The sequence below is a fragment of the Apibacter sp. B3919 genome, assembly GCF_026537405.1.
In the GTDB taxonomy this organism is placed as follows: Bacteria; Bacteroidota; Bacteroidia; order Flavobacteriales; family Weeksellaceae; genus Apibacter.
In genome coordinates this window covers 57,672-173,014 of the sequence record NZ_JAFNMG010000001.1, presented here as the reverse complement: position 1 = coordinate 173,014, position 115,343 = coordinate 57,672, and the positions used below count along the sequence as shown (strand labels likewise).

The window sequence follows — 115,343 nt, the reverse complement described above, 5'->3', positions numbered from 1 at the left end:
AAATCAACGCCCGTTTTTCCTCCAATGGAAGCATCCACCATTGCTAAAAGTGTGGTTGGAATATTTATGAAAGGAATTCCTCTCTTGTAACAGTTTGCTACAAATCCTCCCATATCCGTAAGTACTCCCCCTCCAACATTTATCAGTAAGGCTTTTCTATCTATTTTGAGTTCTGTTAAAGCCTCCCATAAATTTATACATATATATAAATTTTTATTATGTTCTCCTGAATCAATTTCCAAAATTTCAATTTCAGCAGAACTTTCAATTTCAGTAATAATTTTCGGGTAACATAGCTCATGCGTATTTTCATCCACCAAAAAAACTATTTTGGAAGGTTGATAGCTTTGAATATACTTATTGATTTCTCTGATTCCTTCAACTCCGTAATATATAGGATTTATAAAATTCATAACTCGTTATGATTGGCTTATTAGTTAGTCATTTCTTCGATTATTTCCTAAAAATATCATGACGAAATAAATTAATTGAGCTAAAGACCCGGCAGCTGATACTAAATAAGTTCTTGCTGCCCATTTCAAAGCATCTTTACATTCATCATATTCACCGGGTTGAACGACATGATTATTTTCTAACCACTTTAATGCTCTGTTACTGGCATCATATTCTACCGGTAAGGTGATAAATGCAAAAAGGGTAGTTATGGCAAATAAACCTATTCCAACTCCTAATACAATCGTATTTCCTGAAAACACCATAATAGCTAACCCTGCTAATAATACCCATTGTAGAAATTTAGAACTAATACTAACTATGGGAACTAGTTGGGAACGTAATTGTAACATGGAATATCCAACGGCATGCTGTACGGCATGTCCGCATTCATGAGCAGCAACCGCTGCTGCGGCTGTAGACCGCTGGTTATAAACACCTTCAGATAAATTGACGGTTTTATTTACCGGATTGTAATGATCTGTTAACATTCCGGGAGTTGATGTAACTTTAACATCGGTTATTCCATTATCTCGTAACATCTTTTCTGCAATTTCTTTTCCGCTCAAACCATTGGATAACCTTGTTTTGGAATATTTTTCAAATTTTGATTTTAATTGTCCTTGGACAATCGTACTTACTATGAAAATAATTGCTGTTATTAATAAATAAATGGGATCGTTTACCATAATTGTTTAAATTCTTTATAGACTTATTATTCTTGTAAATTTTAAAATTAATTTATACTAAGTATATTTGCTAAAATTATAACTTTTTAGTTGTAAAACCAAAAAGACTTGTAAATCTAACAGTACATGAACAAAATTAGTATTAACGAGGTTATCACGAAATCAGATTTAAAAAATTTTGTAACATTTCCAACTAAACTCTATAAGAATAATCCTTATTATGTACCGGCGCTTATTTCTGAAGAAATGGCAATTTTCGACGAAATTAAAAATCCTGTTTTTGAATTTTCAACATGTAAAAAATTTCTTGCCTACAGGGATAATGAAATCGTTGGAAGAATTGCTTTGATTATCAATAAAAATGAGGAAAAATTTTCCGGAATAAAGAAACTACGATTCGGTTGGTTTGATGTTATAGATGATCTTGAAGTTACCAAAAGACTTTTAGATAAAGCTTATGAAATGGCTGAGGAAAAGGGTATTCAACGAGTTGAAGGACCGGTTGGTTTTACTAATCTTGATAAGGCGGGATTTTTAAGTAAAGGATATGATAAATTAGCTACTATGATTGGTATTTATAATTTTCCTTATTATCATGATCATTTTAAAAAATTAGGTTTTACTGAAGCTAATGAATGGGTTGAATTTTACATTGAAGTAGTTAAAGAATTACCGGATAAAGTTATTCGGTTCTCCGACTTATTAAAGCAAAAATATAAATTAAAATCTTTACAGTTTAAAACGAAAGATGAATTAATTGAGCGAGCGGATGAAATTTTTAAATTGTTAGAAGATACCTACAAGGTTTTACCCACTTATGTTCCCTTTTCAGATAAGCAAATACAATATTATAAGGAAAAATACATTCCATTTATAAATAAGGATTATGTCATCTGTATTGCAGATGAAAGTAATAATTTAGTGGGTTTTGCCATAACCATGCCTTCCTATTCCGTAGCCTTACAAAAAGCGAAAGGGAAATTATTTCCATTCGGATGGTATCATTTACTTAGAGCTTCCAAAAATAATGACTGGGCTAATTTTTATTTGATAGGAATCCATCCCGATTATCAAAAGAAAGGAATTACTGCCATTGTATTGAAAGAATTCTTTGATTTATTTAACAATAAAGGTGTTAAATATTTGGAAACTAATCCTGAATTAGCAGATAATAAAAGTATTCAATTATTATGGAAAGATTATAATCCTATTAATCATAAAAGAAGGAAAACATATTATAAGGAAATATAATATTTTCAATTTATTTGAAATTTTACCAAAGGTAATTCTGAATTATAATAATTATGAAAGATTATTAACGTTTACGGATCAATTAAGCTCGTAATATATCTTTATTTTTTTTGGGATAAATAGTTTTCGGGTTAGTATTGATATACAATGTTAATATAGTAGATGAGATTATAAAATAAAAAAACAGTTCGAAACGTACGCTTCGAACTGTAAATTATACTTAAAAATATTTGACAATTATTCTGCCTTAATATCATTTACAATACTGGCATGTAAAAATTCTCTGTTCATTCTGGCTATATTTTCAAGAGAAATTCCTTTAGGACATTCAACCTCACAAGCACCTGTGTTGGTGCAGTTACCAAATCCTTCTTCATCCATTTTTCTAACCATATTTAATACCCTGCGGGTAGCTTCTATTTTACCTTGAGGTAATAATGCATATTGAGAAACTTTAGCAGAAACAAACAACATGGCTGATCCATTTTTACAAGTAGCCACACAAGCTCCACAACCAATGCAAGCGGCTGCAGCAAATGCTTTATCTGCTTTTTCTTTTTCAATTGGTATCGCATTAGCATCAATTGTATTTCCTGAAGTATTCACAGAAACAAATCCTCCGGCATGTTGAATTCTGTCAAATGCAGTTCTATCAACAATTAGATCCTTAATTACAGGAAAAGCTGCTGATCTCCAAGGTTCAATAACAATAGTGTCTCCATCATTAAACATTCTCATGTGTAATTGACAAGTGGTTATTCCTCGATCCGGACCATGAGCCCTTCCATTTATATATAGTGAACACATTCCGCATATTCCTTCACGACAATCATGATCGAATGCAACGGGTTCTTTATCTTGTTCTACTAATTGCTCATTTAGCATATCTAACATTTCTAAAAATGAACTTTCAGTAGATACTCCTTCTAATTTATATTCTTCAAATTTTCCTTTTTGTCCCCTACCTGCTTGTTTCCAAACTTTTAGTGTTAGGTTTAATAATTTTCCTGCCATTTTTTTATTTTTATTTACAGGTTATTTATAATTTCTTGCTGCTATTTTAATGTATTTGTAATTTAGATCTTCCTTATGCAGAATTTCTTTATTTAAATCTTCACCATTATACTCCCAAACGGCTACATAAGAATATTCTTCATCATTACGCAGCGTTTCACCGTCTTCTGTTTGGTATTCAATTCGGAAATGTCCTCCGCATGATTCATTTCTATTTAATGCATCCATGGCCATTAATTGACCTAATTCTAGGAAATCTGCCACTCTACCCGCTTTTTCAAGTTCCATATTAATTGTATTATCGGAACCCGGTACTTTAACATCTCTCCAAAATTCTTTTCTGATTTCTTCTATTTCAGAGATTGCTTCTTTTAATCCTTTTTCATCCCGAGCCATACCTACTTTGTTCCACATGACACGACCTAATTTTTTATGGAAATAATCAACGGTTTTAGTTCCTTTATTGGTTAGAAAATGTTGAATTCTATCTTTGACTTGTTTTTCAGCTTCTACGAATTCCGGTAAGTCTGTTGATATCGGTCCGGTACGTATATCATCGGCCAAATAGTCAGCAATAGTATACGGCAAAACAAAATACCCATCGGCTAACCCTTGCATTAAGGCTGACGCTCCTAAGCGGTTAGCTCCATGATCAGAGAAATTAGCTTCACCCGTTACAAAACAACCCGGAATGGTACTCATTAGGTTATAATCGACCCAAATTCCTCCCATAGTATAGTGCACTGCAGGATATATTTTCATTGGAGTTTCGTATGGATTATCACCTGTAATTTTTTCATACATGGTAAATAAGTTTCCATATTTTTCTTCAACTACTTTTTTTCCTAATTTAATAATTTCTTCTTGTGATGGATTGTGAATATCCAGCTCATTTGCTTTTTCTTTACCGTATTTTACAAAAGATGAAGAAAAATCCAAATAAACTCCTTCTCCGGTAGCATTATTTTCGATTCCGTATCCTGCATCACATCGTTCTTTTGCTGCACGTGAAGCCACATCTCTTGGAACTAAATTTCCAAAAGCCGGATATCTTCTTTCCAAATAGTAATCCCTGTCTTCTTCAGCTATTTCAGTAGGTTTCAATTTTCCTGCACGTATAGCTTGTGAATCTTCAATTTTTTTAGGTACCCAAATTCGCCCGTCATTTCTTAAAGATTCTGACATTAGGGTTAATTTGGATTGTTGATCTCCATGAACCGGAATACAAGTCGGGTGAATTTGTGTAAAACAAGGATTACCAAAGGCTGCCCCTTTTTTATGTATTTTCCAAACTGCTGTTCCATTCGATCCCATCGCGTTGGTTGATAAGAAAAATACATTTCCATATCCTCCTGAACCAATAACAACCGCATGAGCAGAGTGTCTTTGTATTTCTCCGGTAACCAGATCTCTGGCTATAATTCCTCTAGCTTTTCCATCAACCACTACCAGATCAAGCATTTCATGTCTATTAAACATTTGTAAACGCCCTTTACCTATTTGTCTGTTCATTGCGGAATAAGCACCTAGTAATAGTTGCTGTCCGGTTTGTCCTGCTGCATAAAAGGTTCTTTGTACCTGTGTACCCCCGAATGATCGGTTATCTAATAGTCCTCCATATTCTCGTGCAAAAGGTACTCCTTGTGCCACACACTGGTCTATGATTGAATTGGAAACTTCAGCTAGTCTGTATACGTTTGCTTCTCTCGCTCTGTAATCTCCTCCTTTAATTGTATCATAAAATAATCTGTAAACGCTGTCGCCATCATTTTGATAATTTTTAGCTGCATTGATCCCTCCTTGAGCTGCAATGGAGTGCGCACGTCGCGGGGAATCTTGATAACAGAAAGCTTTTACATTATACCCCATCTCTGCTAACGATGCTGCTGCTGCACCTCCCGCTAATCCTGTACCTATTACAATTATATCTATTTTTCCTCGGTTATTGGGCGCAACCAAACGCATATGATCTTTATGATTTTTCCATTTTTCATGGATATCTCCTTCCGGTATTTTTGATTCTAATTTTATACCCATAATAGTATTTTCTTAAAATAATTTAAATTAAACCATTGCCTTTGAAGTAAAAATAAATTGCAATTGCGGCAAATCCAACTGCGATAAATATAAAATATGCTTTTCCCAGTATTTTAATAACAGGAGTATAAATTTTATGATTAAATCCAACTGACTGGAAAGAAGATGCAAATCCGTGACTTAAATGCAATCCTAAAAATATAAAAGCCAAGACGTATATTAAGGTATATACCGGACTTTTAAATAATTCTGTCACTAATAAATAATCATCTCCTACTGTACCGAATTTAATGGGAACAAAATAATTATAAAGGTGTAATAATAAAAATATTAAAATTAACAACCCTGTATAAATCATAGTTCTTGAATTAAAAGGAGTGTTTGCTGAAAACTGATTTACGGCATAACGTTCTTTTCCTCTTGCTTTTTGATTTCTGGAAGTTAATATAATACCTAAGAAGATGTGATAGATAAAGCCAAAAGCCAGTACATATTGCATGATCTGGATTAAGGGATTAGTTGCCATAAAATGTGACGCCTGATTAAAAATCACTTCTTCTTTAGGCAATAATTTTCCTTCATTATCTGTATTACCTGCAAATAGAGTTAAATTTATTCCTAAATGCACCAGTAAAAAAATCATGAGAAAAAAGCCTGTTAAAGCCATCATAAACTTTCTTCCTATGGAGGAAGAGTAAAATCTTGTCATAATACTTTAATGTTTAATTTTGGAATACAAATTTAAAAAACGTCTAACCCTGTGTGTTATGACTTATATCACCTTTCGTTCTTTTAGAATGCATCTAAATAATTTATTTCATCCGTATATAATTGTATATAAAAACAAAAAAACTATCTCTTTCTAAAAGAGATAGTTTTACTATTATTGTAAATAATTATAAAATTATTGTGGCAATCTGAATGCTACGGGTACTCTAAAATAAGATCTTACCGGTTGATTATTTACTTTGGCCGGAGTCCACATTTTACTGGTTTTCTTAATAGCTGCAATAGCTACTTCATCTAACCCGTCACCCAATTTTTTACCGGCAACCTGAACATCGGTTACGCTACCGTCTTTTTCTACCACGAAACGTACGGTTATTTTCCCTTCAGTTCCATTATCTATTGCTCGATCTGTATATTCCATATAACGGGCAATAAATTTACTTACTTCTTTCAATCCTCCTCCTTTAAATTCGGCTTCTTGATCTACTTGAGTAAATACTTTGTTAGGATCTGCTGGAGGGATTGGCGGTGGTGGTGCCGGAGGTACATCATTTTTAGGTCCATGAGATATGGCTGCATCTGTTGTATTTTTTCCCTCTTTATCTTCTAATCCAATTGCCTTGTCTTTGGTATCTTGAACTTTAGGAACGGTTTCTTCTTTAACCACAACCTTTTTAGGTTCAGGGATAACCATTTTTACTTGAGCCACTTCATCTTGCTGTACGGGTGGTGGCGGTGGCGGTTCATCTTTAGGTTCAAAGATTTCTTCTTTTTCCTCTTCAGGAGTTTGTATATCCGTTAATTCAATATTTACCGCCTTTTGTACTTCTCCGCTGTTAGCTTGCCATCTGTTATAAAAATATAATAACAAAACGAATGCAATAAAGATAGCCGTTCCTATAATAAATGCTCTTGTCAGATATTTTCTTTCTGTATTTCTTATCCAATAGGCTCCATAGTCTTTATTTTTATGTTCAAAAACTATGTCGTCTAAGGACTTCATATTATTTTCTGCCATTCTTTTAATTTTTCGTTAGTTATTAACTTTTTCTTTATATACTGCTTTTTCTTTTGAAGAAAGCTCTTTAATTCCGTATCGATCAGAATTAGTAATTTCCATTTCATCTAATATATCCACCAAGTTCTTATAACTTGAATCATCGGTAGGTTTTATAATCACAGTGAATTTATTTTGATCTGCTTGTTTCTGAGCTCGTAATATTTCTTTACGTATTCCTTCTTTTGAATAGTCGGATTCCATCAGAGTGGAAGCATTTAAATCCTGTTGTTCCTGTTGATGCCAATATATTTTATCGTCTTTTCCTAAAATTATAGTTAACGAATTCTTTGTTTTAATTTCAGGAATATTAGAAGGGGGGATTTCAACCTTGGGTGGCATGTTTAAATGCATGATATTCGGTTTACTGAATGTGGTTGTAAACATGAAAAATGTAATTAAAAGGAAACCTAAATCACACATCGGTGCCATATCCACATTAAGGTTCATTTTTTTAGCCCTTACCTTTCCATCCCCTTTTCCACTATTACTTGTATCTACGCCTGCTGACATATTTTTCTTTTTCGTTAATGGGTTAATTTAATTACATTATTCCGGTTTACTTTCGGCTGACGTAATTAATTGAAATTTATTCATATTCTTCTCCTGTAATCTAGATAAAAGATTTTTAAATACAGGATATTGCGTATTAACATCACCTTTGATCCCTAAGTCTAATGAATCGCCATTTTTCTTAGCTATTTCTCTAGCTTCAAAAACCCAATCGGTAATTTCAGGTTTTGCACTGTCTGCCGGTATTCCCTGAACTTTTACAGATTCTCTTTGTCCTTCCGGAATATTTAAATATTGCTTAAGACCGGTTATTGATACCCCGAAATCCGTTAATTTTTTAAATTCGCTTTTTTCTCTATCCGTAAAATTGATGCCATACTTCTTTCCCATTGCATCGAGCAATTGAACTTTGTATTTTTCCTCATCCATTGAGAAATAGTATTTTCCATCTGAAGTTATAGATATCTTCATCATTCCATGATCTCTGACTTTAATTTGAGATATAGATGAAGGCGGATCAATGGTTACCGTTTCTTTAGGCTTAAATTGTGTTGTCAAGATAAAGAACGTTAACAGCAACCACGCCAAATCACTCATTGGCGTCATATCTATGTGTATCCCGTGTCTTTTTGGTTTAACTCTTGCCATATTATTTTTTAAGTTTTTAAAATAATTTTTAATCTTATCTTTTTAATTTTCTTTACTCTTTAAAGAAAATTAGAAACTTAATTAATGGTGAGCAGAAAAAGACTGTTGAATACTTAAACCTATTTCATCAATTTTGAAAGTTAAAGTATCTATTCTTGATGTAAAATAGTTATAAGCAATTATAGCAAGTGCTGAAGTACCAATACCTAATGCAGTATTTACTAAGGCTTCAGATATACCTACTGATAAAGCAGCTGCATCCGGAGACCCACCTCCTTCACCTAAAGCAAAGAATGCTTTGATCATACCGATTACGGTTCCCATTAAGGCAACTAATGTACCGATTGATGCTATTGTTGCTAAAATAGTCATATTTTTCTCAAGCATTGGCATTTCCAATGAGGTAGCTTCTTCTAATGTTTTGTTTAATGAAACTAATTTTTGTTCTTTATCTAAAGTTGTATCATTAGCTAATGCTCTATATGAAATTAACCCTTCTTTTACTACATTTCCTATAGAACCTTTTTGTTTATCACATAATGAAATGGCATTATTGATATCGTTTTTATCTAATAATACACGGATATCATTTACAAATTTTGTTAAGCTGTCTGTTCCTTCCGCTTTTCCAATGATAAAAAATCTTTCAATTGAAAATACGATAACCATAAGTAAAAAGGAAATCAAAAAAGGAACAATCACACCCCCTTTATGGATAATACCCATAAACGTTTTAGGGTCGCTATCGGTAGTATCACCTTTAAAATTTGAAGGTGCACCTAGTACAAAGTGATAAATGCATTCTCCTATAGCTATTAAAATAATGATCGTAATAAAAGGATTTAATCCTCCTACTCTAGTCTTTGAATTTGTTTGGGTTAATTGTTGTTTTTCCATCTGATATATAAATTAATTTTTTAACTATTCGTAAAAATATCACGTAAAATAAATACAAAAAAATTAACTAAGCAATAATTTTTATCTAAGTTTTACTAGATATTATTAACATTCCTCCTTCATTAATCGAACTTTATTTATTTTAAGAATATTGATTTCACAAAAAATCTTAGCAGCCGTTCTTAGTTATATATTATTTTAATAATAAATTCATATTCTAACTGCTTTTGGCACTAATATTTCATAATCTCCGTTATATCTCATTATTTCTCTTACAATGCTTGAACTTATGAAAGATTTTCCGGATGATGTTAAAAAGAATACGGTTTCTACAGATTTTTTTGCCAATGTGCGATTGGTATGTGCTATTGCTTTTTCAAACTCAAAATCTGCTGGATTTCTAAGACCTCTAATAATATAAGGAGCTTTTCTTTTTGCACAATAATCAATCGTAAGCCCATCAAAAGAGTCAACTTCTACATTAGGAAATATTTTAACTGTCTCACGTATCCATTCCATTCTTTTTTCTAAGGGAAACATATATTGTTTATTGGAATTATTTCCTATGGCAACAATAATTTTATCGAATAATGGGACAGCTCTTTCAATTATATTTGAATGTCCTAAGGTAATTGGATCAAAAGAACCAGGAAATACTGCTACTCTTTCCATGTTTATTTATTTTCAAATCTTTGTAATGCAATTGAAATTTCGTTGTCTAATAATTCCGAAAAATCCAACCCTGCTTGTTTAACTTGTTGTGGAAATATACTGGCCGGTGAGCATCCGGGAGTTGTATTAATTTCTAAGAAATAGGGAGTTCCATTAACTATTATGAAATCTAATCTTGAAAACCCGGTCATATCTAAAGATCTGTATATATGGGCTGCAGCCTCTCTTATTCGTTTATCTTCTTCGTCTGAAAGAGGGGCGGGAGTTATTTCTTCTGATGCTCCCAAATATTTGGCTTCGTAATCAAAAAATTCATTTTTTGAAATTATTTCGGTTGTATTTACTACAACCACTTCTCCTTGATTTTTAAATACTCCTACTTGAACTTCTCTACCTTCTAAATAACTTTCTATCAATACGGCTTTATCTTCTTTAAATGCAAAATCTAAGGCTGTTAAGAAATCTTCCTTTTTTTTCACTTTTGATACTCCTAAACTTGACCCCGACTGATTGGGTTTTACAAAACAAGGCAAACCTACTTCTTCAATAATAGAATCAACATCTATATGATCTCCTTTATTTAAATAAACTGAGTTGGCTACCGATACATTAAATTTTTTAAGTACGGATAAAGTATCTCTTTTGTTAAATGTTAATGCAGAATTATAAAAAGAGCATCCTGAATAGGGAATATTCAGCAATTCCCAATATGCCTGCATCAATCCGTTTTCACCCGGATTTCCATGTATTGTATTTAACAACACATCAAAATGGATTTTTTTTTCATTTAACTGAAAACTAAAATCTCCTTTATTTATAGGATATGATTGATCATTTATAATGACATTCCATCCGTCTTTTAAAATGGTTATTTTAAAGACAGTATATTTAGATTTATTTATTTGAGAATAAAAATAATCACCGCTTTTTAAAGAAACGTTACTTTCTTCAGAATAGCCTCCCATTACAATTCCGACTGTCATCATAAAATTTCAATTATTATAATAGTAATTAATTATTTATTGTTATTTAGAGTTAGAACGTACAAAATTAAACATATTTTTAACTAATAAACCATAATATTTTTATTATTTATATATTTGCTTTGTAAAATGTAAGTATGAAATTCTTAAAACTGTTAGGATCTTGGCAATTTTGGGTCAGCATTATTCTAGCTATAGTAATATTTTTTGGACTTTTACAAGGAACCTTTCTATGGTTGAATGCTTACACAAATCACGGTGTTCAAGTGGAAGTTCCTAATTTAAATAATTTAACTCTGGATCAAGCAGTAGTTAAGCTTGAAGATAATGACTTGGAATATGAGATTGATACTTCTAAGTATGATCCTAAATATAAATCATATCAAATTCTAGATATATATCCTCTAATAGGTTCGCATGTTAAAAAAGGCAGAAGAATATTTATTCGAGCCAATGCCAAAACATGGAAACCTGTAACGGTACCCAATGTTATCGGAAAATACAAATACTTAGCTTTCAGCCAATTAGATTTAGTTGGATTAAAAGTTACCGATACGATTTATGAACCAAGTTTGGCAACAAATACGGTTCTAAAACTATTATATAAAGGTAAAGAAGTACAACCGGGTTTAACGTTACCCCGTTTTTCTCCTTTAACTATTGTATTGGCAAAAAGCCTTGCCAAAAATGTTTCCGTACCTAATTTTATTGGTTTAAATGAAGAAACAGCCAAGAAACTGATTACAGAAAACCTGTTTTCAATTGGTAATATAACTTATGATGATCCTGCCAAAACAGAAAACAATCGTGTTTATTATCAAGTGCCTGCTCCTTCATTTATTTATGATCAAGGTCAACCCATAGATTTATATCTTAGTGATAAACCTTTGAGTAGTTTACGAGAAAAGATCAGAGAATTGGATCAAACTTTTAACATTCATAAATATTCCGATTCTTTGAACTCTGTTAATTATTCTCATGATATTAGTAATTCTTCTAACCATCATCAAAATATTCCTTCTTCTAACGAAACTACTAACACTACTAATAATAGTTCTAACATTCAAGAAAATTCGGCTCAACCTGTTCATCTTCCAAAAGATGATGCTCCGAAAAAACCTAAGAGAGTAATATTGGAATAGTTAGGATAGATTTATAAATATTATGGAAAAGCAAGATATATTAGATACTGATCAGAATAATGATGCGGATGAATTATATGAACATTTTAAAATCACTGTAGACAAAGGTCAAGGTTCCGTACGTATTGATAAATATCTTGTAAATTTAATAGAAAATTCTACAAGAAATAAAATTCAAAAGGCTGCTCTTGCCGGTAATGTTTTAGTTAATAATATACCTGTAAAATCTAACTATAAGGTTAAGCCTAATGATATCGTTTCCATTGTTTTAGCACATCCTCCTCGTGATACGAGTATTGTTCCCCAAAATATTCCTATAGATATTATCTATGAAGATGAAGATTTGTTGGTGGTTAATAAGAAAGCCGGAATGGTGGTACATCCCGGATTTGGAAATTTTGAAGGCACCCTAGTTAATGCTTTGGCTTACCATTTTAGTACTCTTCCCTATTTTCAAACAGACTTAGACAAGCGTCCCGGACTAGTTCACAGGATTGATAAAGATACTTCGGGATTATTGGTAATTGCTAAAAATGAATTTGCGATGAATCATTTAGCTAAGCAATTTTTTAATAAGACTACTAAAAGGGTGTATAATGCATTAGTTTGGGGTAATTTTGAGGAAAATGAAGGAACAATAAACGGTCATATAGGACGCGATTTGAAAGACCGTATGCAAATGGCTGTTTTCCCTGATGGTTCTCATGGTAAACATGCGGTAACCCATTACAAGGTTTTAGAAAGATTCCGTTATGTTACATTGGTTGAATGTCAACTTGAGACCGGAAGAACTCACCAAATTAGGGCCCATATGAAATACTTAGGGCATATTCTTTTTAATGATGAAAGATACGGAGGAAACATTGTTCTAAAAGGAACTACTTTCACAAAATATAAACAATTTGTTGAAAATTGCTTTCAAGTTCTTCCGCGACAGGCTTTGCATGCTCGTACCTTAGGTTTCGTTCATCCAAGAACAAAAAAAGAAATGTTTTTTGAAACTGAATTACCTGATGATATGAAACAGGTGATAGAAAAATGGAGAACTTATATTCATTTCAATACACCGCAATAAATTTTAGCTAAATTGTTAAATTGGTATTTTTAAATCATTTTCATAAAAATTATAAGTGTTTTTATACAATTTTACATCTTTTAATTAGTATATATTTTTTATAAATAATCATTTTTTATTGGAAAGTAATTTCATTTCAACCTTTTATAAAAGTGATCTATCGGTAATTTCTATGGATCATAAATATATACTAAATTTGTAAAAAAGTTTCCTCATGAAAAACAGCTTATATTCAATTCCTAAAATAAAAAATACAACTACTAATAATTTCACTTTAATTGCAGGACCTTGTATTATTGAAGGTGAGCAAATGGCTATGGATATTGCCGGAAAAATTGTTGAAATTACTGATAAATTAGGTATTCCTTATATCTTTAAAGGTTCTTTCAAAAAGGCAAATCGATCAAGAGTTGACAGCTTCACCACGATTGGAGAGCAAAAATCTTTAGAAATTTTAAAAAAAGTTGGTGATACATTTTCAATACCCACCACTACCGATATTCATGAAAACGAACATGCTCAATGGGCTGCAAAATATGTGGATGTATTACAAATTCCTGCTTTTTTGGTTAGACAAACCGATTTGTTAGTTGCGGCTGCAAAAACCGGAAAGTATATTACCTTAAAAAAAGGTCAATTTTTGTCTCCAGAAGCCATGCAATTTGCCGCTCAAAAAATTAAAGATTCAGGAAATTCCAACTATGCAATTATTGATAGAGGAACTTCTTTTGGATATCACGATTTAATTGTAGATTACAGAGGAATACCAACTATGAGGAACTACGCTCCTGTAATATTAGATGTTACGCATTCATTACAACAACCCAATCAAACAACCGGTGTAACGGGAGGAAGACCCGATATGATTGAAACTATTGCTAAAGCAGGTATTGCCGTTGGTGCTGATGGAATTTTCATTGAAACTCATCCGAAACCTGAAATTGCCCTTTCCGATGGTGCAAATATGTTAAAACTGGATTTACTGGAAAACTTGTTGGAAAAATTGGTAAAAATAAGAAAAGCCATCAGTTAGTATTTGGGTAAAAAAATGGTTTAAATTTAATTCAATATAAATCAATCATTTCATATCTTTTATTGATTATTATTGTTTTTGACATTTTTTTTAATTAATTTTTTATCCTGGGTTTACCTTCTTAATAAATTTTAAATAACTTTATTGGTTTGATTTATAAATACATAATTCAAAGTAATTGAATTATGTAAATCATATATTTTGTTATCAATAAATTTGCAGTAACGAAACGAAATATGCAAAATAATACTCTTATACAAAAATATAATGTACCCGGTCCCAGATATACCAGTTATCCTACGGTACCCTATTGGGATGAAAAAAATTTTTCTTGTGAAAAATGGATTCAAACGCTACAAAAATCTTTTTTAGAAAGTAATAAAAGAGAAGGCATTAGTTTGTATATTCACCTTCCTTTTTGTGAAAGTTTATGTACTTTTTGTGCGTGCAATAAGCGTATTACTAAACAGCATAATGTTGAGTTAGTATATATAGAAACTCTTTTAAAAGAATGGCAGTTGTATCTAGCTTTACTGCCTGAAAAACCCGTTATAAAAGAATTACATTTAGGAGGTGGAACTCCCTCGTTTTTTTCTCCTGAAAATCTAACGTATTTATTAGAAAATATTTTCTCAAAAGCAGAAATTCATTCGGAAAAAGAATTTAGTTTTGAAGGGCATCCGAATAATACCACCCGTGAACATCTTCAATCCTTATACAATCTCGGATTTAGAAGAGTAAGTTTTGGAGTTCAAGATTACGATCCTAAAGTACAACAAGCGATACACCGTATTCAACCCCTTGAAAACGTTAAAAAAGTAACCGATATAGCTCGAGAAATAGGATATGAAAGTATAAGCCATGATCTAGTCTTTGGGCTGCCTTTTCAAAATTTAAATAAAGTGAAGCATACCATCAAGATGACCGAAGTAATGCAACCCGACAGAATTGCATTTTATTCTTATGCTCATGTTCCGTGGATTAAAGGTGTAGGACAAAGAGGTTTCAAAGATGGGGATTTGCCAAGCGGTGAGGAAAAAAGAGAATTGTATGAAAAAGGTAAAGAGTTATTGGAAAATATGGGATATTTTGAAATCGGAATGGATCATTTTTCCTTAAAATCAGATTCTTTGTACCAATCCATGCTAAATAGAAAAATACATAGAAATTTTATGGGATATACTTCCTCTTCCACTCAAGTAATGATCGGATTAGGAGTTTCTTCGATTTCAGATAATTGGTATGCATTTGCTCAAAATGTAAAAACTATAGAAGAATACTACCAAAAAGTTAATAATCAAGAACTTCCTGTTTTTAGAGGGCATATCTTAAGTGAGGAAGATTTATTTATTAGAAGACACATACTTAATTTAATGTGTTTGTTGGAAACCCGCTGGGAAGATGGAATTATTCAAAAAAATTATCCTGAAATCATCGAAAGATTACGAGAGTTTGAAGCAGACGGTCTTATTGAATTATCGGAAAATTCTTTAGTTATAAAAGAAAATGGTCGTTCGTTTATTCGTAATATTTGTATGGCTTTTGATCTGAGAATGATGAAAAATGCACCTCAAACCAAATTATTTTCTATGACGGTTTAATCTTTAAATCTTTTGATTTGATTTATTTTACTATCTACGAATTTTAAGTAAATATATATCGCATTCAATATATAGTTAAATTGCGTAAAATTTATTTTTAAAGGGCTCATATATAAGTCCTACATTATACTGTATAGATTAATTGATTGAATTATAATTTGTTATATACTATAAATTAGCAAATAAAGTATTCAAAAAAATAGCTCACATTAATTAATGTGAGCATTAACTGTACTATAACTAGTTTCGAAAATTATAAGATTATAGTATCGGAATACTACTAATTATTATTTTATCTATTACTTTTGCCATAACTATTTATGCAAACTAACTATTAATGAAATTTTGTAATAATCAGATAGTTTCAATATATAAAGGTTTGATTTTTCCACGTTACTAAGGAAAAATGAATAAATTTTCATTTAATAAATGCAACATTTGCATAATTTATTAATTAGATGACAAAAAAGATAAAGGCAAAATTAACTATTATTTTTTCTTAGTTCTGGGTCTAACCCGATCAGTCTCCCTTACTGTAGTCTTAGGATTTTCTTCAGCATATTTTTTAGTGGTGTAGTGTCCAGTTTCGGCATCTCTGTACCTTACTATTTTTTTTTCTTTAGCCATAGTATTAATTTTTGTGATTTATAGGCAAAGATAAAATAATTTTTAAAAATAAAGCATATATTTTCATTTTTTTATCTTCTATTACTTTGAAAATATAGAAATTTATTTTCACTAAATATAGTATTAGATTTTATTTTTAATATAAAATGAAAAAACTGATTACAAGGATAAATACAGATAGAAACATCTATTTTTTTATGAAGGTATAACTTTGAGGATTATTAATTTGAGCATTAGCAACCTTCTATTTAAATTAAAAGATATAAAATTATGGATTATAAAATGATATTAAATAAAACCATCTTCAGTTATAAATTTAAATCAAAAAATATTATTTAAACTAGAGTTCATCTTCATTGAGAATATATAGCGTGGGTTTAACATGAAAGAGCGAATAATTCATTTCTTCAGCGGTTATATATATTTTGGAATCTGTTACGGCAATACCTTCTGTTTGACCGATAGCAGCAGTTAAACCGATCAAGGTTTGTTTGGATTTACCATTAAAAAAATTATGATTATCGAAATCATAAAATTTCCATACATAGGCTGCTTCTTTGGTATATCCTATCAAATATAATGTATCATGGTGTATGTCTGCTCCGGTTACTAAACATTCCGTATTAAAAGTTTCTATCTTTTTTGCAATTTTAGATTTTGATACAGAAGTTAAATCTATTTCGTAATGAGCGGTATGAAAATCTCCCCATCGTTTAGTAAATAAATGAAGCTTATTTTTATAATAAACAAATGCTTCGCAATCAAAGTTTGTCTTAAAGTTTCCTTTGTTTTCATAATCTATTTGATCTTCGAACGTAAATTGAAACTGATCGACTATAGTTATTTCTTTTAAATTTGTTGCATTGGTAGGTAAAACTACTTGATATACAGTTAAATCTTTGCGAATTCCTAAATTATTTCCAAAATCACCAATAAAAAGAGTATCTCCTTTACGTGCCAATTCTTCCCAATCAACATTTTTAACTCCTTTGATTTTTATCGTTTCTACTATTTTTCCATCCAGGGTGCTTAATTTATATATTTCGGCTTCTCCTCCGCTGTCGTTACAGGTATATAAGAAATCATTATAAAACTCAAGTGCAGAAGTTTCCTTGATTTGAGACGACAATATATATTTTTCGGGATATTCGGATAAGTCTAATATATTTTTTTCTACCTGACTATATAAAACTATTGAAACTAAACAAAAAATAAGGCTAAGTAGTTTCATCATACGTTCTCAGTATTTATTAATTGATAGGACTTGTACTATTTACTTATTAATTCAAATAAATCATTTATAAATGTTTCAATAGTTTTATTTCTTTCTGTAAACTAAAATTTGATAAAAATAGCTAGTCTTATAACTTTTTTAAGCTCTCTTTTAAAATAGTTAATTTTTCCAGTGTATCAGATTGCTTCTTTCTTTCCATTTCGACTACTTTTTGAGGAGCTCCATTCACAAATTTTTCATTAGAGAGTTTTGCATTTATGCTTTTTAAAAATCCTTCTAAATAAGCAATATCTTCCAATATTTTTGCTTTTTCTGCTTCTGTATCTATTGTTTGTGTAAAAGGTATGGCAAATTCCAATTTACCAACTAAAAAAGTATATGATGGCTCATTTTCATTCAGTTGATCCTTTATTTGTGAAATATTAGCTAATTTTTTTATGGTAGCAATATTTTCCAATTTATCGGATGATTTAACTATAAGCGTTAATGATTCTTTGGGTGAAAGGCCTTTTTCAGAACGGAAATTTCTAATACTTGAAATAATTTCTTTGGTTACTTCAAAATCGGATATAATGGATTCATTATATGCGTTTTCAGAGACTGTGGAAGTGATAATAAGGCTTTCTTGTATTTCTCTTTTTTTAATTGTTTGCCAAATCTCTTCAGAGATAAATGGCATGAATGGATGAAGCAATTTTAACAGGTCTTCTAAAATCGCTATTGTTTCTATATAAGTTTTTTCATCTATATCTTCACCAAATGGGGGTTTAACAGCTTCTAAATACCAAGAGCAATAGTCATCCCAAATGAGTTTATAAATATTCATTAATGCATCGGAAATTCGATATTTTTCAAAATCTCCATTTATTAAAGTAACTGTTTTAGCTATTTTATTTTTTAGCCAAGATATAGCTTCTTTACTTTCAATGGTTTGAGGTTTTGATGAATCTACATTCCAAGATTGTACTAAACGGAAAGAATTCCAAATTTTATTTGAAAAGTTTCTCCCTTGTAAACATAAATCTTCATCAAACATAAGATCATTTCCGGCAGACGAACTTAATAATACCCCTACACGTACACCATCTGCTCCGTATTCTTCAATCAATTTTAAAGGATCCGGAGAATTACCGAGCTGCTTAGACATTTTCCTTCTTAATTTATCTCGTACAATTCCGGTGAAATAAACGTTAGAAAATGGTTTTTCATTTCTGAATGCATATCCTGCCATTACCATTCTGGCAACCCAGAAAAATATAATATCCGGTCCGGTAACTAAATCTTGGGTAGGATAATAATAATTAATTTCTTTATTGTCCGGTTCATTGATTCCGTTGAAAACTGAAATAGGCCATAACCAGGAAGAAAACCAGGTATCTAAAACGTCTTCTTCTTGTCGTAAGGTTTCAGATGTGATGGATGAGTTTTTTTCTTGAGCTAACTTTAGAGCCTCTTCTTTTGTTTCTGCAATTACAAAATCGTTTTCGCCTTCTCCATAATAATAAGCAGGTATTCTATGGCCCCACCAAAGCTGACGTGAGATATTCCAATCATGAATGTCTTCCAACCAATTTTTGTAAGTAGTAACGAACTTATCCGGATACAGTTTAAGCTCTTCATTTAATACTGCATCAAGAGCCGGTTTAGCAAAATCCTTCATTTTCATAAACCACTGTACCGATATTTTAGGCTCAATAACTGCTCCGGTTCGTTCAGAAGTTCCCACTTTATTTACATAATTTTCTTCTTTTTCAAGAAGATTTTTTTCTTTAAGTTCTTTAGTTATTTCCTTACGAACTATGAATCTGTCTTTTCCTTTATAATGCAATCCATTATCATTTAGTGTTGCATTATCATTAAAAATATCAATGGTAGCTAATTGGTGCTTCTTGCCCAAGTTATAATCATTGACATCATGAGCAGGAGTTATTTTTAAAACTCCCGTTCCAAATTCCATATCTACGTATTCATCCTCAATGACCGGTATTTCTCTGTTACAGATCGGTACTATAACTTTCTTTCCTTTTAAAAATTGATAACGCTCATCATTAGGATTTATACAAAGAGCGGTGTCACCGAATATAGTTTCCGGCCTTGTGGTAGCTACGATTACATAATGGTCTTCATGAGCTACTTTATATCTCAAAAAATATAGTTTTCCGTTATGTTCTTTATAAATTACTTCTTCATCGGATATATTGGTTTTCGCTTCCGGATCCCAATTAATCATCTTGTTCCCTTTATAAATATATCCTCTATTATAAAGATCCACGAAACATTTAATTACTGAATTATATAGATCGCCGTCAAGGGTGAATTTTGTACGATCCCAATCACAAGAACAACCTAATTTTTTTAATTGTTCTAATATGATTCCACCATGTGTGTGAGTCCATTCCCATGCATGTTCTAAAAACTTTTCTCTTCCTATGTCAAATTTACTAATTCCCTGTTCTTTTAGCTTGTTAACTACTTTGGCCTCAGTGGCTATGGAAGCATGATCTGTTCCGGGAACCCAGCAAGCATTATATCCCAACATTCGGGCACGTCTTATTAATACATCCTGAATTGTATTATTAAGCATATGTCCCATGTGTAATACACCGGTTACATTAGGAGGAGGAATTACAATAGTATACGGTTTTTTCTCATTCGGTTCTGAATGAAAAAAGTGGTTATCCATCCAAAATTTATACCATTTATCTTCAACATTTTTAGGAGAATATTTTGCTGTAATTTCTGACATGAATTCTTATTTTTTGAGAATGACTACAAAGGTAGTATTTTATTAAAATTTTTTAAAAAAATTATATCACTAGATATAAAAATAGGATTTTCATAATTTGAAAATCCTATTGCATTTGCTTTTGTGTTTTATCACTTATCTGATTTTTTAGATAAAGTCATAATTTCCAAAATTAAACTATTTTATATGACTGTTATTCTGTTCGTAAAGCCTCAATCGGTTTTATTTGTACTGCTCTTTGAGCGGGTATAAGTCCAATAAACAAACCTAAACTTACCATTAAAAACAAGGCTGCTAATACGTTCCAAATATTTACGGTTGGATTATAGAACGGAAATTTAGGATTGGCATCTCCCATAAATGAACTCATTCCTATTAAAAGTAATACTCCTAATATAAAACCGAGTAGACCGGAAAAAACAGTTAAAAACACACTTTCCATAAGTATTTGTGATCTTATCTCACCCGGTTTGGCTCCTAATGCTCTTCGAATACCTATTTCCAGGGTTCTTTCTTTCACCGTTATTAATAAAATATTGGAAATAGCAACTACTCCGGCAAGAATGGTTAAACCTCCCACAAACCAAGTAAGTATTTGCAATCCTTTTAAGAAATTGGTTAATTTTCTAAAGTTCTCAGCAAAATTCCAAGCACCGAAAGCCTTTTCATCTGTAGGAGCTACATCGTATTTTTTTCTTAAAGCTGTTTTGATCTTTTCTTCGACCACATTAACATTGTATTGTGGTTTAATGGAAATTACCATCCAATTTACTTTATCTCCTTGATTGTATATTTTCTGATAGGTATTGAAAGGAATATATACCACATCTTCCGGTAAAAATCCAGAATTTGGATTTCTGTAAACTCCAACTACTTGAAAATAAATTCCGTTAATTTTGATATATTCACCTATAGCATTTTCTTTATTATTGAATAATTGTTCATAAACCTCTTTACCGATTATCGCAACCTTTTTTTTCTGAACATCATCTTCTTCATTTAGTAATCTTCCTGTAATCAATTGTTTCTTTTGTACTTTAGATACCGAAGCAAAATCACCAAATACGGTGAAGTTTTTACTTTTATTTTTTCTGTTTATAACACTTTGTTCTGAGGAAGCAGCATTTCTAGGTACTACAAAATCAATTTCAGGAACTTGTTTTTTCAAATATTCTACATCATCCAAATGTATGGCTAACTCCCTTCCTCTCGGGTATCCTTTATAGGGTTCGCCTGTAGATCCACCCCAAAGAAATATACTGTTGGTTGCATATCCGTCAAATATTTTATAAAAACCATTTTCAGCACCTTTAGCAGCTCCTAAAAGAAATACATACAAAAACATTCCCCATGCCACACCGATCATTGTTAAAATGGTGCGCAACTTATTTTTGCTGAGAGTATGGTAAATTTCAACCCACGTTTCTCTATCTAAAATTTGCATTTGTATAAGATATTAAATTTCAATAAATAGTTTAATCTGAACTTAAGGCTTCTATAGGTTTTATTTTTGCAGCTTTTCTTGCCGGAATAAATCCTGCTACCGTACCAAAAGTTATTAAGGATACCGTTGCAAAAATTAATAATTCTTTACTTACCGAAGGATCTACTATAAGATAGGTGGAAAGATTATTACCTATAAAATAAAGAGCCAAACTACCTAAAATAACTCCTGAAATACCGGAAATAACTGTAATGAAAATAGATTCTTGCAATATAAGCCAAACAATACTGAACGGTTTTGCTCCTAAAGCTTTTCTAATTCCTATTTCTTTTGTCCTTTCTTTTACGATATAAACCATAATATTACTAATACCGATAATTCCGGCCATAATGGTACCAAATCCTATAAACATAACCAAAGAAGAAATCACCGTGAAAAACGAATAGGTATCTTCCATATTTTGGGCTCTGTTTCGAATAACTAAACCGGTTTTATCCGTAGGAGAAATTTTAAGTTTGGAGCGTAAAGTTCTCTCAATCTCATCTCCTAATTTCACAGCTACGCTAGGTTTCATATCCGATAGATAAGCCACATCTATCTGGCTTACATGATCCGTACTTTTTTTGAGACTTTGTAAAGTGGATATAGGGATGTAAATTATTCGTTCATCATTATCCCCTCCTTCATCGTAGAATATACCAACCACTTTATAATTGATTCCGCCTACATTTATATATTTACCTAAGGCCTTTTCATTTTTAAAAAGATCTTTTTCAACCAATCGACCTATAACGGCAAATTTAGTTTTGTTTATTATATCTGATTGATTTAAAAAACGTCCTGATGTAATAATGGCTTTTTCAATATATTGCTTATCCGGGTAAGTTGCCTGAACTGTATAGATTCCTGAAGATGTTCTGTAAGTAACATTTTCAGGCTGTGTGATGGTAGCTGTTTTAAACTCTAAATTTTCATCAAATTCTTTCTTTACAAGTTCAAGATCTTCATTTTTAAGAGTAACATCCCTGTTTTGTTGTAAACCTAAATATGCTTCGGTTGCTTTTCCCGGAATAATATTAATTGTACTGGAAGAATCCAATATGAAGGCTTGTGAAAAGCCATTTTTTAAACCATTTCCAAAACCGAAAAGTATAATGAAGATAAATAATCCTAATGATATTGTAAAACCCGAAAGAAAAGTTCTTAATTTATTTTGCTTGATGGAATAAAATATTTCCTGCCAGCGATCTATATTAAACATAGTTAATAAATTATACTAAAACTTCTTGATTAATAAATTCATCCCTTTCAATTATACCATCTTTTAAATGAACTACCCTTTTGCATTGTTTCGCCACATCGGGTTCATGTGTAACTATTAAAATAGTTTTTCCTTCGTTATTAATTTTTTGTAAAAATTTTATTACGTCATAAGTGGTTTGACTGTCAAGTGCTCCTGTAGGTTCATCGGCTAAAATAACTTTAGGATGTGTTACCAATGCGCGAGCAATTGCCACCCTTTGTTTTTGTCCACCCGACAATTCATTAGGCATATGATCTGCTCTATCATCCAATCCTACCCTTTTTAAATATTCCATGGCCCTGGAATTTCTTTGAGAACGTTTTACTTTTTGATAATATAAAGGAAGTGCGACATTTTCCATAGCATTTTTAAAGCTTATCAAGTTAAAGGACTGGAAAACAAAGCCTAAAAATTTATTTCTATAATCTGCTGCTTTTGATTCGCTTAAATCTTTTTCAATTTTAACCCCATCCAATAGATATTCTCCTTCGTCAGCGTAATCCAATATTCCAAGAATATTTAATAAGGTAGATTTACCTGATCCGGAAGATCCCATAATAGCAACCATTTCTCCTTCTCCTATTTCCAGATTAATTCCTTTTAATACATGTAATTTATTATGACCTATGTCATAATACTTATGTATGTTTTTCAATGAAATCATGTCGTTTGCAATTGTAGTTACTAATTTGTATAATTTAACTACTAAATGTTACAGATTACCGCAAAATCGAAACAGTTTATTTAATATATGTTTAACATTTTATATAAACTAAAAATGATCGATAAATTAAATTTAATGTTTAATTCTAGCTTTTCTAAAGCAAATTAATTATATCCGTATAAACCTCTAATGAATTTTTGTTTAATCTGTTTTAAAAATTTTTATAAACATAAATTCTAAATAGTGATATTATATACAGATTTAAAATCTTTTTGTTTAAAAAAAAGTTAAAGTTTTATCGTTAAAAAATATTCGTCATAAAAAAAGAGATCTTATATAAGATCTCTTCTTTATATTCAATTAAATTTTTTTTAGTTGGAAAGTGAGGAAACTTCAACGGAACTGTCAATTTTTTTTATTAATCCTTGTAAAACCTTTCCCGGACCGGTTTCTGTAAATACCGAACAATTATCCTGTATCATATTACGGATTATTTTTGTCCAGTTTACCGGAGAGGTCAATTGTTTAATAAGATTTTCTTTTATTTCCTCAATATTGGTAACTGCTTTACTGGTATAATTCTGATATATTGGGACACTAGGTGTATTGAATTTAGTTTTAAGAATAACTTCTTCTAATCTTTTTTCGGCACTCTTCATAAGTGGTGAATGGAAAGCCCCGCTAACGGGCAGCAAAATTGCTCTTTTAGCCCCTTTTTCTTTTAAAGTTTCACAAGCTTGTTTAACTGCTTCTGTGTGCCCTGATATAACCAACTGCCCCGGACAATTATAATTTGCCGGAACTACAATATTATTTTCAGAGGAAATCTCCTGACATACCTTTTCAACAGCTTCATCATCTAAACCTATAACCGCTGCCATCGAAGAAGGATTTTCTTCACAAGCTTCTTGCATCGCCAAGGCTCTTTCGTAAACTAATTTTAAGCCGTTATCAAAAGACAGGACTCCATTTCCAACTAATGCAGAAAATTCTCCTAAGGAATGCCCTGCTACCATTTCAATTCGGGCATTTTCATTAACTTTAGCAGAAGCTATGGAATAGATAAAAATTGCAGGTTGAGTTACTTTTGTTTGTTTTAGTTGTTCTTCGGTTCCCTTAAACATGATATCAATGATATTAAACCCTAATATATCATTAGCAGAGTTCATCATTTCTTTAATATCAGCTCTGCTCTCATATATTTCTTTTCCCATGCCTGGGAACTGAGAACCCTGTCCGGGAAATACTAATGAATTCATTAATTTTTTTTAATATTAAGTATTTTATTGTTATATGTAATTTTGTTTGTTCTAAGTTATTTTAATAATTGAATAATTCTAGCTTCTTGATTAACCCAAGCTCCATTTTTATTTATTCTTCTAAAAGAATATTTATTGCTGACTTGTTTGCTTTCAGCTTTCATAATTGCGTTTGATAAATTCCCTTTTTCATCAACACGACTTAAAATATCATAGGTTACATCAAAACCGGTAATAGCATATTTATCCGGCATATGACAATATTTTTTCTTATATAAATTCATCATTTTTTGTTCATTAAATCCAAATTCATTTACATAATTTGTGTCTAAATATAACAATCCGAAATTTATAAGTTTTTCTTCATATTTTTTATTATCAAACAAAGAAGAGTAAAATAAAGAAATAGGTTGTATTTGATTGTTTTCAAAACTAGTTATCGTATCCAAATATTTATTTATTACCGGATCTTGATTTGAAATTAATAGGGCATAAATTTTATTATATTCTTCAGTAACTAAATTCTGATCCGGTTTAATATCTTCTGCATTTTTAGTTAAAATTACTTCCGCATTATTTTTTCTATCTTTAATTAATGATTGAATAAATTGAGCCGTTTTAAAATGTTCCTCATCATATACTATATATATTTTCTCGTTGGAATATTTTTTTAACATTTCTTCAGTTACTTTCTCAGCTAATATTTGATCTTTTGTATTGTATAAAATTAAATTTTCGTGTTTATCTAGGTCATCGCTGGAAGAAAATGGAGAAATTATCGGAATTTTTTTAATTTTATCTGCTAGGGTCAATAAGTTCGATTTAAATAAAGGTCCTATTATAAGATTGGTATTCGAAAAATCATAGGTATTTACAATTTCTCTGAATTTATTATCATTACTTGTGTCAAATATCTTTACATGAACTCTTTTTCCTCTATTGGACAAAGAATCCAGTGCAAGTTTAACTCCTGAATAAAATTGAGTAGCTATACGTCTTTCCGCATTAACGGACGATTCTCCGGTATGGAAAGGTAAAAATAAAACCACATTTACTCCGTCTTTTCTAAATTCACTATCGGCTTGACTTGATGATTGATCTTTAGAATCATTCTGTAAATCATTTTCAGGTAATTTATTTTTACTTAAGATATCTGATTCCTTATCATTCTGATTTTCAATATTTTCTTTTTTATTAGTTTCTATTGGATCATCTTTTGCCGAAGTTAACTCTTTTTTATCTTTTATGTTGATTTCTTCTTTTGAATCTGAATTATTTATTTTTAATTCATCCTGATCCTTTTTATCATCACTATAAACATGATTATAAGCATTTGAATTTTCCAATGAGGAATTGGCAGGAATTTTTAGAATTTCACCAATTTTGGGACCGTTCTTATCCATAGACGGATTAAGAGCTATTATGCTTTTAATCGAAGTATGATACTTTTTACTTAATCCGTACAACGTTTGTTTAGGCTCAACGGTAATATAAAAATAATCTAAATTTTTTGAATTTTCTATATTTTGTGTGTTATTAGCAGTGTTGGAAGTTAAATATTCATTCGCTTTAGAAGAAGCTTTTTTATCCGGAATATTAAGTATTTCCCCTATCTGAAGTGTACGGCTGTTTAATTGAGGATTTACTTTTTTTAAATCATCAATGGAAACATTGTATTTTTTACTTAACCCATAAAGCGTTTCTTTCGCCATAACAGTATGTTTTTGCTGTTGCGAAAGCATCAAGGAACTTATAAATAATAATAGCAGCGTATTAAATTGCTTTTTCATTTCTAAATAACTTTGTTGCAAATGTAATTAAATTATTTATTTCCCTTTTTCTAAATTAAATACTGTTACAATATTTTGAAATTCATTGATTTCATTATATATTCGAGCTAAAAATTCAGATCCCATTGTGGCATAATAAAATGAAAAATTGTAGACCCTTTCCTGCCAACTACCTTCAGGAAATAATTCTTCATATAATTTTTCAAAATTGTACACAATTTCTTTATGTTTTAATCTATTTGCTTTATAAAAACGTTTGTTTATTTTTTCCAACCCATTGAGCTGCTTTTTCTTTTGAGCCAAAATCATATTTTTCCAACTAGGATCTGTATTGGCAGATTCTTTCAATAAATCATCGAAAATAACTTTTAAACGACTTTCGTACTTTGCAAAATCAAATATATAGGATGAATTTTGAGTTACTAGGTTATTTATAGTTTGTTCTTTAGGAAGAAATAAATGATTGATATTCAAAGAAAGTCTTTTCATTCTTTTTTCTTGATTGTCATTAATCAATAAAAAGGAATTTCTTGGTACCAATATAGGAAAAGGAATATTTTGTTCAGAAAAATAATCTTTAAGTTCCATCCAATATGCAATTTCTGCATTTCCACCAATATAGGCAACGTTAGGCAATATGACTTCCTGATACACCGGTCTCATCAATGCATTGGGACTGAAATTTTCGGGATGTTTATCTATTTCTTCCAGTATTTCAACTTCACTAAAATTTTTACAGCTTCCTAAAATATAATATTTACCATTGGTTTCATCTATACGGTTTCTTTCTTTATTTTTATGATAAAAAAAATTAATTTTTCTTGGATTTACTTGTATTTTATAATGATTCGATTTTAATTTTTCGATTGTTTTTGAAATGATTCGGAAAGATTTTTTTTCCTTGATATCATCTTTAATAAACGGTATAAACAATTTTTTTAAAGACTCTGTATTACCATCTATAAACAATAGACCATATTCTTTAAACAATTCATGAACTAAAATTCGAGTGGCATCTGAAAGATTATCCGCGGTATAATAGGATTTTTCAATAATCTTTCTTAATTCCTTTCCAAAAGGATAATATTTCAATTCTTCATAAAAATCGGATAGGACAGTTTTTAATCCACCGGTTGAAATTTCACCTACATAATCATGATGTTTCTCATTCCAACTTATAAATTCCCTATTAAAATTAAAATGATTTATTTCCTCAAAATCATGATCTTCCGTAGCCATCCAGAAAATTGGAATAAATTTAAATTCCTCTTGTCTTTCATTCATCGTATCACATAATTTTATTACCTGTAAAATTTTATAGATGAAATACAATGGACCGGTCATTAAATTTAGTTGATGCCCGGTTGTGATAGTTATTGAATTCGCTAAACTAAGATTTTTTAGATTGATTGTTTGCTTTTCAGACAATTGTAAATTTTTTAGCTGTCTTTGCAATTCATCAACTAACTTTTCCCTGTGTTTATAATTGGTAATTTTTTCTCTAGCCTGTAGAAGTAAAGATTCAGGCGATAAATTTCTTCCATAAAGAGATGCTGTTTTTTCCTCCTTAGTTACATAATCTTTAATTAATTGAGAAATTCCGGGAATATCGGCAATGTTAATCTGATTTTTCACAATTCAAATTTACAATAAATTTTTTCAGATAAAAACTACACTTTTGTATCTAAATAGTAATGACAAAGATTTAGTTTTTAACCTTATATACTGTAAATAAAATAATTGTGCCAAATAGTTATAATAACAATAGTAACGTATATTAATTACTAATTTAAAATATTTAATGAAATACAGATTAATTAGTAGAATTAAATCCTATGTTTATGTTGATTTTAAATTAAAGAATCGTATTTACTATTAAAAACTTCATCTCCAATATATTACATTATAAGTTATTATTTCATATATTTAATATTTATAGTATAGATATTAATAAAAAATTCAAAACTCATAAATCTTCTCTATTATTTAATTTTATTAGCTTTTATAGATATATATTTATTATTTTATGTATTTATTTAAGATATTTTTTAATATTTAATTATTAATAAATAAATAAAATCATTATATTTACTCCATATTTTATATAAATATTAGTTTTTATTTTTTAACTTAATTAAATCAAAATCCCATGAATCCTTTGGATAAAAAGAATTCGGTGAATCTTAACACTAAAGATTTGACTAAAAATATAGTTGATTCTTCCGGAATTACCGATAAGGTAAATCAAAAAATTAATTCGTTTACAGCTCCTGTTTCCGATCATTCGGATAAGCTTGATTTGCTTAAAAAAAATATAGTTGCCGGTAGTGATAGATCCATTAAACTTGAAGATGCCATTAAACCTCCCGATTGTTTTAGTGTAACTCCTCCGAATGCTCTGGAAAAGAAAATTAAAGATATGGCTTCTAATTTTTTTGCTAAATATGGAGGGGATTTAGCTTCTCAACTTAAAAATTCTCATATTGTTTATGCAGCTATTTCTATTGATGGTAACGAAGTATTACGAGACAGTCATTTTACTCTTACGCTAAACCAAAAAATGGCGGACCATGACCATTTTGAAATTTCTTGTTATGCAGAGGCTTTCGGTGACAGGGATTCTTATCCGATGACCAATTCTCGTGAGCTTTTAGGTAAGAAAATTTCTATTCAACTCAAACAATACGGACAAACCGCTTATATTTTTTCAGGTATTGTTACCGAACTTTCCAATAAAAAGGTGGATGGTTATAATAAGCTTTTTATCAAGGGCCATGCTCCTACTATTTTATTGGAAAACGGGCTGGATTGCCAAAGTTTTGAAAATCAAAGTTTGGACGCTATCATTCAACAGGCCACTTCGGAATATCAATCGGATTTGCTCAGCTGGGACTTACGTCCTATGTTAAAAGATCCTCTACTTTATACGGTACAATACCGTGAATCGGATTGGGAGTTTATTAAACGTTTGGCCACAAGGTATGGGGAATGGCTCTATTATAACGGGCAACAAATTGTCTTTGGAGGAGCGGGAGGTAAAACCGTGGAATTGGTGGAAGAAAAAGATGTCTACAGTTATGAGCTGAAAATGAGATTAGTTCCTCAAAAATTCAGCTATGTTGGTTATGATGCGAAAAGGGCTCAAAACCATACGGTAGACTCTGACAGCATTCCTCCTAAATGGAGTATTGTTAATCCTTTTCAACAACATGCTATCACTGCTTCGGAAAAAATATACGCTAAGGTGCCTTTATCCTTATACAATCAATCTTTATTGGAAAAAGGTTCTATTGAGGTAACCCAAGCCGTAGAAAGGCAAAAGCTCAGACGTCAGCATGTATTGTTTTTAGAAGCTAAGACCAATAATCCTAATTTAAGGTTGGGAGATATTGTAAAGCTTAAAGGCTGGATGCCTAAAAGCGGACTTTTTAAAGACGGGGAAGTTCCTTTGGAACGATATAAAATTATAGAAATCACGCATTCACAAGACATTACCGAAGGATATTATAATGAATTGGTGGGCGTACCTATGGACAATATGGTTCCCGAATATATGGATGAAGATGCAATTCCTTTGTGTGAAGAGCAATCGGCTACGGTTACGGATAATAACGATCCGGAAGGAATGTCTAGAATTCGGGTACAGTTTCCTTGGCAAAAGCCTTTTAACGGTACGACTCCCTGGATTCGTTCAATTACCCCGTATGCAGGAAAAGGCAAAGGAATGCATGTAGTGCCTGAGATAGGGGAAGAAGTAATCGTAAGTTTTGAGAACGGAAATGCAGAAAAGCCGGTAAGTTTAGGGGCTATGTTTAATGGAGGAGGTAAATCCGGACATGGTGGAGCAGGTAATTATATGAAAGGTTTGCAAACGGCAGCAGGATCTAACCTTACTTTCAATGATAAAGAAGGCTCCATGACTTTGGCTGACCAAGGACCTGCGATGATGAACTTTGATGGAAAAGGGAATGCTACTACAAAAGTAGATATTGATAATATAACAAAAGTTGGCAAAACCAATATTATAGATGTAGGAAATGGACAAACGGCTATTACCATGGATAATAGTGGAAATACCAAACAGGAATCTAAATCAAAACATGAAATCAATGTAGGAGATAAAAATTCTGTTATACAAATGAGTAAAACCGGTGAAGTTTCTTTAAATGCTACAAAAGAATTTAAAATAACAGTTGGTGTTAGTACTGTTTCAATCAAGGCAGACGGTACTATTTCAGTTAATGGAAAATTAATAACATTAAACGCAACTGAACAAACCAATTTAGGTGCAGCAGAACATTTAGTTATTAATAGTAAAAATATCAATATAACCGGCATGTCTTCAACTAATATTCACGGACAAGAAGTTAAAATAAACACATAATTAATGTAATATGGTATTAAATAAAAAATATGTGTATCAACAAACTATTGAAGGAACAACTAAGGCTGTTGAAGTAGAAAGTAAATTTAAAATAAAGATTAAGACAGAAATTACCTTATTAGAACAAAAAAATAATGGAGATAGAAGATATTTTATTAAAGAGTTGGAGTATGAACTTATTCAATATGAAGATGCAATACTCACCGCAATTACTGAAATGACTAATAAGATATGTAGTATATATAAAGAGTTAGATATTACAGTCAATCGTTTTGGAAATATTGAAAAAATTAATAATATATATCATATAAATAAAGAATGGGAAAAAGTTAAGGAATGGCTTATAAACACCCATCCCTTGGAGTCTTATAAAATTATAAGAGGTATTGAGTTCGAATTAAAAGAAGAAAAATTTATGTTTAAAAATATACAATATATTCATTTTATCCACCAATATTTTTTTCTGTTAGGTCGCGCATTGGAGCCTAATTTACACACAATTTTTAAAAAAAATGAGATGGATCAATTCGGTTCAGGTGTAATTATTCCTTTAAAAATAACGTCTATTGGAAAAAATACGGAAAATAATAACTATGAAAAAGTTTTTCATTCAGAAATGGAATTATCTCCGGAAACTATAAAAAGGCTTAAAGAATCTGTTAATGACAAAAGTATGCAGCCCACTTTTTTCTTAAATGGAAAATATTATTACAACGATAAGAGAGAACTTGATTATTCAGGATTCAGTTTAAAGGAAGAATTAGGAAAGAATTATTCTACCCATTCCTATCTAGAAATGAAACTAATTGAAATAATTTAAAAACCATGGATGAAAATGATCAGTATCTCACAGAAAAACATTACTTAGTTTGTAATAAAGGATTAAAGCCTAAAAAGATAAAAGTTACTAGCCATAATACAGTAAAAATTGGAGGTTATTTAGCAGCTACTTCTAAAGATACATTAAAAAGTAACAACTTCACTTGTGTAGGTAAGTATGCTTTTTTAGCGGGTGCTGTTGCAGGTGTTGCTTCTTTGGGAGCGGGAGCCATTGCGGCAGCCTGCGCTTGTATTCCCGGACCCGGGTGGGTAGTAGCAGGTATTATAGCTGTAGCCATAGCAGCCGTTATGCTTAGCGGAAATGCTATATGTACAAGAGCAGCCTCTAGCAGAGTTTGGACTCAAACACTTGAGGTTGAAATAGTTAAAGGCAAGGCTCTAACGCTAAATTCAGTCATGATATGTCCCCAAGAGGGAGGAACAATAACCCCTAAGGAAACTGCTTGGAGTGCATGGGGTTCAGCAACATTAACCAATTTAGGTCATCTAAGTCAATTTGCTTTTGGATTTTTAGCCGGAAGAGGTATAGGAAGTATGGCTATGGGTGCTACATCGGCTGCAAGGGAATCCGGAGCTTTACTTACGAAACAGGGAGTAACTACTTTTGGAAAAGAATTTGGAAAAGACTTTTTACAAACTGCCAAGAAAGATTTGTTTGAACAATTTACTTTTAAGGGATTCGGCAATGCCGGAATCTTTTGTAAAATAGTCAGAGGTTTAGGAATTGGAGGCGCCTACTATCAACAGTATAAAATTTGGAGTAGCGATCAAAGCTTAATGGAAAAAATTCAAGATTGCACATTGAGCTTAATAATGAGTATCTTTGCTGCTAAAGGACTTACTACCGTTTGTTTTCCTGAAGGAACATTGGTACATACCGATAACGGCCTTGCCCATATCGAAGACTTAAAAGTTGAGGATAAAGTATTAACTTTTAATGAGCAAACTCAAGAACAGGAATACAAACCTATTTTAGTTACACACCAGCGGTATACCATGCAAATGTGTGGACTGGAGATTTCTGGGAACGAAATGCTGCGGGTAACACCCGAGCACCGTTTCTACACCAACGGAGAATGGATAGAAGCCCGAGCGCTGCAAGTAGGCGACCTTCTGCAAAATAAACACGGAGACTATATTTCAGTCCTTAATAAAGAAATTTTGCCACATTATGAAAAAGTTTATAATATATCCGTAAAAGATAATGAAAATTATTATGTTACCGAAGAAGGTCTGTTGGTGCATAATAAGTATAAAAATCCTGCAGATACGCCAGAGGGAAAAGCAGAACGTTGGAATGCATATCTAGAAAAAAGATTAGATAGAAAAAAAGGTAAAATAAAGGATTTTAAATCTTGGAGTAATGTTTTTGATGCTAGTATAAAAAACCCAAAAAAGGGAAATGCCGCAGTTAAAAGACATCATGAAAGGAAAGGTTGGGGGGAACGAGAAGTAAATGTAAAAGTAGATTTAAAAGAACAAACAGTTAATAGACGTTTAGATATTGCTCAAGTTCAAAAAAAGAGGGGAGTAGAAGTAAAATCAGGAAATTATTTCTCATTAACAAAATTCATTGCATATGAAATAGAACGGGATGCTAGATTAGTTGAAATAGGGTGGAATATTGAGTGGATAATTGAAGGAAGAGCAAGCAAACCATTATTAGACGCTTTAGAAAAAGCTGGAATAGAAGTTACAATTATTAATAAATAAATTTAAAATTATAATAATGTCATACACTAAAGAAAATTTTCAAGATTGGATATTACTTATTGATACTAAAATGGATTCATTTACCAGTGAATTCGCTCGAGAAAATAATTTAACCCTAAATTATAGTATTAAGTCTTTGGATGAACTCGAAAACTGGATATTAAGTAAATTTCAAAGTATATTTCAGCTAAAATATAAGCCTAAATTATTGGATTTATTAACAATATATATAGGAGAGACTTTTAGGAAACATATAGGTGGTAAATGGTATATTGATTTAAAAGATAAAAAAAATGCCTATTATCAAATGCCTGTATTGACTAGTCCTAATTATAGAGGTGAAGTATATATTGCACCATTAACATTTGCCACAGCTTGTATTGTAAGAAAAAAAGGCAATTACATAAGTACAATATTAAAGAATTGTATGAAAAATATGAATATTCCTATAAATGAATAATTTATAAAAGCCTCTAAAGAGGCTTTTTTATTTGAGTTTTCGAAATAACGAAGACTACTATGTTACCGAAGAAGGAATTTTGGTGTATAATGGGTACAAAAAATGAAACACCAATTAAAGAAAATGAAGTAACAACTTATCAGGATTTTTATGATAAATCTGTTGTAGGGGATAAATTAGAAGTTCATGAAGTTTTGCAAAATGCTTGGCTTAAGTTTAATGGAGCAATTAAAAAACAAGGTTTGCTGAAGATGTTTCAAAAAAGAACCCAGTAATAGCTTTAAATAAAGAGATTCATAAGAAAGTGAATAAAGCTCAAAGAAATTTGGATATAGCAAATCAAACTGCAATTGAAAATATTGAGGCAAATGTTAAAATTCTAGAAGATATAGGAATTTCTAAAAATTCAATTGATGAAATTGCTAAGTTAGCTAAAGAACATGCAAAAATTTTATTTTTTTAATTAAAATAATTTTTAAAATATTATTATATATATTCTTATATTAAAAGTATTTAGTTTATTAAGCAATTTTATAATTAAACTGTGAGGAATAAAAGATTTATTGGTTAAAATCTCTGTATAAACTCAATTTGTATTAATAGAATAGATTTACCTTGATATTTTCAATAATTTTAGTAAAATTATTTATATAATATTAAACAAAGAATTAAGTATAATTCCAAATAAACATGATCAAATGATCACAATTATTTTAAATTTAAAGAAACATTATAATAATAGATAGAATCCAATTAATTTTAATCCATTTTTTAATTTGAATAAATTCACACATTATTAAACATTTATTAATTAAGCATTAATACATATTTATAAAAAATAATAAATATAAATTTTTAAATATATATACTTATATTTCAATTAATATGCTTATATTTATAAAAATATAAAAATTATGGAAGATTCTGATTATACATTGGAGAGAAAAATTAAAATTGGCAAAGAGGAATATACTTGTACTTTTGACTTTGATTTTAGAAGTAATCACTTATTTAAAGATGCAACTAAGGATAAAAATTATTTTGATGATCATTACAGCAATAATTCCGAAACCAGCCATACGCTTTTAAATTTATTTGAATTAACTAAAGCATTTGAAAGTGGAAAAATTACCTTTATACCAAACGTTTATAAAGATAAAAGATTTTCAATTAATATACCTAATTCACATGATTTTATATATACCTATCGCAGGTCTTTAAATGGAAATGAATCCAGTATATGCGCCCGAAACTGTAGCGGAATTAAATTAGAAGGTACGTATGTTACCGATAAAAAATTGAAATTTTCTCGTTTAGGAAGTATTATTCTATAAATAAAGCTTATTTTTTTTCTTAAAATTTAATTTTTTTATTTCTAGAGCAATAATACATTACATAAAAATTACTTGTTTAGGAAGCTATCTCTTTAGCCTTAATCATCCTAAAATTACCGGATATATCTTGTTTTAATTCCACGTAATTAAAGTATTCCAAAAAAAGTTGTCTGGTTTTTTCTCCTAAATTTTGATTAATTTCAACATATATTCTTCCTTGTGGTTTCATGTTTTTTAGAGAAAAATCTATTACACTCCTGTAAAAAACAAATGGATCATTGTCCGGTACAAACAAGGCCTTGGATGGTTCATGATTGACTACCCTACTTTCCATATCTTCTTTTTCATATTCTCTGATATAAGGAGGATTGGATACAATAATATCATACTTTTCAGTATTCTTTATTAGGTGACCCGTATTAAGTAAATCAGCCTGTAAAAAATCTACCTGAACTTGATTACTTTCTGCATTTTTTTTGGCCAAATTTATCGCCTTTTCATCAATTTCAAGAGCAGATACCTTTGCTTTTAAGTTTTTAGCTAATGCAATAGCAATACATCCACTTCCGGAACATAAATCAATGATATTCAACTCCTCGTTTTTATTTTCAAAGTCATTACAAATCCAAGATACCAATTCTTCTGTTTCCGGTCTGGGAATCAACACATGGGGATTTACAGAAATTTTACAGCCGAAAAATTCCGTATAACCTACCACATATTGGTAGGGCATACCGCTAATTAAATGAAATAAGGCTGTTTGAAAAAGTGTAGGCTTTATTTGAGAATCTTCTTGCATTTCATCCAATCCTAATTTTAAGGTAATTTTATCTTTATGCAAATATGTTTCTGCCAACGCATAAAAAATAATATCTATTTCTTTAAGTGTATATTGCGAAGAAAGATTTTTAATAAACTCGTTTCTAATTTCTGCTAATGATTTCATGCTAAATATGCATTTAGGTTTTAATTTTTTTTATAAAAAACCGGAATAATAATTTTTTATTATTCCGGCTCAAATTTCTAATATTTTTTAGAGGTTATTCATCCTCTTGATCAACCAATATCCAACTTCCCTCCTCTATAAGACTTTGCGCTTGTTTAAATTTCAAAGATTTAACTTCTCCGGTTCTCAAGTTACGTACATGTACCATTTCATTTCTTCCGATCTTGTTTACACGTAATGGTTCGGAAACCGGCTTTTCTTGAGTCTGTTTATCATCATTTTCAACAAATTCTCTGCTCTCAACCACTTTTTGTTTTACTTCACGAGCTTGTTCTATTTTTGATTCTTCAGGTTCAGATGGTAAACCTCCTTTGAACAAGAAAGATATAATTTCTTTATTGGTTTTATCTAACATATCCCTAAATAAAGCAAAGGATTCTTGTTTATAAATAACCAATGGGTCTTTTTGTTCGTAAACGGCTGATTGTACAGACTTTCTTAATTCATCCATCTCTCTTAAATGTTCTTTCCAATTTTCATCTATTAATGCTAAAGTAATTCCTTTTTCAAAGTCTTTTAATAAAGCTTTTCCTTCAGAATTGTAAGCATCTTCTAAATTGGTGGTTACATTTAATACTTTTGTGCCGTCAGTAAAAGGAACGGAAATATTTTTAAATGTGTTTCCTCTTGCTAAAAAGACGTTAGATATGATAGGATACAACTGTTGTGCCGTATTTTCTATTTTTTCTTTATAATAAGCTTCTGCTTGTTCAAAAACTTTATCAACAAGTTCTTTTTCAGATAATCTGTTAAACTCTGCCTCATCTACAGGAGTATCCATAGCAAACACTGTTGCTAACTCAAACTCAAAATTTTTATAGTTTTTATCTTGTTTATTGTCTCTTACTAATAATGTAGCAGTGTCATAAATCATGTTAGCGATATCGATACTTAACTTCTCACCAAAAAGAGCATTTTTACGTCTGCTGTAAATTACTTCCCTTTGTTTATTCATTACATCGTCATATTCCAACAATCTTTTACGAATTCCAAAGTTATTTTCTTCAACTTTTTTCTGAGCTCTTTCAATAGAGTTAGTGATCATAGAATGTTGAATTACATCTCCTTCCTTATGCCCTAATCGATCCATCATTTTAGCTATTCGATCAGAACCGAATAAACGCATTAAGTTATCCTCTAGAGAAACATAGAATTGAGAAGATCCCGGATCTCCCTGACGACCGGCACGACCTCTTAACTGTCTGTCTACCCGTCTAGAATCGTGTCTTTCCGTACCTATAATAGCCAACCCTCCTGCAGCTTTAACTTCGTCTGTTAACTTAATGTCAGTACCCCTTCCGGCCATATTGGTAGCAATAGTTACTACACCCGGATTTCCCGCTTCTGCAACAATGTCTGCTTCTTTTTTATGTAATTTTGCATTCAATACATTATGCGGTATTTTTCTTAATTTTAAAGCTTTGCTTAATAATTCGGAAATTTCTACAGAAGTAGTTCCCACCAATACCGGTCTTTTATCTTCTTGAGATAAACGTATCACCTCATTTAAAACGGCATTGAATTTTTCTCTGTTGGTTTTATAAACTAAATCTTGTTGGTCGTTTCTAATTACAGGTTTGTTGGTAGGAATAACCACTACATCTAATTTATATATTTCCCAAAATTCTCCGGCTTCCGTTTCGGCAGTACCGGTCATACCTGCCAATTTATTATACATTCTAAAGTAATTCTGTAAAGTAATTGTAGCAAACGTTTGTGTTGCTGCTTCGACTTTTACATTTTCTTTAGCTTCTAAAGCTTGATGCAATCCATCAGAATAACGACGGCCTTCCATAATACGTCCGGTCTGCTCGTCAACAATTTTAACTTGTCCGTCAATTACAACATATTCTACATCTTTCTCAAACAAAGTATATGCCTTGAGCAATTGACTTAAAGAATGAATACGTTCGGATTTGATGGCAAAGTATCGTAAGAATTCTTCTTTTTCTTTATGTTCTTCTTCTTTGGATAAGTTTTTATTTTCAATATCGGCAAATACAGTTCCTAAATCTTCTAATACAAAAAAGTTAGGATCGGAATTTCCTTTTGACAAAAATTCAATTCCTTTATCGGTAAGTTCCACCTGATTATTTTTTTCATCAATTGAAAAATATAAATCTTTATCTGCCTCAGGCATCATTCGGTTATTATCCGATATAAAATAAGCTTCTGCTTTTAACAAAATAGCTTTGTTCCCTTCTTCTGAAAGGTATTTAATTAAAGGCTTATGTTTAGGTAATCCTCTATATACTTGATATAATTTATAACCTCCTTCTTTTTTATCTCCTGAAGCTATTAATTGTTTTGCTTCCTGAAATAATTTTGAAATTTCATTTTTTTGAGCCGTAAAAATGGTTTCAACAACCGGTTTTAATTCCTGATATTCTTGTTTATCTCCTTGAGGTACCGGTCCGGAGATAATCAATGGCGTACGTGCATCATCTACTAGAACGGAATCTACCTCATCGACAATGGCATAATTAAGTTCTCTTTGAACTAAGTCATTTGGAGAATTTGCCATATTGTCACGTAAATAATCGAATCCAAATTCATTATTAGTTCCGTAAGTAATATCAGCAAGATAAGCTTGTCTTCGAGATTCCGAATTGGGTTGATGGTTATCAATACAATCTACTTTTAATCCATGGAATTCAAACAAAGGAGCCATCCATGCGGAGTCCCGTTTTGCTAAATAATCATTAACTGTTACTACATGAACTCCACGTCCCGGTAGAGCATTCAAATACATAGGAAGTGTTCCTACTAACGTTTTTCCCTCACCGGTTGCCATTTCAGCAATTTTTCCTTGATGTAATACCGTTCCCCCTATATACTGAACATCATAATGAATCATGTCCCATTTTACTTCTTTACCCGCCGCATTCCAATAATTTCTCCATACGGCTTTATCTCCTTCAATGGTAACATACTCTTTAGTTAATGCCAATGTTTTATCAAAATCGGTGGCTGTAACGGTAATAGTGTTGTTTTCAGCAAATCGACGGGCTGTTTCTTTAATTAAAGCATACGCTTGAGGAAGTATTTCTTCCAATATTCTTTCTTCAACTTCGTAGGATTCCTTCTCAAATTTCTCAATCTCGCTGTATAATCGCTCTTTTTCGTCTATATTATCAACATTTTGAGTTTGTTCTTTTAATTCTGCAATTTTATTTTTAAGATCAAAAGTTGCTTGAGATATTTTTTCTTTAAACTCAATGGTTTTAAATCTTAGATCATCAAAAGATAAAGAAGAAATACTTTCTTCTTCCTTTTTAATTTTGTCCAGATATTTATTTAATTGTGCAAGATCTTTTTTATGTTTATCCCCAATAAATAATTTGAGGACTGAATTTAATATATTCATTATATGTAATTAATTTGTACGTACAAATGTACTAAAAAAAAGCTTTTTTAGTATGAACTATGAAAAGTAAAGCCCTAAACGAGCTAGGGCTTATAAATTAGTATTCATCTTCGTTCCAGAGGAAATCATCATCAGTCGGATAATCCGCCCATATTTCTTCAATGCTATCGTAAATCTCGCCCTCATCTTCAATTGCCTGTAGATTTTCAACTACTTCCAAAGGGGCGCCGGTTCTGATGGCATAATCAATTAATTCATCTTTTGTGGCGGGCCACGGCGCATCACTTAAATAAGACGCTAATTCTAAGGTCCAATACATAAGGTAAAATTTATATTATGATTAATTTTTCCTTCCACACATCAAACTTCAAGCCAAATTTTTTAATCCCATTTTTTATTTCTATTTAATACAAATAGTTTCAATTTTTAATCTAATTATTATAGTATTTGAGATAATTTGTTCACTTAGTTTATTGGATTATAATCGTCAATAATTTTTATCAAGTTGACTATTATATAGGTCAGACAATATATAAAAGTGATAATTATTGTATTTAAAATATAAATTATTGAACTGTTATAAATAAAAATATTAATATTATTTTTATAAAAAGTATCCTTTAGTTTAAATAATACATATTTTAAAAGTAAATGTTGCAATTTAAAAAAAATAATAGCCGAAAATTTTCTGTCAAAAATGTCATATGTTATAACTGACAATTTTTCATAGATAAAGCTTAAAGCTGTCGGTATTTTAGATCAAATATTTAAAAAACACAGAGAGTTATAAGCATAAAAAAATGGGATTAAACAAAATTAATCCCATGAATATATTTTATTTATATTTCGTTAATCAAAAATATAGGCAAAACCTAAAGCAATTACTGATGTATTTTGTTTTTGGTAAAATTTATCATAAATATCCATAAAACCATAATTATAACGAACGAAAATTTCTGATTTTCTAACAATACTATATCCTAACCCTACTGATATGGATGTATCAAGATTCTTAGGATTGGATCCGTATCGCTTTTTTTCTAAGTCTTTATCTTTTTGGGATATTAATATTCCTAATTGAGGTCCAACTTCTGCAAAAAATTCGCTTTCGGATTCTGATAAATACGCCCTAAAATAAATCGGTATGTTTATATAATTTTGAAAAAATTTAGCTTTCGTTTGATTTCCTGACATCTTAACCTTATCTTTTTCCCCTTGCATGGAATATGATATCTCAGGCTGTATAATAAACCGATTATAATAGTCTAATTGAATTTGAGCTAAAACACCGATAGATGCTGCATTTCTACTGCTGGATTCTTTATGTATATTGGAAACACTTGTATTTTGAAGTGTTCCTCTTACACCAAATCTTACTTGCGAATAAGACAAAATCGGAATTAATAATAATAAAAGAACGCTTTTTTTCATAAATATATAATTTTTTGGTTTGTTGCTGTGCAAAAAATACCTAAACGAATATTTTGCCAACCGTTTTTCCTATATCTGCAGGAGAGTTGACAACGTGAATACCGCATTCAGCCATAATTTTCATTTTTGATTGTGCTGTATCATTTTCTCCTCCAACAATAGCCCCGGCATGACCCATAGTTCTTCCTTTAGGAGCAGTAATTCCTGCAATAAATCCGACAATAGGCTTGGTTATATTATTTGATTTATACCATAATGCCGCATCTACTTCCAGTTGACCTCCAATTTCCCCTATCATAACTATACATTCTGTATCTTTATCTTCGATAAGTAGTTGCAAGGCATCTTTAATAGATGTTCCTACGATAGGATCTCCACCAATTCCAATTGCGGTTGAAATGCCATACCCGGCTTTAACCACTTGGTCAGCAGCTTCATAGGTTAGCGTACCTGATTTAGAAACTATACCGACTTTTCCTTTTTTAAAAATAAAACCGGGCATGATTCCAACTTTTGCCTCTTCCGCTGAAATAATTCCCGGACAATTGGGGCCTATTAATGTGCAATCGTACGATTTAAGATAATTTTTAACTTGAACCATGTCTTCAACGGGAATACCTTCTGTAATACATATAATAACTTTTATTCCGGCTTGTGCTGCTTCCATTATCGAATCTGAAGCAAACGCAGGGGGAACAAATATGATGGAGGTATTAGCCCCTGTTTGGTCGATGGCTTCCTTAACTGTATTGAAAACAGGTCTATCCAAATGGGTAGTTCCTCCTTTTCCCGGAGTTACTCCTCCAACCACTTGGGTTCCGTATTCAATCATTTGTTCTGCATGAAAAGAACCTTCTTTACCTGTAAATCCTTGAACAATTACTTTGGAATTTTTATCAACCAAAACAGACATATCTATAATTTAAAGATGAATAATTAATTCAATTTTTATTTGGCTAATCTTTTGAGTGTAGCCATTTCTTTTAATTTCTTTTTAGCTTCTTCGGCAGGATAACCAAAATAAGTTTTTCCTGCTTCCAAATTTTTAGAAACTCCCGATTGTGCCAATATCACAGCTTTTTCTCCCACGGTAAGTGATGAGGCAAATCCTGCTTGTCCCCATATGCTCACTTCATCTTGAATATTACAACAACCGGCAATACCTACTTGAGATGCTATTAAACATTTTCTTCCAATAACGGTATCATGTCCCACTTGTATAAGATTATCCAATTTTGAACCTTCACCGATAATGGTAGAAGCTGTAACCCCTCGGTCGATGGTACAATTCGAACCAATTTCAACATTATCTTCTATTATAACATTACCTACAGATTTCAATCGATCATAATAACTTCCGCGGTTTTTATAATAAAAGCCATCACCTCCAAGTACCGTTCCTGATTGTATAACGACATTATTACCTATTTCAGTATAATCATGTATGGTAACATTTGGAAAAATTACACAATCATTGCCAATTTTTACATGTTTACCAATGTAAACTCCCGGTTGTATAACGGTGTTTGTACCAATTTGAACGTCATCGGAAATTAACTTATTTTGAGGCGTAAATTTTACAAAATAATCATTGATTTTATTAAAATCTCTGAAAGGATCATCAGATAAAAGGAGTGCTTTATTTTTCGGACATTCAACCTTTTTATTAATCAAAATTACACTTGCTTCGCTGCGTAATGCTTTGTCATAATATTTGGGATGGTCTACAAAAACTATTTCTCCTTCTTTTACGCGGTGAATTTCGTTAGTTCCATAAATTGGAAAGTCATCTTTTCCAATATATTCACATCCTATAATTGATGCAATGTTTTTTAGTGTAAATGATTTTGGAAATTTCATGATATTAAATAAAAATGATAGGTAAATATACGAATATATTTAATCTTTTCTAATCTTTTACTCTTTCGATATAAGAGCCGTCATCTGTATTAATTTTTATTTTTTCACCGGCCTCAATAAATAGGGGCACTAAAACCTTAGCTCCGGTTTCAATGATTGCATTTTTAAGCGCATTGGTAGCTGTATTTCCTTTAACGCCGGGTTCTGCTTCTATTACTTCCATGATAACACTTGCCGGTAATTCAGCTGACAATGGTGTTTCATCTTCTTCTTTCAGGATAATCATAACCTCCTCTCCTGCTTTCATAAATTGAGCGTTTTCAATCAAATTTTTATCTATATAAATTTGAGAAAAATCGTCGTTGTTCATGAAATGAAAACCATGATCGTCATCATATAAATATTGATATTTGCGAGTAATAACTTTTACATCTTCTATTTTACTACCTGCTGAAAAGGTATTATCAACAACTTTTCCTGATGTTAAAGATTTTAATTTAGTTCTTACAAAAGCAGGGCCTTTACCCGGTTTAACATGTAAAAACTCAATTACTTTATAGATGTCATCATTAAAATTGATACAAAGTCCCTTTTTTATATCTCCCATTCCAGCCATATGTATATAATTTAAATTTTTTTACTACTATTTTTATAATCCTTGAGCGTTAAATCCTCTCATTACACCTCTCATACTTGATTGTATAAATTGGATGATTTCATCTCTTTCGGGGGTGGCCTCAAATTCAGCTTCTACTACTGATAAGGCCTGTGTGATATTCAATTTATTCTGAAAAATAACTCGATATATGTTTTGTATTTCCGCAATTTTATCGGAACTGAAACCTCTTCTTCTTAGTCCTACAGAATTAATACCAACATAGGACAATGGATCCCTGGCTACTTTTACAAAAGGAGGAATATCTTTCCTTACAAGTGATCCTCCGGTTACAAATGCATGATTACCGATGGAACAGAATTGATGTACGGCTGTCATTCCTGCCATAACAACGTAATCTCCTACAGTTATGTGTCCTGCCAAGGTGGTATTATTAGAGAATATACAGTTATTCCCAACTTCGCAATCATGGGCGATATGGGAATAAGCCATTATCAAACAATTTTCACCTATAACTGTTTTCATTTTATCTGAAGTACCTCTACTTACAGTAACGCATTCTCTCAGTACAGTATTATCTCCTATAATCGTTAAAGATTTTTCACCTTTATATTTTAAATCTTGAGGTTCTGCTGAAATTACTGCTCCGGGAAATATTTTACAATTTTTTCCAATTCTAGCTCCCTCCATAATAATGACATTAGAGCCTATCCATGTTCCTTCTCCAATTTCAACATCTTTATAAATAGATGAAAATGGTTCAATAACAACATTCTTTGCAATTTTTGCATCGGAATGTACAAAAGCTAATGGTTGAATCATTTTTCTACTCCTTCTCTTCTTTGGTTTTCGCTACTTGAGCCATCATTTCTGCTTCAACAACCATATGTCCATTACAGTATCCATATCCTTGCATATGTACAATTCCTCTTCGTATAGGTTCTAATAAGTCAATTTTAAAAATTAAGGTATCTCCGGGTATCACCTTTCTTTTGTGCTTCACATTATCTAATTTAATCAAGTAGGTAGAGTAATTTTGAGGATCATCTACATTTTCCAGCACAAAAATACCTCCTGTTTGAGCCATAGCTTCAATTTGTAATACTCCCGGCATAACAGGTTCATTAGGAAAGTGACCTACAAAAAAAGGTTCATTGATAGTTACGTTTTTAACTCCGATTATATGTTTATCATCAACTTCCATTATTTTATCCACCAATAAAAAAGGAGGACGATGGGGAAGCATTCTCATGATATCTTTTATATCGTATACCGGTTCTTTTTGCAAATCAATTTCCGGTATATTTTTTCTTTTAAATAATTTATATAATTTATTTAATTTTTTTGCGAACTGTGTATTGCAATGGTGTCCGGGCTTGGTAGCTATGATTTTAGCTTTTAATCGAACCCCTACTAAGGTTAAATCACCAATGACATCTAATAATTTATGTCTGGCTGCTTCATTAGGATAGTATAAGGTCACGTTATCTAATATTCCGTTAGGTCTTACACTAACTTCCGGTTGATTAAATACAACTTTTAGTTTATCCAGGGTATCCGGGGAAAGTTCTTTATCTACATAAACAATGGCATTATTAATATCTCCGCCTTTTATTAATCCGGAGTCTAATAAAGTTTCCAGTTCATGAAGAAAACTGAAGGTCCTGGCATTGGCAAAATCAGATTTAAAATCTTGAATACTTTTCATGGTAGCATTTTGTGTCCCCAATACTTTCGTACCAAAATCAACCATAGTTGCTACTTCAAAGTGATCGGAAGGTATTGCAGTAATCTCTGAACCTGTTTCCGGATCTGTGTAAGAAATTATTTCTTTTATTGTGAAGTATTCTCTGTTTGCTTCTTGTTCAACTACACCCGCTTTTTCAATAGCTTCTACAAAAAATTTAGATGAGCCATCCATAATGGGAGGTTCTGAACTATCCATCTCAATGTATGCATTGTCCAAATCCATTCCGGTTAATGCAGCTAATACATGTTCACAAGTATGTATTTTTACTCCTTTTTTTTCTAAAACGGTACCTCTTTCAGTAGAAGTCACATAGGTTGCATCAGCTTCAATAGTAGGTTGCCCTTCCAAATCCACCCTAACAAAAATAAATCCTGTGTTTACAGGTGCAGGTTTAATTGTCATGACAACTTCTTTACCTGTATGCAAACCTTTTCCTTTTAATGTAAACTCCTGTTTAAGTGTCTTTTGCTTATCTGACATTTTATATAAATTACTAGTTAAAGATTTACTTTTTACCTTTTTCTAACTTCTCTAATCTATTGACTATTTCAGGAAGTTTTTTAAAGTATATAAAACTTTTTTGATATTTTAAATATTGTATTGCAGGAGAACCGAATAGTCTTTGGTCATCTTCTACATCATTAGTTATCCCGCTTTGTGCTTGAACTATAACTCTATTTCCAACATTTAGATGTCCGGAAATTCCCACCTGTCCACCGATCATACTCCATTTTCCTAATTTTGAAGAACCTGCTATACCTGCTTGAGCTGCTATAACTGTATGTTCTCCAATTACTACATTATGTGCTACTTGTATTAAATTATCTAATTTAACTCCTTTTTTGATAATTGTTGATCCTATGGTGGCTCGGTCAATAGAACAATTCGATCCTACTTCTACATTATCTTCAATAATAACATTACCTAATTGAGGTACTTTTTCGTATCCTTCGCTTGTTGGCTGAAATCCAAAACCGTCTCCTCCTATTATAGTTCCTGCATGAATTGAACAATTATTACCTATTACACAATCATCATAAATTTTAACTCCGGGACCTAAGTAACAATTATCTCCAATACTAACATTTTCACCTATAAATACATGAGGGTAAATTTTAGTATTGTTACCTATTTTTACATGATTTGATATATAAGCAAATGCCCCTACATAAACATCTTCCGATAAAGTTGCAGATTGAGATATAAATACAGGACTTTCAATACCCTGTTTTTTTATTTTCATCTCATTATAAATAGTCAATAATTTATTGAAAGCTGAATATGCATTTTCCACAACAATAATAGTTGGTAAATTGGAAATGTCCTTCGGTAATAGTTCTTTTGATATAATAACAATAGAAGCTTTGGTATCTTTTAAATATTCCTGATATTTTTCTCCTCCTAAAAAGGTTATGGTACCGGGCTTACCATCTTCTATTTTAGATATATAAGATACTTTTTCCTGGGGGTTACCTTTTATAACCCCATTTACTAAATTTGCTACTTGTTCAGCGCTAAATTCCATGATTGGCAAATGTAAACATTTTATTATGATTATAAAAATCTTTATTTAACACCACTAATTTCTCTGGGTATACATAAATGATAACGAGTTATTTTCTTTCTTAAATCTTTAACTAAGACTTGATTATCTGCTTTTTGTAATTCCAAAATTTCCCCATTTTTTAAAAGTAATTTGATCGGGTCTTTGGTATCGTTGTAAGCTAATACACTTAATTCTTTTTGGTGTACAAAATACCCTGCATCTTCTATGGAATATAATTTTTTAACTTCATTTTTTATTTGTTCTACTTTTTCATTTGAAATAGGTTCTGAAATTATAAGTGATGAGGGTAATTTTCTTTGAATAATGAATTGACTTAATAAACTCAATGTTTTGTCTTCATGAGACTGCCATAATTTCAAAGCTGAAATTACATCAGAATCATCAAGCTGAGCGAATTTCTCCAAATCCATTTTGTTAATTTCAATAAAGTCAGATTTTTCCAAAAAATATTGTAACACATCGGAAGATGGAACATTTTTACCTTTTTTTACCAATTGTTTGGCTCTTTTTAAAGCTTCAATTAAATAAATTTCGGCAGTTACCGATGTTTTATGGAAATATACCTGCCAATACATAAACATTCTTGATGTCAAGTATTTCTCTATTGAATAGATTCCTTTACCATCAATTACCAACTCATCATTAACTACATTCATCATAGTTATAATCCTTTCTGAATTTACATTACCTTCAGAAACTCCGGTGAAGAAACTATCTCTTTTTAGATAATCCAATCGATCTAAATCTATTTGACTTGAAATTAATTGATGGAAAAATTTACGAGGATATTTATTTAAAAAAATATCAATTGCTAATGATAATTCATTATTAAATTCCTCATTTAATAATTTCATAAAAGTGATTGAAAGTTTTTCGTGATGTATTCCTTCCAATAATGTTGATTCTAGTGCATGAGAAAAGGGTCCATGTCCTATGTCATGTAATAATATAGCTATTAAAGAGGCTCTTTCTTCTTCTTTAGAAATTTTAACGCCTTTATCTTTAAGGACTTTATGGGTAATTTGCATTAAATTGATACACCCTAAGGCATGTAGGAATCTCGAATGTGTAGAACCGGGATAAACATAATAGCTTAAGCCTGTTTGAGATATCCGTCGTAACCTCTGAAAATAGGGATGCTCAATGATATCAAATAGTAAATCATCGGATATGGAAACAAATCCTAATACCGGATCATTAAAAATTTTCCTCTTATTTATTTTTTCCAATAGGCATATTTTTTGTACATTAATGCAAAATTAATGTAAATAAATAACTATATAGGCATGGGTAAAAAAATATTATGGATTGATGACGAAATAGAACTATTGGAACCTCATATAATTTTTTTAAAAAACAAAGGATATGAGGTTATTTATGTCAACAATGCAGCTGAGGCCTTAGAACTGATTCCCATAAACAATTTTGACGCAGTTCTGCTTGATGAAAATATGCCCGGTATTGGCGGTTTAGAAGCTCTACAAAAGATTAAGGAAATAAAATCGAATTTACCAGTAATTATGGTAACGAAAAATGAAGCTGAAGATATTATGGAAGAAGCCATTGGCGAAAAAATCACAGATTATATCCTTAAGCCTGTTAATCCCAATCAAGTATTGATAAGTTTAAAGAAAATACTTAAAAGCGATGAGATAATCGAGAAAAAAACGGTTCAAAATTATCAACAAGAATTTCGAAAGATTTCAATGGACTTAATGTATGCTCAATCGTATGAAGATTGGATACAACTTTATTTAAAACTTATTCAATGGGATATTAGTTTTGATAAACTTTCCGATGTTGAAATGAGTGCTATTTTAAGTAATCAAAAGGATGAAGCAAATAGTTTGTTTGCAAAGTTTATAGAAAATAATTATCATGACTGGTTGCATTCTGAACAAAAACCGATCATGTCTCATACTGCATTTAATGATGTCGTTAGACCGGTTATTAACAAACATAAAAAGGTTTTGCTTTTAATGATCGATAATTTGCGTTATGATCAATGGAAAATTATTGAACCTTTATTTTCTAAATATTTTAATTCTGTAACTGAGAAATCCTATTTCAGCATTCTTCCTTCAGCTACTCAATATGCAAGAAATTCTTTTTTTGCCGGTTTATTACCTTTAGAGATTGAAAAAAAATTTCCTCAATATTGGATAGGCGAGAATGATGAAGAACATAAAAATCAATATGAGAGTGAATTATTAACTGCTCAGCTTCAGCGTTTAGGTCTAAAAAATATCAGAAATAAATATTTTAAAATTTTAAATGCTGAATTTGAGAAAAAAATTTCTGATGAATTTAAACATCACAGCAGTAATGCAGATTTTATCACTATCGTTTATAACTTTATAGATATTCTTTCTCACGCGAAAACCAACAATAATATTGTCAATGAATTAATCAGGGATGACAAAACGTTCCGATCTTTAACTTATACCTGGTTTGAAAATTCAAGTTTATTAAAAATTATTCAATCCGCCGCTGAGGAAGGATTTAAATTGATCATTACAACCGATCATGGGACCATTTATGTAAAAAAACCTAGTAAAGTAATCGGCGATAAAGAATCATCCACCAATCTTAGGTATAAATTAGGAAAAAACCTACAATACGATGAAAAAGATGTATTTGCCGTGAGTGATCCGGAGGATTATTTTTTACCAAAAGTTAACTTAAACTCAAAATATATTTTTGCTAAAGAAAACAAATTTTTTGCTTATCCAAAAAATTATAATCATTATGTTAATTACTATAAAGATACTTACCAGCATGGTGGGATTTCACTTGAGGAAATGATTATTCCCATAGCTGTTTTGGAGTAAACAATTATAATATCTCATCTAAACGCTGTTGCTTGAACTAACAACATTTAACATACGAACAATATATTTAATTATTTATGATAAACTTGTAAGCATTATCTTTTATTCTTCATTTTAATGTTTGATTCTACATAATTATATATTTAAATATTGTATTTTATATTATTGGTTTTCGTATATTAAATTTTGTGAGATTATGTTATATTAAATGTTTGAACTATTCTTTTTAAGATAATAGACGGAGATTTGTATATTTACCAAAATTATATTTATATGAAGTTAAAACAATCCCTTATTTTTATATTTATTTTAACTATACTTATAAGTTGTAGAACATCCGATAAAATGATTGTTAATAAAAAGCTAACCGATCCGGAAGGAGAAACCATTTTATTTGGTCAAATAACTAGAGATGCCTTGAAACAATCTGATTTTAATTCATGGTATACAGACGAATATAATTCCTATGTTCCTGATCGTAATGTTATAAATAAAATAAAAAATAAATTAAAAATATATAAAATTGAAATATATTTTGGAACTTGGTGCAGCGACACTCATGAGCAACTTCCTCGATTTTTAAAAATCCTGGATGTAACCAATTATCCTCAAAGAAAATTAAAACTTTATGCTTTAAATCGTAAAAAAGAGAGTTTGTATGGCGAACAAAATCAAAAGAATATAGTTAGTATACCAACTTTTATACTCTATAAAGCCAATCATAACCCGAAACGCAGCGATATAGAAATTGGCAGAATAGTTGAATCTCCAAAAGAATCCCTGGAATTAGATTTATACAAAATTCTTACAGGAAAAGAATTTAAACAATAGTATATTAATATACTATTGTTTAAATCAAATAAAAATCCTACATAAAAATTATTCCATTCACGCCTTAAACTCTTTTTTATTTTATTATCTTTTTGCATGATTTATGCACTATTATTAACACTAAAAAATATATAATGATAATCCTTAAATTTTTAAAAAAATATTTTATATCCATGGTATTTTTAATCATAGGTTTATTACTATTTATATTTATTTTAAGACAATCGGGTAAAGAAAATGTAAAATCTGAAACCAGAATTATAAATCATGAAATTCAGCGTTTGAATAAAATGATTGTTATTGAACAAAATTATTCTTCATTTAAGACTAAAAAGTATAATAATTTTAATCCTAAATATTTTGATTTTCTAAATAAAAATATTGTATTGTACATTACTGCCATGGCTCAAGTTACGTATGATATGAAAAAGATGAAAATTGAGGTAGACTCAGCTCATAAAACAGTACATATTTTGTCAATACCCGATCCCGAATTACATGTATATCCCGATGTTGAAATTTATAATATGGAAACCGGTTTTTTAAATGATTTTTCAAAATCTGAACTTAATGAAGTAATGGAAGAAGGGAAAAAAGATATAACTAAAGAAGTTCAAAAATCTAATATACAATCTTTAGCTAAAAAACAGTTAATTTCCAATCTGAAAGAATTGTATAACATGGTAAAACTAAATAATTGGAAAATCATTGATGACACCCCTTATGCCGGTCAAATACAATCAATGAAAGATTAATTGAGTTTGGATAATTACAAAATTTTATCCATCTACCAATGATTCTGAATTTTGATTATAATAATTTATTATTATTTATTTATTTCATGTTTACCATAATCAAACCCGTAGGAAATTTAGGTTCAATATAGGTGATTTTATCGGGTAATTTTTCTCCTAATTCCAACACTTTTTGTAAGTCGGAAAATGAAGGAGGATAAAAACCAAATCCTATTGTAAAATCACCCTTATCTACTTCTTCTTTAATTTTTTTTATCCCTTCAATACCGTTGGAACCTTTTATATAAGATACTAAATTCATTTCTTGCTTGGAATCCTTTATATTAAAAATCCTTTCTAAGATAAAGGTATTGAATAAATACGTATCAATAGTACCTAATCCTTCCTTCATTCCCCTAAATTCATGTTTAATGTATAAACCAAAAAACTCTCCGTCCATATACATGCTTATATGATGTTTATGTGAGGGAAAATAGGGTTCTTTGCCTTTATGATTAATAGTAAAATGTTCTTCCAGTTTTGAGAAAATATCTTTTTTTGTTAACCCGTTTAGTGATTTTATTAATCTATTATATTCTATAATTTTTAAGTTTTGACCTGAAACTAATAAAGATAATACTTGATGGTTTTGGTCAAATAAGAAATTTTTAGTTTTACTTTTATCTTTAATCTTGTCTGAATGATTTATAGCTCCCATCAACCGGTAATATCCATCGGCTAAATATAAAGAAGGCAAATTGGAAACAACGTCTTTAAATTGTGATAACTTTAATCGGTTATCTATTCTCCATAATCTATGTGAAACCTCCATTTCATCCTCAAAATGGATAAATGGTTTACTTTTCATTTCTAAATCCATTAATATCTCTATTTTGGAATTGGATTCATAACAAAGTAATATCGGATTAGTTTGCAAATAGGTGGTATCTAAAAATTGGGTAAATCCATTGACTTTTGTTTCATTAGTAGGCGAAGGTACTTTTATATTTTTTCCTTTAAAATCATCCACAGAGATTAATCCTATAACCCCTCTAAAGGTTTCTCCGGATTTTTTTTTCTGCTCATAAATATAAAATGAGGCAGGATCATGATCAAGCAAATTGTCTTTCACATAATCCTCATACCTTTTTCTTATCTTTTTTAAACGATTTTCCAAAGGACTTTCTCCTTTGAAAAAAATCGGTTTAATAAGATCGATATAAGAAGGAGTTTTGCCTCTTAGTTTCATTCTTATTTGCTCATCAGAATATATATCCGGCGAATACATGGGAAAATCTTTGATATCTTCCTCTTTAGCATGTATTCCTTTAAAAGGTTTAAAACTTAACATATAAGACCATTTAAGAACAATGTAAGAACTAAAAAAATTTTTAATGTATATTGTTTACAATACTATTTTTTTGCTAATTCAATAATTTGATCAGCTAATTCCATACCTACCCTTTCTTGAGCTTCTTTGGTATTTCCTCCTATATGTGGAGATAAAGATAGTTTAGGGTTCATTAATAAAGTAATTTCCGGTTTAGGTTCTTTTTCAAAAACATCTAATGCTGCTCCGAATATTTTATCTTCATTTAAGGCATTAATTAAGGCAACTTCATCGATAATACCCCCTCTTGAAGCATTCACAATAATTGCATTAGGCTTCATTTTATTTAGTTCAGCTTCTCCTATTACATATTTATTTTGTTTAGGTATATGTACAGAAATAACATCAGAATTTTTAATGACTTCTTCCATAGGAACTGTGGATATTTCAAAATGAACTTGTTGACCGTCAAAGAAATCCAATGTAATTGTTTTAGTGATGTCATTTACATCAGAAACCAATATTTTCATTCCTAAACTCAATCCTATTTTGATAACTTCCACCCCGATTCGTCCGAAACCGATAACTCCTAAAGTTTTACCTCCAAGCTCCATAGCTCCTGAATAAGACTTTTTTAATGCTGCAAAATTCGTGTCTCCTTCCAAAGGCATATTACGATTAGAATCTTGCAAATATCTGTATAGGCTAAACATATGTGCAAACACCAATTCTGCGACAGATCTGGAAGATGCAGCCGGAGTATTAATTACATGAATTCCTTTTTCTTTGGCATATTGTACATCTATATTGTCCATGCCTACTCCTCCTCTACCAATAATTTTTATTGACGGACACTGATTTATCAGTTCTTTTCGAACCTGAGTAGCACTTCTAACTAATAATACATCAATGTTGTTATCATTTATAAAGTTAGCTAATTGTTCTTGAGCTACTTTATGGTTTAAAACTTCATGTCCTTCTTTTTCTAAAAATTCGATCGCAGATAAAGAAATGCCATCGTTAGGTAATATTTTCATTGTAATACTTTTAAATTAATTACTAAGCGGTTTTTTCAAGTTCTTTCATAACATCAACTAACACTTGCACCCCCTCTAAAGGCATGGCATTGTAAATGCTGGCTCTGTATCCTCCTACTGTTCTGTATCCTCCCACACCTACAATATTTGCATCTTTCCACATTTGATCAAATCGGGCTTTATGTTTTTCTTCATCGTTCAAAAAGAAACATACATTCATAGGCGATCTGTCTTCTTTCACACAAACACCTCTAAATAAAGGATTTCGATCGATTTCATTATATAATAGTTCCGCCTTTTCTTTATTTTTTTTCTCAATGCCTTCTGTTCCTCCTTGTTTCTCCAACCAGCGTAAATTTAATAAGGTGGTGTACACTGCAAAAACGGGTGGAGTATTAGCCATGCTTTCTTTGGCAATATGAACTTCATAATCTAAATAAGAAGGTAAATTTCTTCCTGTTTTTCCCAAAAATCTTTTATCCACAACAACCAGCGTAACTCCTGCCGGACCAAGATTTTTTTGAGCACCTGCATACAATACAGCAAATTTATTATAATCGATATTCCTGCTTAAAATATCCGATGACATATCACATACTAAAGGTATATCTGTATCAGGAAATGTTTTTATTTCTGTTCCGTATACCGTATTATTGGTGGTTATATGTAAATAATCAGCATCAGAGGGTACCACATAATCTTTAGGAATATAGGTATATTTATCTTGTTTAGATGAAGCAATAACCTCTATATTACCGATTTTTTCTGCTTCTTTAATTGCCATAGATGCAAAATTTCCACTGTCAACATAAGCCGCTTTCGACTTAAGCAGATTATAGGGAACCATAGAAAATTGCAAACTGGCTCCTCCTTGTAAATATAAAACTTCATGATTATCATCCAACTTCATTAATTTCTTAGCTAGCGATCTAGCTTCTTCCATGATAGCTATAAAATCTTTACTTCTATGAGATATTTCAATTAAAGAGATCTCGTTATTATTAAAATCCAATACAGCCTGAGAGGCTTGTTGAATAACTTCTTCCGGTAAAGTAGAAGGTCCTGCACTAAAGTTATATTTTTTCATTATTTAATAAATATAATGTTTTTATCTTATTGAGAAATAAAGTAAATGCGTACAACTTCTATTAAGAAGGATGTAAAAAATCTTTTTTAGCGTGTAGTTCTTCATTACTTTCAACATGAGCATCATCCGGAACACAACAATCGACAGGACATACAGCAGCACACTGGGGTTCTTCATGAAACCCTACACATTCTGTACATTTGTCAGCAACTATATAATAAATATCGTCAGATATAGGTTTTTGAGGAGCATCAGCATCAATTGAAAGACCACTTTTCGTAACTACCATACCGGTTAAACCTGTTCCTTCAGACAGTTTCCAGTCAACAGCTCCTTCATATATTGCATTATTAGGACATTCCGGCTCACAAGCTCCACAATTTATACATTCATCCGTAATTTTTATAGCCATTATTTAATTTTAATTTACTTTTGTGCAAAATTATACAATTTTTTTCACATTTATCATAAGTAAAAATGAGTTTAAATCAAAGAATAAAGTCGTTAGCTGCCGTAAGAAATATTTTAGATCAATTTCTTACTAAAAACCGGGCGGAATCCCCAACATATTCCGAATTTAAAAATAGTATCTCTCTTGCTGAGATAAAAAACCCTTGGTTTACTGAAAACAGCATTCTTTCGGTTTTGACTTATTGGAATAATGTTCTTACTGAAGAAATACTAACCCAATGGTTATCTAACTATACAATAAAATCCGAAGAATCTAAAACTGTTGGATTGGTATTAGCGGGTAATATACCTATGGTTGGATTTCACGACTGTATCAGTACTTTGCTGGCAGGGCATCAGGCAAAAATAAAATTATCATCTAAAGACTCTGTTCTTATCCCTTTTATACTTAACTTATGGAAAGAATTTTGTGAAGAATTGGAATTTGAATGGGTAGATAAACTTCCTCCTTGTGATGCGGTTATTACTACCGGAACTACCAATACTGCCAGGTATTTTGAATATTATTTTAAAGATATACCGCATATAATACGTAAAAATAGAACATCAATCGCTATACTTAATGGGAATGAATCGAAAGAAGATTTGCACGGCCTGGCTGAGGATGTATTTTCTTATTTTGGTTTAGGATGCAGAAGTGTTACTCAACTTTTCATTCCTGAAAATTATGATATTAATAAACTCTTCGAAGTTTTTATTTCCTATCAAGATTGTATTAATCATACCAAATATTCGAATAATTACGATTATAATAAAGCGATTTATCTAATGAATCAAGAACTGTTTTGGGATAATAACTTTATACTATTGAAAGAATCACGAAATTTATTTAGTCCTATAGGCACTCTATATTACAGTACGTATTCGGATGACTCAGAACTTGAAAAATTTATCTCTCAGCATGCCGATTCTCTACAATGCGTAGTGAGTGCCCAACCTTATCAACAATTTAAAACAGTAGCTCCCGGACAGGCTCAAAATCCTAAAATAGATGATTATGCAGATGGTGTTGATACTTTAGACTTCTTATCGAATTTGTAAGATACTTATTTTTAAGACCTTATAATAGTTATATCTATCATTCATTTTTTTACATATTTCAATAATTAATAGTATTTTTACTTTTTATAGTATAAAGACAAAATTGTTACTCTTATGAAATCATTACAAGGATTAGGTGTGGCTTTGATAACACCTTTTTGCGAAGATGGGACGGTTGATTTTCCATCCTTAGAAAAATTAGTAAATTACAATATTGAAGGCGGTACCAACTACCTAGTAATTTTGGGTACTACTGCCGAAAATGCTACTTTAAACTCAGAAGAAAAAAAACAGGTAATTGATTGCGTAAAAAAGAGTAACAACAATAGATTACCTTTGGTTTTGGGTATAGGGGGAAATAATACGGCAGATATATTACATCAAGTTCGTACAACCGATCTGAATGATTTTACGGCAATACTTTCCGTTTCTCCTTATTACAATAAACCATCCCAAGAAGGAATTTATCTTCACTATAAAAGCATAGCAGATAACAGCAACAAACCTATACTACTATATAATGTTCCCGGGAGAACCGGCTCTAATATTGAAGCTGCAACAACCCTACGATTAGCTCAAGACTGCTCAAATATTTTGGGAATTAAAGAAGCAAGCCCAAACTTTTTACAGTCCACACAGATTATTAAAGATAAACCATCGGATTTTATGGTGATTTCCGGAGATGATGAATTAGCTTTACCTATGGTATTAGCAGGTGGTTTGGGAGTTATATCTGTTTTAGGTCAAGCTCTTCCCCATGAAGTTTCTCAGATGATACAACTGGCATTAGAAAGGAAAGTCGATGATGCGTATAAAATTCATTATAAAATTAAAAAACTGTTTGAACTTATCTTTGCTGAAGGTAACCCTTCCGGTATAAAAGCATTATTATCTCTTAAAGGAATTTGTAAACCTTATACGCGTTTACCATTGACTCCTGCGTCTTCTAATCTCATTGAAAAAATAGAAAAAGAATTAGAAAACCTATCCATCTTAGCTTAAATTTTATTGCAATAAGGGTTTATCGACCTATTTATTAGCTGTTTACTTTTAGGTATCATTTATATCAATAAATGTTATTTATTTGTTTTAAATTATAAAAAGATGTAATTTTGTAGTTAGATGAAAAAAATACCTCTACTAGGTTTGTCATTTCTCCTTTTAATTAGTTGTGAGAGAAGATTAAATCAAGCTTTGAAAAGTACTGATAAAGACTTGATATTAAAGGTTGCTGAAGAATATGAACAAAGAAAAAAATATTCTCAAGCCATTAGCTTATACGAGTATGCAAACAAATTTATAGTAGGAACAGATGAAGCTCCTGAAGTTTCTTATCGAACAGCTTATTTAAACTACCTGGATAAAAACTACAGACTTGCGGCTCATCAGTTTAAAAATTTTGTAATGTCGTATCCTAAAGATTCAAGAGCAGATGAAGCTGCATTTATGGCTGCTTATTGTTATTATGCAGACTCTCCTGATTATAATTTGGATCAAACGAATACTCGTGATGCGTTAAAAGAATTACAACTCTATATTGATACGTATCCAAACTCGGATAAGATTGCAGAATGCAATCGAATGATGGACGATTTGACAAGAAAGTTGGAAAAGAAAGCCTTTGAAAATGCTAAAACTTTATATAAAGTAACAGAATATAAAGCCGCTATTATTTCTTTTGATAATGTATTAAGCGATTTTCCGGATACTAAATTACGTGAGGATATCTTAATTTATTCTTTAAGAGCAAAAACTGAATTAGCAGTTAATTCCATTCATAGATTGCAAAATGAACGGATTAATGATGCGGTTAATTCATATAACAACTTTTGCAAATTATTTCCAAAATCTGAATATTTGGACGAAGCTAAAAGATTGAATAATCGATTGGAAAATGCCAGAATTGTATATCAGAACAAAGAAAAAAGCATTAATGAAGCAAAAGAACAATCGGAAGATAAACTAAAATCAGCAGAAAAAGAGCGAAAAAATAAAATAAGTTAACTAATTATACACCATCAAAATATGAATTTAAAAGAATTAAATGCACCCAACACAACCATTACTTTCAACAGACAACAAATTGAAAGTAAAGTAGGTAACATTTATGAAGCCATAGTAATCATAGGTAAAAGAGCTGAACAAATCAATACCTTTATTAAAAATGATTTAAACCAAAAATTAGATGAATTTGCTTCTAATAGCGATTCTTTAGATGAAGTATTCGAAAACAGAGAACAAATCGAGGTTTCTAAATATTACGAAAGATTACCTAAACCAACGTTAATTGCCATTCAAGAATGGTTAGATAACGAAGTTTATTTTAGAAAAACAGACGCCTAATATCCATTTTTTCAAATGTCGGTTTTAGAAGGGAAAAAGATCGTTTTAATTATTACAGGTGGCATAGCTGCTTATAAAACTGCTTCCCTTGTAAGGCTTTTCATGAAAAGAGGTTGTGAAGTGCAGGTAATTATGACCCCTAAGGCCCATAATTTTATTACTCCCTTAACTTTATCGACTCTTTCCAAAAAACCGGTATATACTCAATTTTTTGAAGGAAACACCGGAGAATGGAACAACCATGTAGATTTAGCTTTACATGCCGATTATTTAGTGGTAGCACCTGCTACCTCCAATACATTGTCTAAAATGGCTAGTGCCGAAGCTGATAATTTAGCTTTAGCAACTTATTTGTCAGCAAAAAACACAGTTTTTTTTGCTCCTGCAATGGATTTGGATATGTATAAAAATCCATACAATCAGGAAAACATTAAGAAACTTCAACAAAAAGGAGATATTTTAATACCTCCAAATAAGGGCGAACTTGCCAGTGGATTGGAAGGTGAAGGAAGGATGGCAGAGCCGGAAGAAATTTTAAATTTTATTGAAAATTATATACGAAAAGAGTTAATTTTTTATAAAAAGAAACTATTGATTACTGCCGGTCCTACCTATGAACCTATTGATCCGGTACGTTTTATAGGCAATCATTCTTCAGGTAAAATGGGTTTTGAAATAGCTAAAGCAGCCGAAAAATTAGGGGCTGAAGTTACCTTAGTATCCGGTCCTACTTGTCAAAAACTCTCTCATTATTCTTCTATTAAAAGAATAGATGTTATGTCTTCTGAAGAAATGTATCAAAAAGTAACAGAACATTATCAGAGTACAGATATTGTTATTATGGCCGCAGCTGTAGCCGATTATAGACCAGAAACTGTATCTAAAACTAAAATTAAGAAAAATGAAGAATCATTTTCTTTACCCTTATTAAAAAATAAAGATATACTTTTAGAGTTAGGTAAAACCAAAAGTAACCAATTTTTAGTGGGATTTGCTCTTGAAACGAATAATGAAGAAGAAAATGCTCTTACTAAATTGAACAAAAAGAATTTGAATATGATTGTTTTAAATTCTTTACAGGATAAAGGCGCAGGGTTTTCTTACGATACCAATAAAATAACTATTTTAGATAACAAGGGAGGTATAGAGTATTTTGATCTTCAAACCAAAGAAAAAGTTGCTGAAAATATTTTAAAATCTATTCATGAAAGAATTAAAACCTGATTTATGAAACATATATCTTTAATTACTCTATTGCTGTTTTTACCTTTGTTTGCTGCTTGCCAACAATTATTGGCTGATGTTAATATCGATTTCAGTAAAGTTCAAGGATCAAACAATCAAGTTTTTACTACCTTGAAAAAAGATTTAAAAGAATTTATCAACAATACAGACTGGGTTCAGGGTAAAAAATTATCTATGCAGGAACGTATTAAATGTTCGTTCGGAATTATTATTGAGGAACGAATTTCAACAGATAAATTTAAAGCTACCTTATTAATTCAATCCAGCAGACCGGTTTATAATTCTTCATATATCACACCGGTGTTAAATTATCAAGACACCGATTTTACCTTTAATTATCTAGAATCCGAAAATTTAGTATTTAATGAATCCCGATTCAGCGGAAAAAATTTAACTGATGTTATTGCCTATTATATTTATATGATCTTAGGATATGACGCAGACACATTTTCACGATATGGAGGAAATGAATACTTTGATAAAGCTCAAAAAATTGCAGATAATTCCATTAATCAAGGATACAATGGGTGGAATACTTTTGACGGTCCTAGAACCCGAGGATCTCTTATTTCCTATCTAATAAATGATAAAGCAAAAATGTTAAGAAATATTTCTTATAATTATCATCGTTTAGGATTAGATGTAATGTCTTCTAATGAATTACAAGCTAAAACTCACATTGCTACTTATTTAATGAAATTAAATGAATATTCTTCCAATTATCAGTTTTATCCTTTAGATCTTTTCTTAACTGCAAAACGTGAAGAAATAGCCAATATATTTTCTGGCGGAACTCCGGTTACTTCAATGAACATTTCAGAATTGAAAACTCTGTTACAAAAAATCAATCCAATCAACAGTAACGAATACTGGAATAAAATTAAAAATTAGAAATTTATGCTATCTCATTTATCAATTCGTAATTATGCGTTGATAGATATCCTGGATATTAACTTTCCTTCCGGTATGATAACTGTTACAGGTGAAACCGGTGCCGGTAAATCCATAATTCTGGGAGCATTAAAATTAGTTTTAGGCGAGAGGGCAGATTACAAATCTTTGAAAAATGCTGATGAAAAATGCTTTGTTGAAGCGGAATTCACTCTTGATCGCGAACTATTTTCTGACTTTTTTATTCAAAATGAATTGGATTTCGATCCTATTACTATTATTAGAAGAGAAATTTTACCTTCAGGTAAATCTAGAGCTTTCATTAATGATACTCCGGTTACCCTATCTGTATTACATTCGCTAACTGAAAAACTTATTGATATTCATTCTCAATTTGATACTTCCGATCTGATGAATGAAAAATATCAATTACATATATTGGATACTTATTCCGGTGCAACTTTAGATTTGAAAGAGTATCAAAAAGTTTATCAAAAATACGTATTTGAAAATTCGAGGCTTAACTCGTTAAAGGATAAATTACTTTTAGGTAATGAAGAAGTTGATTATAAAAACTATTTATTAGAAGAGTTAAATACGGCCCAGTTAGATTCCATCAATTTTGTTGAAATGGAAAATGAGCTGAATTTGTTGAAAAATTCTGAATATTTAGCTCAAATCTTAACTGAAGTCAAACAAATCTTAGATAATGATGAGATAGGGATTTTAAATCAATTACGAGAAGTATCTTCGCGCATGGATAAAGGCTCGCAATATTCAGGGGATTTAATGAAATTATCTGAAAGAATCAGCAGCGTTAAGTTGGAATTACAAGATATTTCAACAGAATCCGAGTTTTTCCTTGAAAGATTAGACTTCAATCCGCTGCGTTATGAAGATCTTACTCAAAAAGTTGATTTAATTCATTCTTTATATGCGAAGCATAAAGTAACCACTATAGAGGAATTAAAACAAATTAGAGATTCTTTATCTAAAGATACCTCTGATTTGATGAATTTGGAAAATCAAATCCATGCCTGTCTAGATACTATAAAAACACTTTCTTCAGAACTTACTAAATGGGCTCAGGATCTTCATACTAAAAGAAAGACACATGTTCCTGAATTAGAAAACAAAATACTCACTATTCTTTCACATTTAGGAATGGAAAAATCTAAAATTGAAATTTCCATACAAAAAACAGATCAATTTACTGCAAACGGTACAGATATCGTCAATATTTTATTTTCCGCTAATGCCGGCATGTCCTTACAGCCTATAGCTAAAGCCATATCTGGAGGTGAACGATCACGCGTAATGTTAGCAATAAAAAAAATTATGTCTGAGAAAGAAGCATTACCTACTTTAATTCTTGATGAAATTGATACGGGGATTTCAGGACGAATTGCTAATGAAATGGGAAAATTAATGCAGCAAATGGCTTCAACCATGCAATTAATTGCCATTACTCATTTGCCTCAAGTTGCAGCAAAAGGAAACAGTCAATTTAAAGTCGAAAAAACGGAAAAATCGGGGGAAACTCAAACTCAAATACGTTTAATGAATCATGAGGAAAGGATTGAGGAAATTGCTCAGTTAATAAGCGGTTCTGATATTACGGAAAACGCAAGAAAACAAGCTATTGAATTATTGAAATAATTTCAAGTTTTTTTAGTCACATTTTGAATTAATCCTTACTTACTAAAAATATAGTCTGATTTCTTTTTTTATTCAAAAGTTTAAAATATACACTATTTTAAGTATAATCATTTATACTTCTTTATTTTTCAAATTTCATTTCTTTATATTGGTTAACTACTAATAATTATTGAAATCTAAATTATTCCACTATTTATTTTTTAGCAAATATTGACTCATAATTATACTAAATTTGATTATAAATTAATATATTTACAATGATTACAATATATAATTTATAAAAACTATAATCAAATTAAAAAAGATGAAAACATTAATTATTAATGGTCACCCCAATTTAAATCAATCGATAATTCATAAAAGATGGTCAGAAGAATTAAAAAAATATCCTAAAGATTTTACAGTTCATAATCTTTGTTATGAATATCCGGATTACAAAATTGATGTTCAAAAAGAACAAAAGTTAATTGAAAACCATGAAAACTTAATTTTACAATATCCAATATATTGGTTTAATGTACCCGGTTTAATAAAACGTTGGATCGATGAGGTATTTACTTATGGCTGGGCCTATGGATCTAAAGGGGATAAATTAAAAGATAAAAAAATAGCATTAGCATTGTCTGCCGGTATAAGTGAAGACGATCTTAAAGATAATAAAAATCTGAATTTGGAAGATTTAATTTTGCCTATTAAACTCACGGCAGCCTATGTTAGTTCGAATTTTAGGGGATATTATATGTTATATAATTCTTATTATGCAGCTGATAATGGTACTTTGGATAAAAGCATAGACGAATATATATCCTTTATAAAAGGCTTATAAAATTCATCGCATAAAAAAATCTTTCCGAAAAGAAAGATTTTTATGATATAATGTATTTTGTTTTTATTTAAAAATTGAGTCCAAATTTATTCCGCCGTAATTTCCGGAGCTCATCATTAAAAAAATACTGTTATTTTTATCGATTTCTTTTAAATAGTTCTCTAATATAACAGGATCTGTAAAGACTTGTAAATTATTTTTTTCGAAAGAATTTATAATCAGTTCTTTTGAAATTGGTTCCATTCTTTTGATTTTTAAAGCATCTTCACTATAAAAAACAAGTGCCTCATCAGCTTTGTCTAATGTGTTTTTGTATTGTTTTAAAAATTCAGGGTTTAGTGAACTATATGTATGGAGTTCTAAACAAGCTACCAGTCGTTTATTGGAAAAATTTTCTTTAACCGCTTTGACCGTTGCCATTACTTTAGAAGGTGCATGTGCAAAATCTTTATATACTATATATTCATTTGTTTCGTATATTTTTTCCAATCTTCGTGAAGCACCTTTAAATGATAGTATTGCTTCATAAAACGCTTCATTTTGTATACCTATTTGATTACAAACCAATCGCGCTCCCTCTAAATTCAAAAGGTTATGTCTACCAAATAACGACAATTGTAATTCTCCTTCAGAAGTTTGAAGATATACTTTTTCATCTTTAATTACATAATTGGGTGTATGATAGGGAAACTTTTTCAGATAGTTACTCGATTGTTCTGCTATCTCAACAACTTCTTTATCTTCTTCATTATAAATTAAAGCACCTCCTTGACTTATCGTATTTACAAAATTTAGGAAGGGTTGCTTATAAGACTCAAAAGTTGGAAAAACATTGATATGATCCCAGGCGATCCCGCTGAGTAAAGCTATATTAGGCTGATACAAAAGAAATTTTGAACGTAAATCGATCGGTGAAGATAAATACTCATCCCCTTCTAAAATCATAAATTCATTAGTATCTGTGAGCTTCACCATGGTATCAAATCCTTCCAACTGAGCACCAACCATATAATCAACATCTACCTGATGATACTTAAGTACATGAAGAACCATAGAGGTTATCGTGGTTTTACCGTGAGAACCTGCGATAACTACTCGGGTTTTATTTTTAGATTGTTCGTATAAAAATTCAGGATATGAATAAATTTTTAAATTTAATTCTTTTGCTTTTTGAAGTTCGGGATTATCTGAATGAGCATGCATTCCCAAAATTACTGCATCTATATCCGGAGTAATCTTGTCGGGAAACCACCCCAATGAATTGGGTGCTATACCTTGTTTTTTTAATCTTGAGAGGGAAGGTTCAAAAATTGCATCATCAGAACCTGTAACAGTGTAGCCTTTTTGAGCCAAGGCCAAAGCCAAATTATGCATGGCACTTCCACCTATCGCTATAAAATGTATTTTCATTTACCGATATTTTTCAGAACAAAGATACTTTTTTAAACTAAAAAAGACAGCTAAATACTACTGCCTTTTTTTATCTCTGTAATAAATTATAGTTCAAAAAATGATCGGGTCTTTTCTTCTTCCCTTTCTGCTTCCAGTTCCTCTACCGATTTGACTTTTAAAAAACTTGGATCTTGTTCTATAGCTATCATGATTTTAGCTAAAATTTCATTTGAATCTTCGTTCTCATAATCGATGTCTAAAGGAGCTTTAAATGTCATTTTGGGTTCAACCCCCCTTTTTTTAACGAGTAAGCCTTTACGATCAAAAGCTCTTCTGAATCCATCGATTACAACAGGTATTACAATGGGTTTATTTTTTTTGATAATTTTTGCCGCTCCTCTTCGACCGGGTGACCAAGGAGTTACCGTACCTTGTGGAAAGGTAACTACCCATCCGCTATCCAAGGCTTGCAAAATATTATCTATTTCATTCATATCAACTTTTCGATTGACATCTTTTCCTGCATCTCTCCAAGTTCTTTTAACAGTAATTGCTCCTGCTAAAGAAAATAATTTGGCTAATAATCCCTTATTCATGGTTTCTTTTGCCGCCACATAATATAAATCTACTTTCGGATCTAAAAGATAAACAGGATTTTTAATGGTGTCAATATATCCGTGCTTTACGGCACAAAATACATGGTACATGGCAAATACATCCGCAAAATAGGTTTGATGATTGGATACGAACAATACATTGGTATCGGGAAGCTTTAACAGGTTTTCAGTTCCTTTAAGCTTTAATTTATTAAATCCGTTGAATCTATTATATGATATAACCCCAAAGGTGAATATAAGAAATCTTTTTAAGATAAACCAATGGCCAAACGCATCTCTAAATATTCTATTCTTCTTCTTTCCTTTTTCCATTTTTACACCCAGGTTTTAAAATTGTAAATTTATTACTTTTAAATTTATAATTAATTCAATCCTTATTATTAGTACATTAATGATTACACAAAATTATAATTTATATACAGAATTCTTGTTAATTAAATATTAATTAAAACGAAAGTATTTTTAATTAACCCTATATTTATCTTTATTTTTATTAAAAAAAAGAAATATCCTACAATTAAATCATTTAAATACAAATTCTATTCCAAGATAAAATAAAAATTTAAATTTAGTTTCCTATTTATATTTTAATAAATTTATTAGTCACTTCTTTTTAAAAATATAAAATAATTAATTCAATAAATTATAATTAGGCCTAATCCCTATCCACTGATTTAAGGAATCGCTCAACTGATTTCTCATCAATTGATCCATGTTTGCGATTCTTGCTGAAGCATGGTTTGCTCCGGGAAGTTCTAATTTAATGGAATTAGTTTTTAAAGAAGGGATAACTTTGGTAGCGCTCCATGTGTCCAATTCCCCATAAATATATATGAAATTAGTACCCTGAGTATCTAACCATTTTTCTAATTTTTTGGTGAGTTTCGGACTATACGTGATTTTTCCTGCTTCTTTAGGAGGAAATGTTGCTAAAGGATTTTCAGTAAAATAGTTTAAATAATTTTTAAATGGTGAAATATCATATCCGTAATATCCCATTTCTAAGGCTGCTTGATAATAATGTGGCGCATATTGCTTAATTTCCTGATCACTAAAAAAACTTATATCAACGGCTTTTATAAGATAATCCACTCCCTTCGCAACCTCGTTTGATTGAGGAATGGAATCACAAGAATATCCCCATTGCCAAAATGAAAAAGGATATTCCAATACTGTATATTCAAAAGCTTTGCCTATGGATCCCAAATATTTATAGGTAAGACCTTTTATATCAGAATAGGCTTGTACATATTTTAAGACTTCCTTTTCATTTTTCAGCATAAACAGTTGAAAATCTTTAATTTTCTTTCTGCAAGTTTCTGATCCCAACGAGTTTAAAAAACTATATATTCGCGAATCTTCCAAAGAATAATTTATCGGGGCCACATACGGCACGGAGGAATCAACATCTTCAGGAAAAAAATATCGATAATATATAGTTGTCTGTCCTCCTTTGCTTATACCTGTACTGATCCATTTTTTACCGTATATTTTTTTAAAAATAGTATTTATATGGTGTAAATCATGAGCTGCATTATAAAGTGTCAAATATTTCCAGTTAAATATTGAAGAGTCGGGTATTGAAGTTCCAAAATATCGATGTTCAATATTTAAATCGTTAGAATTTAAGATTTGCTGCAATTCATTTTTAACATCATACATCCCATACCCTTGCGTTTCCATGAGCATAGGCCGATCAAAGCCTGTATGAGTCAAAATGACTTGTTGATTAAAATAACCGGCATAGGTATCCGACCAATCTAAAGGTTGTTTAATTTGTAACTTATATTGTAAAGGTCCTCCTTTATAAGTTTCAATCCTTTCATAAGTTATATCTTGTTGTTTAGAAAGAAATTCTTCCAGTTTTTTTCTGTCTGACTCTTGAGCTGATAAAATAAGAAACGAAAATAATAGAGTAAAGACAAAGAGTATTCTTTTCATATTAAAATATTATATATGCTTTATTTTAAAGATTTAATCTTAGTATAAAAACGTTTTTGGTTCATAAAAAAAACCGCTATAAGCGGTTGTATAGATTTTTATAATTCTAATGCTTTATTTATGTTATTATTCATCAATAGTTCCAATGGATTTTCAAGTGCTTCTTTCACAGCCACTAAAAAGCTAACCGATTCTTTACCATCGATAATTCTATGATCATAAGAAAGGGCAACATACATCATGGGAGCAATAACAATTTGTTTATTTTTTGCGATGGGCCGCTCAATTATGTTGTGCATTCCAAGAATTGCACTTTGTGGTGGATTGATGATCGGGGTAGATAACATAGAACCAAAAACTCCTCCATTGGTAATGGTAAATGTTCCTCCGGTCATTTCATCCACGGTAATTCTTCCGTCTCTCACTTTTTCCGCAAGGGTCTTTATATTTTGCTCTACTCCTCTAAATGTCATGGTTTCCGCATTTCTAAGTACAGGAACCATTAATCCTTTAGGTCCGGACACAGCTATGCTTATGTCTTGAAAATCATAGGTTATTTTATTCTCACCGTCAATCATAGAGTTAACATCGGGAAACAGTTGCAATGCTCTTACAACAGCAAGGGTAAAAAAAGACATAAATCCTAAATTCACATTGTGTTTATTTTTAAATGCCTCTTTATATTCATTCCTTATACGATAAATTTCACTCATGTCCACTTCATTAAAAGTAGTTAACATGGCGGTTTGATTTTTTACGGTTACCAATCTTTCGGCTACTTTTCTTCTAAGCGCCGATAATTTAACTGATTGGTACGTTCTGACTCCATTTCCTGTAGAATTACCAAGAGATGGAACTGCTTGTAAGGCATCATTTTTTGTTATTCTTCCATTTTTACCGGTTCCTTGAATATCTTCGGGAGAAATATTTTTTTCTTTAATTATTTTTCTGGCTGCGGGTGAACAGGTTCCTTTTACATATGAATCGGCGGATATTTCTAGTGAATTTTCCGTAGTATGAGTAGAAACAGTTGTTTCTGTTTCGTTAGTTACTATCTCTTTTTTATCATGAATTGGATTTACAGCATCCGTGTCAATTAAACATATAATATGTCCTACCTGAACTGTATCTCCCTCTTGAGCCTTCAAAGATATTTTGCCGGAAGCTTCTGCCGGAAGGTCTAAAGTGGCTTTATCGCTGTCTATTTCCGCTATAGCCTGATCTTTTACAACATAATCTCCCTCTTTAACCAACCAGGTTGAAATTTCTACTTCTGTTATTGATTCCCCGGGAGAGGGAACTTTCATTTCAAGTATCATAAGTTCAAATATTTTATTTTTTAATGGTTTATTTTATATTTTCAAACACAGAATTGATTAATTTTTTTTGTATTTTATCGTATCGTTTGTGTGAGCCCGGTGAAGGAGAACCGCTTTCGGATGTATAAATACCTTCAATATTGAATTTTCTAAATTCTTTGAGTATGTACCACCAAGCTCCCATATTTTCGGGTTCTTCTTGTGCCCAAATTAACTCTTTTTGAAAAGAATATTTTTGTAATATTTGTTGGATTTTATCCCAATGTAAAGGATAGAGTTGTTCTATACGTACCAATGCCACTCGATCCTCTTTTAGTTCTTCTCTTTTCTTATCCAATTCATAGAATAATTTTCCTGAACATAAAACGACACGAGTTATTTTTTCTATCTTAGTTGCTTTTGAATCATCGATAACCTCTTCAAAGGCTCCTTCTGCTAATTCTTCCAGGGTAGACACTACTTGAGGATGTCTTAGTAAACTTTTAGGAGAAAAAACAATCAACGGTTTCCTATAATCAGTTTTCATTTGTCGCCTTAAAGAATGAAATAAATTCGACGGAGTAGTTGCATTTACTACATACATATTTCCATTGGCACAAAGAGATAAGAATCGTTCGATCCTCGCCGAAGAATGTTCTGCTCCTTGTCCTTCAAAACCATGCGGAAGCAACATAACCAATCCGTTTTGCATTTTCCATTTATCTTCAGCAGCAGAAATATATTGATCAATTACAATTTGTGCTCCGTTGGCAAAATCTCCAAATTGGGCTTCCCAAATTGTAAGCGAGAAAGGAGAAGTCATGGCATATCCATATTCAAATCCTAAAACTCCATATTCTGACAGCAGGGAATTATAAACATAGAATTTAGCTTTGGTATTCAAGCTGTTTAATAAGATGATTTCTTCTTCTGTGTCTTCCGTTTTAATAACTGCATGGCGGTGCGAAAAAGTTCCTCGTTCAACATCCTCTCCGGATAATCGGACATGATGTCCTTCCGTTAACAGCGAACCGTAAGCCAATAATTCTGCCATCCCCCAATCTATGGTTTGGGTAACATCAATCATATCCCGCCTTTGTTTCAATAAACGTTTGGTTTTATTAAAGAGGTTTTTTCCTTCCGGTATTTCCGTAATTTGATGCGCTATGGTACGCAAGTTTTCCAATGGAAAGGTTGTATCTATGGGTGTTAAAAGTTCGGCAGCTCCTACTCTTTCAAAATCTTTCCATTCTTGCTGCATGAATAATTCAACGGTCGCTTGTTCCATTTCTTTGGAATCTTCCAAATTTTTATCCAGTAACTTTCTGTATTCTTCGTCATCGTCAGCCACCATTTTTTGCGTAATGATATCATCTTTTTCAAGTTTTGCTCGATATATTTCTCTGGGATTCGGATGATTTTCAATTATTTTATATAATTGAGGCTGTGTAAAACGAGGTTCATCGCCCTCATTATGTCCATATTTTCTATAACCTAAAAGGTCAATAAATACATCTTTATTAAAGGTATTCCTGTAATCCGAAGCAAATCGTACTGCATGGATAACAGCTTCTGCATCATCTGCATTTACATGCAATACCGGACATAAAACCGTTTTAGCTATGTCTGTACAGTAGGTGCTGGAACGTGCGTCTAAATAGTTAGTAGTAAATCCTACCTGATTATTAATTACAATATGAATGGTTCCTCCGGTTTTATAGCCATCTAAGTTCATCATTTGAATTACTTCATATACGATTCCTTGAGCGGCAATGGCTGCATCTCCATGGATTAGTATAGGCATGACTTTACCGTAATCTTCTTGATATTCGTGATCTGTTTTTGCTCTTGCAATTCCTTCCACTATGGCATCAACGGTTTCCAAATGCGACGGATTGGGAGCTAAACTTATTTTAATGGTTTTACCTTTTTTAGTTTTATAATTATTACAAGATCCTAAATGATATTTTACATCTCCTGAAAAAATGGTTTCTGAATAATCTTTTCCCTCAAACTCATTAAATATTTGCGAATACGATTTATTAAATATATTGGCTAAAACATTCAATCTTCCTCTATGGGCCATTCCGATAACGATTTCTTCCACTCCCAGTTCTGAGGAATGGTTAATTATTTCATCTAAAGCGGGAATTAAAGTTTCTCCTCCTTCTAATGAAAATCTTTTTTGTCCGACAAATTTCGTATGTAAAAAATTTTCAAAGGCAACGGCATGTGAAAGCTTTTTTAATATTCTTTTCTTTTCTTCTACATCTAAAAGGGGCTGATTAAAATTTTGCTTTATCCAATTTTGAATCCAACGGATTTCTTCGGGTTTTCTAATATATATGTATTCAATTCCAATGGAACTGCAATATTCTTTATTAAGAATATCTATTATTTCTTTTAAAGTATATTCTCCTTCTATTCCTATAATTTTACCGTTGACAGGTACGGATAAATCTGATTCGCTAAGTCCGAAATTTTCTATGCTTAAATCTGGAGTATAGGTTCTTCTTTGCCTGACCGGATTGGTTTTAGTAAATAAATGCCCTCTTGTTCGATACCCGTTTATTAAATTTATTATCTTAAATTCTCTTATGATATCTTCAGAAATTCCTTTTTCATTTGAATATTCCTTTTCACTATATTGATTATATTTAGAAGTTTCATTGTAGGATTTTCTGGCAAAATCAAATCCTTGAAAAAAACTTCTCCAGCTGGGTTCTATACTATCGGGAAATTTCAAATATTTTTGATACAACTCATCTATGTATTCAGAATTGATTGCATTTAAAAATGAAAATTGGTCCATTTTATTTTTTGCTTTAACGGGTATATTTTATTTACTGTATAGGTTCAAATCTACTGATTTTGATAATATCTTCAAAGTAAATATTTTTTATATTATAAATTTATTGGTAGTAAGTGATCAATTATTTTTTGAAAATAAAATTCTTATTTTTAGCTTGTATGTGCTTTGATACATTAACATTCTATATAAATTCCTCATTAACTACCCTATTCATCCTAATTTTAGTTATGCTATAATTTTAACATTTCCAGATTTTATCTATATTTTGAAAATGACATTAAGCAACTTAAAGAATATTAATTTATAGGTTATATATTTAAGCTACTAAAACTTTAAGTGATTGAGGTAATAAGGAAACTGTTAGTTTTTTAGCATTGGTGGGTATATATTCTCCATCAATTTGCAAATATTTTCCATCAAATTCAATTTCTAATTGATTGGATTTAAAAAATATTTTCTTCTTACTTCCGATATTAGTATTTAATAAATATCCCATACCGATTAAACCAAATGCTCCCCAGGAACATTCAGTTATCAAATTAACATCAAATTTACCGTCCTGCAAAGAAGCTTTTGGCGAAATGGAAAACCCGTATCCTAAGCAATTACTGTTAGAAATATTCAGCATCATGGCTTTTCCCTTGAAGTTTTTCGTTTCTGAATGCATATCAATCTGAATGGGCTTATATTTAAAAACACTTGCGATAGCACTTTTAACATATCCTGCTAACTGTCTTTTCTTTTGATGAGCATATTCTTTCACAGTATGTGCATCAAATCCTATACCTGCATTACTGAAGAAATATATATTATTAATCTTTCCACAATCAATTTTTTTACTAGTATGTTGGGAAGTTTTCAACGATTGTAGAGCTTTTTCATAAGTAAGAGGAATATGTAAATGTCTGGCCAATCCATTTCCGGAACCTATAGGAACGATTGCTAAGGGGATTTCTTTATTAAGTAAGGCAGTAGCTACTTCATTAAGTGTTCCGTCACCTCCACAACTTACAATAATGTCGGCTCCTTCTTTAATGGATTGCAATGCAAATTTATATCCATCATCTTTTTTTCTTGTTACTTTGATTTCTTTATCAAAGTCTGCAAAAAGTTCTTCAATCCTATTTTTTACTTTCTTACCTAATCCTTTACCTGAAATAGGATTAACTATAAAATGAATTTTTTTGTCTTTCATTTTAATGGGTTATGAACTTAGTTGGTACTATTTTTTAAATCTTTGATCATTTGTATGGGATCTTTCGCATTGAAAATGCTACTTCCGGCAACCAATACATCAGCTCCGACATCAGTTAGCTTTTTAGCATTTTCGAGACTTATTCCTCCGTCAACTTGTATTAATGCTTGTGAATTTTTTTGAATAATTAGATCCTTACAAGAGGCTATTTTTTTATATGAGTTTTCAATAAATTTTTGTCCTCCAAACCCGGGATTTACAGTCATCACTAACACTAAATCCAAATCTTGGATAGTATCATCCAATAAACTTATATTAGTATGCGGATTTAAAGCCACTCCGGCTTTCATACCTAAATTTTTAATTTCCTGAATTGTCCTGTGTAAATGGATACAGGCTTCATAATGAACTGTAATATAATCTATACCTAAATTTTTAAAAGTTTGAAAATATTGACTCGGATTTACAATCATTAAATGAGCATCTTTGATTTTTTTAGCTTTTTTATTAACGGCTTCTAAAACCGGAAATCCAAAAGAAATATTAGGGACAAATACTCCATCCATGATATCTATATGAAACCAATCGGCTTCGCTCGAATTGATCATTTCTATATCCTTATCTAAATTTCCAAAGTTTGCCGAAAGGATGGAAGGTGCTAGTAGTGCCATTTTTTTTATACAAATTTATAAAAAACTATTAACTAATCGATATTGAAATTTAGCCGAAAAATGAGTGTGACTTACTATCCATCATTTTACACGAAGAATTTAGGCATTACATTTGTATAAAATTTCATTTATGAATTTATATATTAAAAATATGGTTTGTGATCGCTGTATTTTTGCGGTTGAGGAAATTTTAAAAGAAATTCATATTAAGCCGGTTACTGTCAGGCTTGGGATGGTTATTTTAAATGAGGAATTGAGCAAAGAAAAGGAGCATATTTTTAGTGATAAATTAGAAAAGCTGGGTTTCGAGCTTATAAGTGATTCTAATCAAAAATTAATTGAAAAGATTAAATCTCTGTTAATTTCACAAATTCGAGAACATACAGCACCATCGATAACATATTCTGAATTTTTATCCCACAAATTAAACAAAGACTATTCTTATTTAAGCAAACTTTTTTCTTCTTCTGAAGGCATTACCATTGAACATTATATCATTCTTCAAAAAATTGAAACCGTAAAAGAATTATTGTCTTATGATGAATTGAATTTATCGGAAATCTCTTATAAACTGGGATACAGCAGTGTAGCTCACCTTTCTGCGCAATTTAAAAAGGTAACCGGACTAACACCCTCTCAATTTAAAGCTCAAAAAATAAAAACAAGAAAAAGTATAGATAAAATAATATAATATTTCCCATTTATTATTATATATTAATTTATTTATTTAAATATTATATTATTTTAGCATATAAATATAAAATGATTTACTAAAGTTTATGTTTATAAGATATTAAATTTATGATATTTATCTATTTTTATTCAATTTCATATAAAATTTTAGGCTTGAAATAAAATTTTTTATAATATACTTATTAATTTGGACTTTTACTATTATATTTATAGTTTTGTCGTCGTTAATTTAATTGCTTTTTAACAATGAACAGGAATAAGACCTTTGACTCTTTGAAATTTATATTAGTATGTTTTGTAGTATATGCTCATACTACCGACAACCTTTACAAAGATAGAGGAACAGCAGTTTTAGTTAGCTTTCTCTCTACTTTTACCATGCCTCTTTTTATATTTATATCCGGCTATTTTTCAAAAAACATTACGTGGGATAAATATGTCAAATCATTTAAATCTTTAGGACTCACCTACTTAGCAGCACAGCTAACTTATTCCATCCCTTTCATAACTGTACAAGCAGTAACCCTTCCTGCAGATCAATTTAATATTGTTCAAAAAATTATTTCGATTTTCATTCTTCCTTATGGAGGGCTTTGGTATGTGGTTGGTCTATTAGTTTGGAGATTACTTGTTTACTATATTGCTAAGTTAAATTTAAAATTCCCATTAGTGTTTAGTCTTTCACTAATTATACCTTTACTGTTTGGCTTTATAGATATCCAATTAAATGCCTTCAGAGTAATAACCTTCTTTCCGTACTTTGTTTTAGGTTATTATTGCAATGAACAAATGTTCAATAAAATTAGAAAGGTTAATCCAATTATACCCGTTGTTATTTTATTAGCCATATTCACCGGTTTATTCTTTTATAAAAACCTATTTTATTTCGTGATGGCTACTTTTGGGGAAGGATCTTATAAAAGTACTTATCCGACTCTTTTACAGGGATTTTTATATAGAGCATCTTTCTATTTAATTAGTATGATAAGCATTACTTGCGTAATAAGTTTAGCAACTGATCGATTTTATAAATTAGGTAAATATTCGTTGGGAATATTTTTGGTGCATCCTTGTGTTATTTTTATAATATCCGGTATCAGGATGTATTTACTTCCTCCTTTACATATTACCTATCCGATTCTTTTTGATTTTCCACTATCAATAGTTATAACCTTTATAAGTTTATACTTATCGGAAAGAAAACCGGTCCAATATTGGATGAGTCCAATTATGTTTTTTCAAAAAAAATAAAAAAAATTGCCTGTTTAATACAGGCATTTTTTTTGTTATACACCCTTTTTTAAAATACTCATACTTTTATATAAAGATTTTAGAGATAATTTTTTAATAAGCAATTTACTTGTATATTATTTAATTTGTTAAATTGTGTATTTGATAAATAATAAGCTTATTTTTTTTATTCAAACTAACTACTTTATATTTTCAAAACTTAAGCTAATTTCACTAATAAATAAAATTAAAAAGCTGTAATTTAGCAATCCATTATGATATTAGTTACAGGAGGTACGGGCTTAGTAGGAAGCTATCTTTTATTAAAGTTAGCCGAAAAAGGTGAGCAAGTTAAAGCTTTATATAGATCGGAAGATTCTAAACAAGAAGTTTTCAACTTGTTTAAATTATACGAACCGGAAAGATTTAACAAATTATATGATTCTTTACAATGGATTAAAGGGGATATTCTTGATATTATTTCCCTGGAAGAAGCTTTTATAGGTGTAACAAAAGTATATCATATTGCCGGAAAGGTTAGTTTTGATGAAAAAGATAAAAAAGAATTACGCAAGATAAATATTGAAGGAACTCAAAATATGGTTAATTTATCTATTAGTCATAAAATAGATAAATTTTGTTATATAAGTTCAATTGCCACCTTAGACCCCAATTTAGAAGATTCCTCAATTAATGAAAATGCTGAGTGGAATTTTAAATTCAATCATTCTTCCTATGCTTGCTCAAAATACGGAGCTGAAATGGAAGTGTGGAGAGGTTCTCAAGAAGGATTAAATGTATTAGTTGTATATCCGGGTATCGTATTAGGTTCCGGAAATTGGAAACGAGGCAATGGATTACTCTACGATCAGGCATATGCAGATCGAGCCTTTTATACTTCGGGGATCACCGGATGTATTGATGCTTCGGATGTCGCCGATGTTTGTATACGACTTATGGATGATCCTTCAATAAGTAATGAAAAATTTATTTTAACTGCAGACAACATATCGTATAAAAACCTCATGTGCCTGTTAAGAAAAGAATTGAACAGGAAACCTCCTATTAAAATATCTAATTCATTGTTAAAAAGGATATCCGTATTGTCTCGATTTTTACCCGGTAAGAAAACTATAAGTAAGCCTGTTTACTTAGCATTGACTTCTCAAAACACCTATTCCAACGACAAGATAAAAAAATTATTGTCGTATGCATTCATACCTATTCAAGATTCATTAAAATTTCACGCTAAAAATTATCTACAATATAAAAAATTAAATAATGACTGAGGAAAATTTTATTCCATCTGAAACGTATAAAAATATAGAAAATGGAGAAGTGAACGCTAAATGCAGTTCAAACATAGCATTAGTTAAATATTGGGGTAAATATGACACACAATTACCTGCCAACCCATCTATAAGTTACACACTTACCGAAAGTTTTACGGAAACTTCAATCCAATTTCAAAAATCTGACACCTTTTCGGTAAAAGTATATCTTGAAGACCAAATTCAAGAAAATTTCGCAGCAAAAATTCATACCTATTTTCTATATATAAAAAAGTATTTACCATTCATTGACCAATACTCCTATTCCATACATACCAAAAACTCTTTTCCTCACAGTAGTGGAATTGCTTCATCTGCATCCGGATTTGGTGCTTTGGCCTTATGTCTTATGAATATGAGCGAATTATTGGGAGAGAAAAACTCGGAAGAGTTTACGTTAAGAAAAGCTTCTTTTTTGGCTAGATTGGGCTCCGGAAGTGCATGCAGATCAATTTACAAGGGATTGGCTATATGGGGTAAAAGCCCAAATATACCTTCCAGTTCCGATTTATATGCTATTCCTTTTCCCTATGAAATAGCTCCTATATTTAAAGAAATTCAAGATACCATTTTATTGGTCCATGAAGGATCTAAACAAGTGAGCAGCTCCGTTGGCCATAGTTTAATGAAAGGACATCCCTATGCATCCACACGTTTCCAAGAAGCAAATAAAAATTTATCTGAAGTTTGCGATTTGATTCAATCCGGAGATTGGGAACAATTTGGTAAAATAGTTGAACATGAAGCATTGACACTTCATGCCATGATGATGACTTCTACCCCGCCCTATATTTTGATTAAGCCTAACACTTTGGCGATCATTGATAAAATTTGGAAATTCAGACACGATTCTAACGCTCAATTATATTTTACTTTGGATGCCGGAGCTAATATACATTTGCTTTATCCTGAAAGAGAAAAAGGTCTGATTACCAGTTTTATAAAAAATGATCTTATTAAATATACTGAAAATGGAAATTTAATATTAGATAGGGTTTTATTTTAAACATAAGGTATAAAAAAACAATTTAATTCTTAACAAAAAAATGTAAAGTCTTCTTTGTTAGAACGAAAAAAAGAGGGAATTTGCTTGTTTATATCAAACAAAATATTACCTTTGTTAAATTAAGATAAATAACCTTATTAAAATTAAATCATCATGAACAAATCAGAATTAATTGATGCAATTGCAGCTGATGCTGATATTACTAAAGCAGCAGCAAAAAAAGCTTTAGATTCATTTTTGAATAATGTAACCAAAGCATTAAAAAAAGGAGACAAAGTTACTCTTGTAGGTTTTGGAACTTTTTCTGTTTCTAAAAGAAGTGCAAGAGAAGGAATTAATCCTCAGACAAAAGCTAAAATTAAAATTCCTGCTAAGAAAGTTGCTAAATTTAAAGCAGGTGCAGAATTATCCTCTGCAGTTAACTAGATAAACTAAATTAATTAAGTTTAAAAAAATTAAAGGCTGTTATGATAACAGCCTTTTTATTTATTTTGTAATGGATTTAACATGTATCTAAAAAAATACTACTTTTTAAATTTCGTCATCTTCATTAATATTCCTCAGAGCTTTAACTTCATTTCTGTTACGTATAGTTGATAAAATATTCCTACCTTTAGAAATGACCATAGGAACAACATAAGAAGAAGCTAACATGATCAATTTCCCTGATAAGGATTTCTTATTTACAAACCTTGAAATTACCTTTTCAGTTCCGAAACCTATTCCAAAATTAATTAGCATCTTTAAGAGATTTGAATTAGAAGCAAAGTTTAATGCTTTGTTTCCTACATTATCATTAACTAAACCTAAGGTTTCAGGTAAATGACTTAGGGATAGTTTATTCTCCATATCAGAAATCTCATCTTTTAATACACGTTTACGTAATAAAAAATCTTCGTACGTATATCTTCCGTTAGTTTTTGTCATTAAGTTCATTTTCTTTTACATTTAAATGTAATTCAATAATTTTCCTCTCAATAAATTTTTTGATTTTCGAATAATTGGAAAGAAGAATCATAAAAATGATGAGATAGATACAAGAAATAATTAAAATGCCTAATCCCATATTATTAAAATGAGTTCCAAGCATTACTCCCAGAGCAATACTGGCTAAAAATAAGAACATCATTCCTAAGCTGAAAACAATAATGATGAAAATTACTATGCTCAACAAACCGGAAATAGTCTCAGTCAATTCCAATTTAAGAAGTTCAATTCTATTATTGATATATTTTTTTACAAAACCTAACATAAGTTATTAAAATATAGTGATAAAATTAAAAAAGAGTCATTAAAACAGACTCTTTTAAATTTTCAGTAATTATTTTTTGGTCAACTCATCGTATTCCTCCGCGAGATGATCAATTGTCTCATCTTTTTTTCTGTTAAACTCTTTTTTGTACTTATCATACCCCTCCTTCAATTCATCTTTATATTTATGATAAGAATCCTTAAGACTTTCCCCTAAATCTTCTGCTTTTCTTTTTATTTTTTTACGGGTGTTTTTACCTTTATCAGGAGCAATTAACACACCGGCAAGAAATCCGGCAACAGCTCCTAATACCATACCGGTTAAAACATTTTGAGCATTTTTATTTCCCATACTAATTACTATTAAATATTATTATAATGTTTTTTTAGAATTTTCGCACTTTACTTAAGACAAGAAAAAACAACTAAGATTATCAATTATTTAGCTTATCATTTAAATAAATTTACTGTTTATACAATATGCTTAAACTATAATAATTAAAAATTTAAAACTTATTTTTAATTTTGTTGCCTTAAACAAATTTACTCAATAAATTTGTAATTTCCAAAACAACATAAAAAATTATGCCAAAGTTCTCTTCACGAGGTTTAAATATGCCTGAGTCTCCTATTAGGAAACTAGCTCCTTATGCAGTTAAAGCAAAGGAAAAAGGGTTGCATGTATACCATTTGAATATCGGACAGCCGGATATCAAATCCCCGCAAACTTCCATTGATGTTTTAAAAAATATTGATATTGATATTTATGCGTATACTCCTTCTGAAGGAAAATTTGATTATAGAGAAACCCTAAAAGATTATTATCACTCGTTAGGATTCAATGACTTAACCAGAGACAATTTTATTATTACCAACGGGGGGTCTGAAGCTCTTTCATTTTCTTTAAGTTGCTTATGCGATCATGGAGATGAAATTATCGTTCCTGAGCCGTTTTATGCAAATTATTATAGTTTTGCAGAATCTATTGGTGTTACTATAGTTCCCATTGTTTCAACTATTGACAACGGATTTTCATTACCCGATATTGAAAAATTCGAAGAAGTTATTACACCCAAAACCCGTGCAATTCTCATTACCAATCCAAGTAATCCCACAGGTTACCTTTATTCAAGAGAAGAATTGCAAAAATTGGCAGATATAGCTATTAAACACGATATATTTCTTATATCCGATGAGGTATACAGAGAATATGTATACGATGGATTAACGTTCCATTCCGTATTAGATTTTCCTGAACTTAAAGATAATGTGATTGTTGTAGATTCCGAATCCAAACGTTACAGCCTTTGTGGAATCCGTTGCGGTTTTTTAGTTACCAGAAATACAAAATTTTTGGAAATAGCCTTAAAATTCGCCCAAGCTCGTTTGAGTCCATCTTTAATTGGACAGATTATTGCCAATGCCGCACATAAACAACCTCTGTCGTACATTGAAAACGTAAGAAAAGAATATTCGGAAAGACGGGACTTATTGGTAAAATTACTTAATGAAATCCCGGGGGTAATTTGTCCCAATCCCAAAGGATCTTTTTATTGCACTGTAGAATTGCCGGTTGATAATGCTGAGGATTTTTGTTTATGGATGTTAAAAGACTTTGAGTATGAAAACGGTACGGTTATGCTTACCCCTGCACAAGGTTTTTACTCCAACCATGAACATGGCAAAAAACAGGTTAGACTTGCTTATGTAATCAATAAAGATGACATTGCCCAATCCATAAAAATTATCAAAAAAGGTTTAGAAAAATATAATTCACTTCAATGATAGTTCAGGAGAATAAGGATATCAAAAAATTTACGACTTTTCAAGTACCTGCGCTTTGTAATTTTTTTACGGAAATATCTACACTCGAAGAGCTTAACGAGGCTTTAAATTTTTCTGAAAATCAAAATTTACCTGTATTATTTATAGGGGGAGGAAGCAATATTTTATTTACAAAAGCTTTTCACGGATTAGTTATACAAATTAAATTAAAGGGAATTCAAGAAAGGCCGGGTAACGATGAGAATCATGTATTCGTATCTGCTATGGCTGGAGAAAATTGGGATTCTTTTGTGAGCTATTGTGTAGCTAAAAATTACGGAGGATTGGAAAATTTATCTTTTATTCCCGGAAATGTTGGAACCTCTCCTATACAGAATATCGGAGCTTATGGAGTTGAAATGAAAGATTGTTTTTATCAATTGAAAGCTCTTAATCTTAAATCCCGTGAAATAGAGATTTTTTCTTCTGAAGATTGTAAATTCGGATATAGAGAATCTTTTTTTAAGAATGAAGGAAAAAATAAATATGTCATTATTGAAGTTACTTTTCGATTAACCACTAAAAAACATAAACTTAAACTCTCATATGGAGATATAAAAGAAGAACTTATAAAATATAATATTTCTGAACCCTCTTTGCTGGACGTAAGAAATCAAATTATAGCTACCCGTAAACGTAAACTTCCTGATCCCGCACTTTTGGGAAATGCAGGAAGCTTTTTTAAAAATCCGATTATAACGATCGATCAATTAACTAAAATTCAAGAAAATTACCCGAATATAACTTTTTATACCATTTCCGATACTTGGGTTAAGATTCCTGCTGCTTGGTTAATTGAAAAAGCCGGTTGGAAAGGCCAAAAAATCGGAAACGTGGGTGTACACGAAAAACAACCGTTGGTGTTAGTTAATCTGCATAATGCCAACGGAGAAGAAATTTTATCACTATCAAACTCTATAATTGAAGATGTTAATAAAATTTTTAATATTCAATTAGAACGAGAAGTAAATATCATCTTATAAATTTATATTTTTGCTTCCTTATTAAAATATGAAGATATTCCTTTATCCCTTTGCCGGTCTGTATTGGCTGGTTACTTATATTAGAAATAAATTTTTTGATTGGGGACTTTTACATTCAAAAAGTTATAAAAAACCGATTATCACGGTAGGAAATTTAAGCGTTGGAGGAACGGGTAAATCACCTTTCGTTATATATTTAATCGGATTGTTAAAAGATACTCATCTTATAGGCGTTTTGAGCCGAGGCTATGGCAGGAAATCCAAAGGTTTCCACTTTGCAAATTATACCACCAGTTATGAAGATATTGGTGATGAACCTATGCAATTTTTTTTACGTTTTAAAAACAAAATAATTGTAGGAGTAGACGAAAAAAGAGCCCATGGAATCGACAATTTAATCAAGGATTTTAATCCTGATCTTTTTATTTTAGATGATGCTTTTCAACATCGGTATGTAAAGGCGGGATTGAATATTCTTTTAACAGATTACAGTCATCCCTATTATGAAGATCATATTTTACCTGTTGGTCGTTTACGTGAAGGCAGATACGGTGCTAGAAGGGCACAAATAGTTGTTGTTACCAAATGTCCCGAAAATTTAGATGAAGAAAATAAAAAGACCATTGAAAGAAGATTAAAATTACAACCCTATCAATCATTGTTTTTTTCAACCATTATATACGAAAAACAGGTGATCTCTTCTACTTTAACTTTACCTATTGATGATCTGCTTTCTTATCAGATCCTATTAGTAACAGGAATAGCTAAATATCAGGATATATTGGAATTTGCGGAAAGTAAATTTTCATCGGTTACTCATTTACAATTTAAAGATCATCATAATTTTTCGGAAGCGGATATAGTTGAAATTGAAAAAGCTTATCAAAAATTAGATGGTAAAGCAGTCATTTTAACTACTGAAAAAGACTTTATGCGGTTAAAACATTTTCAACAACTGCAAGATATTCTTTTTTATCTTCCTATTAATATAAAATTAGACAGACCGGAAGAATTTAAAAAATTACTAACGAAATTCGCAGGATAAAGAGAGGTACTCATCTTTGAAATAGATATTTATCTATATTTGAATGGATTTCCTTATCTTTATCACAAAATTTTAACATTAAATTACCTTTACATGAATAAAAAGATATTATTTTGGGTTTTTCTTATTACAGGAATAATATGGATTTTAGGGGCAAGTTATTGGTATATATGGATTGAAAATCTGGATTTAAGCAAATTAAATTTAAGCAGCAATGACCCGAATACTAAGGCTTTTTTTAAAGCTGTTTCTGTGGTATTCGTACCTTTATTGATCACAGCTTTTCTTTTTTATTTTATAGGTTTATTGTTTGGTAAAAAAGAGGAAAAATATTTTACGGATATTGAAAAAGAAAATGAGCAATTAAAAAACGAAATTGCCACACATATTGATAAAATTGAAACCATGAAGGTTTTATATACCGGTGGAAAAATCAGAAGAAGACCCATAGAGACGCTTGAAAACACCTCTCCCCTCTCTGCTTCTGAAAACGGTATTGTTGATGAAGAAAATAAAGAAAATACGCCCATTAAAAAAGACGATTTAAAAATTATTGAAGGTATTGGTGAACGTATTGAATTCTTTTTAAATGAAAGCGGCATTTATACTTGGGAACAACTTTCTCAACAATCTGTAGATTCATTGAAAAATATTCTTGAGCTTTATGAAGGAGCTTCTTATCGTATACACAATCCAAACCATTGGCCGCAACTGGCTGAACTGGCTGCAACAGATCGATGGGATGAGTTTGAGGCTTTGCAAAAGTCCTTGTAGAACAAATTCTGTTTCTTTTTTTTATTTATAAAATATAAAATCGAGAGATTTTAAATTTATATTCTTGTTTAATTTATTTACAAACGTTTTGATTTTAATTGTAAAGTCTTAAAAATTAAATGCCTCCATCGTTCATTATTGGTTAATAACTAAACGTAATTATAAATTTATCAATCTTTTCTACTAAATCTTTTTTAAATAATAAGTTATCTGACGTTTTCAATTCTTATATATATAAAGGGTTGATAGAGTTACTTTTAACTCAGCTATTTTTGATGCGGACTATCTATATTTATCAAGATAAATTCTATTTAATTGTAAAAAATTCACTTTTTACCTGAAAATTTTTAAATAAAACTTGCATTGTAACAAATTTGTTGTATATTTGCACTCACAAACATCGCGGGATGGAGCAGTAGGTAGCTCGTCGGGCTCATAACCCGAAGGCCACAGGTTCGAGTCCTGTTCCCGCTACCAAGTTTAAAAGAGAATCAAGAATATTGATTCTCTTTTTTTGTTTATGAATTTATTATTTAAAATAAAAATTTTATATACTTCTTTTAGATTTATTTAATTTTTTAAATTTTAGTAAAAATATTTTAATATTAATTATTATATTGAAAAATGTTTATAATTTTTTTCAATTAAATAAAAATTAAATATTATTATAATTTGATTCCCATTCATATGGAATTAATGCATCACAGTCTTCATCCCATTTTTCAACTAAATTGAATTTATCACAATTAGTTTCATTCCATAATGATTCAGGAACATGTTCAAGAATTATTAATTGAATTTTAAAATCAGTTTTTTTCATAAACTCAAGAGATGTAGTGAAAATCTTTTTAGTATGTTCAAGATCTTTGGATTGTTCTGTAAACTCTTTTGGATAATATACTTGACTAGGTTGGTCTAAAACTAAAAAACTGGGAATAAAGTTTATTTTACCTGTTTTTTCGAGTTTATAAAAATATTCGTGTAATCCAAAAATAGTAGCAATATGATATCCCATATAATTTGCTCCGCTTCCTATCCTGGATAAAAAATATTTATTTTTTGATTTAATATCTTCAATCTTAATACCCAAACTTTCAGAAGGGTCAAAAAATACTCTTATATTATCATTATTTTCAATAGGTAATAGTTTTATATAATTGGAAATTGTTTTGTTAAGTTTATTCAAGGAATTTTCTTTGTCAAACTTCCTTTTAAGTTTATTAAGAACAACTTTATCTTCGACGATAGCTTGCTTTAACAAATTAATTTCTCCTTCAAGTTCATTAGATGGAGATATCTTAGCAAGATTTTCAATTACATGTTCAATTTTACCAATAAATTCATATACTCTTTGAATAGAGTTTTTGTTTTGATTTTCTTTAAAAAGTAAAATTTTAAGATTTTTGTCAATTTCAGTTATTTGGGTTTCTTTAGCTTTTATGCTCTCTTTCAATACTTTTCTCTCCTTATCAAAACTTAATTCATTGGATTTTGATTTTGCAAGAACTTCTAAATTCTTCTTTCTTTCTTGATTTAAACGTAATAGCTCATCAATTGCCTTATTCGAATTAGAACCACAAAAAGGGCAATTGCTATTTCCTTTTTTATTTAAAAACCATTCTATAGGTTTCAATCTTATTTCTTTCTCCAATACAACATCATTAATATAAAGCTCCCTTGAATTGTCAATTTCAATAACTTTATTGTATTGAAATCTTAAATCATCTAAATCTCTGATAATTTGATTTCTTTGATTATTTAAATTATTTAATTTTTCAGAAAATCTGTTAGCTGTACCATCTTTGTATAAATAGCCAGATTTAACATTGGAAATTATATTTGAAAGCTCATTCTTGATAAGATCAACATTTGATGATTCTATGCTTATATCTGATTTAGTTAGACCAATAGTAATTGCTTCAGTATAATAATTATAAACATCAGATTGCCAATTTTCATATTGACTTTTGATTTGTTCAAATTTTATTAACTTATTATTTTTATCTTTTTCTTGTTCAATGATTTTCTTTTCTAAATCAATTATTTCGTAAGATTTATACCCTAAAATTAAAGGAAATATAGTTTTTAACTTTTGCAAATGTTCCCAAGAATCAGTTTTGTAAAACATTGTTGTTGGGTTGGCAATTATATTTTGAGTTTGAAATTGAAAAGCAGCAGTATCCCTAAAACCAGCGGAGGCGTTAAAAGAATTATTATTTTCATTATTTTCAGTTTCAATATTTTTGAATCCAGCTGTATTATTGATAAAAGACTTAAAATATACTAAATTTATATAGTAATCTTTTTTATTTGATAACCAAGTATTACTTCTCAAATCAATATTTTTATCTGAGGTTTCTTTGTAAAAATACATTTTTGATTTATGTTCCTCATAATTTTCTCTACCTATGAAATAATATTCATCATTGATTTTTACATAAAGAGCAAAAACCTCAGTAGTATCTCTAATCAAGCCTATTGGGATATTACAATCTCCACTTCCTAAACAATAATCTATAATGCTAATTATTGCAGATTTTCCTTTATGACTGGTTCCTGTAATAATATTGATTTTATCTTCTTTGAAAGATAAAATTCTTGGTTTAAGATCTCTATTCTTAGGATAAAGTATAATATTTTTAATATATAACTGCATTAAAATCTTATATTTAATTCTAATTGAATATTTTTTTCGTCAGTTTTTGCAAACATATTTCCAAGTTTACGGGCTGTATCTTGAATATTTTTGATAACATTTTCTCTATTTAAAGAGGTTTGAATTATTATTTCTTGTTTTAAGTTTTCTTCCGAAATTGTAATTTCATTATTTTTATTTATTCCTAATAATTTTTTATTAAAAGCGAGGTTGAGAGCATCAAATGTTTGAGGAGACATTTTATTAGCCCTATCTTGTAACCCCAATATTATACTTTTATCTTTAATAATTGCATTAACCAATTCATTTGAAGATTTTAAAACTCCCATATTTCTTCTATTATATACAATAGGGAGTACATAAAAAAGATATTCCAGTTTAGGGAAAGAGCTTTTGTTCTTTTTATTTTTTGCGACCAGTGTATAACCTTTTACAAAGCTATGGCAAGCTAATGCTCCTATAGCTATGTTTTGAAGTATATCATATAAATTAAATTCAGTTCTAAAATTATTCATTATTTTTATTAAATAGATTCTCCCAATTTGGATGCCATCCAATTTCTGGAATATTAGATAATTTCAAAAAAGTTCCATTTTTAATATATATATTATCAGTATTAAAACTAATATCATTTTTAAAATTAACTTGTAGTATATTAATTATATAGGTAAAAACATCTATACCTAATTCATTCATTTTTTCATCAGTATAATTATCTAATTCTTTATTTATTAGTCTATAAAAATATTCTTTCCATTTTTCTTTACAAACGTTTAAAAAATCCATAAAATCCTCTTTGGTTAAATTTCCTTTATCAATTAAGTAAGTATGCTCAATTTCGTATCTAAGAAAGTCTTCTATTGCATTTCTTACAAAGAATTTTTTAAACTTATCATTTGTTTTCAGAATATTAATTTGTTTAACGAAAATTTCATCTTTTTTTGATTCAAAATCTGCATTATCAATATTAATATCTCTTTTAGCTCTAAATATAGCATTAATAATAGAGGGATAATTTAAATTTAGGGTGTATTGATAATCAAAATCCTTTTTGTTAATTTCAGCATCTTGATTATTATTCCATTTATACATACAAGTATTTAATATCCAGCCATATAAATTATTATATATAGTTTCCTGTTGTAATTCACTATAAGAACTAATTCTTAATTTGGAAATAATCTTTTTTTTCAAATTTGTATTATCATAAACAAATAAGTTAGAAACTATTATTTTTAATTCGGTTTCATTTTTAATAGCAAAATCAATTAATGTTAAAATATTTTTAACATATTTTCCTCTTTTAGAGTCTTTTTTTTTGTACTTATCTAATTTATTTTTTTGAAATTCTCTTAAATTTTGAATTTTATCTTTAACCAAATCAAAAGAATTTTTATTTTGAAACATAAATTTTACTAAAGCATCATCAGGAATTTTTTTGTTTGTAGAACATTGAAATTTTGTTGATTTATTAAGTACTTTTGTTTTAATTTTTTGGATCCATAACTCAATTGTTCTCCATAGATCTTTACTGGTATCTTCAAAAGTTGTTCCGCTATCTGCTATACTATTTTTATCCTGCTCAACAATTAATATAAGTTCCTCATCTGAATGAACAGCAACATCATCTATTTTTTCAATTGAAATATAACTTTCATCCTCTTCAAGATTGCAAAGAAGATAAAAAGCTCTCTCAAATTGATAAAGATAACCAGAAATAGATCCTTTAGCTGAATCTGTCATGGATAGTAAATAATGTAATAGAAAGTTATATTCAAAGATAAAAAAATTAATCTTTAAATTTCTAAATTATTACACAATTTTTATGTATTTTTTTTAATTAATTATTGATTAAAATATATAATTAACATTTATTTATACATTTTAAAATTTACATAGTATAAGGAAATATTTTATAAGCTAATTTTATTTATTATTTACTTATTTATTAAAAAACATAGTTAAAAGTTATAAATTTAAAATAGATAAAAATCAAATTACATATAAATACTATTATTTAATCCCATATAATATATTTATATAAAATAAATATTTAAATTGATATATTTATAATAAAAAACTTATAAATTATGTAAAATATAATTTTAGAATATATATTTATATTGAAGAAAATAGAAATATCATTCTTATTCAGGAAAAATGGAAATATAATTGATTAACGACGGTTATCCCATTTTAAAGTATAATGAAAAAAATTTTCAACCATTTTAATGCTGTAAACTTCCAACATCTTAAAAATTTTAATATTATTTTGTTCTCTTTATTGGTTGAAATTTCATTAGATTTTGTTTTCTTATATTTCCATTTTTTAATAACCTAAATTGAATATATCTTCATAATATTTAAAATTTTATTACCATTTTCATAGTTAAAAACAATTATTTTTATATAAATACGTTATTATACTATATAATTAATTTATTTTTTTATTTATTAAAACTATAAGCTACTAAATCTATAATAAAAATATTTAAATATGTTAAATGAACTAAAAAAAATAATGAATGAAAATTCAATTCAAAAAATAATTTTAGGAAAGAAAATATTATATGAGCAAATAAAATTTGTTATATTGTTTATAGTATCATTATTAATAATTATATTATGCATAAATATCTGTTTAACACTTTTAAATCTTAAGAAATATAATTTAGTTGTAACATCATTAATATCTAAACTTTATATTTTTATATTCAACTATATTTACAACAAAAAACATTCAGATTTTATTGAATCGAAGAAAAAGACTTCAAAATATAAACCTGTAAAAATCATGAAAATTAATATAACTGCTATGACAGAAATAAATTGGGATGATAGTGTTTTAAAACAAAGGTGGTTTGATGTGCTTTATAAGAAGTTTAAAAATGTGTCTACACAAAATATAAAATATTTTCTTACCACTGTTAAGTATGAAACAAAAGAAGAGCCTAAAATTAACTATTCTAATTTTATAGGTTCTTGTTCAATTATATTATCGTTACTTTTAGCTTTTTTAAGTACTTTTCAATATTCATCTTTTCAAAAGTTAGAAATTATAAATATAGTCTTTCTAGCTTTATTTTTTTGTTTCATTATATTATTTATTATTTATCAAAATTATTTCTCCAAAAAATCTAAATATAAATTATATAAAAGATGGCAACAGGCATTTGAATATATATTATATAAAAGAAAAATTGAATAAAAAACGTATCGAAAATCCAATATTATTATTAAGTAATTTTTTTGTTATACAGTTGGAAAAATTGATAATTACTTATTGTTTTAAATAATTTAACAAATATATAATATTCTGTTTAACAATAACTTTCAGAATAAATTTTGTAAAAATTAATAATTAAAAAAATTCATTAACTTATTATAAGAAACAAATATTGCTTATCCAGTCAATATATATTATATGTTTTTTTTATTAATGAATGGATTAATAATAAACCAATATCTTAATTATTTTAGCAGCCTAAAACAAACTATTTATTCAATAATCTCTCAATCAACTCATTTTTTTCTTGAATCATGCGTTCATAGAGCTCTTGCTTTTCTTTGTAAAGATCTTCTTTTTCGGTATAAAGTTCTACGATTTTATCAATCGGATTAAAGTTAAATGTAAATTGATGACCTATAGAATTATCACTTAAATCTTGACTGTGAAATGTATTTGCAATAAAATTCAATGCGCCTTCATCATTGAAATTTTCAATCGCCTCTACGGGAATTTTAAGAATTTGAGCGATTTTTTCAAGAGTTTCTTTTTCAATTTCTTCTTTGGCTTCCAATTTAGATACTCCTGCTTGCGTTATATGTAATTCAACGGCTAAAGCATCTTGTTTAACGCCTAACATTTCGCGCAATCTCTTTATATTTCTTCCGTGATGTACTTTTTTAGAGCTAATATCAGCATTCATGGTTTGTTTCGTTTTATCTGTTTACAAAATTATAAAATTATACGAATTAAATAAGATATTCTTCGGTTGTTGTGCGAATTAACATTTTATAATTATTTATCTTATCTAGGTGTCGTTACTTTGCTTGTATAAATATAATTAAAATATGAAACACAAGCCTTATATACATATACAAGATTTAATCAATGAATTAAAAAAAGATCACGCTAAACACAGTGAATATGCAGGTATCGGAAGTTATAAACATTTAGGGTTTACTATTCTTTCAATGCTAAATAGTTGTCAAACGCATTTGTTTTCTTTGGAAAATCAAGGTTCAAAGGAAGAAGAAGAAATACGGATTGATATTTATAACCTTTTGGAATTAATAAAAAAACTTCTTCCACATCTCGAATTTGAATTTTTAGATAAGGTATTAGTCGAAGACTAACGAAATTGGAATACGCAATTATACTTTAAAAATATCTTGAATTAGTTGTTGCACCCTTTGGGTTGAATAATAATACAAAAACATTTTATAATTAAGCAAATCCATGACCTCAACTTTCCAAATATATTTGTTGTACGATTGAATTCTAATCTCCATTGAAGCATCAACAAACAAACCCAAAACAGCATTTTCAATCGAATTTATTTTAGAAAAAATTTCCAGTACTTGCGATTTTAATGCAGGTAAAGCCTCTTCCCTTTTAATAGAAAGTAATTTAGAACTATTTTCTAAATAAAGTAAAATCAATGGTTAAATTTCTTTTTATCTTTTGTAAGAATATGAAAACGCCATAACAACATCACGGCAGCAAATCCTAACCCGATACACAAACCGATCCAGGTTCCCACAGCTCCCAATTTTTGTTGGATGCATAAATAGTATCCTATGGGAATAGCTAAGATAATATACGCTATAAAACAAATAAGTGTCGGAATTTTCACATCTCTCATGGCTCGTAAACAGCCTAAGCTTACCACTTGTATACCGTCAAAAATTTGGAATAAGGCCGTTAAAATCACTAATCGTGATGCAATAGCAATAACTTCGGTTTTACTTTTATCAAAAAATATTAACGGAAGTTGATCTTTATAAATAATAAAAAGTATACCGCATATCGTCATAAACCCGACAACCAAATATATATTTGCCATCCCTGCTTTTTTTAGATCCGCCATATTCTTTACTCCATAATATCCTGCTACTCTAACGGTTGCTGCCACACCAAAACCGGTACATACTTGAAAGGTTATAGAGGCCAAATTGGATGTTACCGAATGGGCGGAAGTATCTAAATAGCTGTGCATTCCTGCAATAAATGCAGCAAGAGCAAACGAACTTATTTCAAATAAAGACTGTAATGAAGAAGGCAACCCTATGGAAATAAGTTTACGAAAATAGGCCGTTTGAAAATTTTTCCATTTAACCCCTTTTAAATAAAATAATGATTTTTTGTTGGTATATAAAACCACAATAATAATACACATCATTAAAGTACGCGCTATTAAGGTTGCTGTTGCAGAACCTTTCAATCCCATTTCCGGCAATCCCCAATAACCATAAATTAATCCGAAATTCAAGATAGCATTTACAATATTAGATATAATGGTTGCGATGGTAACTAAACTAGTCATGGAAATACCTTCAGAAAATTGTCTGTAAGATTGAAAAATCATTAAAGGCAATAAACTCCATGCGCTTATATTGAGGAAAGTGATTGCATCGGGAATTACGGATACATCTTGTCCTGCTTTGTACATCAAAGGAGAGCACAACTCAAGTAAAAGAATGACCCCTAAGGCCAAAGATACATTCAAAACCATTCCGTGAGTGAATATTTTTTTCACTCGGTCTGTGTTTCCATTGGCTACGGAAGAAGATATAAGAGGCGACATGGAATAGGAAAACCCTAACAAAAAAACCAAGAAAATGAAAAACAAACTGGTTGCCAATGAGGATGAGGCTACGGCTTTTTCTCCTAACTTTGCTAAAATATAAATATCAATAAAATTCACGGAAACTTGTCCTAATTGAGTAATTACAACAGGTAATGCTAATTTAATATTTGCTTTAAAATGTCCTTTTAAATCCATTTGATTTTATTAGAGCCTGCAAAGATAGTGAATTAACAGAAATTCAATTACCGGGCTTTCTAAATCTTTATACTAAAAATCTAAAATAATTTAATTTTATAGAATAAAATCTATTGTATCAATGGCATTTTGTATTATACAGAAGTCAACTTTTAAATTTTCAAGAATAATATCAGTATTAATGAAACAAAAGATGTACCTTTGCACTGCCAGGCATTCGCCATTATAAATGTAATACACTAATACATGAATACCCCTGCAAAAGAAAATTATTTTTTTCAGAAAATTGTGGTTATTGTCGGAACGGCTTTATTTATTATTAAAGTTATTGCCTGGCAGCTTACCCATTCCATAGCGATTTTAACCGATACGTTGGAAAGTATTATTAATGTTGCTGCCGGATTATTTTCACTATACAGCCTTTACCTATCTTCCAAACCCAAAGACAGAGACCATCCTTACGGACATGGCAAAATTGAATTTATTTCGGCCGGGATTGAAGGAAGTCTTATTACCGTAGCCGGTGTGCTAATTATTTATGAATCGGTACTTAATATTTTCAACGTTCATGAAATACGCAAACTGGACTTTGGAATTCTTTTAATTACCGTGACCGGACTGGTGAACTATATTATGGGAGTTGCCGCCATTAAGAAAGGTAAAAAAAATAAATCTTTGGCTTTAATTTCGGGAGGAGAGCATTTAAAATCAGATACGTATTCCACCTTAGGACTTGTACTGGGTCTTTTTGTCATGTATTTTTTTAAAATATACTGGATGGATAGCGTGATAGCCCTGATTTTTGCTTTGATTATTATTTTTACCGGGGTTAAAATTATTCGTAAATCCTATGCGGGAATTATGGATGAAGCCGATGAAGAATTGATCGTTCAATTAGTTGAAACTTTAAATAAGAACAGAAATCCGAATTGGATTGACATTCATAATGTACGGTTTATAAAATACGGAAGCAGCTTACATCTGGACTGTCATTTAACCTTGCCCTGGTATTTTAATGTAAGGGAAGCTCATAAAGAATTAGATGCGCTTAAAAAGATAATTATTGATAACTTTGGCAACAGTTTTGAAATGTTTGTTCACGTTGATGATTGCTGTGAATTTATTTCCTGCAAAATTTGTACAAAAACCAATTGCCCGTATCGTAAATATCTTTTTGATAAGGAGGTTTTGTGGACAAAAGAAATTATTGAGATTGACAAACGCCATAAATTAGATAAATAAAATATGAGTAAGAAAAAAAATTATTTACGTATTGAAGAAACTATTTTTAAGTCTTTAGGAAAAATTGGATATATCATTATCTTTACTTTAGTATTTTCTCTCGTAATGGTGTTGGTAGATTTTATACTTCATTGTTTTGTAGATAATCATTATACTTCTAAATTCTTATTCTCAGGGGAAATTCCTTTTTCAAATTGGATCAACTTAATGTGGAAAAATTATTCTTTCTCCTTATTTAAAATAGTTTTCTTTGGCGTTATATTTATTATTTTGGGCTTTTATAGAAGCAAAGCTTTAACGAATGAATTTTCTAAATAGATCTAACAATTAAAATTACACTAAAATAAAAAGCTGCTTCCTGATTAGAAAGCAGCTTTTCTATTTATAAAAATATATTCTAATTTTATTTTTTAGTTAAAATGCTTGAAACGGCAGATTTTATAATTTCTGCTTTTTTAGCTAATTCTTCATCATTCCACAATAAGGAAATAGGAATGGTTACCGTTTTGCTGATAATATAATCTGATTGTGAATAATCTGCATTCGCATAATTTGGTAACAATTCTTTGTGCTCTTTATAAAGAGGGGCTAACGATTTCAGTAATTTCAAATGATCCCATTTTCTGATATAATGCCAATTGTTATCATACCAATAAGCATTGCCAATACCTTTGCTGCTTAATTCAAGCGATACTTTTTTTGCTAATTCTTGGCTAGGTAAAAATATACTTAAAAAAGAAGCATTATCTCCCGCTTCATCCGGTACTCGTCTGAAATTAACACCCTCAACTTCCTTCAATGCATCTTTTAATACTTTTTTATTTTTACGTTGTATGGAAAGTATTTGATCTAATTTTTCAAATTGAGCAAGACCTACAGCGGCGTGTAACTCAGAAATTCTGTAATTTAATCCTAAATACGGATGATTTTCGGCGCCTCTATTATTTCCGATATGATCATGTCCGTGATCCGTATATTGATCGGCATGTACATAGTACTCATCCTTATTGGTTACTACGGCTCCTCCTTCTCCACAAGTTACGGTTTTAACAAAGTCAAATGAAAAGCATCCTAAATCTCCTATAGTTCCCAAATATTTACCTCTATAAGTACCTCCAAATGCTTGACATGCATCTTCAATTAATAATAATTTATATTTTTTTGCCAATTCTTTCAATGCGGAAATATCTGCCATAGCTCCACACATGTGTACGGGCATAATCACTTTGGTTCGGGAAGATATGGCTTTTTCTACAGCTTTGGGATCTAAGGTTAACGTGTCGTCAATGTCAACCAAAACAGGAATTGCTCCCACGCTTAATACCGCCTCGAAACTAGCCACAAAGGTAAAGGTTGGAAGTATCACTTCATCTCCTGCTCCAACTCCTGCAGCATTCAAAGCCGTTAATAAAGCACTTGTACCACTACTGGTAAGTTGTGCATGACTTACATGCATTCTTTTTTGAATGGCCTGTTCAAACTCTTTTGCCTTCCAATGATTATTCCTTGCGGATTCAAAGTTATAACGCATAAGAATACCACTTTCAATAACATCGTTCAGGTGTTTTTTTTCTTCTTCACCCCAAAGCTCATATCCTGGCATAATAAAACTATTTTTATATTATTTTTTTTGTTAAAAATGTTAAACAAAGGTAACAAATTGACTGAAAAGAATCTTTATAAAAACAAATAAAAAAAAGTTAATACCTGAACTATTTCACTATAGATTATTTACAAATTTAGGAGCTGAACTCCCGTTTATAAAGGTAAAAAACAGTAATCAAGATTTTATATTTTCCCTATTAGAAATAAAATACCAACTATTATATTAACTAATTTTATTAAATTATAAAATATCTAATTTTATTGCATAAAATTTATTAAATATTTAAATATTATCAATTTTTATTCATAATAATTTATTTTATTTGAAAAAATATTTAAAATTATATAAAATTAAATGTTAATAATTGTTAACTTTGTTAAACTAACATTAACATTAAAAAAATACATGAGCACACAGGCTCCATACCGTTTTTTCATTTTATTATTATTATTCTTAGGGATTTTTAATTCAATTCCTGCACAAATTATGACAAGCCCTTCGGTGACGATAAAAGATCATAATGGCCTGAAAAGTCCTGTTACCATTGATTGTAATTATAAATTCAATGAAAACCATAAAATTTTACTCAAGGCTGAATATCCGGAACTAAAAAACACATCTTCCTATGCTGTAAGCTCTATTCCTTTTAATCCGGTGGGAACATTTTCTGAAGGTCAAGAAGTTATCATTGACAGTGATGATAAATGGAGCAACGCACAAGAACTCCCTTTTAATTTTTGTTTTTACGGTAATACTTTTAACTCTATAATTTTAGGTGATAACGGAGTCATCTGTTTTGATACCCAATATGCGGGAACAGAATGTCCTTATGCCATTGCAGGATCTATCCCCGACCCTAATTTAATGCATAATACCATATTCGGGGCTTACCATGATATGACCAATGATAGTGATGTGTTTGGTTGTACTCGTGATTGCGGTAAAATCACCATGTATACGACAGGGATGATTCCTTTCCGAAAAACAATCATAAATTATTATAATATGAATCATTTTGGTTGCGAAAACTCAAAATCGACCGTGCAAATAATACTTTATGAAACTACTAATGTTATCGAAGTCTATGTAAAAGAGAAACCGTTAACTTGTGATATAGGAAATGAAAAAAGAGCACTTATCGGAATCACTAATTCTGATGGATCTGAAGGAGTTTCACCCGATCAAAGAAATACAGGAATCTGGGAAGCCTATCATGAAGCATGGAGATTTGCTCCGCAAGGTACTCCTACTGTTCCTAAAGTTGAATGGAAAGATGCCAATCAAACCCTTCTTCCTTCATCGGAAGTTAATCCTAAAAATTCAACAACTTATTATGTGAACGTATCCTATGCCGGTTGTACTCCGATTACCCTAAATGATGAATTCCAAATTATTTTCGCCTCTGACTTTCCAAAAGTGAAAGATATACAGGTAAATAAATGTTTTGAAGGTATAACTCCAAATGAAGTTATCAATTTAGAAGAATTGATGAAAGAAGCTTCTGAATCTGCTCCCGATGTCATTACCACTTTACATCAGAATATAGAAGAAGCCCATTCAGGTCAACATCCTTTGACGGGTTTAAATTCCTATCCGATTGCTTCTAATTCAAACTCCTTTTATTTACGAGCTTCAAAGGGTAAAGATTGTTATTCGACCTCGGTGATTACCATTCACATGAAAAGAAAACCTTCCCTAAAAGAAATGGAACCTATTATTATTTGCGGTAATGGTGATCAGGATTCTGAAATAATATATTTAAACAATTATACGAATCAAATAAATGGATATGAAGAATGGATGAACCTTGATTTTTATGATTCCTATACTAATGCTTTAAACGGAAATCATCCCATTAGTACCCTTTCGCTTTCTTCTGTGGTAACCGTTTATGCAAAAGCTAGTAATAAAGACTTTGAAGATTGTTTTTCTATCATTCCTGTAACTTTCAAATTTCAAAAAACGATTGCTTCCAAACCTCAAGAAATTATACTTTGTAATGAAGATTTAAAAGGACGAGAAATTTATAATTTGAGATCCTATGAAGCCTCGATTACGGGATATGATAATCTTTCTTTTAGTTATTTTACTTCCGAATCTGATGCTTTACAAAATATAAATCCTATACAAAATCCCGAATCGTATTCGGTTACCAATGAAGAAATTATTTATGTAAGTATATCCGGTCCCGGATATTGCCCTTCTGTAACTACCCTCTCTTTTACTTTTAAAAATACCTTGGTAAATAATATGCATAAATATGTATGCGATAAAAAAACATCGGGATTACATGAAAATCTTTGGGAATATTATAATGACATGAAGAAAGGGCATGACATTGTGCTGGAAGGAATTTACAATTCTTGGGATGGGGCTGTTTCTAAAGATAGTTCTCAACTTATTTCAGATATGGAAAATTACCCGGTTAATTATCCTTTTTCCATAGTTTATGTACGATTTTTTGACAATAAAACTCAATGTGTACATATACGTGAAATAAAATTAGAAGTTATCGATCAAATTGAAAAAAGGCCGAGTTATAACATATGCGATGTAAATAATTCAGGAGAAAGTAAATTTAACCTAAATACGTTAAGACCTATTTTTCTTGCCGGTTATCCTCCATCCTCAATTTCATTTTATGAAACTTTGGATGACTATACTAATGAAGTTAATCCCATAAAAGAAACGATTGTAAGAGGTAAAAAAACTATTTACGTAAAAGTAAAAGTAAACGATGTGTGTAGATATTTTCATAAAATTGATTTGATTTTAAAACCTTTAGAATTATCCGAATGGCAAAACGTATATCTATGCGATAGGGGAAATGATGGAAATGAAATTTATTATTTGAACGATTTAATCAATTTTTTAGGCTTAACCGATTATAGTTCTGTTCAATTCTACAAATCTGAACACGATGCTTTCAAAGAAATACATCCAATTTCTGCTATAGAACCCTATCCTATAAGTATAAGTAATAATAAAGTATATGTTAGAACTAATTATGAAAACAGTTGTCCAAGTATTATACCTGTAGAAATACGTTTATTGGAATCGGTAACAGTTCCTGATTTGAAAACTATTGAGGTTTGTGATACAGACAATAGCCATAACAAAATCGTAAATTTAATTCCGGTGATTGCAGAAAGCGGAGTAGATACGAAACAAATTTCCGTAGAGTTTTATTTAACGGCAGAAGGAGCTCAAAATCAAAACAATAATGAAAAAATTTTAGATCCTGCTGCATTCGCCTTATACAATACTACTACACTATATGTTCGTTTTACCAACAAAAAATCAAAATGTTGTGAAATAAAGCCTTTAAAAATAAAGTTAAATCCTTTTCCTATTGTTTTAAAATATAACTTGGATATCTGTGACTTTAGTAATGATAATGAGGAAGAAGTAATTTTAAGTGAATTAAACTCTCATATAGTTACCAATCCGCAAAGTTTTACTTTCTCCTATTATTTAAATGAACAAGATGCATTAAACAACATCAATACTATTATAAAACATATTATAAAAAATTCAACGCAACTATATGTTAAAATCTCTTCAGGTAAGGAATGCCAGATCATTCAAAAATTAGGTTTTACGTTACAATCTTCTCCTTTAGTTAAAGATAAAATTGTTGAAATATGTGACAACAATGCCGATGATACGGAAATTGTCGATTTAACCTTATATGAAGAAGATTTAGTAACTGCTTCCCGATCAAATTATCAATACTCATATTACACTTCATATGAAAATGCGTATGCTGATAAATTTAGTATTTCCAATACAAAAGAATACGTCATTCAACCATTTCCTACTACCATTTATGTAAGAATTACGAATTCTTCAGGATGTTTTTCCATTGCAAAGCTCACTTTTAAAAGTGCAGAAAAAGTGTTAGCTCAAAATAAAAAAATACATATTTGCGATGAGGGATCAGATATGCAAGAATATGTTAATTTAACCAACTATATATCTGATGTTTTAATTACCTCGGGCCAAAATTTAACTATTAATTATTACAAAACCGAGGAAGGGGCTAATAATAGAGACAGCCATACGCTCATAAAAAATCCTGAACGTTATTCTGTTACCTTAGCAAAAGATTATGTATGGGTACGGATGGATAATCCTTCTACCGGTTGTTATACGGTTAGATATTTAGAAGTTAATTTAGAACCTCTTCCTAAACTTATTAATGCTAAATATTTAGTTTGTGATACAGATTTTGACGATATATATAAAGTAGATTTAGATGATCTTCGCTATACCGTAATATTTAACCCCGACGGGTATACATTTTCCTATTATCATTCTCAGGAAGATGCTGTTAAAGACATCAATAAGATCAAAAATATACATCAATACACAGTAAAAAGCTTTAATGAAAAAATAGTACTGAAAGCAACCAATAAATATGGATGCAGTTCAATCAGAACTGTGACCTTGTACACAAAAGATAAAATTAAGGTATCAACTCAATCCATGGAAATTGAAAGTTGTGATGATGACTTTGATGGATTAACATTTTTCAATATCACTACCATGAACTCATCCATAACCAAAGATCCAAAGGCTACTTTTGAATATTTCAGCACTTTAAACGATGCTAAAAACCAAACCAATCCTATTGTAGATCCTTATAATTATAAAAATATTGTACCTTTTAAGGACCAAGTATACGTCCGAGTTTCATCTCCCGATTACTGTCCGGCTCTAAGTGTAATAAACCTTAAGGTTTTACCGGTTCCTGTAAGTACATTACAAAAGAACCTAAAAATATGTCCGAATGGAACTCTTGAACTAGTAGCGGATACAAAAAATCCTGAGGATTTTTACGAATGGAATACCGGAGTAAAAGGATATGATAAACATACAATAACCATATATAAAGCAGGTATTTATACGGTTACCATTACCGGTAAAAACGGTTGTAAGTATACTTATACCACTCATGTAACCGAATATGCTAAAACGAGAATTACAGATTTAAAGGAAGGTAATGATTATATAACAGTAATTGCCGAAGGGGATGCTCCTTTGGAATATTCTATGGATAATAAAAATTGGCAATCCCATAATACATTTTATAATCTAAAACCGGGGATATATACTTTCTATGTAAGATCATTGGCAAACGGTTGTTATTCACCTGAAAAGAAAGGAGTTTTATTTAAGATAAATAATGTGATAACTCCCAATGGAGACAATCTTAATGATGCATGGAGATTATGCGGCTTGGAAAATTTCGACTCACTTCCTTCTCATATCAAAATTTTTGACAGATATGGTAAAGTTGTATTTTCACAAAGTTCTAATTCATGCTTTGTATGGAATGGATATTATTTGGGCAGACCATTACCTACTACTTCCTATTGGTATGTTATTGATATTGCTGACGGAAGACAATTTACCGGATGGATCGTTGTAAGAAACCATAATAATCATGTTGATTAATGAATAAATAGTTCTCATATAAATTTTTATCTTTAAAACACGTACAGGCATATACGTATTCAATTTTTTGAGCAGCGATTATATGTCTGTATTTTTTTATGATTTAACTTCGTAAATACTTATAAAATTTTTTGAAAAGGGTAAGGAATACAAAGTTTAGAGTCGAGGGCATTATAAAAATTTTTGAATTGGTAATTTAAAAGTAAGCCATTCTGAATGAATTAAACAATCAGAAGGCTTAGCGGTTGTTAAGATTAAAATTTAAACTATTATCATTTAAATTTTTAAGACTTGGTGTGTGTAATTAATAAAATATAGCATTTAAAGTGTATTCTTATTTATTATAAACAACTTCTTTAAGAATATTTATTCCGTTTATAGAAGCAGGAAATCCTGCATAGACTGTCATAAGTAGCATTACCTCTTTGATTTGATCAGGAGTTAAACCTATATTCAATGCTCCTTTTATATGAAAATTTAATTGAGATTGAGCATTTCCCAATGTTGCTAAAGCTGCTATGGTGGCAATTTGTCTATATTTTTTATCTAAATTATCTCTTGAAAAAATATCTCCATATCCATATTCAATAACAAAATTAACCAACTCCGGTGAAATGTCTCGATATGCCTTTTTCAGAATATCTTCTTGCTCTTTCTTCAACATGGCTAAATAATCAGCTCCTAACTTATATCGGTCTGTCTCATTTTTAGAAGCCTTTTTACCTTCTTCATCTTTGATTCCTTTTTCTTTTCTTTCTTTAAGGACCTCTCTAAATGCATTCATTCCATTAATACATTTTGGAAATCCACAATATACCGACATTTGCAAAATAACCTCTTTTATTTCATTTATGGAACAACCTACTTGTAAGGCTCCATGTAAATGGACTTTTAATTGAGGTATGGCTCCCTGTGCCATGAGAGATGAGATGGCCGCTATTTCTTTTGATTTATTATCCAGTGCTTTTAAACTATACACTTCTCCAAATGAATATTCAATAATAAATCTACTTAATTCCGGTGAAATATCTTTTAAACTTTCAACAGTTCTGATTCCGGCTTCTCCATCAATTTCTTTTAATTTTTCCCAACCTTTTTGGTAACGTTCTGATTTTTCCATTTGCGCATAACTATTTAATGTTAATATAAATACCACTAATACGGTAAGTAATTTTTTCATTTTGTTTTTAAGCAAAGGTACCGGAGATCAGCACTCTACAGATAGGACTTTTATTTCTGTTTTCGGTACTTTTCCAAAAAGGTTGAAGGAGTGAAATCTGTTTTCTTTTTGAAAATACGTGAAAAATAAGAGGGATCTTCAAAACCTAATTTATAAGCTATCTCGTTAACATTATACTCGCTAAATAGTAATAATCGTTTGGCCTCTGTAATTTTAAGATCTATAATATATTGTTTGGAAGAAATGCCTTTGTATTGTTTACAAATTTCATTTAATTCTTGAGTTGTAACTTTCAATTTTTCAGCGTAATCTTCAATGGATGATGTTTTAAAATTTTCTTCAAAAATTACCATTTTTAAATCGTCTAAAAGAGTATGATGAAAGTTTGTTTCTTTTTTAAATGACAATCTGTTAAGTATGGAATAGAGATAGGGAATTCCTAATTTTATAGTTGTATCGGCTACTTCATCTTTCATTCCAAATTCATGAATAAGGTTCATAAAACAGCTTTCCATAATTTGTATATATGAAGTTGGAATATCTACAAATGCCCTATGATTGTTAATACCCAATTCCAAGCCCAGGCAAGCATCCACCATCAAAATATACCCTTTGCTGTCAGAAGAATACTCCCAATTATGTATCTGTTTAGTATTCACAAGAAAAATACGGTTGGGTTTTATGGGATACTCTTGAAAATCGACAACATAAAATCCGCTTCCATGAGTAAACCAAACCAGAGAATAGAAGGAATGTCGATGAGGCCATTCAATATCCGGATCTTCTGTTCCTTCAAATGTTCCCACAAAATACGAAATGAAATGATTCGGTACCCCTAAGATATTTGCTATTGAATATTCTTTTAACATTTAACAAAGATAAAATATATTGTGAGTGATATAATAGAAATATATTTTTTAAATTTCTGATACTGAACTTAAAAACTAGTTTGAAAACCTAATGATTACCTTTTTTATAATGGAATTATATAATTTATTGACAGTAAAATTTGTATTATTGATTAGTATCAAATATACTTTATATAAAAAGTTTCCATAATTATATAATTTACTTTCATTAATTATAGAGTACATTTGAGATATCAAATAAATTTGAACAATAAATATGAAAAATGAATTAAAATTTAAAACTAATATAGATTGTGGAGGTTGTGTAAAAGCAGTAACCCCATTTTTGTCTAAAGTAGAAGGTATTTCAAAATGGGAAGTTGATACAGCTAATCCGGATAAAATCTTGACTGTAGACTTAGCGGGTGCTACGGAAGAAGAGGTTGTCAATGCAGTAAAAAAAGCCGGATTTACCATTGAGAAAATTTAATTTTTCAATAAAATTGCTAAAAGAACCTTTATTTTTTTAAGGGTTCTTTTTATTGTTATCTTCTTTTTGTTCTTTAATCCTATAATAATATTAATTAACTTTGCATTTTAAAAATTTATATATAAATAAAATATAATTCGGATAGCAATGACTAACTCTGAAAAAGAAAATTCGATCGGTTACCAATTAAGTTATACAGAAAATCTGCACAGGAATCTATTAAATAAAAAATTTTCTACCAATAAGTTAGACATTACTCCCGAACAATTTATTATTTTAGATTTATTAACGGAACATTCTACAGGAATATCCATGCAGAAAATATCAGAAAAAATACACAGAGATAATTCTGCCATCACCCGATCCATTGATATTTTAGAAAAAAAAAATCTGGTAAGCAGAGTCAATGCAGAAAAAGATCGTCGGAAAAAAATTATATTAATTACTGAGCAAGGAATTACACTTTTATATAATGCCAAAGACATAGCAAAGCAATATGCGAAAGAAGTTGCAAAAGGACTAACTGAAAAACAACTTAATGATTTATTTACTATTCTTAAGATTATCCAGAAAAATATAAATGAATCTAATATATAGAAATGCTTTACAAACTTTTTTATATAAAAGGTTTATTCTTCACAACTATGCTTTTTGAAATTTAAAATTTGCGGTAAAAAAAATATGCGTTTTAAGTAATAGCTTACTTAAACTATCAATTATAATTTTACTGCCTCAAACATTTGAGTCGGATTTACAATTTCATCTTGTGCTGCTACCAATTGCAATTCATACTCTCCTTGTCTATGAGTTTCCAGCATAACGGCATAAACAGCAGCAGTTGTATGTTCTAAAACTTCTTTATAATTTTTCCCCAGTAACATATGGGTCAATAATAAACCCGAAGTAAGATCCCCTACTCCAACCGGTTGACGAACACCAAAATCTACTAAAGGTCTTGATATATGCCATTTTCCTTCTGAAGTAGACAATAACATCTCAAATTTATCTGAACGATAGCCTGCCCTGCTTAAGTGTTTAACTAATACAGTTTTTACCCCTTTACTGTGAATTACATCAACTGCAGAAACTACATCTGCAACTGAAGTAATGGTTCGATCGGTTAAAATTTCCAACTCTAATAAGTTAGGTGCCATAATGTCACTTACTCCCATCGCTTCATTTTTAAAAAATTCCGACACTCCGGGAGCTACAATACAGCCCTTTTCCGGATGTCCCATAACGGGATCACAAAAATAAACGGCATTTGGATTTTCATTTTTAACCTTTTTAACTATTTCCAAAATTGATTTTCCTTGTTCGGGAGAACCGATGTATCCGTTTAAAACTGCATCGCATTTTTTCAACTGATGGATGTTGTCGATTCCTTGTACAATATCCAATAAATGTTTGGCTGTCATTACTTCACCCGTCCATTGTCCATATTGTGTATGATTAGAAAATTGTACCGTATTTAATGACCATACTCTAACGCCGCAACGCTGCATAGGAAATTCTGCTGCACTGTTTCCTGCGTGGCCATACACTACATGAGATTGGATGGATAAAATATTTTTCATTAGTTTTACAATTATTAGTTACAAATTTATAAACTTTATTGGCAATTAGTAGTAATTTATAAAGAATTGTTCAGTATGTTCATTTCTCAATATGAAAAGTGAAATAATTAATAAACCATATAAAAGAAGATTAATTTCTTGTTAAAAACCGTTAAAGCAACAAAATAATTGAAATTTGGTATTACTTTTGAAATAAAAAAATCCAGTATTTATTTAAATTAAATTGTACTATGAAAAAAAATAAGTTTGAAATTAAAAAAATAGGTTCTTATATTTTAGTAGGTGCGATAGGGGGATTAATTTCTGCAGGTGCAGTTACCTCCATATCAAAAAATACGAATTTAAATGATTTTGAAATATTTAAAAATCCTACTCATAACGAAAAAGCTTATTTTACTTCAGCTTCTACTAATAACGTAGTTGGATTAAATCCTCCAGATTTAACCATCGCAGCAGAAAAAACTGTGAATGCAGTAGTGAGTGTAAAATGTTATTCTTCCTATGTGCAGCAACAACGCAGATCCTTAGATCCTTTTGATTTCTTTTTTGGAGATCCTTTTAATTCTCAAGGGCAACAAAGACAGCAACAAACTCCAAAAGATTCTCCAAACGGTTTAGGTTCGGGAGTAATTATCTCTAGTGATGGTTATATTGTTACCAATAACCACGTGATTGATGGAGCTGATAAAATAGAAATTACACTTAATAATCAAAAAACATATACAGCCACTTTAGTAGGAACGGATATCAACTCCGATATTGCTCTGTTAAAAATTGATGAAAAAGGGTTAAGCTTTTTAAATTTCTATAATTCCGATAATGTGAGAATTGGAGAATGGGTATTAGCTGTAGGAAATCCATTTGGATTAACTTCAACAGTTACAGCGGGTATCATTTCAGCCAAAGGTCGTAGTTTAGATCTTTTGCGTTCCAATTCCAGAAGTCCTATTGAATCTTTTATTCAAACCGATGCGGCAGTAAATCCCGGGAATAGCGGAGGTGCTTTAGTAAACGCGAACGGTGATTTAATCGGTATTAATACAGCAATTGCTTCTCATTCCGGAACCGGAACATTTGAAGGGTACAGTTTCGCTGTTCCTTCCAACATAGCTAAAAAAGTAGTTGAGGATATTCGCAAATACGGTTTGGTTCAACGGGGTTATTTGGGTATTGGTGCTCTTGACTTGAGTGATGATTCTGCAGTTAAGCAATATAATTCTCAAAATAAAACCAATTATAAATCTCAAGAAGGTGTACTTATCACTGATATTCAAAATGACGGAGGAGCAAAAGATGCCGGCTTGAAAAAAGGAGATATTATCAAGCAAATTGACGGAACGAATATTAAGAACTTCCCTACTCTTTCGGGAGTTATTGGTGAGAAAAGACCGGGTGACCAAGTAAAGGTTACCGTTATACGAGATGATTCGTATAAATCTTTCAATGTTAGAATTAAAGATGCTAAAGGGGGGACTTCGGTTAAAACGAAGAACGATTTAAGTATCGCCGAAAAGTTGGGTGCTGAATTTCAAGAATTGACTGATGACCAAAAGGTTAATTACGGTTTAGAATCCGGTATTGTTGTAACCAGAATCGATTCTAACGGAAAATTGAAATTAGCAGGCATTGGTGAAGGATATATCTTAATGGAAGTAAACGATAAGCCTGTTAATAGTGAAAAAGACATTGAAAAAATATTAAAAAATTATAAAGGAACGGTTTCTGTAAGATATGTAGATCCTTATGGTAGAATCTATCGTAGAGGATTTAAAATGGAATAAGAAATGTAGTTATTGATATATAATTAATTAGTAGTTTGAATTGCAACTTTTTAAATTTATTAAAAAGTTGCAATTCTTTTTATATAATGTTTTTATGATACATAAATTATTACTGATGTAATAATTTCCAAAGTTCGTCTTTTAATTGAATTAAATTTTCTCCGGTTACGGCAGAAATAAATAATAATTTGAAATTTTCAGGAAAAGTCTTCCTTATTTCATCCTCCAATTCTTTATCCAGTAAATCTGATTTTGAAATTGCAATTACTCGATCTTTATCATTTAATTCCGGATTATATTTATTCAGCTCATTTAACAGAATTTTATATTCTTGGTAATAATCTTTTGCATCAGCCGGAATCAAAAACAATAAAATTGAATTTCTTTCTATATGTCTTAGAAATTTATACCCTAGTCCTTTTCCTTCGGATGCTCCTTCAATAATACCCGGAATATCGGCAATTACGAAAGATTGAAAATCCCTGTATTTAACGATTCCTAAATTAGGTACTAAGGTGGTAAAAGCATAATCGGCTATTTTCGGTTTTGCAGAGGTTAATGCAGACAATAATGTTGATTTTCCTGCATTTGGAAAACCTACCAATCCCACATCACCTAATAACTTTAATTCCAAAATAAAATTACCTTCCTTACCGGGCAATCCGGGTTGAGCATATCGCGGAGTTTGATTGGTTGATGATTTAAAGTGTGAATTTCCTAACCCTCCTTTTCCTCCTTCAAGTAAAATTATCTCTTCTTTATCTTTAGTTATTTCTCCAACAACAGTTCCGCTTTCATCTTTAGCAATAGTTCCGACGGGAACCTCGATATACAAATCCGCTCCATTAGCTCCGGTTAATTCTTGTTTTCCTCCGGGTTTACCGTTTTCTGCTTTATTGTGTTTGGAATATTTTAAAGCCAAAAGGGTCCATAGTTGAGCATTACCACGTAAAATTATATGCCCTCCTCTTCCTCCATCACCTCCATCAGGACCACCTTTAGGGATATATTTTGCTCTGTGAAGGTGTGCAGAACCGGCGCCTCCGTGTCCGCTTTTACAAAAAATTTTAACATAATCAACAAAATTCGACTGCATATATCTTTTATTTTTTTATAAAAAAAGGATTATCATTTTTCATAATAATCCTTTTATTTGTATGTGTTACATGTATTTCTTATACAAACTTTTCTATTTCTTTAGACAGTTCTGCGGTTATATCTTCAATACTTCCCTCTCCATCTAATTCAACCAGTTTATGTTGTTCTTTATAATAGTTCGAAACAACGGCTGTTTTTTCATAATATTCTTTAATTCTGTTACGAATTATACTTTCATCTGCATCATCTGAACGACCGCTTTCTTCACTTCTTTTTAAAATTCTTTTAACTAGAATTTCATCTTCTACATAAAGGGCTAACGTTACATCAACTCGGGTTTGAAATATAGAATCCAATAATTCATCAAGGGCTTCTGCTTGGCTTTTAGTTCTTGGATATCCATCTAAGATAAACCCTTTTTTGTTTGAATTTCTTTTAAGTTCATCTATCAACATTTCTGTTGTAAGTTCATCCGGCACTAATTTTCCATGATTTATATAGGTTTGAGCCTCTTGACCTAATTTCGTATTATTCTTTATATTATATCTGAATAAGTCTCCGGTGGAAATGTGTTCTAAGTGAAACTTTTCTGCTAAAATTTTTGCTTGAGTCCCTTTTCCACTCCCGGGAGGGCCAAATAAAACAATTATATTCATATTTGAAATTCTGTTTATTCTCCTTTTAATTGGTATAAGTCTTTAAAATTCCTTCCTAAACCATTATAATCCAACCCATACCCTATAACAAATTTATTAGGTATATTCATTCCTATTAAATCTATATTTAGATCCTTTTTATAAACATCCGGTTTAAAAAACAAAGTTGCAATTTTAATGCTTCTCACCGGTTTTACTTCAAGTAATTTATAAAGGTATTCCAAGGTGTTACCGGTATCAATAATATCTTCAAGTATTACTATATCTCGGTTTGTGATGTCTACAGTCATATCTGTAATTAAATCAACGGTTCCTGAACTTTGCATTCCACTTTTGTATGAAGACAACTGAAGGAAACCTATTTCACAGTTGCCTTTATAATTTTTTAAAAAATCACTGAAAAACATAATAACTCCGTTGAGTACCCCTATAAAAACGGGGACGGTGTCTTTGTACTCTTCATACAAAGTATTGGTCATCCTTTGTATGGAATGGTCTATTTCTTCCGAAGATATAAAAGGGGTAAAAGTTTTATCCAGAATCTTAATTTCTTCCATATATAACTATCTTTACTATGCCGCAAATATAATGATATTGACTAAATATCAAAGTTTGAAGTATATAATTTTTAATGTTAGATAAATGATCCATCATAAAAGATTATTTTTCATGATGATGTTGATGTTGATTGGGAGGAACTATAAGAATGGGTACTTTAGATTTATTAATTACGTTTTTTGAAACACTGCCGAGAATTGCTTCCATAAGTAAACCTCTTCCATGAGAACCCATAATGATGAGATTAGCTTTTCTGGATTCTGCTTCTTTCAATATAATATCTGCCGGTGTTCCTTGTTTTATAACAATTTCAACTTCAATGCCTTGTTCTTTAATTGATTTTTCATATTCAACCAATTGTCTGGTTTCTTCCTTCATACCTGCTTCTTCCAATTCCGGAAGATATTGAAAACCGATATCCCCTATAATAAAACCTAAATCTAAACTGGCAACATGTAAAAGGCACATTTTACTTCCGGTAGCTTTGGCATAGATGACAGCTTCTTTCAAAATATATTTGGTAGTTGCTGAAAAATCTACAGGGACTATCATTGTTTTCATAACCTAATATTTTATTATACAGCTTAAAGTTAATGAATATTTTTATTTTTATCATAAAATTTCAATAGAATAAATTTTCTTACTTTTGCAAACTAAGTTTTATTTTGAATATGCATATATTTATCCAAATTGCCCAGTTATTATTGTGTTTATCTATTTTAGTTGTCTTTCATGAAGCAGGACACTTTTTAGCGGCAAAATATTTTAAGACAAAGGTTGAAAAATTTTATTTATTCTTTGATCCATGGTTTTCTTTATTTAAAAAGAAAATAGGTGATACTGAATATGGTATTGGTTGGTTGCCGTTAGGGGGATATGTTAAAATAGCAGGCATGATTGATGAAAGCATGGATACTGAGCAAATGAAAAGTCCACCTCAGCCTTGGGAATTTCGTTCTAAACCGGCTTGGCAACGTTTAATTATTATGCTTGCCGGAATTTTTGTGAATATCCTATTGGCTATCATTATATATGCCGGAATTTTAATGACTACGGGTGAACAAACTATTAATACGGATCAATTAAAAGACGGATATGCATTTTCTGATGTAGGTAAAAAATTGGGATTTAAAGATGGTGATATTATATTAGAAGTTGATAATAAAGAGATTCCAACTTTTAATTATTTACCTGTTTCTCTTTTATTCGGTGATCATGTAACGGTTAAGCGCGATGGAAAAATTATTAAATTTAACCTTCTCCCTGAAGAAAAAAGGGATGTTTTAAAACAGGAAGGCAGAGGCTTTATTTCTCCGAGAATAATTGCCGATGTTGATTCGATTTTACCTAATTCACTTGCTTCAAAATATCTTAAAAAAGGGGATGTTATAACTAGTTTCAACAAGCAACCTATTAAATATATTGATGAATTTAGATTAGAACTTTCTAAACATAAAAATGACAGTGTAACTTTAGGTATATATCGAAACGGACAAAATATAAATGAAAAACTTTTTGTTCCTGATAGCGCCATTTTAGGTTTTGTTCCTAGTGCTTCGAATTTAAAAAATGCAACTGCATATAAAAAATATAATTTTATGGATGCCTTTAAAAGGGCGCCGGTATTGTCTTGGGAAATGTTATTGGTTCAAATAAAACAATTTAAACTTATTATTAATCCAAAAACAGAAGCTTATAAACAAGTAAGCGGTCCTTTACGATTATATAAAGCATTTTCGCCTGAATGGGATTGGGGACAATTTTGGAGTTTTACCGCTATGTTTTCTATATGGCTTGCGTTTTTAAATCTATTACCGATTCCAGGGTTAGACGGAGGTCATGCTTTATTTACCATTGCTGAAATGATTACCGGTCGTAAATTAAGTGATAAGACAATGGAAAAGGTTCAGATGGTGGGTGTATTTATCCTTCTTGGATTAATGATTTTAGTATTTGGAAACGATATATGGAATATTATACAAAGTGTTATAAACAAATAATTGTTTTAAATTACAGCCAAAAATAATATTTCATGTTCTCATTATTAAAACAAATCCAATTCGTAAAATAAATTTAATTAAACTTTACTTATATAAAGGTTGCATAATTTTAAATGCAACCTTTTTTTATTAATAATTTTCAGAATTATTTATATTTAGTCATACTCTATAGCTGCGAATATCCTACTTTAATTAAAAATTAATCTTATCTTCTCAATTCGATTAAGAATTATAAAAATTTATACTCAATAAATATTTTTAATTCGATTTTATGTGTTGAACATTATATGATACCATTAAAATGGATAAAATTATTTTTCGATTTTTTTTACTCATATTTCTATTTATTAAATCGTAGCTTATAAATCCAAGTAAGTAATTAAAATAAACAGAGATATCATATAAATAAAACAAAAATTTTATTTTATACCTATTAATTTAAAAAATAATAAATTTTATTTTTTATTAATCTTTATTATGAAATTAATTTATTTTTTTATTAATTCGCTTTATAAAATTCTTTAATATTATATTTACAAAATATTTATGTTTTTTTACATGAAAAAGATATTTTTAATTCTTTTTTTATCCCTACATTCAGTTTATTTATTATCTCAGGAATCTCTGACTAATCAAAAAATTGTTTTTAACAATTTTTGGGATAACTGGTTTTTAAATTTTGGTGGCGGAACTGGTGTATATTTTGGAGGTAAACAACATAAAGAAGCTAACTTTATTGAAAGGCTTAACTGGGCAGCTACATTAAATACCGGAAAATGGTTTTCTCCTGTAATAGGAGCAAGATTGACATTTCAGGGAGGGAAAAAACATACTTTTAATGTTAATGGTAAACCCGTGTTCGATATTAACGGTGAACCTATTGATTTAAATACTCTTGAGCCCGGTAAATTTCATCACATGACACGCGGATACTATATCACTGTACATGCTGATGCTTTGTTTAATTTTTCAAATTTATTTTACGGGTATAAATACGATAGATTATATAATTTAATTACGTATGCCGGAGCAGGTATTGGTACGGATAGAAACGCCATAGACAATAATTCACCGGTCATTGTTCTTGGTTTGCTTAATACTTTTAAGATTAATGAAAAATTAGCTATAAGTTTCGACATATCCGGTCAAGTGGTCCAATCAAAATTTAATGATGCTCAATATCAAAGAAAATGGGTAAAATCATATAAAAAACAGGACTGGGATTGTATTGGTTCAATAAATGTGGGATTAATTATAGGTTTAAGTCGTAAACAAAAATTTGATAAAATAAATTGCGATACAGTAATTATTAATAAACCTGAAAACAATATTGATGAAATATTATTAAGCAAGTTATCTAAACAAATAGATTCATTAGCCAAGGAGAATAAAAATTTGATTAAAGAATTGGAAATTGCCAGAAATAAGAAACCTGATACTATTTATTCTAAAGAATTTATAATTAAAAACAATCCTTATTCAATACCTTTCGATATTAATAGTAGTTTAATAAAATCTAGACAAGAAGCTGTTATATATGATATCGCTGATTTATTAAAAAAGAATAAAGACTTTAAAGTTGAAATTGTGGGATTAGCCGACAAAAATACCGGTTCACCTAAATTCAATGAAATTTTATCTATTAAGAGAGCAAAAGCGGTTGAAAATAAGCTGATTAAAGATTATGGTATATCACCTAATCGCATCATTACTTTAGGCAAAGGTGATACCGTTCAACCATATCCTAAAAATCAATGGAACCGTGTAGTTATAATAACGCTAGTTGATTCTAATTAGATTTTAATTTTAATTTATTTTAGCTAATCATTAGTAATTAATGATTAGCTTTTCTTATTTCTATCAACTATTTGCCTTTACCTTGAATCATAACAACAATAGTTAAATATATGATTTTCAAATCAAAAAAGAAATTTTCATTTTGTAGGTACAATAAATCATATTTTAAACGTTGTGACATTTCTTCAACTGTTTCGGCATAGCCGAAATATACTTGCCCTATGGACGTTATACCGGGCTTTACTTTATGTAATTTTTTATAATTGGGATTTAATTTTATAATTTTATCTATAAAAAATTTTCTTTCCGGACGAGGACCTACTATGGACATTTCTCCCTTTAATACATTAATAAATTGCGGAAATTCATCAATGCGGTATTTTCTCATGATTTTACCAACAGATGTTATTCTCGGATCTGAATCTGTAGCCAATTTTGGTCCACTATACTCCGCATCAACATACATTGATCTAAACTTCATTATTTTAAATGGTCTACCATTTAATCCTATTCTTTCTTGTTTGTAAATAATAGGCCCTTTAGATGTAAATTTAATAATTAAGGCTAATATGGGCAATAACCAACTTAATACAAATGTGATAAAAAATAGTGAAAACGCTACGTCAAATAATCTTTTAAAAATTTTATTAAATATATTTGATTTTCTTCTATAAATATATATAGGAAAAGTCCCGTAATAGCTTATGATTGAATTATTATAGAACTCATAGGATATATCCGGAATAATATAAATTAAATATTTACTTTCTGAAAATTTGATAATGGCATCCTCAACTTCTTTACTTAATTCTCCATTCAATGAAAAAAACAAAATGTGTATGTTATGATCTCTTATAAATGTCTCCAATTTATCGAAATCATATTTATATTGATTTTTTTCTTGGGGAACTTTAACAAATTTTCCATAATTATACATCTTTTCACCATGGAAGAATTGCTTTATAACATTGTTTGTATTATTATTAGAATCTATAAATACAACTCTTGAAAATTTCTTATTTTGAAATTGATCTGCGATTATATGATGTATGGCTATGCATATAAATATTGAAATGTTATACAGTAATGTTATATCGTTATTAAATAAATATTTACTTTTTAATTCTGAGACTGTAAATACTATAAGTGTAAATATAATTGATTGTATTAAGACTTTTCTTATTGATTCTAAAAAATTGCTCTTTTTTAATTTATATAATCCGGTTTTTTCTGAAATAAAATACCAACTTATAATAAATAGCAACAAGGCTTTATAATGGTTTTCAAATAATAATACAATATCCCATTTATTGCCTAGTGTTTCATATTGTATTATTAGAAAACGAAAGAACAAAAAAATAATTATTAGAATATCAATTAGAAATTGAATCACTGGTATAAATGATTTATAGGGATTCATTTTAAGTTTTTTTTTGTTGTTATCCTATTAATATTAAATTCAGATAATTAAGAATTTTGAAATTCTTTATATTTTTCTAATACAAATTCTTTTATTTTATTTTTAAATTTCTCTTTTGAAAAATTTAATGAATGATCTCTTATAATTTTATAATTAAATTCTATTGTAGAAAATTTATCTAAAGCAGCCTTTAAACTTTCTGTACTATGATTATTAAAAAATACTCCCGTTACTCCGGGTATGACTGTTTCAAGCGTTCCACCTCTTGCCAGGGCTATGACAGGAGTTCCACACGATTGTGCCTCAACAGGCAGCATACCAAAGTCTTCATCGGCTGCAAATACAAATCCTTTAGCTCTTTGTAGATAAAATCTTAATTTTTCGTTCGAAACAAATCCTTTTAGTTCAATATTGGATTTAGCAAGTTTTTCTATTTTCTTAAAATCCGGACCGTCTCCTATAACAACTAATTTTTTATCCGGCATATTGTTGAATGTTTCCACAATTAAATCCATCTTTTTGTAAGGAACCATTCTAGAAGCAGCTAAATAAAAATCTTCTTTTTTATCGTAATAGCTAAAGTATTCCGTATCAATTGGCGGATAGATAACCTCAGAATCTCTGTTATAGATTTTTTTAATCCTTTTCGCTATATAATTTGAATTGGCTATAAAATGGTCTACTCTGTTTGATGAAATTACATCCCATATTCTGAATTTATGTAGTATATATTTTGCATATAATCCTTTCAGACCATGAGTAAGTCCTGATTCAAATAAATATTGTTGATATAAATCCCAAGCATATCTTGCCGGCGAATGGCAATAACATATATGCAATTGGTTGCTGGATGTAAGCACACCTTTTGCTGAGGAAGATGAAGAACTAATAATCAGATCATATTTACTTACATCTAGCTGTTCAATGGCTTTTGGATAAAATTGCAAGAATTTTCTATGATTTCTTTTGGCTGTAGGTAACTTTTGTATAAAACTAGTGGTAACCTTTTTGCCATTTAATATTTCTTTCCTTTTGGTTTCATCGAAAGTATCTATTAAAGAAAAAAGATCAAAATCGCTCCATATTTCATTGAGAGCCTTTACTACTATTTCGCCTCCACCTATAGTACAATACCAATCGTGGATCAATGCTTTGTTCATATAAAAACAATGAGTATCTAGTTGTTAGTGTTCGCAATTTATAAAAAAATTATAATAATTGCATAAAAATATTTAAATGTTTTTTAGCTGATATTTCCCATGAATAATTTTTAACTCTTTGACTTCCTTTGGTAATAAGTTCTTTTCTTAAATCTTTAGAAGAATATATTAAACTGATTTTTTCTGAAATATCGTTTATAGATTCCGGATCAAAATATAAAACACTAT

The 115,343-nt window shown here is 30.2% G+C and carries 104 protein-coding genes and 1 tRNA gene (2 of these 105 cut by a window edge); 43 read left to right on the top strand and 62 right to left on the bottom strand.

Annotated elements, in window-relative coordinates; all coding sequences use genetic code 11:
* Both aroB and J3U20_RS00765 read right to left on the bottom strand, forming a co-directional pair.
* Positions 1–413, bottom strand: partial view of a 3-dehydroquinate synthase gene (gene aroB, locus J3U20_RS00770; RefSeq protein WP_160543227.1) — the 5' portion only. It extends 637 nt beyond the left edge of the window; only the first 413 of its 1,050 coding nucleotides appear in the window; the start codon lies at positions 411–413; its stop codon lies beyond the left edge, outside the window.
* Positions 414–437: 24 nt separating this feature from the next.
* A complete protein-coding gene (locus J3U20_RS00765) occupies positions 438–1,142 on the bottom strand; it encodes a zinc metallopeptidase (protein ID WP_105297737.1) in 705 nt (234 codons plus the stop codon).
* A gap of 126 nt (positions 1,143–1,268) precedes the next feature.
* Between J3U20_RS00765 and J3U20_RS00760 the strand changes: the two genes are divergently transcribed.
* Entirely contained in the window at positions 1,269–2,393 is a 1,125-nt protein-coding gene (locus tag J3U20_RS00760; protein WP_160543226.1) for a GNAT family N-acetyltransferase, read from the top strand.
* Between the two features lie 237 nt (positions 2,394–2,630).
* Here J3U20_RS00760 and J3U20_RS00755 read toward each other — a convergent pair whose 3' ends face one another.
* The 9 genes from J3U20_RS00755 to J3U20_RS00715 all read right to left on the bottom strand — a co-directional run bounded on the left by J3U20_RS00755 (position 2,631) and on the right by J3U20_RS00715 (position 10,943).
* Entirely contained in the window at positions 2,631–3,407 is a 777-nt protein-coding gene (locus J3U20_RS00755; RefSeq protein ID WP_105297739.1) for a succinate dehydrogenase/fumarate reductase iron-sulfur subunit, read from the bottom strand.
* Between the two features lie 21 nt (positions 3,408–3,428).
* Positions 3,429–5,444 carry a fumarate reductase/succinate dehydrogenase flavoprotein subunit gene (locus J3U20_RS00750; protein WP_160543225.1) on the bottom strand — a complete coding sequence of 672 codons (2,016 nt, stop codon included), beginning with the start codon at positions 5,442–5,444 and terminating at the stop codon, positions 3,429–3,431.
* Between the two features lie 22 nt (positions 5,445–5,466).
* Complete coding sequence (locus tag J3U20_RS00745; RefSeq protein WP_160543224.1) at positions 5,467–6,153, bottom strand: succinate dehydrogenase cytochrome b subunit; 687 nt, start codon at positions 6,151–6,153, stop codon at positions 5,467–5,469.
* A gap of 195 nt (positions 6,154–6,348) precedes the next feature.
* The gene (locus J3U20_RS00740; RefSeq protein ID WP_160543223.1) at positions 6,349–7,191 is read right to left on the bottom strand and encodes an energy transducer TonB; all 843 of its coding nucleotides are present in this window, start codon (positions 7,189–7,191) and stop codon (positions 6,349–6,351) included.
* A 15-nt stretch (positions 7,192–7,206) separates the two neighbouring features.
* Positions 7,207–7,743, bottom strand: a complete 537-nt coding sequence (locus J3U20_RS00735) for a biopolymer transporter ExbD (RefSeq protein ID WP_160543222.1) — start codon at positions 7,741–7,743, stop codon at positions 7,207–7,209.
* A 36-nt stretch (positions 7,744–7,779) separates the two neighbouring features.
* Entirely contained in the window at positions 7,780–8,391 is a 612-nt protein-coding gene (locus tag J3U20_RS00730; RefSeq protein ID WP_105297743.1) for an ExbD/TolR family protein, read from the bottom strand.
* Positions 8,392–8,472: 81 nt separating this feature from the next.
* Positions 8,473–9,288 (bottom strand): MotA/TolQ/ExbB proton channel family protein, encoded by an 816-nt coding sequence (locus tag J3U20_RS00725; protein WP_160543221.1) that lies wholly within the window; start codon positions 9,286–9,288, stop codon positions 8,473–8,475.
* Between the two features lie 210 nt (positions 9,289–9,498).
* A complete protein-coding gene (coaD, locus tag J3U20_RS00720) occupies positions 9,499–9,960 on the bottom strand; it encodes a pantetheine-phosphate adenylyltransferase (protein ID WP_105297745.1) in 462 nt (153 codons plus the stop codon).
* Between the two features lie 2 nt (positions 9,961–9,962).
* Positions 9,963–10,943 carry a D-alanine--D-alanine ligase gene (locus J3U20_RS00715; protein WP_160543220.1) on the bottom strand — a complete coding sequence of 327 codons (981 nt, stop codon included), beginning with the start codon at positions 10,941–10,943 and terminating at the stop codon, positions 9,963–9,965.
* A gap of 137 nt (positions 10,944–11,080) precedes the next feature.
* Here J3U20_RS00715 and J3U20_RS00710 point away from each other — a divergent pair, with 137 nt between their 5' ends.
* The 4 genes from J3U20_RS00710 (at position 11,081) to hemN (ending at position 15,794) form a co-directional block, all read left to right on the top strand.
* Positions 11,081–12,085: a PASTA domain-containing protein gene (locus J3U20_RS00710; RefSeq protein ID WP_160543219.1), complete on the top strand. Its 1,005-nt coding sequence runs from the start codon at positions 11,081–11,083 to the stop codon at positions 12,083–12,085.
* A 22-nt stretch (positions 12,086–12,107) separates the two neighbouring features.
* Positions 12,108–13,160 carry an RluA family pseudouridine synthase gene (locus tag J3U20_RS00705; RefSeq protein ID WP_160543218.1) on the top strand — a complete coding sequence of 351 codons (1,053 nt, stop codon included), beginning with the start codon at positions 12,108–12,110 and terminating at the stop codon, positions 13,158–13,160.
* Positions 13,161–13,374: 214 nt separating this feature from the next.
* Positions 13,375–14,193, top strand: a complete 819-nt coding sequence (kdsA, locus tag J3U20_RS00700) for a 3-deoxy-8-phosphooctulonate synthase (RefSeq protein WP_160543217.1) — start codon at positions 13,375–13,377, stop codon at positions 14,191–14,193.
* 236 nt (positions 14,194–14,429) lie between these two features.
* Entirely contained in the window at positions 14,430–15,794 is a 1,365-nt protein-coding gene (gene hemN, locus J3U20_RS00695) for an oxygen-independent coproporphyrinogen III oxidase (protein WP_160543216.1), read from the top strand.
* Positions 15,795–16,283: 489 nt separating this feature from the next.
* On the opposite strand, the gene J3U20_RS00690 is transcribed toward hemN, so the two are convergent.
* From J3U20_RS00690 to bshC, 9 genes are all read right to left on the bottom strand, one after another.
* Positions 16,284–16,421, bottom strand: coding sequence for a multidrug transporter (locus tag J3U20_RS00690; RefSeq protein ID WP_105297751.1), 138 nt, complete (start codon positions 16,419–16,421; stop codon positions 16,284–16,286).
* Positions 16,422–16,761: 340 nt separating this feature from the next.
* On the bottom strand, positions 16,762–17,652 hold the full coding sequence (locus tag J3U20_RS00685) for a hypothetical protein (protein WP_160543215.1): 891 nt from the start codon (positions 17,650–17,652) through the stop codon (positions 16,762–16,764).
* Between the two features lie 130 nt (positions 17,653–17,782).
* Complete coding sequence (locus J3U20_RS00680; RefSeq protein ID WP_160543214.1) at positions 17,783–20,401, bottom strand: valine--tRNA ligase; 2,619 nt, start codon at positions 20,399–20,401, stop codon at positions 17,783–17,785.
* Positions 20,402–20,594: 193 nt separating this feature from the next.
* Positions 20,595–21,845 carry an ABC transporter permease gene (locus J3U20_RS00675; RefSeq protein ID WP_160543213.1) on the bottom strand — a complete coding sequence of 417 codons (1,251 nt, stop codon included), beginning with the start codon at positions 21,843–21,845 and terminating at the stop codon, positions 20,595–20,597.
* Between the two features lie 31 nt (positions 21,846–21,876).
* A complete protein-coding gene (locus J3U20_RS00670) occupies positions 21,877–23,106 on the bottom strand; it encodes an ABC transporter permease (RefSeq protein ID WP_160543212.1) in 1,230 nt (409 codons plus the stop codon).
* 10 nt (positions 23,107–23,116) lie between these two features.
* Complete coding sequence (locus J3U20_RS00665; RefSeq protein WP_105297756.1) at positions 23,117–23,812, bottom strand: ABC transporter ATP-binding protein; 696 nt, start codon at positions 23,810–23,812, stop codon at positions 23,117–23,119.
* 371 nt (positions 23,813–24,183) lie between these two features.
* Complete coding sequence (fabD, locus tag J3U20_RS00660; protein WP_160543211.1) at positions 24,184–25,071, bottom strand: ACP S-malonyltransferase; 888 nt, start codon at positions 25,069–25,071, stop codon at positions 24,184–24,186.
* Positions 25,072–25,127: 56 nt separating this feature from the next.
* Complete coding sequence (locus tag J3U20_RS00655) at positions 25,128–26,861, bottom strand: LysM peptidoglycan-binding domain-containing protein (RefSeq protein WP_160543210.1); 1,734 nt, start codon at positions 26,859–26,861, stop codon at positions 25,128–25,130.
* Between the two features lie 36 nt (positions 26,862–26,897).
* Positions 26,898–28,496, bottom strand: coding sequence for a bacillithiol biosynthesis cysteine-adding enzyme BshC (bshC, locus tag J3U20_RS00650; RefSeq protein WP_160543209.1), 1,599 nt, complete (start codon positions 28,494–28,496; stop codon positions 26,898–26,900).
* A 514-nt stretch (positions 28,497–29,010) separates the two neighbouring features.
* Between bshC and J3U20_RS00645 the strand changes: the two genes are divergently transcribed.
* The 7 genes from J3U20_RS00645 to J3U20_RS00615 all read left to right on the top strand — a co-directional run bounded on the left by J3U20_RS00645 (position 29,011) and on the right by J3U20_RS00615 (position 35,592).
* On the top strand, positions 29,011–31,245 hold the full coding sequence (locus J3U20_RS00645) for a type VI secretion system Vgr family protein (protein WP_160572917.1): 2,235 nt from the start codon (positions 29,011–29,013) through the stop codon (positions 31,243–31,245).
* Positions 31,246–31,255: 10 nt separating this feature from the next.
* Complete coding sequence (locus tag J3U20_RS00640; protein ID WP_160543094.1) at positions 31,256–32,065, top strand: hypothetical protein; 810 nt, start codon at positions 31,256–31,258, stop codon at positions 32,063–32,065.
* A 5-nt stretch (positions 32,066–32,070) separates the two neighbouring features.
* Complete coding sequence (locus J3U20_RS00635; RefSeq protein ID WP_160543095.1) at positions 32,071–33,798, top strand: polymorphic toxin-type HINT domain-containing protein; 1,728 nt, start codon at positions 32,071–32,073, stop codon at positions 33,796–33,798.
* 16 nt (positions 33,799–33,814) lie between these two features.
* Positions 33,815–34,258 carry a hypothetical protein gene (locus J3U20_RS00630; protein WP_160543096.1) on the top strand — a complete coding sequence of 148 codons (444 nt, stop codon included), beginning with the start codon at positions 33,815–33,817 and terminating at the stop codon, positions 34,256–34,258.
* A gap of 59 nt (positions 34,259–34,317) precedes the next feature.
* Positions 34,318–34,533 carry a hypothetical protein gene (locus J3U20_RS00625; RefSeq protein WP_160543097.1) on the top strand — a complete coding sequence of 72 codons (216 nt, stop codon included), beginning with the start codon at positions 34,318–34,320 and terminating at the stop codon, positions 34,531–34,533.
* A 29-nt stretch (positions 34,534–34,562) separates the two neighbouring features.
* A complete protein-coding gene (locus J3U20_RS00620; protein WP_160543098.1) occupies positions 34,563–34,721 on the top strand; it encodes a hypothetical protein in 159 nt (52 codons plus the stop codon).
* A gap of 451 nt (positions 34,722–35,172) precedes the next feature.
* The gene (locus J3U20_RS00615; protein ID WP_160543099.1) at positions 35,173–35,592 is read left to right on the top strand and encodes a hypothetical protein; all 420 of its coding nucleotides are present in this window, start codon (positions 35,173–35,175) and stop codon (positions 35,590–35,592) included.
* 76 nt (positions 35,593–35,668) lie between these two features.
* Here the strand turns inward: J3U20_RS00615 and prmC are convergent, their stop codons facing one another.
* The 11 genes from prmC to J3U20_RS00560 form a co-directional block, all read right to left on the bottom strand.
* Entirely contained in the window at positions 35,669–36,538 is an 870-nt protein-coding gene (gene prmC, locus J3U20_RS00610) for a peptide chain release factor N(5)-glutamine methyltransferase (RefSeq protein ID WP_160543100.1), read from the bottom strand.
* Between the two features lie 94 nt (positions 36,539–36,632).
* The gene (gene secA / locus J3U20_RS00605) at positions 36,633–39,965 is read right to left on the bottom strand and encodes a preprotein translocase subunit SecA (protein ID WP_160543101.1); all 3,333 of its coding nucleotides are present in this window, start codon (positions 39,963–39,965) and stop codon (positions 36,633–36,635) included.
* A gap of 97 nt (positions 39,966–40,062) precedes the next feature.
* Positions 40,063–40,284: a DUF2795 domain-containing protein gene (locus J3U20_RS00600; protein ID WP_055424695.1), complete on the bottom strand. Its 222-nt coding sequence runs from the start codon at positions 40,282–40,284 to the stop codon at positions 40,063–40,065.
* A 530-nt stretch (positions 40,285–40,814) separates the two neighbouring features.
* Positions 40,815–41,396: a porin family protein gene (locus tag J3U20_RS00595; RefSeq protein ID WP_160543102.1), complete on the bottom strand. Its 582-nt coding sequence runs from the start codon at positions 41,394–41,396 to the stop codon at positions 40,815–40,817.
* A gap of 40 nt (positions 41,397–41,436) precedes the next feature.
* On the bottom strand, positions 41,437–42,309 hold the full coding sequence (sucD, locus tag J3U20_RS00590; protein WP_105297763.1) for a succinate--CoA ligase subunit alpha: 873 nt from the start codon (positions 42,307–42,309) through the stop codon (positions 41,437–41,439).
* 35 nt (positions 42,310–42,344) lie between these two features.
* The gene (locus J3U20_RS00585) at positions 42,345–43,256 is read right to left on the bottom strand and encodes a UDP-3-O-(3-hydroxymyristoyl)glucosamine N-acyltransferase (RefSeq protein WP_105297764.1); all 912 of its coding nucleotides are present in this window, start codon (positions 43,254–43,256) and stop codon (positions 42,345–42,347) included.
* A gap of 49 nt (positions 43,257–43,305) precedes the next feature.
* Positions 43,306–43,872, bottom strand: coding sequence for an elongation factor P (gene efp / locus J3U20_RS00580; RefSeq protein WP_105297765.1), 567 nt, complete (start codon positions 43,870–43,872; stop codon positions 43,306–43,308).
* Positions 43,873–43,905: 33 nt separating this feature from the next.
* Complete coding sequence (gene lpxA / locus J3U20_RS00575) at positions 43,906–44,694, bottom strand: acyl-ACP--UDP-N-acetylglucosamine O-acyltransferase (RefSeq protein ID WP_105297766.1); 789 nt, start codon at positions 44,692–44,694, stop codon at positions 43,906–43,908.
* A 4-nt stretch (positions 44,695–44,698) separates the two neighbouring features.
* Positions 44,699–46,102, bottom strand: coding sequence for a bifunctional UDP-3-O-[3-hydroxymyristoyl] N-acetylglucosamine deacetylase/3-hydroxyacyl-ACP dehydratase (locus J3U20_RS00570; RefSeq protein WP_160543103.1), 1,404 nt, complete (start codon positions 46,100–46,102; stop codon positions 44,699–44,701).
* A 25-nt stretch (positions 46,103–46,127) separates the two neighbouring features.
* Positions 46,128–47,147 carry a UDP-3-O-(3-hydroxymyristoyl)glucosamine N-acyltransferase gene (gene lpxD / locus J3U20_RS00565; protein ID WP_160543104.1) on the bottom strand — a complete coding sequence of 340 codons (1,020 nt, stop codon included), beginning with the start codon at positions 47,145–47,147 and terminating at the stop codon, positions 46,128–46,130.
* Between the two features lie 41 nt (positions 47,148–47,188).
* Complete coding sequence (locus J3U20_RS00560; RefSeq protein WP_160543105.1) at positions 47,189–48,418, bottom strand: HD domain-containing protein; 1,230 nt, start codon at positions 48,416–48,418, stop codon at positions 47,189–47,191.
* Between the two features lie 57 nt (positions 48,419–48,475).
* On the opposite strand from J3U20_RS00560, the gene J3U20_RS00555 reads away from it, so the two are divergent.
* The 3 genes from J3U20_RS00555 to J3U20_RS00545 all read left to right on the top strand — a co-directional run bounded on the left by J3U20_RS00555 (position 48,476) and on the right by J3U20_RS00545 (position 51,606).
* Positions 48,476–50,020: a bifunctional response regulator/alkaline phosphatase family protein gene (locus J3U20_RS00555; protein WP_160543106.1), complete on the top strand. Its 1,545-nt coding sequence runs from the start codon at positions 48,476–48,478 to the stop codon at positions 50,018–50,020.
* Between the two features lie 273 nt (positions 50,021–50,293).
* Positions 50,294–50,851 (top strand): hypothetical protein, encoded by a 558-nt coding sequence (locus tag J3U20_RS00550; protein ID WP_160550036.1) that lies wholly within the window; start codon positions 50,294–50,296, stop codon positions 50,849–50,851.
* Between the two features lie 173 nt (positions 50,852–51,024).
* Positions 51,025–51,606 carry a DUF4230 domain-containing protein gene (locus tag J3U20_RS00545; RefSeq protein ID WP_160555776.1) on the top strand — a complete coding sequence of 194 codons (582 nt, stop codon included), beginning with the start codon at positions 51,025–51,027 and terminating at the stop codon, positions 51,604–51,606.
* A gap of 79 nt (positions 51,607–51,685) precedes the next feature.
* On the opposite strand, the gene J3U20_RS00540 is transcribed toward J3U20_RS00545, so the two are convergent.
* The 4 genes from J3U20_RS00540 to J3U20_RS00525 all read right to left on the bottom strand — a co-directional run bounded on the left by J3U20_RS00540 (position 51,686) and on the right by J3U20_RS00525 (position 55,451).
* Positions 51,686–52,936, bottom strand: a complete 1,251-nt coding sequence (locus J3U20_RS00540; protein ID WP_160543109.1) for a DUF1015 domain-containing protein — start codon at positions 52,934–52,936, stop codon at positions 51,686–51,688.
* 62 nt (positions 52,937–52,998) lie between these two features.
* Entirely contained in the window at positions 52,999–53,952 is a 954-nt protein-coding gene (locus tag J3U20_RS00535; protein WP_160543110.1) for a D-2-hydroxyacid dehydrogenase, read from the bottom strand.
* Positions 53,953–53,974: 22 nt separating this feature from the next.
* Entirely contained in the window at positions 53,975–55,039 is a 1,065-nt protein-coding gene (gene serC / locus J3U20_RS00530) for a 3-phosphoserine/phosphohydroxythreonine transaminase (RefSeq protein WP_160543111.1), read from the bottom strand.
* Positions 55,040–55,100: 61 nt separating this feature from the next.
* Positions 55,101–55,451, bottom strand: coding sequence for a 4Fe-4S dicluster domain-containing protein (locus J3U20_RS00525; RefSeq protein ID WP_105297776.1), 351 nt, complete (start codon positions 55,449–55,451; stop codon positions 55,101–55,103).
* 65 nt (positions 55,452–55,516) lie between these two features.
* Between J3U20_RS00525 and J3U20_RS00520 the strand changes: the two genes are divergently transcribed.
* The 8 genes from J3U20_RS00520 (at position 55,517) to J3U20_RS00485 (ending at position 63,515) form a co-directional block, all read left to right on the top strand.
* Positions 55,517–56,551, top strand: coding sequence for an acyl-CoA reductase (locus J3U20_RS00520; protein ID WP_160543112.1), 1,035 nt, complete (start codon positions 55,517–55,519; stop codon positions 56,549–56,551).
* 114 nt (positions 56,552–56,665) lie between these two features.
* Positions 56,666–57,553, top strand: coding sequence for a 4-hydroxy-tetrahydrodipicolinate synthase (gene dapA / locus J3U20_RS00515; protein WP_160543113.1), 888 nt, complete (start codon positions 56,666–56,668; stop codon positions 57,551–57,553).
* A 120-nt stretch (positions 57,554–57,673) separates the two neighbouring features.
* On the top strand, positions 57,674–58,555 hold the full coding sequence (locus J3U20_RS00510; protein ID WP_160543114.1) for an outer membrane protein assembly factor BamD: 882 nt from the start codon (positions 57,674–57,676) through the stop codon (positions 58,553–58,555).
* Between the two features lie 21 nt (positions 58,556–58,576).
* Positions 58,577–58,894, top strand: a complete 318-nt coding sequence (locus tag J3U20_RS00505; protein ID WP_160543115.1) for a DNA-directed RNA polymerase subunit omega — start codon at positions 58,577–58,579, stop codon at positions 58,892–58,894.
* 15 nt (positions 58,895–58,909) lie between these two features.
* Complete coding sequence (coaBC, locus tag J3U20_RS00500; RefSeq protein WP_160543116.1) at positions 58,910–60,118, top strand: bifunctional phosphopantothenoylcysteine decarboxylase/phosphopantothenate--cysteine ligase CoaBC; 1,209 nt, start codon at positions 58,910–58,912, stop codon at positions 60,116–60,118.
* Between the two features lie 3 nt (positions 60,119–60,121).
* Positions 60,122–61,030 (top strand): DUF4835 family protein, encoded by a 909-nt coding sequence (locus J3U20_RS00495; RefSeq protein ID WP_160543117.1) that lies wholly within the window; start codon positions 60,122–60,124, stop codon positions 61,028–61,030.
* Positions 61,031–61,036: 6 nt separating this feature from the next.
* Positions 61,037–62,689, top strand: a complete 1,653-nt coding sequence (gene recN, locus J3U20_RS00490) for a DNA repair protein RecN (protein ID WP_160543118.1) — start codon at positions 61,037–61,039, stop codon at positions 62,687–62,689.
* Between the two features lie 304 nt (positions 62,690–62,993).
* Positions 62,994–63,515 carry an NAD(P)H-dependent oxidoreductase gene (locus J3U20_RS00485; protein ID WP_160543119.1) on the top strand — a complete coding sequence of 174 codons (522 nt, stop codon included), beginning with the start codon at positions 62,994–62,996 and terminating at the stop codon, positions 63,513–63,515.
* A 63-nt stretch (positions 63,516–63,578) separates the two neighbouring features.
* On the opposite strand, the gene J3U20_RS00480 is transcribed toward J3U20_RS00485, so the two are convergent.
* The 7 genes from J3U20_RS00480 to rpe form a co-directional block, all read right to left on the bottom strand.
* Positions 63,579–64,925, bottom strand: a complete 1,347-nt coding sequence (locus tag J3U20_RS00480) for a UDP-N-acetylmuramate--L-alanine ligase (protein ID WP_160543120.1) — start codon at positions 64,923–64,925, stop codon at positions 63,579–63,581.
* A gap of 86 nt (positions 64,926–65,011) precedes the next feature.
* The gene (locus J3U20_RS00475) at positions 65,012–65,836 is read right to left on the bottom strand and encodes a lysophospholipid acyltransferase family protein (RefSeq protein ID WP_160543121.1); all 825 of its coding nucleotides are present in this window, start codon (positions 65,834–65,836) and stop codon (positions 65,012–65,014) included.
* A gap of 318 nt (positions 65,837–66,154) precedes the next feature.
* Positions 66,155–67,465: a S28 family serine protease gene (locus J3U20_RS00470; RefSeq protein WP_160543122.1), complete on the bottom strand. Its 1,311-nt coding sequence runs from the start codon at positions 67,463–67,465 to the stop codon at positions 66,155–66,157.
* Between the two features lie 98 nt (positions 67,466–67,563).
* Positions 67,564–68,784 carry a 2-oxoglutarate dehydrogenase complex dihydrolipoyllysine-residue succinyltransferase gene (odhB, locus tag J3U20_RS00465; RefSeq protein WP_160543123.1) on the bottom strand — a complete coding sequence of 407 codons (1,221 nt, stop codon included), beginning with the start codon at positions 68,782–68,784 and terminating at the stop codon, positions 67,564–67,566.
* A gap of 28 nt (positions 68,785–68,812) precedes the next feature.
* Positions 68,813–71,575: a 2-oxoglutarate dehydrogenase E1 component gene (locus tag J3U20_RS00460; RefSeq protein ID WP_160543124.1), complete on the bottom strand. Its 2,763-nt coding sequence runs from the start codon at positions 71,573–71,575 to the stop codon at positions 68,813–68,815.
* 316 nt (positions 71,576–71,891) lie between these two features.
* Positions 71,892–72,770 (bottom strand): diacylglycerol/lipid kinase family protein, encoded by an 879-nt coding sequence (locus J3U20_RS00455; RefSeq protein WP_160543125.1) that lies wholly within the window; start codon positions 72,768–72,770, stop codon positions 71,892–71,894.
* A gap of 17 nt (positions 72,771–72,787) precedes the next feature.
* The gene (gene rpe / locus J3U20_RS00450) at positions 72,788–73,441 is read right to left on the bottom strand and encodes a ribulose-phosphate 3-epimerase (RefSeq protein WP_160543126.1); all 654 of its coding nucleotides are present in this window, start codon (positions 73,439–73,441) and stop codon (positions 72,788–72,790) included.
* Positions 73,442–73,571: 130 nt separating this feature from the next.
* Here rpe and J3U20_RS00445 point away from each other — a divergent pair, with 130 nt between their 5' ends.
* The 5 genes from J3U20_RS00445 (at position 73,572) to J3U20_RS00425 (ending at position 78,127) form a co-directional block, all read left to right on the top strand.
* Positions 73,572–74,132 carry a helix-turn-helix domain-containing protein gene (locus tag J3U20_RS00445; RefSeq protein WP_160543127.1) on the top strand — a complete coding sequence of 187 codons (561 nt, stop codon included), beginning with the start codon at positions 73,572–73,574 and terminating at the stop codon, positions 74,130–74,132.
* A gap of 248 nt (positions 74,133–74,380) precedes the next feature.
* On the top strand, positions 74,381–75,385 hold the full coding sequence (locus J3U20_RS00440; RefSeq protein ID WP_160543128.1) for an acyltransferase family protein: 1,005 nt from the start codon (positions 74,381–74,383) through the stop codon (positions 75,383–75,385).
* A gap of 254 nt (positions 75,386–75,639) precedes the next feature.
* Entirely contained in the window at positions 75,640–76,653 is a 1,014-nt protein-coding gene (locus J3U20_RS00435; protein WP_160543129.1) for an SDR family oxidoreductase, read from the top strand.
* The gene (locus tag J3U20_RS00430) at positions 76,646–77,701 is read left to right on the top strand and encodes a diphosphomevalonate/mevalonate 3,5-bisphosphate decarboxylase family protein (protein WP_160543130.1); all 1,056 of its coding nucleotides are present in this window, start codon (positions 76,646–76,648) and stop codon (positions 77,699–77,701) included. Before J3U20_RS00435 ends, J3U20_RS00430 begins: the two co-directional genes overlap by 8 nt.
* A 153-nt stretch (positions 77,702–77,854) precedes the next feature.
* Complete coding sequence (locus tag J3U20_RS00425; RefSeq protein WP_160543131.1) at positions 77,855–78,127, top strand: HU family DNA-binding protein; 273 nt, start codon at positions 77,855–77,857, stop codon at positions 78,125–78,127.
* A 105-nt stretch (positions 78,128–78,232) separates the two neighbouring features.
* On the opposite strand, the gene J3U20_RS00420 is transcribed toward J3U20_RS00425, so the two are convergent.
* From J3U20_RS00420 to J3U20_RS00410, 3 genes are all read right to left on the bottom strand, one after another.
* Positions 78,233–78,628 carry a hypothetical protein gene (locus tag J3U20_RS00420; RefSeq protein WP_160543132.1) on the bottom strand — a complete coding sequence of 132 codons (396 nt, stop codon included), beginning with the start codon at positions 78,626–78,628 and terminating at the stop codon, positions 78,233–78,235.
* Positions 78,615–78,953, bottom strand: coding sequence for a phage holin family protein (locus J3U20_RS00415; protein WP_160543133.1), 339 nt, complete (start codon positions 78,951–78,953; stop codon positions 78,615–78,617). The genes J3U20_RS00420 and J3U20_RS00415 overlap by 14 nt, the downstream gene beginning before the upstream one ends.
* Positions 78,954–79,022: 69 nt before the next feature.
* Positions 79,023–79,304 (bottom strand): YtxH domain-containing protein, encoded by a 282-nt coding sequence (locus tag J3U20_RS00410; protein WP_160543134.1) that lies wholly within the window; start codon positions 79,302–79,304, stop codon positions 79,023–79,025.
* A 233-nt stretch (positions 79,305–79,537) separates the two neighbouring features.
* On the opposite strand from J3U20_RS00410, the gene J3U20_RS00405 reads away from it, so the two are divergent.
* The 5 genes from J3U20_RS00405 to J3U20_RS00385 all read left to right on the top strand — a co-directional run bounded on the left by J3U20_RS00405 (position 79,538) and on the right by J3U20_RS00385 (position 84,055).
* The gene (locus J3U20_RS00405) at positions 79,538–80,737 is read left to right on the top strand and encodes a pyridoxal phosphate-dependent aminotransferase (RefSeq protein WP_160543135.1); all 1,200 of its coding nucleotides are present in this window, start codon (positions 79,538–79,540) and stop codon (positions 80,735–80,737) included.
* On the top strand, positions 80,734–81,759 hold the full coding sequence (gene murB / locus J3U20_RS00400; protein ID WP_160543136.1) for a UDP-N-acetylmuramate dehydrogenase: 1,026 nt from the start codon (positions 80,734–80,736) through the stop codon (positions 81,757–81,759). Before J3U20_RS00405 ends, murB begins: the two co-directional genes overlap by 4 nt.
* Positions 81,760–81,787: 28 nt before the next feature.
* A complete protein-coding gene (lpxK, locus tag J3U20_RS00395; RefSeq protein WP_160543137.1) occupies positions 81,788–82,804 on the top strand; it encodes a tetraacyldisaccharide 4'-kinase in 1,017 nt (338 codons plus the stop codon).
* 93 nt (positions 82,805–82,897) lie between these two features.
* A complete protein-coding gene (locus tag J3U20_RS00390; protein WP_160543138.1) occupies positions 82,898–83,578 on the top strand; it encodes a hypothetical protein in 681 nt (226 codons plus the stop codon).
* Positions 83,579–83,979: 401 nt separating this feature from the next.
* Positions 83,980–84,055: transfer RNA gene (locus tag J3U20_RS00385), tRNA-Met, on the top strand.
* Positions 84,056–84,233: 178 nt separating this feature from the next.
* On the opposite strand, the gene J3U20_RS00380 is transcribed toward J3U20_RS00385, so the two are convergent.
* From J3U20_RS00380 to J3U20_RS00370, 3 genes are read right to left on the bottom strand one after another with little or no spacing between them, the layout of a single operon-like run.
* Positions 84,234–86,234, bottom strand: a complete 2,001-nt coding sequence (locus tag J3U20_RS00380) for a DUF3732 domain-containing protein (protein WP_160543139.1) — start codon at positions 86,232–86,234, stop codon at positions 84,234–84,236.
* Positions 86,234–86,749: a three component ABC system middle component gene (locus J3U20_RS00375; protein ID WP_160543140.1), complete on the bottom strand. Its 516-nt coding sequence runs from the start codon at positions 86,747–86,749 to the stop codon at positions 86,234–86,236. The genes J3U20_RS00380 and J3U20_RS00375 overlap by 1 nt, the downstream gene beginning before the upstream one ends.
* Positions 86,742–87,977: an ABC-three component system protein gene (locus tag J3U20_RS00370; RefSeq protein WP_160543141.1), complete on the bottom strand. Its 1,236-nt coding sequence runs from the start codon at positions 87,975–87,977 to the stop codon at positions 86,742–86,744. The genes J3U20_RS00375 and J3U20_RS00370 overlap by 8 nt, the downstream gene beginning before the upstream one ends.
* A 1,051-nt stretch (positions 87,978–89,028) precedes the next feature.
* On the opposite strand from J3U20_RS00370, the gene J3U20_RS00365 reads away from it, so the two are divergent.
* Positions 89,029–89,442 carry a hypothetical protein gene (locus J3U20_RS00365; RefSeq protein WP_160543142.1) on the top strand — a complete coding sequence of 138 codons (414 nt, stop codon included), beginning with the start codon at positions 89,029–89,031 and terminating at the stop codon, positions 89,440–89,442.
* Positions 89,443–89,728: 286 nt separating this feature from the next.
* On the opposite strand, the gene J3U20_RS00360 is transcribed toward J3U20_RS00365, so the two are convergent.
* Positions 89,729–90,163, bottom strand: a complete 435-nt coding sequence (locus J3U20_RS00360) for a helix-turn-helix domain-containing protein (RefSeq protein WP_160543143.1) — start codon at positions 90,161–90,163, stop codon at positions 89,729–89,731.
* 145 nt (positions 90,164–90,308) lie between these two features.
* Here J3U20_RS00360 and J3U20_RS00355 point away from each other — a divergent pair, with 145 nt between their 5' ends.
* Positions 90,309–90,593, top strand: coding sequence for a hypothetical protein (locus tag J3U20_RS00355; protein WP_160543144.1), 285 nt, complete (start codon positions 90,309–90,311; stop codon positions 90,591–90,593).
* Positions 90,594–90,611: 18 nt separating this feature from the next.
* Here J3U20_RS00355 and J3U20_RS00350 read toward each other — a convergent pair whose 3' ends face one another.
* Together J3U20_RS00350 and J3U20_RS00345 are read right to left on the bottom strand one after the other, a co-directional pair.
* A complete protein-coding gene (locus tag J3U20_RS00350; protein WP_160543145.1) occupies positions 90,612–90,899 on the bottom strand; it encodes a hypothetical protein in 288 nt (95 codons plus the stop codon).
* Entirely contained in the window at positions 90,896–92,242 is a 1,347-nt protein-coding gene (locus J3U20_RS00345; protein ID WP_160543146.1) for an MATE family efflux transporter, read from the bottom strand. The genes J3U20_RS00350 and J3U20_RS00345 overlap by 4 nt, the downstream gene beginning before the upstream one ends.
* Before the next feature lie 246 nt (positions 92,243–92,488).
* On the opposite strand from J3U20_RS00345, the gene J3U20_RS00340 reads away from it, so the two are divergent.
* Together J3U20_RS00340 and J3U20_RS00335 are read left to right on the top strand one after the other, a co-directional pair.
* On the top strand, positions 92,489–93,484 hold the full coding sequence (locus tag J3U20_RS00340) for a cation diffusion facilitator family transporter (RefSeq protein ID WP_160543147.1): 996 nt from the start codon (positions 92,489–92,491) through the stop codon (positions 93,482–93,484).
* Between the two features lie 3 nt (positions 93,485–93,487).
* Positions 93,488–93,802, top strand: a complete 315-nt coding sequence (locus J3U20_RS00335) for a hypothetical protein (RefSeq protein WP_160543148.1) — start codon at positions 93,488–93,490, stop codon at positions 93,800–93,802.
* Between the two features lie 85 nt (positions 93,803–93,887).
* Here the strand turns inward: J3U20_RS00335 and J3U20_RS00330 are convergent, their stop codons facing one another.
* A complete protein-coding gene (locus J3U20_RS00330) occupies positions 93,888–95,087 on the bottom strand; it encodes a DegT/DnrJ/EryC1/StrS family aminotransferase (RefSeq protein WP_160543149.1) in 1,200 nt (399 codons plus the stop codon).
* Between the two features lie 408 nt (positions 95,088–95,495).
* Here J3U20_RS00330 and J3U20_RS00325 point away from each other — a divergent pair, with 408 nt between their 5' ends.
* Positions 95,496–100,550, top strand: a complete 5,055-nt coding sequence (locus tag J3U20_RS00325) for a T9SS type B sorting domain-containing protein (protein ID WP_160543150.1) — start codon at positions 95,496–95,498, stop codon at positions 100,548–100,550.
* 334 nt (positions 100,551–100,884) lie between these two features.
* On the opposite strand, the gene J3U20_RS00320 is transcribed toward J3U20_RS00325, so the two are convergent.
* Both J3U20_RS00320 and J3U20_RS00315 read right to left on the bottom strand, forming a co-directional pair.
* Complete coding sequence (locus tag J3U20_RS00320) at positions 100,885–101,730, bottom strand: carboxymuconolactone decarboxylase family protein (RefSeq protein WP_255448196.1); 846 nt, start codon at positions 101,728–101,730, stop codon at positions 100,885–100,887.
* A 50-nt stretch (positions 101,731–101,780) separates the two neighbouring features.
* A complete protein-coding gene (locus tag J3U20_RS00315) occupies positions 101,781–102,599 on the bottom strand; it encodes an AraC family transcriptional regulator (RefSeq protein ID WP_160543151.1) in 819 nt (272 codons plus the stop codon).
* 256 nt (positions 102,600–102,855) lie between these two features.
* On the opposite strand from J3U20_RS00315, the gene J3U20_RS00310 reads away from it, so the two are divergent.
* Both J3U20_RS00310 and J3U20_RS00305 read left to right on the top strand, forming a co-directional pair.
* Positions 102,856–103,068, top strand: a complete 213-nt coding sequence (locus J3U20_RS00310) for a heavy-metal-associated domain-containing protein (protein ID WP_160543152.1) — start codon at positions 102,856–102,858, stop codon at positions 103,066–103,068.
* Between the two features lie 147 nt (positions 103,069–103,215).
* Positions 103,216–103,665 carry a MarR family winged helix-turn-helix transcriptional regulator gene (locus J3U20_RS00305; protein ID WP_160543153.1) on the top strand — a complete coding sequence of 150 codons (450 nt, stop codon included), beginning with the start codon at positions 103,216–103,218 and terminating at the stop codon, positions 103,663–103,665.
* 119 nt (positions 103,666–103,784) lie between these two features.
* Here J3U20_RS00305 and pdxY read toward each other — a convergent pair whose 3' ends face one another.
* Positions 103,785–104,645 carry a pyridoxal kinase PdxY gene (pdxY, locus tag J3U20_RS00300; RefSeq protein WP_160543154.1) on the bottom strand — a complete coding sequence of 287 codons (861 nt, stop codon included), beginning with the start codon at positions 104,643–104,645 and terminating at the stop codon, positions 103,785–103,787.
* A 230-nt stretch (positions 104,646–104,875) separates the two neighbouring features.
* On the opposite strand from pdxY, the gene J3U20_RS00295 reads away from it, so the two are divergent.
* Positions 104,876–106,426, top strand: a complete 1,551-nt coding sequence (locus J3U20_RS00295) for a Do family serine endopeptidase (protein ID WP_160543155.1) — start codon at positions 104,876–104,878, stop codon at positions 106,424–106,426.
* A gap of 109 nt (positions 106,427–106,535) precedes the next feature.
* On the opposite strand, the gene obgE is transcribed toward J3U20_RS00295, so the two are convergent.
* The 4 genes from obgE to J3U20_RS00275 all read right to left on the bottom strand — a co-directional run bounded on the left by obgE (position 106,536) and on the right by J3U20_RS00275 (position 109,299).
* On the bottom strand, positions 106,536–107,522 hold the full coding sequence (gene obgE, locus J3U20_RS00290; protein ID WP_160543156.1) for a GTPase ObgE: 987 nt from the start codon (positions 107,520–107,522) through the stop codon (positions 106,536–106,538).
* Between the two features lie 79 nt (positions 107,523–107,601).
* The gene (locus J3U20_RS00285; RefSeq protein WP_160543157.1) at positions 107,602–108,180 is read right to left on the bottom strand and encodes an adenylate kinase; all 579 of its coding nucleotides are present in this window, start codon (positions 108,178–108,180) and stop codon (positions 107,602–107,604) included.
* Positions 108,181–108,194: 14 nt separating this feature from the next.
* On the bottom strand, positions 108,195–108,737 hold the full coding sequence (gene hpt, locus J3U20_RS00280; RefSeq protein WP_160543158.1) for a hypoxanthine phosphoribosyltransferase: 543 nt from the start codon (positions 108,735–108,737) through the stop codon (positions 108,195–108,197).
* A 103-nt stretch (positions 108,738–108,840) separates the two neighbouring features.
* Positions 108,841–109,299: a universal stress protein gene (locus tag J3U20_RS00275; protein WP_160543159.1), complete on the bottom strand. Its 459-nt coding sequence runs from the start codon at positions 109,297–109,299 to the stop codon at positions 108,841–108,843.
* 110 nt (positions 109,300–109,409) lie between these two features.
* Between J3U20_RS00275 and rseP the strand changes: the two genes are divergently transcribed.
* A complete protein-coding gene (rseP, locus tag J3U20_RS00270; RefSeq protein WP_160543160.1) occupies positions 109,410–110,738 on the top strand; it encodes an RIP metalloprotease RseP in 1,329 nt (442 codons plus the stop codon).
* Between the two features lie 558 nt (positions 110,739–111,296).
* Complete coding sequence (locus J3U20_RS00265) at positions 111,297–112,535, top strand: OmpA family protein (RefSeq protein WP_160543161.1); 1,239 nt, start codon at positions 111,297–111,299, stop codon at positions 112,533–112,535.
* A gap of 67 nt (positions 112,536–112,602) precedes the next feature.
* Here J3U20_RS00265 and J3U20_RS00260 read toward each other — a convergent pair whose 3' ends face one another.
* The 3 genes in view from J3U20_RS00260 to J3U20_RS00250 are tightly spaced (at most 49 nt apart) and all read right to left on the bottom strand, a layout consistent with a single transcriptional unit that may run on beyond the window.
* Positions 112,603–113,955 (bottom strand): exopolysaccharide biosynthesis polyprenyl glycosylphosphotransferase, encoded by a 1,353-nt coding sequence (locus J3U20_RS00260; RefSeq protein ID WP_160543162.1) that lies wholly within the window; start codon positions 113,953–113,955, stop codon positions 112,603–112,605.
* Positions 113,956–114,002: 47 nt separating this feature from the next.
* On the bottom strand, positions 114,003–115,115 hold the full coding sequence (locus J3U20_RS00255; protein WP_160543163.1) for a glycosyltransferase: 1,113 nt from the start codon (positions 115,113–115,115) through the stop codon (positions 114,003–114,005).
* 49 nt (positions 115,116–115,164) lie between these two features.
* Positions 115,165–115,343, bottom strand: partial view of a glycosyltransferase family 4 protein gene (locus tag J3U20_RS00250; protein WP_221410896.1) — the end only. 916 nt of this gene lie beyond the right edge of the window; 179 of the gene's 1,095 nt are visible here — the last part of the coding sequence; its start codon lies off the right edge, out of view; it ends in the stop codon at positions 115,165–115,167.

Excerpts from the sequence above, each read along its gene's own strand:
- J3U20_RS00765 (WP_105297737.1), bottom strand. The coding sequence starts at position 1,142 with ATGGTAAACGATCCCATTTATTTATTAATAACAGCAATTATTTTCATA.
- J3U20_RS00760 (WP_160543226.1), top strand. The coding sequence starts at position 1,269 with ATGAACAAAATTAGTATTAACGAGGTTATCACGAAATCAGATTTAAAA.
- J3U20_RS00755 (WP_105297739.1), bottom strand. The coding sequence starts at position 3,407 with ATGGCAGGAAAATTATTAAACCTAACACTAAAAGTTTGGAAACAAGCA.
- J3U20_RS00750 (WP_160543225.1), bottom strand. The coding sequence starts at position 5,444 with ATGGGTATAAAATTAGAATCAAAAATACCGGAAGGAGATATCCATGAA.
- J3U20_RS00745 (WP_160543224.1), bottom strand. The coding sequence starts at position 6,153 with ATGACAAGATTTTACTCTTCCTCCATAGGAAGAAAGTTTATGATGGCT.
- J3U20_RS00740 (WP_160543223.1), bottom strand. The coding sequence starts at position 7,191 with ATGGCAGAAAATAATATGAAGTCCTTAGACGACATAGTTTTTGAACAT.
- J3U20_RS00735 (WP_160543222.1), bottom strand. The coding sequence starts at position 7,743 with ATGTCAGCAGGCGTAGATACAAGTAATAGTGGAAAAGGGGATGGAAAG.
- J3U20_RS00730 (WP_105297743.1), bottom strand. The coding sequence starts at position 8,391 with ATGGCAAGAGTTAAACCAAAAAGACACGGGATACACATAGATATGACG.
- J3U20_RS00725 (WP_160543221.1), bottom strand. The coding sequence starts at position 9,288 with ATGGAAAAACAACAATTAACCCAAACAAATTCAAAGACTAGAGTAGGA.
- coaD (WP_105297745.1), bottom strand. The coding sequence starts at position 9,960 with ATGGAAAGAGTAGCAGTATTTCCTGGTTCTTTTGATCCAATTACCTTA.
- J3U20_RS00715 (WP_160543220.1), bottom strand. The coding sequence starts at position 10,943 with ATGACAGTCGGAATTGTAATGGGAGGCTATTCTGAAGAAAGTAACGTT.
- J3U20_RS00710 (WP_160543219.1), top strand. The coding sequence starts at position 11,081 with ATGAAATTCTTAAAACTGTTAGGATCTTGGCAATTTTGGGTCAGCATT.
- J3U20_RS00705 (WP_160543218.1), top strand. The coding sequence starts at position 12,108 with ATGGAAAAGCAAGATATATTAGATACTGATCAGAATAATGATGCGGAT.
- kdsA (WP_160543217.1), top strand. The coding sequence starts at position 13,375 with ATGAAAAACAGCTTATATTCAATTCCTAAAATAAAAAATACAACTACT.
- hemN (WP_160543216.1), top strand. The coding sequence starts at position 14,430 with ATGCAAAATAATACTCTTATACAAAAATATAATGTACCCGGTCCCAGA.
- J3U20_RS00690 (WP_105297751.1), bottom strand. The coding sequence starts at position 16,421 with ATGGCTAAAGAAAAAAAAATAGTAAGGTACAGAGATGCCGAAACTGGA.
- J3U20_RS00685 (WP_160543215.1), bottom strand. The coding sequence starts at position 17,652 with ATGAAACTACTTAGCCTTATTTTTTGTTTAGTTTCAATAGTTTTATAT.
- J3U20_RS00680 (WP_160543214.1), bottom strand. The coding sequence starts at position 20,401 with ATGTCAGAAATTACAGCAAAATATTCTCCTAAAAATGTTGAAGATAAA.
- J3U20_RS00675 (WP_160543213.1), bottom strand. The coding sequence starts at position 21,845 with ATGCAAATTTTAGATAGAGAAACGTGGGTTGAAATTTACCATACTCTC.
- J3U20_RS00670 (WP_160543212.1), bottom strand. The coding sequence starts at position 23,106 with ATGTTTAATATAGATCGCTGGCAGGAAATATTTTATTCCATCAAGCAA.
- J3U20_RS00665 (WP_105297756.1), bottom strand. The coding sequence starts at position 23,812 with ATGATTTCATTGAAAAACATACATAAGTATTATGACATAGGTCATAAT.
- fabD (WP_160543211.1), bottom strand. The coding sequence starts at position 25,071 with ATGAATTCATTAGTATTTCCCGGACAGGGTTCTCAGTTCCCAGGCATG.
- J3U20_RS00655 (WP_160543210.1), bottom strand. The coding sequence starts at position 26,861 with ATGAAAAAGCAATTTAATACGCTGCTATTATTATTTATAAGTTCCTTG.
- J3U20_RS00645 (WP_160572917.1), top strand. The coding sequence starts at position 29,011 with ATGAATCCTTTGGATAAAAAGAATTCGGTGAATCTTAACACTAAAGAT.
- J3U20_RS00640 (WP_160543094.1), top strand. The coding sequence starts at position 31,256 with ATGGTATTAAATAAAAAATATGTGTATCAACAAACTATTGAAGGAACA.
- J3U20_RS00635 (WP_160543095.1), top strand. The coding sequence starts at position 32,071 with ATGGATGAAAATGATCAGTATCTCACAGAAAAACATTACTTAGTTTGT.
- J3U20_RS00630 (WP_160543096.1), top strand. The coding sequence starts at position 33,815 with ATGTCATACACTAAAGAAAATTTTCAAGATTGGATATTACTTATTGAT.
- J3U20_RS00625 (WP_160543097.1), top strand. The coding sequence starts at position 34,318 with ATGTTACCGAAGAAGGAATTTTGGTGTATAATGGGTACAAAAAATGAA.
- J3U20_RS00615 (WP_160543099.1), top strand. The coding sequence starts at position 35,173 with ATGGAAGATTCTGATTATACATTGGAGAGAAAAATTAAAATTGGCAAA.
- prmC (WP_160543100.1), bottom strand. The coding sequence starts at position 36,538 with ATGAAATCATTAGCAGAAATTAGAAACGAGTTTATTAAAAATCTTTCT.
- secA (WP_160543101.1), bottom strand. The coding sequence starts at position 39,965 with ATGAATATATTAAATTCAGTCCTCAAATTATTTATTGGGGATAAACAT.
- J3U20_RS00600 (WP_055424695.1), bottom strand. The coding sequence starts at position 40,284 with ATGTATTGGACCTTAGAATTAGCGTCTTATTTAAGTGATGCGCCGTGG.
- J3U20_RS00595 (WP_160543102.1), bottom strand. The coding sequence starts at position 41,396 with ATGAAAAAAAGCGTTCTTTTATTATTATTAATTCCGATTTTGTCTTAT.
- sucD (WP_105297763.1), bottom strand. The coding sequence starts at position 42,309 with ATGTCTGTTTTGGTTGATAAAAATTCCAAAGTAATTGTTCAAGGATTT.
- J3U20_RS00585 (WP_105297764.1), bottom strand. The coding sequence starts at position 43,256 with ATGAAATTTCCAAAATCATTTACACTAAAAAACATTGCATCAATTATA.
- efp (WP_105297765.1), bottom strand. The coding sequence starts at position 43,872 with ATGGCTGGAATGGGAGATATAAAAAAGGGACTTTGTATCAATTTTAAT.
- lpxA (WP_105297766.1), bottom strand. The coding sequence starts at position 44,694 with ATGATTCAACCATTAGCTTTTGTACATTCCGATGCAAAAATTGCAAAG.
- J3U20_RS00570 (WP_160543103.1), bottom strand. The coding sequence starts at position 46,102 with ATGTCAGATAAGCAAAAGACACTTAAACAGGAGTTTACATTAAAAGGA.
- lpxD (WP_160543104.1), bottom strand. The coding sequence starts at position 47,147 with ATGGAATTTAGCGCTGAACAAGTAGCAAATTTAGTAAATGGGGTTATA.
- J3U20_RS00555 (WP_160543106.1), top strand. The coding sequence starts at position 48,476 with ATGGGTAAAAAAATATTATGGATTGATGACGAAATAGAACTATTGGAA.
- J3U20_RS00550 (WP_160550036.1), top strand. The coding sequence starts at position 50,294 with ATGAAGTTAAAACAATCCCTTATTTTTATATTTATTTTAACTATACTT.
- J3U20_RS00545 (WP_160555776.1), top strand. The coding sequence starts at position 51,025 with ATGGTATTTTTAATCATAGGTTTATTACTATTTATATTTATTTTAAGA.
- J3U20_RS00540 (WP_160543109.1), bottom strand. The coding sequence starts at position 52,936 with ATGTTAAGTTTTAAACCTTTTAAAGGAATACATGCTAAAGAGGAAGAT.
- J3U20_RS00535 (WP_160543110.1), bottom strand. The coding sequence starts at position 53,952 with ATGAAAATATTACCTAACGATGGCATTTCTTTATCTGCGATCGAATTT.
- serC (WP_160543111.1), bottom strand. The coding sequence starts at position 55,039 with ATGAAAAAATATAACTTTAGTGCAGGACCTTCTACTTTACCGGAAGAA.
- J3U20_RS00525 (WP_105297776.1), bottom strand. The coding sequence starts at position 55,451 with ATGGCTATAAAAATTACGGATGAATGTATAAATTGTGGAGCTTGTGAG.
- J3U20_RS00520 (WP_160543112.1), top strand. The coding sequence starts at position 55,517 with ATGAGTTTAAATCAAAGAATAAAGTCGTTAGCTGCCGTAAGAAATATT.
- dapA (WP_160543113.1), top strand. The coding sequence starts at position 56,666 with ATGAAATCATTACAAGGATTAGGTGTGGCTTTGATAACACCTTTTTGC.
- J3U20_RS00510 (WP_160543114.1), top strand. The coding sequence starts at position 57,674 with ATGAAAAAAATACCTCTACTAGGTTTGTCATTTCTCCTTTTAATTAGT.
- J3U20_RS00505 (WP_160543115.1), top strand. The coding sequence starts at position 58,577 with ATGAATTTAAAAGAATTAAATGCACCCAACACAACCATTACTTTCAAC.
- coaBC (WP_160543116.1), top strand. The coding sequence starts at position 58,910 with ATGTCGGTTTTAGAAGGGAAAAAGATCGTTTTAATTATTACAGGTGGC.
- J3U20_RS00495 (WP_160543117.1), top strand. The coding sequence starts at position 60,122 with ATGAAACATATATCTTTAATTACTCTATTGCTGTTTTTACCTTTGTTT.
- recN (WP_160543118.1), top strand. The coding sequence starts at position 61,037 with ATGCTATCTCATTTATCAATTCGTAATTATGCGTTGATAGATATCCTG.
- J3U20_RS00485 (WP_160543119.1), top strand. The coding sequence starts at position 62,994 with ATGAAAACATTAATTATTAATGGTCACCCCAATTTAAATCAATCGATA.
- J3U20_RS00480 (WP_160543120.1), bottom strand. The coding sequence starts at position 64,925 with ATGAAAATACATTTTATAGCGATAGGTGGAAGTGCCATGCATAATTTG.
- J3U20_RS00475 (WP_160543121.1), bottom strand. The coding sequence starts at position 65,836 with ATGGAAAAAGGAAAGAAGAAGAATAGAATATTTAGAGATGCGTTTGGC.
- J3U20_RS00470 (WP_160543122.1), bottom strand. The coding sequence starts at position 67,465 with ATGAAAAGAATACTCTTTGTCTTTACTCTATTATTTTCGTTTCTTATT.
- odhB (WP_160543123.1), bottom strand. The coding sequence starts at position 68,784 with ATGATACTTGAAATGAAAGTTCCCTCTCCCGGGGAATCAATAACAGAA.
- J3U20_RS00460 (WP_160543124.1), bottom strand. The coding sequence starts at position 71,575 with ATGGACCAATTTTCATTTTTAAATGCAATCAATTCTGAATACATAGAT.
- J3U20_RS00455 (WP_160543125.1), bottom strand. The coding sequence starts at position 72,770 with ATGAAAGACAAAAAAATTCATTTTATAGTTAATCCTATTTCAGGTAAA.
- rpe (WP_160543126.1), bottom strand. The coding sequence starts at position 73,441 with ATGGCACTACTAGCACCTTCCATCCTTTCGGCAAACTTTGGAAATTTA.
- J3U20_RS00445 (WP_160543127.1), top strand. The coding sequence starts at position 73,572 with ATGAATTTATATATTAAAAATATGGTTTGTGATCGCTGTATTTTTGCG.
- J3U20_RS00440 (WP_160543128.1), top strand. The coding sequence starts at position 74,381 with ATGAACAGGAATAAGACCTTTGACTCTTTGAAATTTATATTAGTATGT.
- J3U20_RS00435 (WP_160543129.1), top strand. The coding sequence starts at position 75,640 with ATGATATTAGTTACAGGAGGTACGGGCTTAGTAGGAAGCTATCTTTTA.
- J3U20_RS00430 (WP_160543130.1), top strand. The coding sequence starts at position 76,646 with ATGACTGAGGAAAATTTTATTCCATCTGAAACGTATAAAAATATAGAA.
- J3U20_RS00425 (WP_160543131.1), top strand. The coding sequence starts at position 77,855 with ATGAACAAATCAGAATTAATTGATGCAATTGCAGCTGATGCTGATATT.
- J3U20_RS00420 (WP_160543132.1), bottom strand. The coding sequence starts at position 78,628 with ATGACAAAAACTAACGGAAGATATACGTACGAAGATTTTTTATTACGT.
- J3U20_RS00415 (WP_160543133.1), bottom strand. The coding sequence starts at position 78,953 with ATGTTAGGTTTTGTAAAAAAATATATCAATAATAGAATTGAACTTCTT.
- J3U20_RS00410 (WP_160543134.1), bottom strand. The coding sequence starts at position 79,304 with ATGGGAAATAAAAATGCTCAAAATGTTTTAACCGGTATGGTATTAGGA.
- J3U20_RS00405 (WP_160543135.1), top strand. The coding sequence starts at position 79,538 with ATGCCAAAGTTCTCTTCACGAGGTTTAAATATGCCTGAGTCTCCTATT.
- murB (WP_160543136.1), top strand. The coding sequence starts at position 80,734 with ATGATAGTTCAGGAGAATAAGGATATCAAAAAATTTACGACTTTTCAA.
- lpxK (WP_160543137.1), top strand. The coding sequence starts at position 81,788 with ATGAAGATATTCCTTTATCCCTTTGCCGGTCTGTATTGGCTGGTTACT.
- J3U20_RS00390 (WP_160543138.1), top strand. The coding sequence starts at position 82,898 with ATGAATAAAAAGATATTATTTTGGGTTTTTCTTATTACAGGAATAATA.
- J3U20_RS00380 (WP_160543139.1), bottom strand. The coding sequence starts at position 86,234 with ATGCAGTTATATATTAAAAATATTATACTTTATCCTAAGAATAGAGAT.
- J3U20_RS00375 (WP_160543140.1), bottom strand. The coding sequence starts at position 86,749 with ATGAATAATTTTAGAACTGAATTTAATTTATATGATATACTTCAAAAC.
- J3U20_RS00370 (WP_160543141.1), bottom strand. The coding sequence starts at position 87,977 with ATGACAGATTCAGCTAAAGGATCTATTTCTGGTTATCTTTATCAATTT.
- J3U20_RS00365 (WP_160543142.1), top strand. The coding sequence starts at position 89,029 with ATGAAAATTAATATAACTGCTATGACAGAAATAAATTGGGATGATAGT.
- J3U20_RS00360 (WP_160543143.1), bottom strand. The coding sequence starts at position 90,163 with ATGAATGCTGATATTAGCTCTAAAAAAGTACATCACGGAAGAAATATA.
- J3U20_RS00355 (WP_160543144.1), top strand. The coding sequence starts at position 90,309 with ATGAAACACAAGCCTTATATACATATACAAGATTTAATCAATGAATTA.
- J3U20_RS00345 (WP_160543146.1), bottom strand. The coding sequence starts at position 92,242 with ATGGATTTAAAAGGACATTTTAAAGCAAATATTAAATTAGCATTACCT.
- J3U20_RS00340 (WP_160543147.1), top strand. The coding sequence starts at position 92,489 with ATGAATACCCCTGCAAAAGAAAATTATTTTTTTCAGAAAATTGTGGTT.
- J3U20_RS00335 (WP_160543148.1), top strand. The coding sequence starts at position 93,488 with ATGAGTAAGAAAAAAAATTATTTACGTATTGAAGAAACTATTTTTAAG.
- J3U20_RS00330 (WP_160543149.1), bottom strand. The coding sequence starts at position 95,087 with ATGCCAGGATATGAGCTTTGGGGTGAAGAAGAAAAAAAACACCTGAAC.
- J3U20_RS00325 (WP_160543150.1), top strand. The coding sequence starts at position 95,496 with ATGAGCACACAGGCTCCATACCGTTTTTTCATTTTATTATTATTATTC.
- J3U20_RS00320 (WP_255448196.1), bottom strand. The coding sequence starts at position 101,730 with ATGAAAAAATTACTTACCGTATTAGTGGTATTTATATTAACATTAAAT.
- J3U20_RS00315 (WP_160543151.1), bottom strand. The coding sequence starts at position 102,599 with ATGTTAAAAGAATATTCAATAGCAAATATCTTAGGGGTACCGAATCAT.
- J3U20_RS00310 (WP_160543152.1), top strand. The coding sequence starts at position 102,856 with ATGAAAAATGAATTAAAATTTAAAACTAATATAGATTGTGGAGGTTGT.
- J3U20_RS00305 (WP_160543153.1), top strand. The coding sequence starts at position 103,216 with ATGACTAACTCTGAAAAAGAAAATTCGATCGGTTACCAATTAAGTTAT.
- pdxY (WP_160543154.1), bottom strand. The coding sequence starts at position 104,645 with ATGAAAAATATTTTATCCATCCAATCTCATGTAGTGTATGGCCACGCA.
- J3U20_RS00295 (WP_160543155.1), top strand. The coding sequence starts at position 104,876 with ATGAAAAAAAATAAGTTTGAAATTAAAAAAATAGGTTCTTATATTTTA.
- obgE (WP_160543156.1), bottom strand. The coding sequence starts at position 107,522 with ATGCAGTCGAATTTTGTTGATTATGTTAAAATTTTTTGTAAAAGCGGA.
- J3U20_RS00285 (WP_160543157.1), bottom strand. The coding sequence starts at position 108,180 with ATGAATATAATTGTTTTATTTGGCCCTCCCGGGAGTGGAAAAGGGACT.
- hpt (WP_160543158.1), bottom strand. The coding sequence starts at position 108,737 with ATGGAAGAAATTAAGATTCTGGATAAAACTTTTACCCCTTTTATATCT.
- J3U20_RS00275 (WP_160543159.1), bottom strand. The coding sequence starts at position 109,299 with ATGAAAACAATGATAGTCCCTGTAGATTTTTCAGCAACTACCAAATAT.
- rseP (WP_160543160.1), top strand. The coding sequence starts at position 109,410 with ATGCATATATTTATCCAAATTGCCCAGTTATTATTGTGTTTATCTATT.
- J3U20_RS00265 (WP_160543161.1), top strand. The coding sequence starts at position 111,297 with ATGAAAAAGATATTTTTAATTCTTTTTTTATCCCTACATTCAGTTTAT.
- J3U20_RS00260 (WP_160543162.1), bottom strand. The coding sequence starts at position 113,955 with ATGAATCCCTATAAATCATTTATACCAGTGATTCAATTTCTAATTGAT.
- J3U20_RS00255 (WP_160543163.1), bottom strand. The coding sequence starts at position 115,115 with ATGAACAAAGCATTGATCCACGATTGGTATTGTACTATAGGTGGAGGC.